Here is a 113,345-nt window from a genome sequence, read left to right as displayed (position 1 = left end):
TTGCGATGATCGGCTTGCCGAAATCATCGTCCTTCATACCTGTCGCACGCCAAAGGCCGCGCGCACCAGCCATGTTGCGGCCATGAGTGGAAGTTCTGGAACGATACGGGGGCATATCTCGTCTCTCCCAAAGTCTGCAGACAATCCGGCCGTATCAGCATGAATATGGTTGCTGATACCGGCAGAAAACCCGCGCCCGAATTTGATTTGATATGGGGTTTGACAGGTTTTTGACCAGAACGAAAGGTCTGAAAACACAAAAAGAGTACGCTCCGGTACGGTTGCTTCCAATTGAAACGCCCGGCGCGCCTGGTAACTCCCGGGGGCCTAGCGCGACACCCGGCGCACCGATCCGGGTGTGTGCCCGGTAACTCGTTTGAATGCCCGTGAAAAGGCCGCTTCAGAATCGTAGCCAAGCTGCGCTGCAACCTGACCAAGTGACATCTCTCCATCCTGAAATTCGGTCCAGGCCAGCTGCATGCGCCAGCGCGTCACGTATTGCATGGCCCCTTCTCCTGTCATTTCCTTGAACCTGGCAGAAAAGGCCGATCTCGACATACCGGCGCACCTTGCGAGCCTTGCGACCGTCCAGGTGATATGAGGCTCGCGGTGAAAGGCCTGCAGAGCGCATCCGAGTTTCGGATGCCGGAGAGCGCCGATCCATCCGGCCTCGTGCCCATCCGATTTTTCAAGCCAGCTTCGGATCGCCTGGACCACCAAGATGTCGGCCAGGCGTGTCAGCACCACCTCACCCCCTGGCCTGGGGTCTCCGGCTTCTTCTGCCAGATACCGGAGTGTGCTGTGAAGCCAGGTGCTTGCGCCCTGATCGAAAGTGTCGAGGAAAATCTTGGACGGCAGCAGATCGATCAACCTTTTTGCCACAGCATGATCAACCCGCAATACGCCGCAGATCATACGCGTGAGACGACCACTGCCACCAAAGATCATGGTTTCGTAATTCGGACTATGCCGTTTGGCGGGGATGTCGAAAAGTGGGGTGGCGGTCACGTCCCTTGAGCTTTTCAGTTTCACCGGCCGCCCGTGAGGGAGAAGTATCAACTGACCGGGCCTCAGTTCGATCTCTGTCTCGTCCTCAAGAAAGAGCACACATGCCCCCTCCGTAACTGCAACGAGAACCATCCGTTCCGCGAGATCGGGCACATCAATGCCCCAGGGCTCCCTCAGCTCTGGAGCACAATAAAAAGTCCCGGTCAGTCTGAGCAGATGAAAAACGTCTCCAAGCGGATCTGCCATTGTCGCTGGTGACGACGGTGTCAACTGATCAGTTGCTGTCACGGATACCTCCCCAAATCGAATATGCAGGATCCAGTTTTCTGGATGAACTGCAAGTTTTTTTAGATATCAAGACATAGAAAGTCCGAAGCATCCCGTACAAATTGAAGGTGCAAATAATTATTTGGAGATCTCTCATGTCAAATCCAAACAGAAAAATCGCGCTTGGACTGTCCGCCTTAACCCTTTTGCCAGTTGGCACGCTGGTCACGTTTTTCCCGGCGTCACTCTATGCGCTCAACGGGCTCGTGCTCGATCCTTCCGCCGCCATGATGAGCGAAATACGGGCCCCGGGTGTTTTTATCCTGCTGGCAGGGGTACTCGCGTTATGCGGTCTCTTCAGGCAGGCACTCGAGGGACCTGCCCTGCTCGCATCCGCCGGGCTGCTCTTGTCCTATGGCATCGGCCGGCTGATAAGCCTGCCGCTCGACGGCCTGCCTCCCGTATCCCTGCTTGTTGCCATGGGCATCGAGGTTTGCCTCGGCACGTGGTGTGCGGTCCTCTATGCTGATCGGGTGAAGTTATCTGGGCATTTCGCATGAAAAGAAAGCCGGCACAGGTGGAGGACCTGTACCGGCTATCTATCAGACTGCCCTGGAGGGGTGGATGTCGGACAGCCTGAAAGAGGCAACTGTTGTTATGCTGCTACGGAGCTTTCGGCCAATGTCGGATAATCCGTGTAGCCCTTCTCTCCACCGCCATAGAGGGTCTCTGGATCCAATGCGTTCAGCGGTGAAGCACTTGCAAGCCTGTCGACCAGGTCCGGGTTTGAAATAAAGGGGCGACCAAACGCGACAAGATCGATTGCCCCCGAGTGAACGGCATTGATTGCCAAGTCCCGGTCATAGCCGTTGTTGCCCATCTTCGCCCCTTCAAAGAGCGCATAGAGCGCTGCAAGATCTCCGCCTTCAGGTATGTCCCGGGGCCCGCCCGTCTGGCCTTCGACCAGATGAAGATATGCAAGCCCATACCCGTTCAAAAGCCTGATGGCATGGGAGAACGTTTCCTGCGGGTTGCTGTCTGCGATATCATTGGCATTGGAGAACGGGCTCAGACGGACGCCGACCCTGTCAGCACCCCAGACCGCGACGACCGCATCCATGACTTCCTTCAAAAAGCGCGTTCGGTTTTCAATCGAACCGCCATACTGATCGCTCCGTTTGTTGGACCCGTCCCTCAGGAACTGGTCGATCAGATATCCATTCGCTGCATGCACCTCAATCCCGTCAAAGCCGGCCTCCTTGGCGTTTTCAGCCGCCTTTCGGTAGTCTTCGACAATTCCGGGAATTTCGTGCGTTTCCAGAGCGCGGGGGCTGGGAGTGTCAACGAACTGTGTTCCGTCGAATGTCTTTGAATTCGCTGCAATAGCCGACGGAGCAACGGGGTCGGCTCCACCAGGCTGCAATACGGGGTGTGAAATCCGGCCGACATGCCAGAGCTGGATGACGATCTTGCCGTCTTTTGCGTGCACGGCGTCAATCACTTTTTTCCAGCCTTCCACCTGTGCGCCCGAATGAATGCCCGGGGTCCAGGCATATCCCTTTCCTTGTGGCGAAATTTGCGAAGCTTCCGTGATGATCAGCCCTGCACCTGCGCGCTGTCCGTAATATTCAGCATGCATTTCGATCGGGGCATCGTCTTCAGGTCTCGCCCGATTGCGTGTCAGCGGTGCCATGACAATGCGATTTTTCAACTCAATCGCCCCGGCCCTGGCGGGTGCGAACAGTTTTGCATCAGACATTATCGGTTCCTTTTTCTGTCGTTTAAGTTGCCAGATCTATTTATGGAACATTCGGTCCATAAATGAGCCTGCATGATCACAGGCAGTGTTGCACTCATTCCACCGGACATTTCTTGTCAGGCAGTAAGAATTGTTTGTGCTTGTTTCAGGGTATCGGCTATGCGATCTGCCGAAAATCCAGCCTTTCGAAGCGCAAGCGTTCCGATCGCAAGTGATGAATAGGCGCGCGCCCTGTCGCGAACGGCATCCGGATTGGCGGGGTCAAGAACCTGCGCGAAAATCTCCTCGATCTTCTCGAGATGCCGGCGGCCGATTTCGGCAACTTCTGCGTCATGCGGTGCCAGCTCCGTTATGCAGTTAACCAGCATGCAGCCTTTCGACCCGCCCTGCGGGTCGGAGAGAGCCTGCATCATTGCTTCCACGGGATTTCCGTCAGACGTCTCCGCCACATCTTTCAAGTTGCGAAGCCCGTTGCGCGAGTAATGCTCCAAGGCCCTCAGAAAAAGGGCCTGCTTGCTGTCGAAGGCTGCATAAAAACTCGACCTGCTCAAGCCCATCGCCTTTGTGAGATCTTCCAGCGAAGTGGCCTCGTAGCCTTTTTTCCAGAAGACGAACAATGCTTGTTCCAGAGCAGTCGCCTCGTCAAAATTACGCGGCCGTCCCGGTCCGGCCGGGCGGCTTTTCGATGTCGGGGACTGAGCGCTCGTTTTCGTCATGCACCATGATATGGACCGTACAGTCCGGAATGCAAGACCCTCGAAACCAATTTGTGGACTGACCGTTTCAAAAAGGTGGTGGGAATACAACTCCCCTTTCAGGTCACATGCGGCACGAGCCAGAAAACGCATCCCCAACGTCATCGAAAACGCGGGCAATCGCTTCCATCTCATAGAGCCTGCTGGTGCGCCTGACGCCTTCCACCAGATAGAAGTCCTGGATCGGAAACTGGTTGGAATTGAAGCGGAAATCTCCGCGAACACTTTCGAAAGGGGCTGCGTGAATGGCTGAAAGCATTGCTTCCTGATCCTTCACGCCGCCAGTCAACTCAAGCGCAAAGTGAATCAGCTTTGCTGCATCATACCCTTGCGCGGCATAGACGGAGGGAGCGTAGTCGTACGCACGGCCGAATTCGCGAACGAACCGTTTGTTGGCCGGATTGTCGAGGTTTGGTGCCCAGTGAGATGCCGAAAACAGCCCCTCTCCCGTCTCCTTTGAATGTGGCAATGTCACCCCGTTCACGGTCTGGGACGACAGAAAGGGAATGATGCCCTTTATTCCCGATGTCTGAAACTGCCTGACCAGTTCCACTCCCATCCCTCCAGGCATGAATGCGTATATTGCGTCCGGTTCAATTCCCGCGATCTGGTCAAATTCGGCCGAAAAATCGGTTTGTCCCAGCTTGGGAAAGATTTCCCGGGCTATCTGACCCTTGAAATGTCGGCGGAAAGCCGCGATCGCGTCGCGGGCGGCCTCATAATCCGGGGCAATGGTCACAACCTGCTGGTATCCCTTGAGGCTGGCATAGCGACCCATGGTCTCATGAACCTGATCGTCCTGCGACGCGGTGGAAAAGAAGTAGCGATTGCAATCGCGGCCGGCAATCGGCGCTGGACCGGATCCTGTTCCGATAAACAAGGTTCTGGATCTTACGACGGGATCGTGGACGGCCAGCATTACCTTTGAAAAATTTACGCCAACGAGAAGATCAATGCCGTTTTTGTCGATCAGCTTCGTGACCTGCTCGACTGCATAGTCCGCGTCGAGCTTGTCGTCGACGACGAGGACATTTGTCGGCAGGCCGCCAAGCGCTCCGTTGGACTGATTGACCGCAAGCATGAAGCCGTCACGCATGTGTTCGCCGTAAATGGCGGCCGGTCCCGACAAGGTTGCCATGAAACCGATCCGGAGCTGCTTTTCTTCCTGCGCCAAAGCAGCGTCGCCCATGAGGCCGATTGCGGCCAGAACACCGGCAGTTTTTACCAAGATCCCACGTATCATTTCTTTTTTGTCCGATCGTCCCGCGGCCACGCCGGCAAATATGGCTTCGCGTACCAGCCATTCATTTGCCCGTATCGAATCTCAGCATCGCAAGAACTGGTTAGGCATTTGCAAACGTCCACGGCGTGAGGCACGGCAAAATCACAACCCTGTCATAATTCACGAGAAATTCCCCATAGTCGCCGCAATCCGGCCTGTGTGCGGTCGCATTAACGAAGATTAATAAAACGATAATCAGGAATAGGTGACCGCCCAGCGCGCGCCCGAACCGCGATATCAGGAGGGCCAAATGTATTCAGTATCCGCGCCTGCCAACACTTGCGATACCAGAACGGGCCGCAACGAGGATCAAACTCCAGAGCAAGCGGAGACCTGTGACCCGCGCTCGGTCAGCGGCTCACAGTCGAACGATGAGTTTCGAGATACGCTCCAGAGTATCGATCCAGGCGAACTCGCTGCGAAAATACTTCGGCTGCACACAGATGCAAAAGACAAACACGCCTCCGATATCAAGAGACCCAGAATGATCGAGGACGGGGAAGAGGACACGTTCGAAATGCCGAATGTTCTTCAAAACCGAAGCATCCGCGAATTGCCCAAAAGCACCCCGATCCAGGTGACGGATAACCGCTCCAAAAACCCCGCAAAAAACTCTGGTGGACCCAGCTTCAGGTTTCTGCTGGCCAGCACTCTGGTTATCGGTTTTGCCGGGGGAGCTGCGCTCGCACTCGGACTGCCCGAAATGCTGAATGCAGAAAAAAACGTTGCGCGACCGGTGGAAACAGAGCTGATTTTGGCAAATCCCTCTCTTGATACACCCTCTTCAGAAACATCAGGAACCCTCGTTTCCGGGGAAGAAAATCGGAGCTCCAGTGGATGGCCGTCCGCCACGCCAGCTCAAATAGCAAAGGCCAAGGACAGAATTCAAAAAGCCTTTGCAGTTGGCGGTTCAAGCACGCCGGATCCCGTCACGCTTGCAAGGGTTTCAAAAAGAACGGCGACGAATTCGACTTCTTCACCGCCCCGCGCAACAGACCAAAGTGACCGGCGTATTGATGCCGCAAATGCAGAAGAACCGTCTCTTCGGACCGGCTATCCTCTCCTGGCCAGCAACGCAACCGTGACGCCCGTCCCATCCCCCTTGGCCTCTTCAGCGGAGACCCGGGAAAGTGCAGCGATCGAACCTGTTGTTTCCGCTTCACAAAATGCAGTTGATGAGAATGCATCACGATTGCCGGTGCGATCGGGAGCTGAGCAAACCAACGTCTCTTACTCGAACACGGGACGAACACTGGCCTCTGTCAACATGCGTTCGACGGAAGACAAGAACGGCAAAATCATCGCGGTGATCCCGGAAGATACGCATGTCAGCTTCCAGGACTGCGGAGCCTGGTGGTGCGGTGTCACTTATCAGGGAAAGACAGGCTTTGTCGGCCAGAAATTTCTGGCACGGCCAGCCTCCCGGGACGAATTTGAACCAGTTCGGTAGAAGCTTGTTAAGTCCGCTCCAGTAGGTTTGGCGTCAGCAATATGCAATGGCCGACAATCCACATCGGCACATGAGAAGACGGCTTGCTCGCCATTGCTCCTGCTGAGGGATGTCCCGGAGACCGACCATGTTTCAACGACCGGCCATTTTATCCAGTGTCCTTTTTCTCGTGCTGGGGGTGATTTCGCCAACGACCGCGCAGGCCGGTGGCACCGATTGTGTCGTCTATGCGACCGACTACGCAAATTCCTATGTCGGAAGCGGTGATGTTGTGGGGGACACGGTTTCGGGCGGCATGGCCGGGGCCGTCGTCGGCGGTGCTTGGGCCGGACAGTCCGGAGCCCGGCGCGGCGCGCGCGCCGGCGGGGCACTCGGAGTGTTGAACAACATGGGGTCGCTTCCTGGCGGCTGGCAGGCGCTCTACGACATGGCCTATCAGATGTGCGAACAGCAAACGTCCGGAGCGAACGTGGCACCCTTTCATTCCACGCCCGGATACCCCGCAGCAGGCATTCAGAATTCCCCTTCCTCAAATTGCCGCTCGTCGGCCCGTGTCAATGCGCCTTTGAAGAGGACGCCGGAAGGCGGCATCATTGTCGGGTCGGATTTCGGAAGCTGCCGCTGAGCATCAATGGTCATCGTGGATGAACCGACCTTAGTCAGCCGTTCCTGTTGACCTTGCTGGCGAAGCACAGTCAACTATGGCCGATTTTCAGGCCCGCTCCTTCACTGGCCACACACAGGAACGACAGGACTTTTCATGACACGCCGCGCGCATTTCACGCTTAAATCCGTTTCCGGCTTTCTAGCAGGTCTTTGCCTTTTGACAGGTGCCGCTTCTGCCCAGCAATGCGGTGGCGATTTCGGGCAATTTCTTGCCGGCGTAAAACAGGAAGCCGTGGCAAAGGGTTTGTCCGCAAATGCGGCCGACCGGACACTTTCAGGAGCCCGGATCGACCGCAAGGTGCTGTCCCGTGACAGGGCGCAGGGCGTCTTCAAGATGACCTTCCTGGACTTTTCCAAGCGGGTAATCTCCAACTACCGCTTGAAAAACGGCGCTGCCAACATGAAAAAATACGCCAGCATTTTCCAGCGTACGGAAAATGAGTATGGCGTACCAGCACCTGTCATCACCGCCTTCTGGGCCCTGGAGACCGATTTCGGCGCCGTGCAGGGTGATTTCAATACCGTCAACGCGCTGGCGACACTTGCGCATGACTGCCGCCGGCCGGAACTGTTTCGCCCCCAGCTGATTGCGGCAATCGAAATGGTCCAGAACAGCGATCTCGACCCGCAGCGCACAACGGGCGCATGGGCCGGCGAAATCGGCATGGTTCAGATGTTGCCGGAAGACATCATCAAGTTCGGGAAGGATGGAGACGGCGACGGTCATGTTCGCCTCAAGCAAAGCGCGGCGGACGCGATCCTGACGGCAGGTGCCTTCATCAACCATCTTGGTTGGCGCCGGGGAGAACCCTGGCTGCAGGAGGTGGCCGTTCCACAAAACCTCAATTGGGCGGAATCAGGACTCGGCAAGACCAAAACAGGCGCCCAGTGGGCGGCGCTAGGTGTGCAGCCGCGCTGGGGTGCGATATCCTCAAATCTGCCCGCCTCGCTGCTGCTTCCACAGGGACGCAAGGGCCCGGCCTTCCTTGCCTATCCGAACTACAACATTTACCTGGAATGGAACCAGTCATTCATCTACACGACATCGGCGGCCTATTTCGCCACACGCCTTGCCGGTGCTCCCCGCTACGATGCCGGTAATCCGGACCCGGGCCTCAACGATGCCCAGATGAAGCAACTCCAGACGAAGCTTCGGAACAAGGGGTATGACGTCGGCAAGATCGACGGCATCCTCGGTGCAGGCACAAGAGCGGCGGTTCAGGACGTACAGCAAAAACTCGGAATGCCGGCCGATGCCTGGCCAACCCCTGCCCTGTTGAACCGACTCTGACGGATCAAACGCCGACAAAGGAGGCCGGCTTCAACAGCAACTGTAAGCAATGTACACCAGGTTTCGATCTTCAGATCCGGTGTTCTGTTTACCGGGAACCGTTTGGGGCAGTACCCTTGCGTCGATGCGCTTCAGGCGCATCGGCGGTTCAACGGGACCAGTTTTACCGGTCCTTGCAGTGTACATCCATATCCGCGTAGTCCGGCTGGACTTCAAATGACGAGACTGCCGCCGTATTCAGACCGGCTCCCCGATCCTATGACGGCGCCCTGTCGGAACCAGACTTGTGCAGCGTGACGTAGTCCTGCGTTTGCACCAACGGGCGTTGCGGCAACCAGAAGTGTTCGATGATAAACTCCGTAATCTCGATCTTCTGGTCCAGGGAATAGTCATGCCCTTGCGGATAAAGAAGTATCATCCAGACGACGGACATGAAGAGATCGAAATCATCGACCCAGAACTGGACCTTGTGTGTTTCCGAGACAAACTCGCAGTCAATCAGACCCTTGTTGTGGCTCAGTTCGTGTCGAAGGCCGGGCAAATCCTGATCCGTTGAAGACCCGAAATACTCGCCGGCAAAATGATTGTAGAGCCATGTCGTCGTAAAGGGAGCCGTTTCTCTCGCCGACATCATGACCATGTGAATTGCGCCGGTTGGCGTCAGCACTTGATCGTAAAGAGCCCTAACCAGGCAAGGCCACTCGCTGGCCTTCGAATAATAAAGGCAATGGTGAAGCGTGATGAGATCCTGCCTTTGTCCATCGAAGATCGTTTCGAGTGATTGCCGGGCAACGGAACTGTCCTGAAAATCACGCCTGTAGTCACCCTGCACCAGACGTACCGTTTCCAGTGCCTGGCGCACCTGCCGCTCCCGGATCGTCGCAAGTGCAGCTCCGTCTATGTCGTAAAGCCAGAGACCGCGTTGAAAAGCCGACTGCAGAATCCTGAATTGCGGTTCGTTGCCCGCTCCGACGGACAATGCCGAAAGCTCGCGGTCATCCGTCATTCTCGAATGAAGAGCCCGGATAGTTCTCATCAGGCTTGCCGCGACATCAGGCTTCTCGTTCGAATAGCGAGCCCATATCCTGTTCTGCTCGAAGATGTTGTATTCCGCAGCCCGCAGGCCGCGGTCGATGAGGTTGTCCGACTTTACCAAATGCACGAGAAGGCCCTCCGAAATCAGCTGGCCATACCAAGTCAAATTCCCTCTGCCAGCGCCTTGAAGGTTAGATATGATCGCCGACCGGAAATTCCCGTGAAACTTTGTTCATGTTGGGCAAAAGAAGATTAGAAACATTTCATGTCACCGGCTGCAATTCTTTGGAAAGGCAAACGGGCATCCGAAACAGTCATTGGATCTTTTGCTGATCGGAACCCGGCGGTTCTTCGGCAACGACAGCGTGCGAATTGTCACCGAGCAGAAAAACGGCGAGGATCCTGGCTGGCCCATCCCCCGTGTTTTCACCCCGGTGCGTAACATTCATGGCTTCCAGCAAGCCTTCTCCCTGGCGGTACAGTTTCTTGCCGATGCCGTCATAGGTCACGGTGATTTCACCTTCCAGCATATAGGCAAACAGCGGAGCTCCATGCTTGTGCCAGCCGGTGATTTCGCCGGGCTCCATCGTAATCTCAAGGGCTTTCACCGACTGATTTCCTTCGGGAAACACGACCTTTTCACCCGCTACCGTCAAATCGCCTGCATAGACCTGTCTCACCTTGTCGTAAGACTCGTTGTCCGTTGTCGCAGATCCGTTCGGCTCGGCTGCCTGCGAGCCCGGTTTGGCAAGCGGCTGAGAAGGCGCAGGTTTGCCGTTGGGTGTGATAGACTTGTCGGCAGCTGTCGCAGAAGCCGTTGCAAGACACGCGGCCAGAAATAGGCCGATTGGAAACAGTCTGAAATTCATCTTGGCCTCACCGCTCACTGTCTTTCCTAAATTTCGATATTCGCGCCCGGTCTCATGGCATTCACCCTGCTCGCCTCGGCTCCCATGGCGGTGACAAAGGCATCGGCGGTTTCGTCTATGATCGGAAACGTCCCGTAGTGGCACGGTACGATCGTGTCGAAATCGAAGAAGCGGGTACAGGCCATGGCTGCAACTTTGCCGCCCATCGTGAATCGATCTCCCACCGGAACGATCCCGATCTTCGGCCGGTAGATCTCGTTTATCAAGGCCATATCCGAGAAGATATCGGTATCGCCCATGTGATAAATCACCTTGCGACCGGGAACTTCGATGATGACCCCATGCGGATTGCCCAGATAAACGGCTTCGCCGTCCCCTTGTTTCGAAGAGGAATGTTCAGCTTTTGTCAGCGCAATCTTGAACGGTCCGGCATCAACCATGCCTCCGGAATTCATGGGGCTGATATTGTTGACGCCCTGACGGTTGGCCCACATGCAGATTTCGAAATTCGAGGTGAGTTGAGCCCCGCTTTTCTTCAGAATTTCCACTGCGTCACCGATGTGATCGTCGTGCCCGTGAGTAAGCACGACATGCGTGACGCCGTCTGACACCTGATCCACCGAGAGCTCCTCTGGAAAGGACGGGTTTCCGGTCAAAAACGGGTCGATCAGAATGGATGTGTCGTCAAATTCAATCTTGAACGCAGAATGGCCGTACCAGGTGAGCTTCATGAGAATCTCCTGAGAGAACACAGTGACATGATTGGAGAATAGACCTTGCCCCGAATTGCGCAAGAACAGGTTGGTTGCACAAAGTCTCGATCGCGGAGAGTTCAAACTGGTCTTTTCGGAGCCGCCCTGATAAAGCCCGGCCATGGCAAACGACCCCGCACTTTCACTAGAGAACTTTCTGGCAGAGCTGACTGCGAACACTCGCCTGATCGGACTTGATCTGGGCACCAAGACCATCGGCCTTGCGCTTTCCGATCTCGGACGCGGCATTGCTTCCCCGATGGAAACAATCCGACGCAAGAAATTCACTATTGATGCGGAGCGGTTACTGGCAGTTTGCGCTGAGCAGGAGGTGGGCGGAATTGTGCTCGGTCTGCCACTGAACATGGATGGCACCGAAGGGCCACGTGCCCAGGCAACCCGAGCCTTTGCGCGGAACCTTTCCCAGAAGACAGAGCTGCCGATCACCTATTGGGACGAACGTCTTTCAACAGCTGCCGTGACACGCACGTTGCTTGAGGCAGATTCCAGCCGAGCAAAACGTGCCGAAGTCGTCGACAAGATGGCCGCTGCCTACATTTTGCAGGGTTTTCTGGACCGGCTCGGGTTCATGAGTTCAGACTGATCACCAACCTCTTACGGTCACCCATCATTCCCTCACCTTCTCTCCGACGCCATTCGGCATGTCCGGGTTCCGTCAACCGCGAAAGCAAGCCATGTCCGCGACAGTCGCCGCTCTCCTCCCGGTCATCCTTGTCATTGCCTCAGGGTATCTGATCGCAAAAACCGGGCTGATCACGGATGAGCAATGGCGCGGTGTCGAAAGGCTCGCCTATCTCGTACTGTTCCCCGCCGTTCTGTTTCAAACAATATCGCAAGCAGATTTCACGAGTTTTCCAACTTTCGACATGGGCGGCGCACTTCTTGCCACCATCGCTGTCATGGCGACCTTGCTTTTCATCATGCGCCCGATCCTTGAACGCTCCCTCGGAATAGCGGCCGTCCGTTTCACATCGATTTTTCAAGGCACTCTTCGCTGGAATGCAATGATCGCGCTTGCCATTGCGAACAATTTTGCCGGAGAAACAGGGCTGGCATTGCTTGCGGTCGCCATGGTGTTCCTGATTCCTGTCGTGAACATCATGAGCATCGTGGTGCTGTCACGCTTTGCCAGCGGTTCAGCACCGAGCAGTGCAAAGATCTTCAAGGACCTCTACACAAATCCGTTCATTCTTTCGATCGGCGCCGGTGTTGTTTTCAACTTCAGCGACCTTTCCCTGCCATTGGTCTTCTCCGACACGCTGGAAATCTTTGCGCGTGCCGCCCTGCCAATCGGCATCATCTGTGTCGGGGCCGGACTGGACCTGGGATCGCTGCGCAAACCGGGTCCCGCGCTCGCGCTCGGAACCTTTCTGAGGCCTGTCTTCATGCCTCTCATAGCCTTCGGTTTTGCGACGCTGTTCGGAATAGAAGGGACGGCCCTTGCCGTCGTGATCATCGCAAGCTCGGTTCCCTGTGCCAGCAACTCCTATCTGCTTGCACGGCAAATGGGCGGCGACGCAAAACTGATGGCGGAAATCGTCACGTTGCAAACGCTCTCGGCCACGGTCACCATTCCCCTGGCTCTCCTCGTCTTTACCTAGGTCCTCAACAGGACATCGGTATTTTGTCCATTTGTTCAAATATTTGGCGATCATGTGGACATCGGGTACGAGATGAAATCTGATCTTGTGCATGTCCACGATTCCACCTATAGGGATGGTCTCGATGACCGCGACAGATATCCATCGAGACAGCCCCTTCCCCCATCGTCATTTGCTGGGCATAGAGGGACTTCATCCCCACGAAATATTGGGACTATTGGACCGAGCCGAAGAAGCCGTCGAGGTTTCCCGGCAGGTGAACAAGCGAAAGCATGTTCTGCAGGGCCGGACCCAGATAAATCTCTTTTTCGAGAATTCCACGCGCACCCAGAGTTCATTTGAACTGGCCGGCAAACGGCTTGGTGCGGATGTCATGAACATGGCCGTGTCCCAGTCCTCGGTCAAAAAGGGTGAGACGCTGATCGATACGGCAGCGACGCTCAACGCCATGCATCCCGATCTGCTGGTGGTAAGGCATCACGCGGCCGGCGCCGTCCACCTGCTTGCCCGCAAAGTTGGCTGTTCTGTTGTCAACGCAGGAGACGGTCCGCACGAGCACCCGACCCAGGCACTCCTGGACGCCCTGACGATACGGCGACACAAGGGCAAGATCGCCCGGCTGACGGTCGCAATCTGCGGAGACATTGCGCATTCGCGTGTCGCACGCTCCAACATCATTCTCCTGAATGCGCTCGGGGCGAGAGTTCGGGTCGTTGCCCCGACGACGCTCTTGCCATCCGGCATCGCCAAGATGGGGGTCGAGGTTTTCAGCGACATGCGGGAAGGCTTGAAGGGCGCCGACATCGTCATGATGCTGCGGCTTCAGCGCGAACGCATGAACGGTGCGTTTGTCCCTTCGGTTCGCGAATACTACCGCTACTTTGGCCTCGACGCCGAAAAACTGGCGTTTGCAAGGGACGACGCCCTTGTCATGCATCCGGGACCGATGAACCGGGGGGTGGAAATAGATGCTTCCATCGCCGACGGACCTCAGAGCCTGATCCGCGAACAGGTCGAAATGGGCGTTGCCGTGCGCATGGCCGTGCTCGAGGCGCTTGCCGCCAACCTGCCGAACAACTAGAGGAACTTCATCGTGGCACTCGATACCCCAAGACCTCTGGTTCTTTCCAATGCCAGGGTGATCGACCCGGCACGCGAGCTGGACGCCCCCGGCTCTATCATCATCGCGGACGGCACAATTCTGGCAGCCGGCCCCGAAGCGGCGAACCAGGGAGCGCCCTACGGTGCCGAAATCGTCGATTGCAAGGGCGCGATCGCCTGTCCGGGGTTGATCGACATGTGTGTTTCCGTCGGCGAACCAGGGGCAGAGCATCGCGAAACACTCGCCAGTGCCTCTCAGGCTGCAGCGGCCGGCGGCGTGACAACGATCTGCACAATGCCCGACACAGACCCCGTGATCGACGATCCGGCCCTGGTCGATTTCATTTTGCGCCGGGCCCGGGATACGGCGATTGTCAATGTGCATCCTCTGGCCGCCCTGACAAAAGGGCTTGAGGGTAACGAGATGACGGAAATCGGACTTCTGAAGGAAGCTGGAGCCGTCGCCTTCACCAACGGACACAAGTCGGTCAAGAACGCCCAGATGATGCGCCGGATGATGACCTATGCGCGCGACTTCGATGCGCTCGTCATTCACCACACGGAAGATCCGGACCTTGCGGGCGGCGTCATGAATTCCGGCCTCAATGCGAGCTGGAAGGGGCTTTCAGGTGTTCCGCGCGAAGCCGAAATCATCATGCTTGAACGCGATCTTCGCCTTGTCGCCATGTCGAAAGGAAAATATCACTCGAACCTGATTTCGACATCCGACAGCACCGAAGTCGTCCGAACAGGAAAGAAACGCGGCCTGGATATTACCGCAGGCGTGTCGATCAATCATCTTACACACAACGAAAATGATATCGGCGCCTATCGGACCTTTTTCAAAATGTCGCCTCCCCTGCGCGACGAGGACGATCGCCAGGCCATGATTGCCGCTGTCGCGGACGGGACCATCGACATTATCTGTTCCAACCACGACCCGCAGGACGTCGAAACCAAGAGGCACCCCTGGGCAGAGGCCGAAGACGGCGCGATCGGCCTCGAAACACTTCTGGCCGCGGCGCTGAGGCTTTACCATTCCGAACAGGTCGACCTTGTTACGCTGCTCGGCACAATGACCAGCGGACCGGCTGACCGGTTGGGTCTCGAAACCGGCCGCCTGAGCAAGGGTGCACCTGCCGATGTGACGGTTTTCGACCTCGAAAGACCCTGGGTTCTGGAAAAGAGCACAATCAGGTCAAGGTCCAAGAACTCTCCTTTTGAGGATGCGCGCTTTTCCGGTCGGGTCGTGCAGACCGTAGTCGCGGGCAGAACAGCCTACACCTATTCCTAGAAGGTCCTGAATTTCAGGCATACGATGCATTCAGATTGCATTCAGGCTGGATGGTGTTGGATCCGGCCACCCCATTCGCGTCAAATTCGCCCAGATAATTGACGCGAGCGAACACTATGAATGGATCTGTCGATGCGCCCGATATACCTGTCCCTGTTTGCCCTAACCCTGACAGCCGGTCAGGCCACAGCCGCTGATCTCTACATGAAGTACAAACTGTTCGCGGTCGGCCTTCCGATCGGTTCGGGTGTCCTTTCGGTGGATTTCAATGACACCTCGTACTCTATCGATGCCAGCGGAGGAACAGCAGCCTTCGGTAAACTCGTTTCAGATGGCAAAGGCTCCGTCAACGTGCGCGGCGGGATCAGCAAAGGTGAACTTGAACCCGAAAGTTTCGCGCTCAATGTCATCAGCGAAGACGAGAACGGCTCGATTTCCATGCAGATGCGAAAAGGGGCCGTCAGCAAAGTTGCCGTCAATCCGCCACAAGACAAGATGAACCAGCGCATCAAGGTGACTGCCGCACACCTGAAAAACGTACTGGATCCGTTGACCGCCGCCGTCTTCCCCGCGCCCAATGGTCTGTCAAAAGAAAGCTGCAACCGGTCGCTGGAACTTTTTGACGGCAAGGAACGCTATAACGTTCACCTGAGCTACAAGACAAAACGGCAAGCCAGAACGTCAGATGGTCGTTTCAAAGGGGATGTACTGGTATGCAGAGCCCGATATGAACCGGTAGCCGGTCACAGACCCAAACGGAAAACCATTCAACAACTCGCCAAAAACAAATCAATGGAAGTCTGGCTGGCTCCCGTCGGCAACAAACCTTTCCTCGTTCCACTGAGGGCGAGCATTACGGCGCCATTCGGACCACTGGTTGTCCAGGCCGAAAAATACAAACTGTCAAAATGACCGGTTTATTCCCGCTTTTGTCCAACGCGGCCCATTTTTGCGTGGCGATAGAACAGAGTTGCCAGGCAAGTCACGACAGCCGGTTCCGGACTTGATCCGGAACGCCATATCGTTACAGTGCCGCTTCAACAACCGATTGCGCGATAAGGGAGATAGTCCGCGTGCCAGATCCGATCAGCTGGGAATTCGCCTGGCCCTATTATCTCGGAGCTCTCGCCTTCGGCTATCTGCTGGGATCCATCCCGTTCGGCCTGATCCTTACACGACTGGCGGGCCTTGGAGATATCCGCAATATCGGGTCCGGCAATATCGGGACGACCAACGTCCTGCGTACCGGGAACAAGCCCCTGGCAGCCGCGACTCTTCTGGGCGATGCGTTGAAGGGCACCGCAGCCGTCCTGATCGTGAGCAGTTTCTACGGGCAGGAAATGGCTCTCGTAGCAGGATTTGGCGCGTTCCTCGGACACCTGTTCCCGATCTGGCTCAAGTTCAGGGGTGGCAAGGGTGTTGCCACCTATATCGGCATCATGCTCGGGCTTTTCTGGCCTGCGGGACTGATCTTTGTTGCGATCTGGATCGGAATGGCGGTCCTGTTTCGCTATTCTTCTCTTTCCGCCCTGTCGGCCAGCCTTGCAACACCGGTGATCCTCTATCTGGTTTTCAATCGTTTTCAGTTGGCGGAAATGGCGTTGCTCATGACCGTCCTGCTCTGGGCCAAGCATCATGAAAATATCGGCCGGCTCCTGCGCGGCGAAGAAAGCCGGATCGGAGCCAAATCGGGTTCGTCCCCTGCGCCGGAAACAAATACCGGCAACGGAGGCGCATGAGCGGCGCAACGTCAAATAAAACCCGTTGTCTTTCCGAAAGTCAGCGTCTTGCATGGCTGCGCCTGATACGCTCGGAAAATATCGGCCCGGCGACTTTCCGCGACCTCCTGAACCATACCGGTTCCGCCGAGAAGGCACTTGAGTTGCTGCCCGAACTTTCAAGGCGTGGCGGCAAAAGGAGTTACAGGCTTTGTTCAGAAGACGATGCCGCCGACGAGCTGGAGGCACATCGTCATTTCGGGGCGCGGCTTGTTGCCCTGGGAGAAGCTGACTATCCTCCTCACCTGAAGCACATTGATGGCCCGCCGCCGCTGCTGTCGGTAAAAGGTGGAGCCGTCACGTCAACTCCGCGAATGATCGCCATTGTCGGTGCGCGCAATGCTTCGCTTTCCGGCCGCAAGCTTGCCGGCAGTTTTGCTCGCGATCTGGGAACGCACGGATTTGCGATTGCCTCCGGCCTGGCGCGCGGGATAGATGCCGCCGCGCATGAAGCGGCTCTGCAGACGGGTACATTGGCGGTCTTTGCCGGTGGGCTCAATGTACTTTATCCCCCGGAACACGAACGGCTCCTTGCGGCCCTCATCGAGACCGGTGGTGCGGCTGTCAGCGAAATGCCGTTCGGCTGGAAGCCTCGCGGGCGGGACTTTCCCCGGCGCAACAGGTTGATCTCGGGTGTTTCTCTTGGTGTCGTGGTGATTGAAGCGGCAAAAAAGTCAGGGTCACTTCACACCGCCCGCTATGCGCTTGAGCAGAACAGGGACATTTATGCAGTTCCGGGATCTCCGCTGGATCCACGCTCTGAAGGTGCAAACGGTCTCATCAGGCAAGGTGCCATCCTGGCCCGGTCGGCTGAAGACGTCCTTGAGGACCTTGGAAATCGCGGCGACCCTGCCTTGCCGTTGTTCCAGGGCGTTCTGGATCCAGCAGGTGAAAAACCCGTCTTGCGGAGTGAACCAGACGACAGGTTGCGGTCGAAAATTACCGCAGCCCTGGGCCCGAGCCCGATAGAAATCGATGAACTCATCCGCTTTGTCGAAGGCGACACCAGGTTGGTCAACGTCATCCTGCTGGAACTGGAACTCGCCGGCCGTCTTGAACGGCATGCCGGGCAAAAGGTTTCGCTGGTGATGGGATAGAAAAAGAAACCGGACGGTCCACCGTCGTCGACAGAACCTGGAACTGTCACACCAATCACAGACGATTTTCGAAGAAATTTGGGAAGCAGTCTTGCCTCAGCCGGGTTACGTGGGCATGTGCGTTTCAACCAATTCTGCGCACTATGACTTTTTCGCGCCTCGTAGCTTTTCAACATGCCGATTCAACCGTGGAAAACTATGCCAAGCAAGAGGTCACTTGACCCCGGACGCGCAAAGGTCCATTTGACAGTCGGCGCGCGATCCGTGATCGTCTGCGCACCTTAATTCTCCTTCTCCACCGGGCGGGGGCTCCGTTTCCGGCAAAAAAATTTGGGTAAGAATGAACGTCGTCATTGTGGAATCGCCGGCGAAAGCCAAGACGATCAACAAATATCTTGGCACCGACTATACGGTCCTGGCCTCTTATGGTCACGTGCGAGACCTGCCTCCAAAAGACGGCTCGGTGCAGCCAGACGACAATTTTGCCATGAGTTGGCAAGTGGACAGCAAATCCCAGAAACGGCTGACGGAAATTGCAAATGCGGTCAAGGAAGCCGATCGTCTTATTCTGGCGACCGACCCTGACCGCGAGGGAGAGGCAATTTCCTGGCACGTTCTGGAGGTGCTGCAGAAAAAACGCGTGCTGAAGGACAAGCAAGTCGAACGCGTTGTGTTCAACGCGATCACGAAAAAAGCGATCCTTGAAGCGATGGACAACCCGCGCCAGCTGGATACACCGCTGGTAGACGCCTATCTCGCCCGCCGCGCACTCGATTATCTCGTTGGTTTTACCCTGTCTCCCGTGTTGTGGCGCAAATTGCCAGGTGCGCGATCCGCAGGCCGGGTCCAGTCGGTCGCGCTGCGCCTGATTTGCGACCGCGAGATGGAAATCGAAGTCTTCAGAGCGCAGGAATACTGGTCGATCTTCGCCAACATGAAGACACCGGCCGGAGATATTTTCCAAGCCGGACTTACCGGTTTTGACGGGCGGAAAATCGGCCGCCATGACATCAACAACGAGGCTGAAGCCTCGACCATAAAGTCGATGCTGGAAAGCGCCAGCTTTGCCGTCGACAGCGTTGCCTCGAAACCGGCCAGGCGCAATCCCGCAGCTCCTTTCACGACCTCCACGCTGCAACAGGAAGCGTCCCGTAAACTCGGCTTTGCAGCTTCCCGCACGATGCAGGTTGCCCAGAAACTTTACGAAGGCATTTCCATCGGTGGCGAGACCTCCGGCCTCATCACCTATATGCGTACCGACGGTGTGCAGATCGCCGGCGAAGCCATCGCGGCTGCCCGGAGCGTGATCAGTCAGGACTTCGGCGCAAACTATGTGCCTGAAAAACCGCGTGTTTACTCTACAAAGGCGAAAAACGCTCAGGAAGCACACGAGGCAATCAGGCCCACAGATCTCTCGCGGCGCCCGAAAGACGTGGCCAGGTTCCTGGATCCCGACCAGGCGAAACTCTACGAGCTGATCTGGAAGCGGACGATGGCATCGCAGATGGAATCTGCCGTCCTGGAACGCACCACGATCGAAATCCTTGCAAAAGGAGCAGGCAAGAACGCCAATCTCCGCGCAACCGGTTCCGTTGTGCGGTTTGACGGTTTTCTGGCGCTCTACCAGGAAGGGCGCGACGACGAAGAAGACGAGAACTCCCGGCGGCTCCCGGCTGTCGACGACGGCGCGGCGCTGACCGCGACATCCGTTGATGGCAAGTCGGATGCGATCGAGGCGTCGCAGCATTTCACGACACCCCCGCCCCGCTACACGGAAGCGAGCCTGGTGAAAAAGATGGAAGAACTCGGCATCGGTCGTCCTTCCACTTATGCGTCCACCCTGCAGACCCTGCGCGACCGCGACTATGTCGAGCTGGAGAAGAAACAGCTGGTGCCGCAGGACAAGGGTCGTATCGTCACCGCGTTTCTTGAGAGTTTCTTCCAGCGCTATGTCGAATTCGATTTCACTGCAAGCCTGGAAGAGAAACTCGACAAGATATCTGCCGGGGAACTTTCCTGGCAGGATGTCCTGCGCGATTTCTGGACGAACTTTTCGGGTGCTGTCGACGAGATCAAGGACCTCCGCGTTTCCGAAGTGATCGATGCCCTCAACGAATTGCTCGGTCCGCACATCTTTCCTCCGAAGGAAGACGGTACGGACCCGCGCAAATGCCCGACTTGCGACACGGGTCAGCTTTCATTGAAAGTCAGCCGCTGGGGCGCATTCATCGGCTGTTCCAACTATCCGGAGTGCGGCTTCACCCGCCAACTCGGAAAACCCAATGGCGAGGATGGTGACGCCGACGAAGGTCCCAAGGTTCTTGGCGTCGACCCGGAAAGCGGACTGGATGTCTCTCTGAGGAAAGGGCGCTTCGGCCCCTATGTTCAGCTCGGCGAAGAGGCTAAACCCAAAAGAGCCTCGCTGCCCAAGGGCTGGTCGGCGCCGGACATGGACCTGGACAAGGCGCTTCAACTGCTGTCGCTGCCGCGTGAAGTCGGATTGCACCCTGAAGACGGCAAGATGATTTCCGCCGGGATCGGTCGCTATGGTCCCTTTGTGCTGCACGAGGGAACCTATGCCAATTTGACGACACCCGATGAAGTCTTTTCGGTCGGTATCAACCGTGCCGTGGATGCGCTGGCTGAAAAACGCGCAAAGGGTGGAGGACGCCGTGGCGCTGCAGCCACGCCGCTGAAGGAACTCGGGGAACACCCTGACGAAGGCGGGCCTGTGAATGTTTTTGACGGACGCTACGGTCCTTACGTGAAACACGGCAAGATCAATGCGACCTTGCCAAAGGACACGGATCCGAAGGCCATCACCCTGGAACAGGCGCTCGAACTGGTTGCCGCAAAGGCGGCAAAGGGCGGCGCAAAGAAAAAGTCCGCCGCCAAGAAGTCCAGCACGAAGAAGACCAAGACGGCGAATGGTGAATCCAAACAGACTGCCGGGAAGGCGGCGGCGAAAAAGACGAGCGCCAAATCCACAAAGGAAGTGGCTGTCGATGCATCGTCGGATGAAGTGCCGTGGGATGATGCGTCTTGAGCGCGAAACGCATTAACACACGCAAGCACACCAAAAGAAAACACGCCAAGGTTCCAGGCGAAACGCCCTCCCGCGAAGACATTCTCGCATTTGTCGCTGATAATCCGGGCCGGGCAGGCAAACGCGAAATCGCCCGCCATTTCGGAATTATCGGCGGCGCTCGCATCCATTTGAAAAAGATGCTGAAAGATCTCTCCGAAGAGGGGCTGATCGAAAAACGAAACAAACGCATGATCAGGCCAGGCGACTTGCCTCCGGTATTCGTGGCGAACCTGATCGGGCGCGACAGCGACGGCGACCTGTTGGGCGTGCCAGTCGACTGGGACGAGGACGCCGGGGATCCACCCAGGATCCTGGTGCTGACCGGCAAGACAAAGGCGACGCAGCCGGGTGTCGGCGACCGGGCCCTGATACGTTTGACCGAAGCTGAGGCCGGTCCTGAGGCCAGCCATATTGCGCGCGTCATCAAGGTCCTTGAAAAGAAACAAGGGGCCGTCCTCGGCATCTTCCGCAAGCGTGACGGCGACCGCCTGCCCTACCTGGAACCTATCGACCGAAAACAGCGTGAACTCGATGTAGACCCTTCAGACCTGAAGGAAGCCGATGATGGCGACCTTGTCAGTGTTCAGGTGACGCGTTCCGGTCGATTCGGGAATCCGCGCGCCTCAATAATTGAACGATTCGGATCGATGAATTCCGAAAAGGCGGTTTCGGAAATTGCCCTTCAGTCTCATGGCATTCCGCACGTGTTTCCAGCTGCGGTCGAAGCCCAGGCCGAGGAGGCAAAGCCGGTTGAAACGCTCGGCAAGCGAGAGGACTGGCGCCGGATACCGCTGATTACAATCGACCCGCCGGATGCGAAGGATCACGACGACGCGGTTTTTGCGGAACCGGATGTCAGTCCGGAAAACCATGGCGGCCAAATCGTTTATGTGGCCATTGCAGATGTTGCCTACTACGTGACGCCGGGTTCGCCGATGGACCGGGAAGCCAATATCCGCGGAAATTCGGTCTATTTCCCGGACCGTGTCATTCCGATGCTGCCGGAGCGCATTTCCAATCAACTCTGCTCGCTGCGGGAGTTGGAGGACAAACCGGCGCTCGGAGTTCGCATGGTCTTCGACAAGACTGGTCGCAAGATCAGCCATACCTTTCATCGCGTGCTGATGCGCTCGGCGGCCAAACTCTCCTATCATCAGGCGCAAAAAGCGATCGACGGATTGCCCGATGACAAAACCGGAACACTCCTGGAAGGAGTGCTTCAGCCGATCTGGGATGCATATGCGGTTGTCAAGAAGGGTCGCGACGCCCGAGAGCCTCTTGAGCTGGACCTGCCGGAACGAAAGATCAAGTTGAAGGACGATGGCACCGTTGATCATGTCTTCGTGCCTGAGCGGCTGGATGCCCACAAGCTGATCGAAGAATTCATGATCCAGGCCAATGTGGCGGCTGCAGAAACGCTGGAGAAAAAGAAGAGCCCTCTTCTCTACCGCGTGCACGACGCGTCGACGCCCGAAAAGCTGGAAAGCCTCAAGGATTTTCTTTCCACTCTCAACATGAAACTGCCTTCATCCGGCGGGCTGCGTCCTTCGGTATTCAACGGAATACTGGCCAAGGTCAAGGACAGCCCGCAAGCAAATCTCGTGAACGAAGTTGTTTTGCGCAGCCAGGCACAGGCGGAATACGCGCCACAGAATATCGGACATTTCGGACTTAACCTGCGTCGCTACGCACATTTCACCTCACCCATCCGCCGCTATGCCGACCTGATCGTCCACAGAGGTCTCATATCGGCGCTCGGGCTGGGAAAGGACGGCTTGCCGGAAGGCATTGAAAGCAAACTCGAAGCGATCGGAGCGGAAATCTCGGCTGCAGAGCGCCGGGCCATGCTGGCCGAGAGGGATACGATCGACCGGCTGATTGCGCTCTGGATGAGCGATCAGATCGGCGCGACTTTCCAGGGTCGCATCGCGGGTGTCGTCAAGTCCGGAATGTTCATCCGTTTGCAGGATACCGGAGCGGACGGATTCGTTCCCGCGTCAACCATCGGCCTCGACTACTACAGGTACGACGAAGGGTCGCACGCATTGATAGGTGACAAAACCGGTGAGACCTACCAACTTGGCGATCAGGTGGAAGTCAAACTGGTGGAAGCAGCGCCGTTTGCAGGTGCCCTGACATTCGAGCTGCTCAGTCACGGACGCATTGCCGGCAAGAAAATCCGCAAGACCGCACCGAAAGTCCGTCGCGGACCTCCCAAGGGTGGCCGCTCCAAGACCTCCACGCGAAATACGAGCCGAAGGAGGTCCAAGTGACGGTTCGCTACGACTTGAAAGACGACGTGGACATTCCGGAAATCTACGCCGAAAAACCGCGCCGTCCCGTTATGCCGGCCATGTTTCGTGGCGCGATCAACAAATGCATGAATTGCGGTCGAGGGAAAATCTTCGATGGCTTTCTGACAGTCCGTCATGCCTGTTCAGAGTGCGGTGAGGAGTTTCATCATCATCGCGCGGATGATGCGCCGCCCTATTTTACGATCACGATTGTCGGACACATCATCATTCCGGCGCTGCTGATCGTGGAGGTGTTATGGCGCCCCGCGATCTGGATCCACATGTCGATCTGGCTCCCCTTGACGATCATTCTGTCGCTGGGGCTCATGCGCCCCGTCAAAGGCGCTCTGGTCGGCCTCCAGTGGGCGCTTTACATGCACGGGTTTGACCCGGACGCCGAGGACGACTTCCCGCTTGCGCCTTCACCTTCCGAAAGGATCTCATGAGCGGTTCATTCGAAAAGCAGCTGGCGAAGGATGAAAAGGCAGGAGACTACCCCTACATCCGACCAAAAGACGCGGCGACACTGCTCGTTCTGGATCGTGATTCCGGTGGAACCGTAAGACTGCTGATGGGGCGACGTCACATGCGCCACACCTTCATGCCCGGAAAATTTGTTTTCCCGGGTGGGCGGGTCGATCCTTCCGATTCGCGCATAGCCAACGTGATCCCCTATCATCCCGACGTGGAGGCAAGGCTTTCGAAGGGCCTGAAGAACGGCAAGTCGGTCGCCCGGGTTCGTGCGTTCGCATTGGCAGCCATCAGGGAAACATATGAAGAAGCCGGGCTCTTTGTCGGCCGCAAAACCCCGGGAAGCGAGTTGCGCCTGGGAACGGGTTTCGAAGCTTTCAAGGAACGCGGCATTCAGCCCGACCTTGGTGGATTGCGCATGGTGGCAAGAGCAATTACCCCGCCGCAACGTCCACGACGCTTCGATACGCGTTTTCTTGCGGTCTGGTCAGATGCCATCGCGGATCAGCTACCGGAAGGAACCGGACCTTCAGGTGAACTAGAGGACTGTGCCTGGCTCACCCTTGATGAGGCACGGGAGAAGGAACTGCCCCTGATTACGACAAAGATCCTTGCAGATCTCGAAGAGAGATTGTCCAGGGATCCCGATCTTTCGCCAGCGACAGAAATCCCCTACTATTTTTTCAGGAAGGGTTCTTTCGTGCGCGAAGTGATCTAATGGGGCTATGCCTCACGGAACATCCTTTTCGCAAAGGGCATTTATTGGCTCGACGCCAAGCAAGCGCTTGACTTTCACGCTCCGATGAGTAGTTTGCGCGCTGATTTCAGACATTGGGGCAGATTCACCGCCAGCCAATCTGGCCACCCGAACCCTATGCCCGACAACCGAGAACAGGATCCAAGGCCATGGCCAAGGCGACAACAATCAAAATCAAGCTCACCTCCACGGCGGACACCGGCTTCTTCTATGTCACCAAGAAGAACTCCCGCACGATGACCGAAAAAATGGTCAAGAGGAAATACGACCCGATTGCCAAGAAGCATGTCGAGTTCAAGGAAGCAAAAATCAAGTAAATCCGGGCGTTTCCGGTAAACCAAAAAACCCGCCATTGCAGGCGGGTTTTTTTGTTGAAAAAATCGATCTTTAAACCGGTGACAGCGACAATCTCGCTATTGTCACGGGCATGATCCTGGTTTTGCGAAGCAATGAGATAGTGGTCGGCGGGAACACGGCATTCGAGGAGGCCACTCTTCGGCCGGTTCCCTGCCGACCTACCCCACGGACCCAGGAGATGCGGCGGACCTGAGCACTCCGAGGGGAAACTTTTGTCATACTTAACGTAAGGACAAAAAAGTTAACGTCAAAGACGCGATCAGAAGCTACTCTAATCTGCGGACACACTACCCTATTGGAACCTGATTGCAATAAATTCCGCAAAATATGCACAGATACAATGATATTTTAGTAAATTCGTAACCTTAACGTGAAGCAGGATCACCTAATCGAAAGACTACCCTTGAGGACTACTGAAGCCTTGAACACCCCTTGATTGTACCAGATCTTCAAGTTTGTTTGCCGGTAAAATTGTCTGGCCCGGAGAAGACAATCAGGCTTCGCCGAGATATCCCCGCACGGTTTCCAGAAATTTCGCGACTGAAATCGGCTTCGAAATGTAAGCCTCACATCCGCCCTGGCGAATGCGCTCTTCGTCACCTTTCATGGCAAACGCAGTCACGGCAATGATCGGTATCGAGGAAATGGTGTCGTCTTCCTTGATCCACTTCGTCACTTCCAATCCAGACACTTCCGGCAATTGAATATCCATCAGAATCAGGTCCGGGTGGTGATCACGGGCAAGCTGCAGCGCTTCTATACCGGTTCGGGTCTGCAGCGTATTGTAGCCGTGAGCTTCCAGCAGATCATGAAACAGTTTCATGTTCAGCTCGTTGTCTTCCACGATCAATACGGTTTTTGCCATATAGTCCGGTCCTTTGCCCGGCGGTTCGCCGGTCCCACTCTCTCTCGACGCAATTTTCTATGCGGTAGAACGCCACCCCCGTCCGCAGTAGATTTGTTGTAACCCGGAATCGTTTCAGAAAGGCAAAAAAACACAATGAAAAATATGCAAGGAAAGTCATTATCCGTTGAAGAAGCTCAAGGAATTGCCACTGAAGCTCTCCTCCAACTCAGTCGCGATCCGGAGCAAATAGGCCGTTTCCTGGCATTTTCGGGAATCGGTCCCGACATGATTCGAGCAGCAGCCAGCGAACCAGGCTTCCTTGCCGGTGTCCTGGAATTCTACATGATGGACGAACCGCTCCTGCTCGCGTTTTGCGAAAACTCAAGCATTCGGCCAACCATGATGGCCGCAGCAAGATATGCGCTTGCAGGAGGATCTCCCGACGATGCCTGAACCGTCACCGGTCCTTCCTGAAGTCCTGGCGCAGATAAAGGAACTACCCGTTTCCAATCGCCCCTTGATCATCTGCGACGTGGATGAAGTCATCCTTCATCTCATCAAACACCTGGAGGTCTATCTGAACGAACGCGACCTTGTTTTTCTGAATCACGAGTATCGGCTAACGGGTAACATTGGTCACCGCAAACATCGTGCTGCGATCCCCGCCATTGAGGTCCGCAAGCATCTGTTGAATTTCTTTGACGAGGTCAGTCACAGGCAAGACATGGTTCACGGTGCCGACGCTTCACTACAGGCCCTGGCAGAAACATGGGAGATCGTGTTGCTGACCAACCTTCCCGGTGGTCACAACAAACCGGCACGTGAAAAGTTGCTGTCTGGCATGGGCATCCCTTACCCCGTCGTCACGAATTTTGGACCCAAAGGTGGTGCCGTCGCAGCTCTCGCCGCTGGCCGCCCAACCCCTGTCGTGTTCATCGACGACAGTCCGACAAACCACTCCTCGGTTCATGCCAGCCTGCCAAGTTCGATCAAGATCCAGTTCATTGCGGACCACAGGTTCCGGGCTGCGACCGAAAAGGAAACACATATTGACCTGCTGACCGGGGATTGGCACGAGACGGCTGACTTCATCACGGCTATCCTTCAAGAAGCAGTCGAAACCGGTGGCAATCAACCGCAGAAGTGACACCTCATAGTGACCGGACACCCAAAAGACCAGAAAGCACTCTGCCGGGACTGCGGTGCCAGGCCCGCTGCCTCCATTTTGCGGTGCTCGTCCTGCGGCAGTCCGCGAATGGTGTCACACGCCGAACTTGATCTTCTGGCGATCGCACATATCGATTGCGACGCCTTTTACGCGTCCGTGGAAAAACGCGACAATCCCGAGCTTCAGGATGTACCCTTGATTGTCGGAGGCGGCCAGCGTGGTGTTGTTTCCACCTGCTGCTACATTGCCCGTATCTACGGTGTGCGATCTGCCATGCCCATGTTCAAGGCCCTCGAGGCCTGCCCCGATGCCGTGGTCATCAAGCCGAACATGGAAAAATACTCCAGGGTTGGAAAGGAAATCCGGGAGCGCATGCGGGCGTTGACCCCGCTCGTCGAACCGATTTCGATTGATGAGGCATTCCTGGACCTGACCGGTACTGAGCGACTGCACCAGGCTACACCTGCCGAAACAATGGCGAAATTCGTCCGCGGAGTCGAAGCGGACATAGGCATTTCCGCCTCCGTGGGCCTTGCGCCAAACAAGTTTCTGGCCAAGCTCGCGTCCGATCTTGAAAAACCGCGAGGCTTTTCCGTTATCGGTGCCGAAGAAGCCGAAACTGTGCTGGCGCCAATGCCTGTCGGCCGTATCTGGGGAGTTGGCAAGGTGTTCCAGAAAAAACTGGAAAAGGACGGGATCAAGACCATCGGCCAGTTGCAGACAATGGAGGCCGCCGAACTCGCACGGCGCTACGGTTCGATCGGCCTGCGTCTGGCTTCACTTTCTCATGGGGATGACAGCCGGTTGGTGAAGCCGGAACGTGGGGCAAAGAGCGTCTCGACGGAGACAACGTTCAGATCGGATATCTCCAGCTTCGAAACGCTCCGCCCGATCCTGCGAAACCTGTCTGAAAAGGTGTCTTCGAGGCTGAAAAAATCCGACCTTTCAGGACGCGGAATAACACTCAAGCTCAAGACAGCCGATTTCAGGACCATCACACGCGCCCGGCATCTTGGTGACCCGACCCAGCTGGCAGACAAGATCTATGCAGCGGGAGAATCGTTACTCGAAAATGAGACGGACGGGCGCCGGTTCCGTTTGATCGGTATCGGTGTCAGCGACCTGGAACCGGCCGATCAGGCCGATCCTGAGGACTTGCTCGACGATTCAGCAGAAAGACGCAAGAACGCCGAGATCGCAGTAGACAAGCTTCGTGACAAGTTCGGAAATTCAGCTGTCGAACTGGGCCTTACACATGCCGCCAGATCGTCAGACAAACCTCGAAAATCCTGACGCTTGCTATTGAGGACAACCGGTATCTTCGTGAAGTTCCAGCGCAGCCATCTTGCCCTTGATGGTGAAATCCCCGTAATCGAGCGTCAGGTGCCCGCTGACACCATTTTGAAAGAGCCAGAACGACAACTGGTAGACCGGTGTCAGTTCCCCGGTTGCATCTTCCGCACCCGGATCGAAATACGCAACTGTCACCGGCCAGTAGTTCAAACCTGCCAGAGGTGCATCCGGATCCTCGGTATCGGCTTTGACCGGGCTGACCGTTTTCGAGCCGATGACGGTTGTCGTTGCATAGACCTTCTCGCCGGATTCGGCGCCGTCGTAGATATCGGCGGAAATAAACGGAACACCGTTTTCAGCTGACTCCAGAATGGTCAGCAGATGCTCGGTCGGAAAAAGAACTTCGTGCCCGATCTCAAGTGACTTCTCGGACGGCGCTTTCAGATTGATCGTCTTGGTCTGCGTCCCGGCGGTTGCTTTGCCCTTAGATTCCTCCACCAACTCCTGGTCCACAAAGGTTTTGGAAAGAAACTGGTAGCTCTCTGCCTGCGGCTCTTCAAAGGAAGTCGTCTGCAGATCGGTCACCTGTGATCCGCCGTCGGCATTTTGAAAGCGTGTCACAAAGCGAAAGTTGACGCTGTAGCCCTCGCAGGCGTTTCCGGTAAACTCGTAGACCATCCGACCACTCAAGCCGGAAATTCCGGAATTGTCTTCTTTTTCGCCAAGCTTCATGTCGTAGACCGCCTGGTGCGGAACCAGCTTGTAGCCAGCGGATTTGCCGACTGTTGCTCCGGAGGCCGTTCCCGAAACAAGGCACGTGGTGACAATGATTGCGAATGCAGGACCTGCCAAAGACCCCGACATGAGAATGCGCTGCATCTGTAATTCCTCAGTTTCACGCCAACGGTACAGCCACCGTCAGGGCCCTGGCAGTCATTATGCGATTATCTGCACCTTACGCCACAGCGAAAATCAGCAGGTAAACGAAAATCAGGAAAGGGTGACTTATTTCATAAAACCGGCGGTTAAGAGACCTTCGCGAAAACAATCCAATCTCCTCCACAGGTTCATTTTCAGATCCGTGACTGATTTGGCCTTGTCAGCATTTCCAAATTGCGCCAAGACACCGACACATCCATCCGAGCCGGAGCGAACCAATGAGCATCATCGAAAACCGTCTTAAGGACCTCGGAGTTTCCCTGCCCGAAGCAGCCGCGCCGGCAGCGAACTACGTCCCCTTCGTGAAAACAGGAAACCAGCTCTATATCTCAGGACAGCTTCCCATGATGGATGGCAAGATCCAAGTGACGGGCAAGCTCGGTGCCGATGTTGACCTTGAAAGCGGAAAGTCTGCAGCCCGGTTCTGTGCCATCAATCTTCTTGCACAGGCCAAGGCCGCGACCGGTAATCTCGACAAGGTTACGCGCCTTGTGAAAATTGTCGGCTTTGTGAATTCTACCGATGATTTCACAGATCAACCTCAGGTCATCAATGGTGCCTCCGACTTCCTCGTGGAAGCGATGGGGGACAAGGGACGACACGCCCGATCCGCCGTCAGCGCGGCCTCCCTGCCCTTTGGCGTTGCGGTTGAAATCGACGCTATTTTTGAAATCGAAGACTGACCTGCCGCTTCGCAATTCCTCCATTGGCGCAGCCACCCGGACTGATCCTCATCCATGACAGCAGACCTCGAAGCCATTTTCGCCCGCCCGATTGCGCATCGCGGATACCATGATGCCGACAACGGCATTATTGAAAACACGCCGACGGCCATTACAGCAGCGATCGGGAAAAACTTCGCCATAGAGGTAGACGTCCAGGAAACGGCCGATGGCAAGGCTCTGGTCTTTCACGACTATACCCTGGACCGACTGGCAGAGGGCACGGGCAAGGTCATCGACCTGCCGTCAGACGATCTCGCCGGGATCCACATGAAGACCGGCACCGACAAACTCTGGTTCTTGCAGGACCTGTTCGATCTCGTAGACGGAAAAGTCCCGCTTGTCATAGAGATCAAGTCCCTCATGCGGCGTGACGCGCAAGGCACATTCGTGCGCGATGTCACTGATCAGGTCGCCAGGTACCGTGGCCCGGCCTGCATCAAGACCTTCGATCCGGACATGCTGTCCCATGCGCGGCGTGCAAATCCTTCCGTTCTGCGTGGAATTGTGGCCGACGGAGCAGAGTCCGGTCCGGGCTATGCCCGCTATGGACGCACCGATCGCTTCATCCTGCGTCATTTGCTGCACGCTCCGCGCACGCGTCCGCATTTCATCTCCTACGGCGTCAAGGATCTGCCCAGAGCCGGACCCAGCCTGCTCAGGTCCTTGTTCAAGCTGCCGCTCATGACATGGACGGTCAGAACCAGAGACCAGCGCGAAACCGCTGCCCGCTATGCGGACCAGATCGTGTTCGAAGGCTTCGACCCGGACATCGACAACACCAGTCCCTGAACGGGCCGCTTTCTCCTCGCTTCAAAACATTGATTTTCGCTGCCCTCTTGCGATGCAAGGCAACAGCGCTACATTCCGAGAATGGTTCCCAAAATTGGCTGCTGTTGACGCATGAGTTCTTCCCATTCTGAGGAAAGCAAAGATCCGGACGCTGACGGCGGCGGACCGACCGCATCCCTGCGCATCCTTTCATCGCTGAAGGATGTTTCATCCGATGCCTGGGACGCAGTGGCCAATCCGGGGTGGAAGCTCTCGGAAAGCGGCGCTCTTGAGAAAACCGACCAATGCCACCTACCCGGTCAATCAACCGCTTCCGAACTTGCTTCCCTTCTTGGATCTGAAGTTGAACCTTTTTCTGAAGATAAGTCTTTTAACCCATTCCTATCGCATAGCTTTCTTTATTCTCTGGAAGAATCGGGATGTGCTACAAATGCGACTGGCTGGTTGCCAAGACATATGCTTCTGGAAGACGAAACAGGCGCTGTTCTGGGAGCGGTTCCGGCTTATCTGAAAAGCCATTCTCAGGGAGAATACGTCTTCGACCACAGCTGGGCGGATGCCTTCTACCGTGCCGGCGGCGACTATTATCCCAAACTCCAGATTTCGGTCCCTTTCACCCCTGCGACGGGCCGCAGGTTTCTGATCGGACCCGGGATCAACCGGGAAGCCGGTCTGCAAGCGCTTGCCGCAGGCCTTGTACAGGTTTGCCAGCGCACTGGCGCCTCGTCGGTCCATGCCACCTTCCTGACAAAGGGAGAATGGGACGGTCTGGGCGATCTGGGTTATCTCCAGCGAACCGATCAGCAGTTTCACTGGGAAAATCACGGCTATGAAAGTTTCGACGAATTTCTGACCGATCTTGCCTCAAGAAAACGGAAGGCTATCAAGAAGGAGCGGCGCGAGGCGCTTTGTGCCGACGGCATAGAGGTGGAGTGGGTAACCGGACCGGATCTCACCGAAGCTCATTGGGACGCGTTTTACGGTTTTTACATGGACACGGGTTCCCGCAAATGGGGACGGCCGTATCTCAACCGGAAATTCTTTTCACTGATCAATGAGAGACTTGCGGAGCGAACGCTGCTGATTCTGGCCAAGCGACACGGGCGCTATATCGCGGGCGCTCTCAATTTCATCGGTTCGGAAACACTGTTCGGCCGTCACTGGGGATGTTGTGAAGACCATCCCTTTCTGCATTTCGAGCTCTGCTACTATCAGGCCATCGATTTCGCAATTGCCAACGGATTGAAACGTGTCGAAGCCGGGGCGCAGGGTGCCCACAAACTTGCGCGCGGATATCTGCCGGCAACGACCTACTCCGCCCACTGGATCGCCCATGAAGGGCTGCATCAGGCTGTCGCTGACTACCTGGAACAGGAACGTTTCGCGGTGGAGCGCGAAAACGAGGCGCTTGCAGACCAGGCGCCCTTCAAGAAAGGTGACTGAGCGGGTTCAGACAATCAGGCAGCGCAATTTGACGCTCCGGAAAAACTGGCACCAAGCCCCGTTCGAACGACTGGCTTCCTAACCTAGTCCCTATCCTTCATGCCGGCAGTCTGGGAAGAGTAATAATAGACAATCGCCTGCGCGCGGTTTTTGACCGATAGCTTTTCGTAGATATTCGAAAGGTGGAACTTGACCGTGTTGGTCGATATCTGCAGAGATTTCGACAATTCGCGATTGGACATGCCGCTCGACAGAGCCTCCAGGATCACTTTTTCCTTCCGGGAGAGACTATAGATCGGATCCTGCTGCATCTGGCGAACGTCGATAAACGGAAACACCATTTTTCCGGCGGCCACGTCAACACAGGTTTCCACCAATCCCTCAATTTCACCGGATCTTGGTGCGAATCCGGCGGCACCGGCCTGCATCGCCAGCCTCGGCAAATCTCCGGCGGCATCTCCGTAAACGACAAATCGCGGCGCGGCTTCGTTTTCCCGCAGAACCTCGATCAGCTTCGCGCCACCAAGGGCCGGCAGGTTCCATTCGACGACGCCGACCTGCACCGGCACGCGCATGACCGTTCCAAGAAACCCTTCAGCTGTTGCGGACGTTGCCACGAGCGAGAAACGGGTGTCCTTGTCGAAAATCTCGGACATTGCCGACAGAACCAAGGGATTGCTGTCCGCGAGCATGATGTTTATCGGAGAGCCGGGATTCTCAACCAATTGTTTTTACACCACTATTGAAAACAAACTACCCAAACAGATAGCTGAATGTCTGGTAGAATTACCATCTACTATCCGAATGGGTAGGATTTATCCCATCCGATTAGATGTCCGAAAGCAGTAGTAACTTCCATTGCGCAAACACGCAAGCCGAGGTTTTCCTAGGGGAACATGGGCCACCGGCTCAAGCGATCAGCGCGGAGGAAACTGCAGATGCCGACAGAGATTTTTCCCCAACTGGACATTCCCGAAACCCTTGCGGCTGGCCCGGGGCCAGGTAACACAGATGCCCGCGTGCTTCGTGCCTTCGCACGGGCCGGTGTTGCTGATCATATGCACGCTGACGTCCTGCGGGGCATGATCGAGTGCAAACACATGTTGCGTGAAATCTGGGGTACCACCAACACCTATACCTTTGCCATCGCAGGTACGGGCTGGAGTGGTCTGGACGCGATGTTCTCAGCGATCATGCCTGGAGACAAGGTTGTTGCGTTTTCCAACGGCACATTCTCCGGGATCGATGCCTTGACCCTTCGCATCAAGGCAGCAACTCCTTGCGAACTGGCCGCCGATCCTCTTGATCCCTGCCCGGCGAGCGTCGTCGTCATCAATGTGCCACACGGCCAGCCGGTAACCGGCGAACTGGTGGAGGAAGTCCTCGACGAACACCAGCCAAAATGGGCATTCATGGCGCATTGGGAAACCGGTTCCGGCCGTGTCAACGATCTGCGCGGCTTTTCGGATGCCTGCATACGCCATGGTGTCATGGGGCTTGTGGATGCGGTATCCTCTCTTGGGGTAGATGATTTTTCGATCGATGACTTTCCGGGTGTGGCAGGCTGGGCCTCCTGCCCTCAAAAAGGTTTGTGCTGCCTGCCACTGACCTATGCACCCGTCAGCTTCCGCGACACGTACATCGAAACGCTCAAGACAACCGGTGCCTATACCTACGTGCACAATCCCATACTTGAGGCGCGGCACTGGGGAATTGTTGACGGGGCAGATGTCGACAAGGGAACGTATCACCGCACGCATTCCGGTTACGCCGTTGCAGCTTTCCATGAATCGCTGCGCCTGACCCTGCAAGAGGGCCTTGCGAACCGGGCAGCTTCCTACCGTCTCCACGAAGCAGCCCTGCGTGACGCCGTTGCCACTCTGGGCTGCAATGTGACGTCCGACATGACCAGTCTGGTCGTTCTCAACCTGCCGGACCATCTGGCTGGCCGCGAGATGGAACTGGTACAGAACTGCCGTGCGGAGGGTTTCGGCATCTGGCCGACACTTTCGGCTCCGGTTCAAATTCGTATCGGCATTTTGAACCAACTGAATGCCGGGGCGATCTGGGACATTGCCAACCGCTTTGCCGAAGCCATGCGCAAGCTTGGGGCCGACGTCGATCAGGAGGCTCTCGAAACCTCGCTACACAAGCATTACGGCACATCGGTCGCGGCACAATAGGAGGCCGGAATGGACATCCATGAGTATCAGGCGAAGGAAATTCTCGCCAAATTCGGCGTCGAGGTGCCGAAGGGGGCCCTGGCCTACAGCCCGGAACAAGCCGCCTATCGCGCGCGGGAACTCGGTGGCGACCAATGGATTGTAAAAGCCCAGGTTCACGCCGGCGGGCGTGGTCTGGCAGGTGGTGTGAAAATCTGCCAGACGCAGGACGAAATCCATGATGCCTGCGACAACATGTTCGGGCGCAAGCTGGTGACGCACCAGACCGGTCCGGAAGGCAAGGATATCTACCGGGTCTATGTGGAGACCACGGCCCAGATCGAGCGAGAGATCTATCTTGGGTTCGTGCTCGACCGCTCCAGCCAACGTGTCATGATTGTCGCCTCTTCGGAGGGAGGGATGGAAATTGAGGAAATATCCTCCACGCGGCCAGAAAGTATCGTTCGCTCCACCGTGGAACCTGCTGTCGGCCTTCAGGAATTCCAGGCCCGGGAAATCGCGTTCGAACTAAAGGTCGAACCGGGACTCGTGCAGCACATGGTGCGCACTCTGCAGGGGTGTTATCGCGCGTTTCTCGATTTCGATGCCACCATGGTGGAGGTCAACCCGTTGGCCATCACTACCGACAAGCGCGTTGTTGCCCTCGACGCCAAGATGAGCTTCGACGACAACGCACTCTACCGGCATCCCCAGATCAGTGAATTGCGCGACAAATCGCAGGAAGACCCGCGAGAGAGCCGTGCAGCGGATCGCGGCCTGTCCTATGTCGGGCTGGACGGCAACATCGGCTGCATCGTCAATGGTGCAGGTCTTGCGATGGCAACGATGGACACGATCAAACTGGCCGGAGGAGATCCGGCAAACTTCCTCGATATTGGAGGTGGAGCCTCGCCGGAACGCGTCGCCAAAGCGTTTGGCCTCGTCCTTTCCGACAAGAATGTCCAGGCCGTCCTGGTCAATATCTTCGCCGGGATAAACCGCTGCGACTGGGTCGCCGAAGGGGTTGTTCTGGCGCTGAAAGAACAGCAGATCGATATTCCCGTGGTGGTGCGCCTTGCCGGCACGAACGTGGAAGAAGGACAAAAGATCCTGGCCAAGTCCGGCCTGCCGATCATCCGGGCGACCACCTTGATGGAAGCTGCCGAGCGCGTTGTAGGCGCCTGGCAACGGGACCTGTCGCAAGGCACCAGATTGAGGGCCGCGCAATGAGCATTCTAATCGACCGTGACAGCCGCGTCATCGTGCAGGGTATTACCGGCCGCATGGCGCGCTTTCATACCAAGGACATGCTGCGCTACGGCACAAATGTCGTCGCCGGCGTTGTTCCCGGCAAGGGTGGCGAAACCGTGGAGGGCGTGCCCGTTCATGACACGGTGAAACAGGCTGTCGCTGCCACTGGCGCCGACACAAGCCTTGTTTTCGTACCGCCTCCGTTTGCCGCAGATTCGATCATGGAAGCGGCCGACAGCGGTATCCGCTACTGCGTTTGCATCACGGATGGCATCCCGGCGCAGGACATGATCCAGGTGAAACGGTACATGTACCGGTATCCACGCGAAAAACGCATGGTTCTGACGGGGCCTAACTGCGCCGGTACGATCAGCCCGGGAAAGGCGCTTCTGGGGATCATGCCCGGCCATATCTACCTGCCCGGACATGTCGGCATCATCGGACGGTCCGGAACGCTCGGATATGAGGCAGCAGCCCAGTTGAAAGACAATGGCATAGGTGTGTCGACCAGCGTCGGTATTGGTGGAGATCCGATCAACGGATCGTCATTCAAGGACATCCTGGCCCGTTTCGAACAGGACGACGACACGCATGTGATTGCCATGATCGGGGAAATCGGCGGGCCGCAGGAATCGGAAGCTGCCGAATACATACGGGACAACATTTCCAAGCCCGTCGTGGCATATGTCGCGGGCCTGACCGCCCCGAAGGGCCGGACAATGGGGCACGCCGGTGCAATTATCTCCGCGTTCGGCGAAAGCGCTTCCGAAAAGGTCGAAATCCTTTCATCGGTCGGCGTCACGGTTGCCGAGAACCCGGCTGTCATCGGCGATACCATTGCGCGCGTTTACAAGGAAGCGGCATGATGACCAGACCCACTGTTCTTGTGACAAGACGCTGGCCGGCAGCCGTCGAAGCTGTCCTGAGCGAGCGCTACGACACGGTCCTCAACACTTGCGACGTTCCCTTGTCTCCTGCCGAGATCCGCAGGGCACTCAAAACCTTTGACGCGGTGCTGCCCACAGTTACCGACAGGTTGGATGCCGAAGCACTGGATGTGCCGGACGCCAGAACGAGGATTCTGGCAAATTTCGGCTACGGCTATGCCCACATATGTGAACCGGCGGCGCGGCAGCGTGGACTGACGGTAACGAACACGCCGGACAACCCGTCGGAATGCACCGCGGATTTTTCCATGATGCTGCTGCTCATGGCCGGGCGGCGAGCGTGCGAAGGCGAGAGGAACCTTCGCGCCGGTAACTGGTCGCGATGGTGCCCCGACCACCTGATCGGCACCAGGGTCAGCGGCAAGACGCTCGGTATCATAGGATTTGGGAATGCCGGGCAGGAACTGGCCCGCCGCGCCCACTACGGTTTCGGCATGAGGATCGTGGTTCAGGATGAAGAAAGGATCGATCCCGCTATCCTGGAACAAGTCGACGCGACACAGGCAAAAGATGTCGATGACTTGCTGCCACTTTGCGATTTCGTTTCGCTCCACTGCGCGGAAGCCCGCTCGAACGAACCTCTCATCGGTGCCCGCAGACTGAACCTAATGAAAGCGGATGCGTTCCTGATCAACACGGCCCGGGGCGACCTTGTCGATGAAGCGGCACTTGTCCATGCCCTCATTTTCGAAACGATCGGAGGCGCCGCTCTCGATGTCTTTGTCAGGGAGCCCCGGATCAACGCCGACCTGCTGAATTGCGACAATCTGGTCCTCTTGCCTCATCTGGGTGGTGCTACGCGAGAAAACCGCGAGGCAATGGGGTTTCGTGTCCTTGAAAACCTGTCGGACTTTTTTGACGGACGGGATCCGAGAGATCGCGTGATCTGACAATCAGCTTCCCTGAAAACCAGTTCCAACCGCGTGGTCCTGCTTCCCCAGGTGCCCGCGAACGGGGGATGGTGCGCCCGACCGTCCAACAATCCGGCACGACAAATGCCGGCTGCACTCAGCATCCTCCCGGTGGAAGGCAACGGCCACCGAAAAATCGTACCCCAAGGAGATCGAAATGAGTTTTTTCCCCGTTGAACAGGCACTGGCTCGCCTGAACCGAAGCGAACTGGCGGTGCCCGGCAGTCAGCCGCAGATGTTTGAAAAGGCTTCCCGGTCCAATGCCGATGTCATCTTCCTCGATCTTGAGGACGCAGTCGCGCCTGACGAGAAGGAACAGGCGCGCAAAAACATCATTCAGGCCCTGAACGATATCGACTGGGGCGACAAGACAATGTCGATCCGCATCAACGGACTGGATACCCATTACATGTACCGAGACGTCGTGGATATCGTTGAACAGGCCGGAGAACGGCTGGATCTCATCATGATCCCCAAGGTCGGCACGGCCGCGGACGTCTACGCCATCGACATGCTGGTAACGCAGATCGAGGATGCAAGGGGATACAAGAGGCGGATCGGCTTCGAACACATCATCGAAACGGCACTCGGCATGCAAAACGTGCATGAAATCGCTGCAGCCTCCAGACGCAATGAAAGTCTCCATTTCGGGGTCGCAGACTACGCCGCCAGCACGCGTGCGCGCACCACGATCATCGGTGGTGTCAACCCGGACTATGCGGTGCTGACGGACCCTGCACATGACGGCGGCAGGGATGTGCATTGGGGCGATATGTGGCACTACGCGATCGCGCGCATGGTCGTGGCAGCGCGCGCCAATGGATTGCGTCCCATCGATGGTCCCTTTGGCGACTTTACGGACAAAGACGGCTACCGGGCAGCAGCCGGACGCGCGGCTGTACTTGGCTGCGAAGGCAAATGGGCTATCCATCCCAGCCAAATCGAACTGGCCAATGAAGTCATGAGCCCCTCAGACTCTGAAGTGACCAAAGCCAAGCGCATTCTGGAGGCCATGGCCGAAGCAGAAGCTGCAGGCAAGGGAGCTGTTTCGCTTGATGGTCGATTGATTGACTACGCTTCCATCCGGCAGGCCGAGGTTCTGGTGGACAAGAGCCGTCAGATTTCAGCAAGCTAATCCCAAGCGTGGCCGGTTTCGGCGCGAACGACATCAGAAGGTCAGCTGCATGTCGAACTGCTGCAAAAGGTCTTCAGCCCCTGCCCGGTCCAAAAACGCATTGACGCCCGTTGCACTCACATCGACATTCACAAATGTCAGGTGGTCGGTATCCACCGACTGCCCAAGTCCCTCGAGCAGCACGCTGCCGATGCCGTTGCGGCGAAAGTTGCGGTGAACGGCGATCTGGGCAACCGAACCATCGGGGTTGGCTGCGCCCCAGCCGAGAAGCCTTCCGTTTTCCAATACACCGATTAGGTTCATCCTGCCACGCAGGGCCGTGAGCGAGGCACGACTGTTTTGAGGTGTCGGCAGCGTATCGAAATAGTCGCTCTCATCATCCGGGAGCTCCTCGACAGTGAGAGCATCAATACTCAGGTCATTCCGGCGGGACACAGGCAGACTGTGTTTCGGCAACCTGCATACCCGGACCGTTCTCTGATGCTTGTATCCAAACAATTCATAGGCTCTGAGGGCCCTTTCATTGGTCGAGATGACTTCCAACTGCATTCCATTCGCGCCATCGGATTTCTGCTTTTCGACAACAGCCTTGAACAGGTTCTTCAATATACCCTTGCGCCTGTGCCGGGGATCCGTTCCAACCGAAACAGCATAGCCTCGGGAACCGTACGAGGCGGATGGTGCTGTGGAATACCAGAACCCGGCAATGTCCGGGCCACTCATGGATACGAATGAATGCTCTGCGGAAAATCCGCGCTGCTTCTGGAAATAGAGAAACTTGTCGACCGTCAGCGAAAGCGGAACGCAATAGTCCGAAAAGGCTGAATTCATCGCCGCGCACAATTGTCCTGCATCAAGTTCACGGCAATCGATGATGTGATATGACATGGTTGCTTGTTGCCTGGCTCCGCTTGGTTTGTTGCCTGGGACGCAATGTTCAGAAGATGAATCAGTCTGAATTGCAAGGGCGGGACGGTTATCGTAGTTGCTGAAATATCTATGCACAACTCACGGCGCTGAAGATGGCAGTGATCGGTTGAAATTCGTCTCCGAGCCGCTGGCTTAAGGTCCGCGCATTTCTTTCGTTATCAGTCGACCCTTATGGATCTTACATCCTCTTTCGACGCACCGATCCTGATCCTGTCGCCGACCGAAACGTCGGTCGACCGCAGTTGAGCTGATGCTTCATGCAAACGATTGTCGGCCGGGGAACGGAACCTGACCTTTATCTGGCTGGTCTTTGCCAGCACATACCCATGTTCCTGCAATCCTTCTCCGAGCGATGTCTTCAAACTGCTGCAGGGCAACACGATCCGTTCGGTTTCGAATAGACCTGTCCTCGGTCTGCCGAGGTGAGTTTTCTTTGCCTCACACACAATTTCGGCAAAGGTTACAAGGGCGGTTGTATCCTCGAAATCCGACCGGCCGAAGAAAAAAGCTGCAGCAGTAGTCACTATCATTACTGGTAGAACGACCAACTCAAGAACAAGGCGCGCGTTCATCCACCAGGCAATTTTTCTCTTGTGATCGTACAAGCAGCGCCCTTTCCGCATCCTGAAACGCATATCATGTCTGCTTCCGGAAACTTCAACATCAAGACGCTTCAGTTGTTTTCCAGGGATGAAAATTCGCTCTTGACCTCCCCTCACCCCAGTGCGATAACCGCGTCCGAACCGTACCGTACGGTTCCGACCTTTGATCAAGTTATCCTCCAGCCCGTCAGGCACCAGAACATGCCCGCTGCCGCCTATGACATCGCCACTTCCCGCCCGGACGCCGCGCCTGAGTTTTCGCCGCGCCAGCAGGTGGTGCTGCAGCATGCACTGACACTACTGGTCGAAGGCGGTGAGAAGGCTTTGACAACCGCCGGTCTCGCCCGTACCGCGAGTTGTTCCAAAGAGAGCCTCTACAAGTGGTTCGGCGACCGCGACGGCCTGCTCGCGGCAGTTGTCGCCTATCAGGCAAGTCAGGTTCAGTTTCCCTCGGAAGCCGGAGCGACCGCGGATCCGGCAACATTCCGCGCCCATGTGACTGCATTTATCGAGGCGCTTCTGGGCGTTCTCTTCTCAGAAACCTCGCTGGCGCTTAATCGTCTTTCCATCGGCCAGTCCAACACAAACTCCAACCGGCTCGGGCATTTGCTGCTGGTGCGCGGCAAACACATGATTTCGTCCCGTGCCCGCACGATGCTGGAAACCGGCCGCCGCCACGGATTGCTCAAGTTCGACGATGCCGAAGACGCCTACCAGGTGCTTTACGGTCTTGCCATACGCGACGTTCATGTTCGCCTGCTGCTGGGGGAAAGCGCCAGTGCTGCGGAACAGGATCTCAAATCACAGGCCGAAACGGCGGTGGACCGCTTTTACCGGCTGTTCGGAGCCTGAGGCTTCAACGGCACTTTTACCAGAAACACTGAACACAACGAAGACCGGCGACAAAGACCGGCTTTAGCTCAAGAACGGAATGCAGACGGGAGAAAGGAACCCATGCGCGTTTATTACGATCGTGACGCAGATATCAATCTGATCAAGTCCAAAAAAGTCGCCATCATAGGTTACGGCTCACAGGGCCGTGCTCATGCCATGAACCTGAAGGACAGCGGTGTGCCGGGTGTTGCCGTCGCGCTGCGCGAAGGTTCTACCACCGCCCTGAAGGCTGAAGCCGACGGCTTCAAGGTGATGACAGTTGCCGAAGCTGCCGCCTGGGCCGACCTGATGATGATGGCAACGCCCGATGAACTTCAGGCCGACATCTACAGGGATCACATTGCCGGAAATATCCGTGATGGCGCGGCAATCGCGTTTGCACACGGGCTCAATGTCCATTTCGGCCTGATTGAGCCGAAGGCTTCCGTCGACGTCCTCATGGTTGCGCCGAAGGGCCCGGGCCACACCGTACGCGGCGAGTACGAAAAAGGTGGCGGCGTGCCCTGCCTGGTCGCTGTCCACCAGGACGCGTCCGGCAACGCCCTTGACCTTGGCCTTTCCTACGCCAGCGGTGTCGGTGGCGGCCGTTCCGGCATCATCGAAACCACGTTCCAGGAAGAGTGCGAAACCGACCTTTTCGGTGAACAGGCCGTTCTCTGCGGCGGTCTCGTCGAGCTGATCCGCGCCGGTTTCGAAACGCTGGTGGAAGCCGGCTATGCTCCGGAAATGGCGTATTTCGAGTGCCTGCACGAAGTGAAGCTGATCGTGGATCTGATCTACGAAGGCGGCATCGCCAACATGAACTACTCCATCTCCAACACGGCCGAATGGGGTGAATATGTCACCGGTCCGCGCATTGTCACAGATGAGACAAAAGCGGAAATGAGGCGGGTCCTGAAAGACATCCAGACTGGCAAGTTCACGTCCGAGTGGATGCAGGAATACCGCGCGGGCGCTGCCAAGTTCAAGGCAACCCGCCGCCTGAACGACGGTCACCAGATCGAGGAAGTCGGCGAAAAGTTGCGCGGCATGATGCCGTGGATCAAGTCCAACGCCCTGGTCGACAAGACCAAGAACTAGGCCGTACCTGGTTCACTGATATGGAAAGGCCGGGCAGCGACGCCCGGCTTTTTCTTTGGTTGGAGACCCACAGGTTTTTTGGGCTTTCTCAAGCCGCTTCAGCGCCTGCTTCGCAGGGTAATTTCCACGGTCTCCCGCAATTCTGTAAAGCTCTCGTGCGCGATCAAGATCCTGAGCCACAATCACCCCTTCTTCCAGAAATTGGGCAAAATAATAGGCACCATAAGCGTCCTCTTCTTCCGCAGCTGCCTCAATCATCGCAAGACCCTTTGAGGCATCCTTCGGCGTGCCGAGACCTTGTAGCTGCATCCAGCCGAGATTCGCGGATCCACCCCGGATTTCCAACTCTTCGGCCCGTTTGAACAAACGGATTGCTTCCTCATAGTCACGTTCGACACCTTTGCCGTCGCGATACAGGATGCCGAGATTCGTCAACCCGCCGAAAGACTTCGCGTCGATAGATTTCCCGTAGTATTGAGCGGCTTTCGAATAGTCCTGTTCGACACCGAGGCCAAATTCATGCATTTCGGCAAGGCTGTAGTAAGAACCTTGGTTTCCAGAATCGATTGACTTTCGAAAATGGTTCAAGGCTTTCTGATAGTCAGGCTTAACAACTGCACCCGAAAGATAAAGCTCTCCGAGCACTGCATGACCAAAGTAAGGCTCTTTTTCCGCATATTCCTTATACATGGCCAGACCTCTTTCGACATCTTTTGCCAAAACTGCTCCATTCACATACGCATTGGCCAGAGCAAAAATTGATGACAAATCACCTCGTTTCGCATGATCTTGCAGTTTGGTAACGGCATCCGAAACCTTGTCGGCGCTGAATTCCTCCGGGTTCTGAAAATACAGCAAAGCGAGGTTAAATTCCGTCGAGGTGTTGCCGAGTTCAATCGCTTTTTTGTACCAGCGCTCGGCAGCTCGCAAATTCTTATCCGTTCCGAGGCCAACTTCCCCAAGGATCGCTGTTTGATGCATCCCGCCCAAATGTCCGGCGTCAGCGGCCCGTCGGTAGTACTCAAATGCGGTTTTGTACGTGTGACCTTTGACCAAGGCGCGGAAATGCAAATCGCCAATCTCGTAAAGTGCATCAACATTGCCAAGATCCGCAGCGCGCTTGAACCAGTTAAGCGCCTCCTCCGGATCATAAACCTTTTTGTTTTCATATCGGTTGTAGTGATCACCAAGCCACTTTGCGGCCGAGGCACTTCCCATGCCAGCAGACACTTCCAGCACCCGGGGATCAGACACGGCCAAAAAACCAAGAATGGCCGCGGCGAATGCACTTGGAAGAAAATAGGCCAAAAAACGCTTCAAAAGCCAGGCACCCCTGTTCTCGCATCCGTTTCAGCGAATGGCTGTTTTTTCAGTTTCCTGAAGGCGTTCCAATGCTGCTTCTGCCAGGAAATTGCCCTGATCCGCCGCAATCTCATAATATTTTTTTGCGGTCGCCATATCGGCCTCGACGAACTTCCCCTCTTCCAGCAGGAGGGCCATGTAGTAGGTGCCGTCGTGGTCATTCTGGGAAACGGACTCTTCCAGAAGGGCCATTCCTTCCGAGCGGTTCGGCTCAACGCCCCAGCCATGAAGCATCATCCATCCTGCATTGGCCTTGCCTGCGCTGGAGCCCCTGCTCAGCGCTTGCCGGAACAGTCTGTTCGCTTCTCCGTAATCCTGTGATACCCCTTTGCCGTCTCGGTACAGCAACCCGAATGCAACGAGCGCACCCGTGTCTCCAGCTTCAATTGATGCCCTGTAAAGTGTGACGGCCTGTTCGTAGTCCTGACCGACATGGAGGCCATGTTCAAACATCCAGCCAAGATTGTTCAGTGAAATGCCGCTTCCAAGATCAGCAGCGACAGAATAGTGTTTGAATGCTCTTTCGTAGTCGACTTCTCCTCCCTTACCCAGGAAGTAGTAGTTCCCGAGCGCAGTATGCGCTGGTTTGGGCATCACCGGCAACGCTTGCCTGAAATAGGTTTCGCCGCGTCTCGGGTCCGCCGGCACTATGTTGCCGTCCGCGAAAACGCGCCCGAGCGTTATTTGCGCGTAAGCGTCACCCCTGTCAGCGTATTCAATAAGAACCGGAATTGCCTCGCCAGCTTTCGTGCGGCCGAAGCTCTTTTCCTGTTCGATATAGAGCATTGCGAGATTCAGACTCGCCCATTCACTTCCTGCTTCCAGGGATCGCAGAAACCAGTCTTCGGCAGCAAATATGTCCCGCTCCACCCCAATGCCGTTTTTTAGGTGCCAGCCGAGGGAGCCCGCAGCATCGGCGTGACCTGCGTTTGCGGCACGCAAAAGATAGTCGTAGGCCAGTTCGTTCGAGTGTCCCTCGATCAGCCCGTTCTGGTGAAGCAGGCCAATTGAATTCAAAGCATCAATGTTTCCAAAACGAGCGGACTTTTGAAACCATGCCAGAGCAGTTTCCGGCGCATAATCATCACCGATTGCTTCATTGCTGAAATGAAAGCCAAGTTCCAGTGCGGCGCTGGCATTCCCGGCCGCGGCAAGGTCCTTGAGCATCTCAATTCCGGTGGACACATCAACATCAGGATCTAGCCCTCGCAAAAGCCCCGAACCCAACAGGTAACGTGCATCTTCCATTGTTGCCGCCGCCAACCGAAGCCACATCAAAGCCTTTTTGTCATTTGCCTCGGCCACTGTGCGGCCCTGCAGCTTGCCAATGGCGAAGGCTTCACCAAGCGCAAGTTGCGCAAGCTTTTCACCTCTGTTGGCCGCAACATTCAGGTGCTGCATTACTTCATCAATGATTTCCGGGGAGTTCGGCTGTGTTCGCAGCAAGAGGTCGGCAATTACAAGATGGACGACGGGCATGGCGCCAGAAGAAATTTCGATACTCCTGCGCAGATGCGCATCCGCCTTGGCGACGTCCTGGGGAAAGATGATGCCGTTGGCATAGGCCAGTCCCAGAAAGAGCTCGCGTTCCGCCTCTCGGCGCGATTTTCCAGGTCCCTTCTCATCATTCCTGATCAACTGAGAGAGCGGGCCGATGGCAGACAATGGGGACGCCTCGGCGATGGCCTTGAGTTCGTCCAGTCCGTAGAAAAAATCAGCTCCTTCAACCTCCCCCAGGATCTGCATGCGCGCCCATTTGACAGACGCATCCAGATTGCCGTCATCGGCGGCAACCCGGTACAGAGACGAAGCCTTCTCCAGATTCTCGCGCGAGGGATCGTCATGAAGCACATCCGCCGCTTCAAAGGCTGCATCCGCATCACCGAGTTCCCCTGCTCGGATCGTCCAGCGAAGCGCCTTCTTGCGGTTCGGTGTCATCCAGCCATTGTCGCCAAAGGCGGTCATGAGACGCTGCGCTGCAAAGAGTTCATCGCCCTCGGCGGCGAGTTCATAGTGACGGACTGCTTCATGTTTTTCGGTCAGGCCGCCAAGGCCTTCTTCTTCCATGTAGGCAAGATATTTGGCTGCCAGATAGTAGCCCGCGTCCGCAGCTCGTTCGAAGTAAGCGCGTGCCTGCTTGTCATCTTCGTCGGCCCATTCCCCGTGAAAATGGGCTATGCCCAGAAATGTCGCGGCGTTCTCGACACCGGCTTCATCCGCCTCGCGGAAATAGTCCATCGCCTTGTCAAAATCGTGCCCGGGCCATTCCGATCTTGTATAGAGATAACCCAGTTCGAAGAGCGCATCCGAGTTTCCGTCCTCGAGCGCCTGGCCATAGAGCTGGAGTGCCTTCTCGAAATCCCTTTCAACCTGATCGCCGTCAGCGTAAAAATCCCCCAGTGCGATAAATGCATCCGAGTTACCCAGATCTGCGCTTTTTCGGTAGAGCTCAAGCGCCTCGCCCGGATCCTTCGCAACGCCGCTTCCTGTGTCGTACATTTCGGCGAGCACGAGGATCGCAGCCGTGTAATCGTCTGCGGCGGCCTGCTCCAGAAGCCGCCTCCCACGATGAACGTCCCTGTCAGCAGCGCTGGTACCATAAACGAGGGCGAAGCCGAGTTCGGTCAACGCGAAGGGCTGACCAACCGCTGCCGCCTCTTCAAAAAGATCCCTGGATTTGGTCAAATCCTGCTCGACGCCGAGGCCTTCCTGGTAGAGCCAGGCCAGATACGCCTTGGCCCGTGAGTATCCTTCGGCGTCAATGGCGCTTTGGTAGTGGGCCGCAGCTTTCGCGTAGTCCTGCTCCAGGCCCCCGCCCTGCTCATAGGCGAGACCGAGCGAAATGTGTGCATAGGGGGAACCGAGGTCGATTGCACGCTTGAAAAAGGACACCGCCCGCTTTCGATCCTGATCGCCCCCAAGCCCCCAGTAATAGATATAGCCGAGCTTTTGCATTCCCCGGCTGGATTGTTCATCGGCTGCCTTCCGGTAAAACTCCGCGGCCCTCTTGTAGTCCTGCGTGCCAAAGGCGCCGGTTTCATGCATCAGACCGAGATTGACCCAGCCATTCGGGTTCCCGTCTTCACCCGCCTTCCTGTAGAGCCGTGCTGCTTCCTTCAGGTCGACTTCAGTTCCGCGCCCGTTCTCGTATAGCCATCCGAGCGCTGCCGTTGCTTCCGGGACACCGCCCCTGCTCGCCCACTGGATCCAGAAAAATGCCTGCCCGTCATGCTGGCGTATGCCCATCCCGTCGAAATACAGGTATCCAAGTCGCAGACCGCTCCAGCTATCGCCGTAATCGGCTCCCTGCTGATAGTAGGAGACAGCTTTTTCGTGGTCCTGAGGTCCGGCGATCCCGGTTTCGTAGTAGTATCCCAGTTGTGACTTTGCCCAGGGATACCCCAACGCTTCCGAGCGCTGAAAATATGAAAATGCCTTTTTGTAGTCCGGTTCCCACAGCTCGTCATTTTCATAGGCCAGACCAAGCCGGTAAAGGTCTTCGGGGTCTTCGGAGGCTTCCCGTGACAGGAGTTTCTCGAGCTCCTGCGCATCCGGCAAGGTATCCAGGTGATCGGGACCACTCTGTTGCGGTCCGAGTGAAGAATTGCTGCCGCCGCCCAATCTCCAGGACTGTTCCTGGTCCGCATCCCCCGACTTGCCCGCTGCAAGGGTGCCCATCGGCATGAGTGCCAGACCAACAAACAAACAAACTGCAAATTTCATTGCTCTACCAAAACACCCTAGAAAAAACTTCCAACCGACGTCGGCACGTTCGCGCCGAACCCGCACGGATCAACATTAGCCGTGGTGAAGTACGATGCGAGTTCATGTTTCAGTCCGTTTAAAACAAATTGCTGTGGGACCGGCAACAGTCGTTGAACCCGAAAACGGGATCCACCCTGAAGTGAATTCAAAAAATGCGACGAAAGCTAAAGGAAGCGCTGTAAAAACGTGTGCCTGGACCCGCCGGAAAATTTGAATCGAGAATAAATTCAATCAAATTAGATAAAATAGCCCAGATTATTCACTGACTTTTAGAAAATCTTAAAGTGGTCATGCGCCAATGCGGATCGTATTCTTGCTGCGGAGTATTTATTGTAACTTCCGTACAAATACAATTTGATGAAAATCTATTAACCCGCACTAACACCATCTAAAAACCTTACCAAGTAGGCTCCTTCATGCGGTTGTTACCGGTGAATAGTATGTGGAGTGCGTCTATATGGATCTTCTGACGCTTTTTTCGGCGAATCTGCTTTTGCTGCTGATTTTCGCCATTTCGTTTCAGGCGATGTCGCTACGCGTTACACAAAGCACGCATTGGCGCAGCTGGGCTGCTGCCAACGCCTTGCTGGTTGCAGCCCTGGTCTGTTTTGCCTTTGAGCGTGTTCTCCCGGATCTGGCGGCCTACCTCCTACCCAATACATTGCTTTTGCTGGGATTCGGCTTTCACCTTTACGCCGCGCGCGTGCTTGCTCGCTTGCCGAACAAAGTGAGCGACGTTTTTGCGCCGGCATTCGCGAACCTTCTTGTCGGCATGCTTGCCTATCTGTTGTCCGACCCGACCCTGGCCTATGTCGGCGGAAACGTCATTTTCACGATCCTGTGCGTCGCGACGATCGCCGCCTATACTTCCAAGAACTTCCACGGCCTGATCTCGGTAATCGGTCTGGTCCTGGCGTTCTTCTTTCTCGCTGCGGTCGGAGGGCTGCGCGTCTATCACGGGCTCACAGGCGATGGCGCCACCGGTCCCGGCATGATCAACGACATGATGCAGGATCTTCACCTGATGAGCGCCATGTTGTTCGTCAGTCTGACGGGCGCATTCTCAACAGCTCTCTCCTTTGAGCAGGTAGCCCAGCGTCACAAGGAAGCCGCACGGCGCGATCCGCTGACCGGTGCATATAATCGCCGAGAATTTCAGGTGCGCCTTGAAGATCTGCTTCACGCGCCCGAAAAGAAAACATTCGGCCTGTTGAATTTCGATCTGGATCACTTCAAGCAGGTCAATGACGAGTACGGGCATCTGGCAGGCGATCAGGCGCTGGTTAAGGTCGTTGCGGCCGTAAAGTCACAGCTCCGGCAAGACGATTGTTTTGCTCGGCTCGGCGGCGAGGAATTCGCGGTCCTGTTGCCGAACATTTCCCGGGAAAATGCGGCAAAGGTGGCAGACCGCCTGCGTCGGCGTATCTCTGACATCAGGTTCGAATTCGCACCGGAAGAATTCCGGATCACCGCCTCTGCCGGAATTTATCACGGCGACGGCAATCAACTGCTGATGGAAGACCTGATGCAGGTCGTCGACGAAAGCCTTTATTCGTCAAAGAACAACGGACGCAATTGCGTGACATTCGCACGCGCGCTGCAGGCGACCCATTAAGCGAAAACCGGCTGGCAAATTCAGGAATAGGCTTCAATCAGCCTTGTGACTTCCTTGTCCCGTGCCGATTCGCTCTTTCCACCCATCACGACAACAATCAACTGCTTGCCGCCGCGCCTGGCTGTGGCCACAAGATTGTAGCCCGACATGCGGATGTAGCCGGTTTTCAATCCATCAACGCCTGCAACCTTTCCAAGGAGATTGTTCGTTGCCTTGAAGGTCCGGCCGTTGTAAGCGAATGATTTTGCCCGATAGTAACCTGCATATTGGGGAAAGCGCCGTTTCAGGGCCAGGCCGAGTTTCGCCATGTCCCGGGCGCTCGTCACCTGTTTCGGGTCCGGTAGCCCCGTTGCGTTGACGAAGCGCGTCCTGGTCAGTCCGAGCGCCCTTGCTTGCTGTGTCATCTGACGTGCAAAGGCTGCTTCACTTCCCGCAAGATTTTCGGCAATTGCCATACCGACGTCATTTGCGGACCTGACTGCCAGCGCGCGCGCCGCCTGCTGCACCGTAATCGTTGATCCTGCTTTCAGCCCAATTTTGGCCGGCGGTTGCGCTGCCGCGTTCTCCGACACGGTCAAAGGAGACGACAGCGTGTAACGACCTTCCGCCACGGCTTCGAACAGGAGATACAGCGTCATCATTTTGGTCAGGGACGCGGGAAAGCGGGCGGCATCCGCGTCTACCGCATAAAGTTCCTCGCCGGTTCCCGCATTCAGGACAAGCGCCGAAAAACCCTTCTCCTCTGCGGTGGCAGGAGCATATGCACTAACGGGAACCGAAGTGGTCTCAACGGATGTAACTGCCGCCGAAGACACTGCCGGTGGTGAAGACGGCTGGTTCTGTGCGGTCTGACAGGCAGCCAGAAAAAGCGCCAGCAGGAGTATCGAAATCTTCGTGGGAAATTTGCTTGATCGCATTTACTTGCTCACACCTGTCCGGCTTCGTCTTGTTAGTTTTTCTCTCGAACGTGCATCACTTGACCGAGATGTTTACGCCCGAGCATAGCTTTCCAGAAACTGAATACGCTTCATTGGCACTCAGGCTTTCAATTTGTATCCGGTCTTGAAGATCCAGTGCACGATGGCGAGTGAAACACACAGAAACAACATGGTTGCGCAAAGAGATAGCCAGAGACTGACATCAGCCTGACCGTAAAAACTCCAGCGAAAACCCGATATCAGATAGACGACGGGATTGACCAGCGTCAGCTTCTGCCAGAATTCGGGCAGCATGTTGATGGAATAAAAGCTGCCGCCTAGGAAGGCAAGCGGCGTCACGATCAGCATCGGCACGAATTGCAGCTTTTCGAAATTGTCCGCCCAGATGCCGATGATGAAACCCAGCAACGCGAATGTCACCGCTGTCAGAACGAAAAAGGTCACCATCCAGAACGGGTGCTGGATCTCGATATCAACGAAGAAGTTCGCCGTAACGAGAATGATCAGCCCCACGAGCATGGATTTGGAAACGGCTGCCCCGACATACGCTATCGTAATCTCCAGGTAGGAGATCGGCGCGGAAAGCACTTCGAAAATTGTGCCAGTAAAGCGTGGAAAATAAATGCCGAAGGACGCATTCGACAGGCTTTGCGTCATGAGCGAAAGCATGATCAGACCCGGCACAATAAACGCTCCGTATCCGACGCCGTCAACTTCGGAAATCCTAGACCCGATCGCTGCGCCAAACACGACGAAATAGAGCACGGTTGAAAGCACCGGTGATATCACGCTCTGCATGACCGTGCGTTTTGTCCGTGCCATTTCTGCGAGGTAAATGGATTTGACCGCTCCGAAATTCATTCAGACACCTGTTTCCGCTGTCATTTTCGACGCCCCGGACGCTTTGTTTTCAAGAACCATTTCCATTCTGGGCAGCGTCCTGCCGGCAATGGAACCGGAGGCAACCCTGCCGATCGTTCGAAACCCCATCCGGGCGTAAAACGTTTCCGCAGCAGGATCCGAGTCAACACCTACAAGGACCAGTTCCAGGGCCGTTGCCCTGGCAAGCAGATGATCGAACAGGGTTCTGCCAATGCCTTTGCCGTGCCAATCCGGATCAACGAAACAGGTTTCAAGTTCACCGTTTCCGTCTTCCGAGGCGGACAGGCGGATACATCCGACAAGCGATCCTTGAGCGGTTTCAGCAAGCCAGAAATCATCCTTTTCTATCCATGCGGGCTGAATACGCAGTTCGTCAGCACACTGCCGCATGAAGTCATCGTCGTAGCCGTTGGACTGCTTGGACTTCATGCAAAGATCCGTGAGCGCCTGGCTGTCACTCAGGTTCGCTTTTCTAATGAAAAAATCCGCACCCATTCAACTCATCCTCTCTTCACCAGATCGACAAAAATGTCTTCAAGAGACGACTGGTCGGTCTGCAGGTCCTGAAAACGAACGCCAGCTTCGGCCAGATCCGTCAAAAGAGCGGTGATTCCCGTTCTCTCAGCATGGGTATCGTAAGTGTAGATCAGGTGGGTTCCATTGTCCTCGAGTGTCAGATTGTAGTGTGACAGGCTGTCCGGCACAGACGTGAGTGGTTCTGCCAGGTTCAGCTTCAGCAGCTTGCGGCCGAGTTTGCGCATGAGCTCGGCCTTTTCCTCGACAAGGATAATTTCCCCCTTGTCAATGACACCGACCCTGTCAGCCATCTCCTCGGCTTCCTCGATATAGTGGGTCGTCAGGATGATCGTGACGCCACGCTCTTTCAGCTCTCCAACGATGCGCCACATATCGTGGCGCAATTCCACATCGACACCGGCCGTGGGCTCATCGAGGAACAGAATCTTGGGTTCGTGGGCCAGCGCCTTGGCAACAAGCAACCGGCGTTTCATGCCGCCTGACAGTGCCATTATCATGTTCTTGCGCTTGTCCCACAGCGTGAGGTCCCTGAGAACTCCCTCCAGGAACTTTCGATCAGGCGGCAATCCGAAAAGCCCCCTGCTCAATGCGACCGTATCACCAACAATTTCAAACGGTGCTGTCGGCATTTCCTGTGGAACCAGACCGATCAGGCTGCGCGCTGCGCGAAAATCCTTCTGGGCGTCAAATTTTCCGACCTGAATGCTCCCGGACGTCGGCCGGACCAAACCGCAAATCGTGCTGATTAGTGTCGTCTTGCCAGCACCGTTGGGACCAAGCAGTGCAAACACTTCTCCTTCCTTGATGTCCAGAGACACGGATTTGAGCGCCTGGAAACCGCCGTCATAGGTTTTTTCCAGATTGCGGACGGAGAGTATCGGAGGCATCAAGTTCCAACCGGTTCAGATAAATCAATTTGACCAGACGGCCAAAGTCGCATGTGGACGATACCGCTGCAAGATGCAAGTCAAAGGGTTTGCTGACAGCACGATGTCACCATCGACGCGACAACTTTTGTTCCATCACGCTGCAAGCGTCAACTCACCGTTCGTGGCAGGACATTTCTGGTCAGCCGGTTGGAACAAGCGACTAATACAGGGTTTTCCTGTATTCCTCTTCGAGATTCTGCTCCAGGGTGTCCAGCTCCGCATCGTCCGCCGGTGCGCTGTTCGACTGATCCAGAATAATGTTCATGAGCGATGGCATTTCGCTGCGATCCTGAAACCGGTCCGGGTCCCACATGTGCGACCGGCGAAACGCCTTGGCGCAATGCATGAAAACGCTGTCAACTTTGATCAGTATAGCAATTTTGGGACAACGCCCGTTTACGCTCATGGTCTCCAGCAGTTCCGGGTCGACCACAAGCCTCGCCTTTCCGTTGATACGCAAGGTGTCGTCGAAACCGGGAATCACGAACAGCAACCCAACACTCGGATTGGAAATTATGTTGACGAGACTGTCGAGACGATTGTTTCCGGGGCGATCGGGAACAACCAGGGTTTTCTCGTCGATGACCCTGACAAAACCTGCGGGGTCGCCGCGTGGACTAACGTCTGCCTTGCCATCTGCGTGTTGCGTGCCCAGGCAAAGGAAGGGCGAACGCGCGATAAAGTCCCGCGCATGCCTGTCGAGTGTCGTCTGACACTTTTTGACCGCCAACTCGTGGATCGGCTGAAAGAGTTTTCGCAGCGATGTCTCATCTTCGACGACAAACTCCGGATTGAGATTGTATTCCTGCATATGCCCACTTCCCTCGCATCCAATTGATCCATCAGGTTCTGCCAGGACACCGAATGTCAAGAGTGCCCGTGTTTGCTGGTTCCCGCCCCTTCGAAGTTCAGAAAACTTGAGCAAGCCGTTCGATCGGCAAAACACTTCGGAGACCATGCTACTGCGCTTGAGGTACGTACGTAAGCCGAAGTTCAACTGTCAATTAGCAAGACCCGAAACAAGTCTCCCCATTGTTTCCCCGGACTGAACACTGCGTTCGGACGTCACGGGGTGGGTTTTACGGCGATCAACGCTATTTTGGCTGGAACACATTGGAAAAAAGGCCTGCAGCAATGTCGATACGCCCTGTGACCCATATCGGTTCCACGCAGCCAACACTGGAAGGTGCAGGTGTGAAACTTGAACGAGTGTTCGGTTTTCAGGAACCGGAGATGCTCGATCCGTTTCTGTTGCTCGATGATTTTCGCAACGATCGTCCGGAGGATTATCTTGCAGGATTTCCCTGGCACCCGCACAGGGGCATCGAGACGATTACCTATGTTCTTGCCGGGACGGTTGAACACGGGGACAGCCTCGGCAACAAGGGAGACCTGGGTGCAGGTGACGTGCAGTGGATGACAGCGGGCCGGGGCATCATGCACCAGGAAATGCCGAAAGGCGACGCAAACGGACTGATGCACGGCTTTCAGCTCTGGGCAAACCTGCCCTCCTCGCTGAAAATGACGGAACCGCGCTACCAGGATGTCGCCTCGAACGAGATCCCGGTTGTTATCGACGATGACGGATCGTCCGCACGCATCATTTGCGGTGAATTCTGGGGGAAGCGCGGACCTGTAGATGGCATTGCGGCAGAACCGCAATATCTCGACATCCATGTTCCGGCCGGAAAGAAAAAGCGCTTCAAGGTCGATACCTACAAACAGACTTTTGCCTATATTTTCGAAGGGTCCGGCACATTTGAAGGGTCGTCAGATGCATTTGGCATCCTGACAGAAAAGGAATTCGGCGGTGAAGAACTGAAGATCCGCGACCAGACCGGTGACCGCACGCTCGTCATCTTCGGTACGGGTGATGAAATCGTCGTTCAGGCGGGCGATGAGGGCATCCGCTTTCTTCTCGTTTCGGGCGCTCCGATAAAGGAGCCTGTCGCATGGCACGGCCCGATCGTCATGAACACGCGAGATGAACTGCTGCAGGCCGTCACGGAGCTACAGAACGGATCGTTTATCAGGTAGCGGGCACGCAACTGTTTCCGTTGCCTTGTAACTTTCACAATCTCTGGATACGGCTGTCCGGCAATCACATTACCGGACAGCCATGCCTCTCAAACTCCGTTCCGCCACGCCCGCCGATGCCCTCGACCTGACGGGTATCCTCCACCGTGCCAAGGCCTCCTGGGGATATCCCGAGGCAAAGATGACGGAATTCATGGAAGCGTGGAGTATTCATGAAACCACGATCCGCGCGCTTGAAATGACTGTCGCCGAGCAGGATGGTATCCCCCTCGCCTTTTCGGGTGTCACGAAAGAAGGTGAAGATACACTTCTTGTCGATTTTCTGTTTGTTGATCCCGAGGCACAGGGAAAGGGTATCGGCAATCTGCTCCTGAAACGCGCAGAGGATTTTGCACGACAAAAGAAACTTTCGCGTCTTTCTCTTGAATCCGATTTCCACGCAGGCGCGTTTTACGAAAAACACGGGTTCCGGACCATGGCCACCCGTCCAAGTGAAATGTCACCCGGAAAAGACATTCCTCTCATGGAAAAGGTGCTTCCACCCTGCGTGCACAGGGTTTCAAAAATCGATCTTACCATCTCGGACCGGCCGTGGCGTTTCGAGACCGAAAACAGTGCCGAAATCGCCGAACATTTCAAAGAGGCCCAGAAGCGGATCGCGCTTCTGTGGAATGGCCGGACGCTGAAACTGACCGGATACGAGTTTCAAAACGGCATCTTCAGCGGACACTGCTCCGAAAGCTCCTATGCCGCCCATCTTGCGTGGCGGGACTGGGGCGCACCGGATGCCTCCGCTTTCAACCTTTTCGGCTCCGCCATCATCAGGTCATCCGACGGTGCGCTGCTCTACGGTGTCATGGGTGGTCACACCGCAACAGCGGGCATGATCTATCCACCCGGCGGAAATCTTGATCTGAACGACATCACCCCCGATGGCAGGGTCGACGTGATCAGTGCTATCGACCGGGAACTTGAAGAAGAGACCGGCCTGACAGGCGAAACGCTGACCAGGGCCGAATTGCTTGCCGCCTTTGACGGACCGCGTATTTCGATTGCGCAGGTCTTCGATTGTACCGAACGCGCGGATGATCTGTGTCAGCACATGATCGAGCATTCCATGGCGTCCGAGGAACAGGAACTGGCCGACATTCGCATCATACGCTCGCGCACGGATCTTGAGGATCCGGCTATCGTTCCGTTCGCACGCGAAATCGCGGAATATCTGCTACCTCAATGAGGAGGTGAAACGCCGTTGACCTGTCAATAATTTGTTCACCAAGAACAACCACTAAGGACTGGCGGGACGGACAGAGAAATGTAAAAGTCCGCCCACCTTTGGACAAAGGTATTGGTGCATCTCCAGGGAGAAATGAATATGGGCCGCCGCTACGCGATCTTGGATGTCTTCACAAACACACTTCTTGCCGGAAATCCGCTGGCAGTGGTACTGGACTCCGAGGATCTGAGCGACGAGCAGATGCAGAAGATCGCGGCCGAGTTCAATCTTTCCGAGACAGTGTTCGTGTTTCCACCGGAAAATCCCGGACATTCCGCAAGCTTGCGGATCTTCACGCCGAAGGTGGAACTTCCCTTTGCCGGTCATCCAACCGTCGGAACAGCCATTCTCCTGGCAACCGAGCGGTTCGGAGACGTCAACGGTGAACAGGACGCCGTGGTGGTGCTCAAGCAAAAGATCGGCACAGTCAGGTGTGCTGTGATATTGCGCGAGAACGCGGCCGCCTTTGCCGAGTTCGACGTGCCCAATCTGCCGGAGCCTGCGGGACCGACCCACAATGTCGAACTGATTGCCGCTGCGCTTGACCTGGAGCCTACCGATATCGGCTTTGAAAACCACGCACCGTCGCGATTCAAGGTCGGACCACCTTTCAGTTTTGTTCCGGTCCGGGACCTTGATGCGTTGTCGCGAGCCAAACCCGTCGCGGCGATGTGGAAAGCGGGCTTTGGCAAGGACGACCACAACGACGCCTATGTTTACTGCCGGGAGACTCGTTCCCACGACAGTGCGTTCCATGCACGCCTGTTTGCGCCCGAGATGGGGATTCCTGAAGATCCTGCAACCGGGTCTGCCGCCGCGGCCTTTGCCGGTGTCGTTCACTTCTATGATGGTCTGACCGCGGGCACGCACCATATCCGCATCGAACAGGGTTTCGAGATGGGGCGTCCGTCGTTGATTGATCTTGAAATCGATGTCGAAAACGGTGGCATGCATGCCGTTCGCATCGGTGGCCAGGCGACGCTTGTCGCACGCGGCGAGTTGTTTGTCTGACACACAGAACGCGGGAATATCAGGATTCGGAACCTTCCGGACTTTCGTCGTTTGATTCCAAGAGCGACGGCAGGATGACGGCGCCCACGACCAGTGCGCCGCCGATCATCATGCCCGGCGTCAACGCCTCCCCAAGGAAAACCACCGAATTGATGAACGTGAAGACCACTGACAGCACGAACAGCAGCGCGGCCGTGACCGTCGAAACACCTGCCATGGCCTCGTACCACAGAAAATAGCCGACCGCTGTCGGGAAGACGGCAAGGAACACAAGCCACATCAGATCCGCGCCTGTCGGCTCGAATGAAAACAGGAAAAAGCCTGGGGTGAGAACGATGGCACTGACAAACAGGATCTGGAACAGGAGCTGAAGGCGTTCGAGTGGCGCGCTGGTGTTCTGCACCGACTTTGTGCTTCCGATGATGAACATCGCCCAGGTGAAACCGGCAACGACCATCAACAGGTCTCCCGACAAGGCATTGGTACCAATGTCGATATCGTGTCTGACAGTCAGCACAACCCCGGCCATCACGAGGACAGTTGCGGCGATGTCGACCTTTCTGACCCTTTCGATGCCGACGCTTGCAAGCATGACAAGCACGAAGAACGGTGCCGTGTTTTCCAGTACCATGGCGTTGGTCGCGCTGGTGCGCTCCAAACCGATGTGAAAGACCGCATAGTTCAGAACAAATCCGGCAATCGCGAGCAGCTTGTATCTGTCGAACCGGATCGGAAAAACCGCCTGTTTGCTGAACTTAAGCAGAACGAACAGGACGGCTGCTGCAATCCAGATGCGAACAACTGCGATTTGCAAACCATGCAGGTCGCTGGTCAAAAACCGGGCAATTACGCTGTGCGTGCCGAACAACAGCGCCGCAAGGACACCAAACCCAAGGGCGCGTTTCGAAGATATTACTCCCATCAGCCGAGGCTAACCGAGGAATGACGCCCGGGCAACGCAATCCGGTCCTGAAAGCTGCATGGTGGCCCGGCCACGGGTCACCATGAGCAGATACGTTGTTTATTCGGCGGCCTCGGCCGGGGCTTGCGGAGCAGTCTTCGCCCATGCGGGCAATGTTTCCAACCGCTGGAACCAGGCAAGAACCTTCGGGAACTCCAGAAGAGGCACCTGTGATTGCGGATAAAGCGCCAGGGCTGAATGACTGCCTACGGCGAAATCGGCAACCGTCGGCTTGTCTCCCAAAATGAAGTCCCGATCTGCCAGGTGCTCTTCGAGCACTGCAGCAAAGCGGCGGAAGTTTTCCTGCCCCGACTTGATCTTTTCCGCATCCGGTTCGCCCATATTGAAGAATTGCTTGGCGACTGTCTCCCACGTGATGTCGCCGATAGCCCTGTTGAAATGCTGCACTTCCCAGGAAATCCAGCGCAGGATTTCAATGCGCGTAGCACTGTCTGACGGACAGAATTCCTCTGCCCCCTGACGATCACTCATATAGATCATGATCGGGTTGGCTTCCCAGAGCTTGAAATCACCATCGACCAGAACCGGCACTTTCATGTTGGGATTGATTTCCCGAAAGTCTTCGGACCGGTGCTGTCCCTCTACGAGGTTGAACTTCTGGACTTCAGTTTCCCCTGCAAGGCCGAGCTGATGCATGACAGCCAGTACGCGCCGGCTGTTGGGAGACAAGTCGGTTACATAAAGTTTCATTGCTTACTCTCCTGTGCCTGCCGGTCCCAGGAAACATTCCTGTCCGGCCGATGTCGAGGTCAACGCCGTTGCAACGACTTTACTCAACCAATTAGTTGACTATAATGAATTCCCATGATAGTCAACCAAAAGGTTAACTTTATGACTGTGCAACAAATGGCCCAACTGGACGCGACTTTTTCAGCCCTCAGCGATGGCACCCGGCGCGCCATCGTCGCCCGACTTGCGGATGGCGAAGCGACCTTGTCGGATCTTGCAACACCGTTCGACATGTCGCTGACGGCGGTATCCAAACATCTTCGGGTTCTGTCCGATGCCGGCCTTGTCGACATTGAAAAACGGGGCCGCACCCGCCACTGCCGCTTGCGCGGTGCCCCAATCAAGGAAGCCGTCGATTGGCTGAGCAAATATGAATCGTTCTGGATCGACCGGTTCGACGCCCTCGCCCGTCATCTTGCCAAAGAGGATAGCGAATAATGACCGTTCAACAGAGTGAAAGAGAATTTCTGAAATCTGATCCCGGGCAGGAACCTGTCATCGTTGAAGGGCTGTTTCGCGCCAACCCGGCGCGCGTTTTCCGGGCCTTCACGGAACCGAACGAAGTCCAGAGCTGGTTTGTTCCGAAATCAGGCGGTCTGGTCTCGGTCGATATCGACCTGAAGGTCGGCGGGAAATGGTGTTTCGTCATTGAAAAGACCCAGGAAAAGCAGATCCATTTCGAAGGCGAATATCTCGCGATCGATGCACCGAACAGGCTGGAATTCAGCTGGCGCCATGTCCAGGAATTTGCCGACGGTACACGCGAGGCAACAGACACGTCTCAGGTTGCCATCACCTTCACCGAAGCCGGCAAGGCGACGGAAGTGAAGCTCCGGCACGAAGCCATCAAGTCTGAAGATGCTCGCCGTGGTGTTGGCGGGGGCTGGAACGGTTGCTTCAGGCGCCTCGATGAAATTGTTTCCACATAAAACGCCCGCTCAGGAGGAAGACATGACAGCTCCACAGTTAGTCAGCCAGGAAGACTGGCTCGAAGCCCGCAAGGACCTGCTCGCCCGGGAGAAGGCCTTTACCAGGGAGCGTGACGCACTATCCGCCGCGCGCAGGCAATTGCCACTGGTTCTTGTCGAAAAAAACTATGTTTTCGACACGGTGAGCGGACGAAAATCACTGGCCGAGCTCTTCGGACCGAACCGGCAGCTTGCGGTCTATCACTTCATGTTCGGCGCTACCTGGCAGGAGGGTTGCCCAAGCTGTTCATTCTGGGCGGACAATTACGAGCGCCTCGACAGGCATCTGGCTGCGCGCGACACCTCGTTGATTTCCATATCCAACGCACCGCTTGAAACGCTGCAGGGCTACAAGGAACGCATGGGCTGGACCTTCGAATGGGCATCAACCGCCGGCAACGGCTTCGGGGTCGATTTCGGGGTCACCTTTCCGGACAAGAAGGACCAGACCGGCCAGGGATACAATTACAGCGGCAAGACTACCGTTCACTCGGAGGAGCTGCCTGGTGTCAGCACGTTTTTAAAGCTGGATGATGGCCGTGTCGGCCACAGCTATTCCACTTACGGCCGTGGGCTCGACATTCTGAACATGGCCTACAATCTGCTCGATTTGACCCCGATGGGCCGTCACGAGGACGATCTGCCATATGCTCAGGCCTGGGTGCGCCGGCGGGACATGTATGGAACGGATGACTAGGTCTCCAAACCCGGCGGCTTGCGCTCCGTTTCGCGCCTGAACCCGGGTGCGAGCCAGCGCAGTCAAAGAAAACCGGTTGCCCAATTTCGCTCCCAGGAAAACCAGTCCAAACAATCACTTGGCGAAGTTTCGCATCTCTGGCGTCCAACATCATGGAAACAACAGGAGGTTCCATGATGAATTTTGCGAAACTGGGTGCGATCGGATTTGGCCTATGGGGCCTTTTGCACATCGCCGGAGCGGGTCTTGTTTTGTCAGCAACTTTGGGGTCCGAGCCCGCCGATGGCTATGCAATCTATGGCTATGATGGCGGCCCCCTCCCCGGAGCAACCAGCGCCATCCTGGCATACTTTGCCTATCTGCTGGCCCTTTCCGGGGCGGCAGCCCTTGCTGTTGCCATCAAGCTGAACTGGGCAAACTCACAGGCAGGCCTTGCGATCAACAGTGGTCTTGTCCTGACAATCGAGTTCGGATTGATCGTCTTCCTGATTGTGCCTGGCCACCTGTCCCTTCTTGAATCCCTGCCCGGCTTTGTTTTTTTCGCCATCGGCGCCATATTTGGCGGGATTGCCTGCAAGCGGGATCCCAGCCATGCCTGACAGCCTGATTGATCAAGCCAAGCAAGGCGACAGCGGCGCCTTTTCCAGGCTCGTCGAAGCGGAGTTCCCGAAACTGCGCCGGATTACCCGGCGCCTGGTCGGGCATCCGGAAGATTCTGAAGATATTCTGCAAGAGGCTCTTGCGAAGGCCTGGTCAAACATGTCCAATTTCGAGGAACGCTCCAGCTTCGCCACCTGGGTGACATCGATTGTCACCAGAACGGCAATTGATCATCTGCGCCGTCAGAAACGGTGGCGCACGGAGGCACAGGTTGCCTATGCCAATTCATGCGCGCAGTCGGATGAACTCTCGAACGAAGTGGTCGGCGCCATCACCGATCCCGAATTTGCCTATGAAGTCAGGGAACATATCTCCTATTGCTTCACCTGCGTCGGCAGATCCCTGCCAGTCGACGAACAGGCTGCCCTGGTTCTGCGCGATGTCATGGATCTCTCGGCGCGCGAAGCGTCCACAGTTCTGGGTATCTCGGATGCGGTCTTGCGCCACCGTCTTTCTGCCGCCAGACGTGCGATGGAGGACAAGTATGACGGGCTTTGTGCGCTGGTCAGCAAGCAAGGTATCTGTCATCAGTGCGCAGGCCTGAAGATGGCTTCCGGTGAACCAGCAGACCCGGCTGACTTTCCCGACGTTTCCGGACTTGCGGCTCGCATGGCGGTCGTCCGCAAGGCCGAACCCGGGTCGATGGCGGGCCTGCATGCCGTTTTCTGGCGGCGTACCAAGGACATAGAAGAAGCCGGAAAGGGATCGACCGAGCCACTTTCCGGCTGTGGAGAGATAGAAGATGCCCCAGAAACCTAAACGCCTGCCCCTTCCCAAACGCTTTAGCGCCGCCCTCACCGAAAAGGCCTACGCCAAACTTCGCGACCTCAACGCGGATTGGCATTTCGGAAACAACTACCTTCTGACGATCCTGCTGGAAAATTTCGACGACGTCATCGACGAGAAAAAATTCCAGCAGGTCATGGAGACGTTCATTGCAGAATACGGTCAGCCGGACGCTGGCGGGATGAAACCTAACACGACACATGGGTGAGCCCATTTTCCAACGGATTTCGCGACCTTCCGGCCTCACCAGGCAGTTTCAGCTGATTCAGCTGATTTTCGTCTTCCGGCACCATCCGGCAATGCCGAGAAAACCCAACCCGACCGCAAGTAGCGGCAAAGCCGCTGGAACAGGAACGATAGCGGCTTCGGCAACCATTCGTCCGGCAAATTCGGCCGAGACTTCTCCCATGCTCAGAAACTCGGCATAATCTACAGATATTCCAAAAGTATCGGCGAGTGTCAGACCAGAAGCGCTGAAGAACCCCGGGCCCGAAGAAAACATTCCTGACAGTGCCGAAAGATCTCCGGAAAATGTGGCTTCAGGGTTGCTTTGGTCAAAACCCACGCCACCGAGGAAAGAGGTTTTGCCGTTCCAACTGTGCTCAACGTCCCACGAGCCGGCGCCAAGCCCGGCCGGGCTAGAGACTGAAACGTCGGTACCTTCAATCGCATAAGCTACGTTGACTTGCGCTGAAACAACCTTGGACACGTCCGGCAAGACCGGCAACGCTGCAGTGGGCGCCTCCCAGACGACCCTCCCTTTCCAGGTCAGGACTGAGCGCGCCGCTGCAATTTTTCCTGACGTTGCAACAGTGTTCACCTTGCCGCGAAGCTTGTTTCTAGCCTTGGCCTCGGCGGCACCATCAGCGTCAGCGACAGATGCGATGAGTAACCCGGTGTCGCCGAAAAAGCCGGAATTTGCTCCTTTTTTGTCGCTGTCGGTCTTTACGACGGCGGCGACCGCGGCTCCGCGCGCTCCAACACCAACATCAATCAGGCGCTTGATCAGCAGATTGACAACTTGCTGCGCTCCACCATCGAGTCCCAGCACCAGTTGTGCCGCGCCAACGGTAGTTGCGCTGGCTCCACCACTGAAACCGAATCCCGCGACACAGAATGTCAATACACACATAAAATGGACAAAAAAGTGCGTTTGTTTCCGATAAAACATGCTGCGTTCCAAGCGGTCCGTCATACAAATGTTCTCAGGATTGAATCGCAGGGAATCCGATATTCCGAACCGTCTAATCAGCCTTCCCCGGTATTCCAGCTTTGCTATTAGATTAGCCGTCGCAATTCCCAAGGTAGTTTATCTCCAACCGGAAAACCACTTTTGATTGGTTGAATGCTGGTGCGAAGCACACGGCATTGAACTCGGAACCGGAGACGGGTTCACATCAACTTCGACTGAAATTCAATGAATAGTCAGCACGAAACTGCGCTTTTTACCTGCAATCCGGAAGGTTGATCATTCGGTGAAATGTCCCTTGATGGCGCAAGGGCACGCCTCTCGACCTCATGATTGAACTGCATCCCGGTTGATGCGGAAGCGAGGCCGGACCATCACCTTATTTGAATTCAAGTTCACGTCTTGTAATGCCTCCGGTTTGCTTTAGCGCTCGTTAAGGCTCCACGGACTACGTCAGAGCATCCAATGGATGGATGGGTTTCAAAAGGAGACGAAAATGGACGTAGGATCTGCAAGCGCGGCAATAGCCAGCGCACAGCCTCTCAAATCAGACGCATATGCGTCAAAACCGACTGCGCCTGGACAGTCAGGGGCCTCAAGCCCAGAGATAGTTGCCAGCACACCCAGTGGCCCGGGCGCCCCTCCTCCAGGCCTTGGCGAAACTGTCGATATTCAGGCCTGAAAACAGATTTCAATCACCAGTGCGGCTTCAGCGAACAACCGAGGCCGCGCATTTTTTCAAACGACGATTGTCCATCACGAAGCCGGATACTCCCGGCCTGGGCCAGTCGACCTGGGTTTTGGCCAAGCCTTGCGGCCGCTTCGAGGCTGAACTTGTTTCAGGCGCCCATCCACACCAGTTCCAGCCGGATGCCACCCGGCTCGGCAAACATCATATGCTTTCGTGGCCCCGTGCCCATGAATTCCGGCATGAATTCAACTTTCACGCCCGGCCAGGCGGCAACAACATCGGCGAGGCGCAACAGCTCCTCTTCGCTTTCGACCTCGAGCGCCAGATGGTGCAGGCCGATATTGAGGCGCCGATCAAAACGCCTTGGTGAAACTGATTTGTCCACCTGCCACAAGGTCAGTCGCAAAGTGCCATCGGTGATCGAATTTCTCGGATAGGCGTCATCGCGAGCTGTTTCAGTCCAGCCCAGAACCTTTTCGAAAAACAACGTCGTTTGGTCAAGATCGGCAACGGCAAGACCAAGGTGATTGAGCCCGACAGTTTTTGACACGAAATTCTCCAATGCTGTGACTACCTTGTCCTTATCGCCGCTTCAGGACTATTTCTCGACCTGATGGCAGCAACTCTCCCTGGAACTCGTCGCGGCTGACCCGATAAACTCTCGCAACCGGACGATCGTCCGCAAACCGGAAGAACTCGACCCTTCCCTTTTCCCGCGTCCAGCGATCCACCATGAGAAAATTGTCCAACCCAATACATCCGAACCCGGTTGCACGGCCTTCCCGGTCCTGTTTTTTGCCCGAAACCTTTACGCGACACGACAGAACACTGTCCGTTTCCTTCAGGTTCCATTCTCCAGGGATGCCACGTTCCACCGCGGGAGTGTCCTTATCGGGTACCGAAGGTGTGCCTGAACCTGTTGACGACGTGTTGCATGCTGCAAGCAAAAGGGAACTTGAAATCAGGAAAACAAATTGAACCTTCATGGCGCACGAACCCTGACAAAATTGACGAGTTCGCCAAGCTACATCAAAAGACTGCCCGGATTGCAACCGCTAAAGAACTCACGACCGTGGAGCATATGGCAAACACGAATATCATTGAGTGGACCAGCGTAAAATCAGAAGCTTCTCATTCCGCTTCGAAACCTTGAAAAGTGAAGCGGATGATAGAACCGCTTCACTTTTTCTCCACACGCGTGCACCAAAACTGCGCCTGGGGAGCTTGTCGGTCCCCAGGCGCAGTTTCGTTTCAACGCCGAAAATCTACCGGTTCCATGGACTAGGAAATTAAAACCGATCCTTGAAGGCTCGTGTTCAATTTCATACAAACCCGATCGACAGTCCGGTTTCAGGCTTCATCCTGGCCTCCTTCATCAGCGCACGGGTAATGTCGTGCACAGACGGGCTCTTGTTGAACCGCATCTGCTTCCTGACGACGGAAAAGTCTCCGGGCGTCAGATTGCGCACGCAAGAAATTTCCGCAGGCGCCTCGGCTCCGAAGAACCTGCGAAACGCGTGTGACAGGCCAGCCTTGTCGAGCGGCTTCAGTTCCAGCTTGAAATCAAACCGGCGCAGGGTGGCCGCGTCCAGCTTTGATGCAAAGTTGGTTGCCGCCAGCACTGGCTGGTCATGATTATCAAGCCACGACAACAGTTCGTTGACCTGCCCGGCTTCCCAATTCGCGCTCGCTGTGCCTCGGTCGAACATCAGGCTGTCCGCCTCGTCGAAAAACAGGACACCCTGCTCCTGCCGCGCATCTGCGAAGGCTTCGGCGATATTGCGCTCCGTACCACCGACCCATTTGGACAGAAGATCTGAGGCCCGCTTGGTCAGCAACGGCTTGTCCAGGCGAGTTGCAAAGTGATGCGCAAAAGCCGTTTTGCCCGTGCCTGGAGGGCCGCTGAGCAACAGCGAAACATCACTGTGGCCACATTCCGCGATGCTCTCCATCACAGCACCCAGCGAAGGCTCGGTGTTGTAGAGGCCCAGATCAATCTCCTGCGGTACCCGGTTCGGCATTTCCCCGCCGCGAAGCGTCTTGACCAGCACTTCCGCAGGTCTTTCGACCTGACCGCTTGCCCCCGCCAGCCTCGAGGCCCTTGCTGCAGTGCGCAGAATGGTCGTCGATTCAGCAGCGCCGTCGACCAGATCCGCAACTTCCCTGGAAAATTCCACTTTCTCGTCGGCGCAGATGCGAGCGGCAACGCGCTGCCTTGCCTTGCGCACCGGATAGTCCATCTTCAGGACAAAACTCATCCGGCGGATGATCGCATCATCCATGTTGCCGACGGCGTTTGTTGTCCAGATGACGGGAACAGGGTTGTCTTCCAGCATGCGGTTGACGAACACCTTGCTGCCGTCGCGGCGCGTCATCCAGTCACCAGAGCTGCGTTGCGCATCGCCGATGAAATCCTCCATTTCGTCAAACAGGATCGCGGCTTCCCTGCCGTCCTTCAGAACACGCTGTGCAAGCAGAAGTGCACTGACGCGGTCGTAACGTGTCGGCTCTTCCCCGTCATCATCGACCTCACCGACGGCATGAAGACGCATGCCTGCCTCGCGGCAAAGCACACGTGCCAGTTCGGTCTTGCCCGTACCCGGCGGACCATAGATCAGGATGTTGATGCCTTTTGCCTGCTCCCTGGCAGCACCCGCGATCAGGCTCGCAAGAAAAGGTGCATCCTCGACTTCGGCAAAATCCTCCATGGACAGGCTTGTCTTGTGACGCGGACCAATCAGCGCATCGACGAATTCCTCGCCATGGCTCGGAGCACGATCCAGCAACTTTTCCAGCGCCCACTTGATGTCGACCGACACAACGCCCGAGCGATATGCCTGAAAACCGATCAGGCCCAGCCGGAACACGGGGCTGCGCCTGACAAAGCGCAATGCTTCATGGGCCGAAACGCCGCAAAGCTCGGCGAGCAATACCGGCAGATCGACCCCTTTTCCGATCACAACTTCCGTGAGGTTCTGCAACTTCGGCAGACGATCGCAGCCGATGAGCAGAGCCAGCAGGGTGCTGTTTTCGACATCCAGCCCGAGCAGCTCGGCAAGCGTATCGGAGATTTCAGTAACATAAGGCACGGGAGCCTCGGGCAGACGCCAGTCCTGGAGCGCCTGTTGCAAGGCGTCCCAGTTTGTTGCGTCTCTTTTTCGAAGGCCCAGATCAAGCCAGGCCAGATTGTCCAACACCCAGTCTCTCAGCGCCTTGGCCAAGGGGGCATCCTCGGAAAGCCCGCGGCTCAAGTGGAGCAGCACGGCTTTCACCATCTGATATTCGTTCACGGTTTTTCCCAAATCCCAAATCGGGTCTGTTCGGCGCGAATACGCGCACTTTCAGCACCCGAATACTTTCACTTGTCTGGGGTTTGTGCGGTCAGCTCAGTTTCGGCCTCGACCGCAGCACATGGGGCGTGCTTACAGTGGAGACTGGAGGGCGCCGCAGCGCAGACCCGGTAAGGTGTCTCTATCCAGCAATGCATTTCTCCTTGATACGCCACATCCACGGCGCGAAGTCCGTGGTTCTTAACGGCAAGCACTTATCGATTCAACCGGCAATTTCAAATTCCGCGCTAAACTGAAATCAAGTTGCGCAAACGCAACAAGTCCCCGGTCTGCGGGCCGATGCCAGGTCAATCCAAAACGACTTTCTCGAGCCTTCCTTCATACACAAGCGTAAACTGACTGTTGCAACCGGGCCCATCCTGCCGTAAGAACAAATTCCGTTAACCACCTGCTCATGCTTTTCCCTCAAGCTTGGTGGCTGAAACTGAAGACGACCGAAGGCCCAGTTGAGACCCATGATCGCGGCTCGCGACATTTCCGGATCTGACTTCCACGTGCTGAAGCAGCGCGGCGGCCTCCTTCTACTTGGCGATCTCCTCCTTCTTAGATGCCCCTGAGCGTCGGCTGATCCGCGTTTTGATTTGGCGGAACGGGCACTTAGGGGAGATATTTCAAAAATCCACAACATGATTTCCGGGTCGCGCAATGGTCTAATCCAGACAAGGGATATAGAACCGGCGATCCAAGCCAGGGACGAAACGACATGACTGCCACCCCCGAAACGGACCATATCCGCATTTTCGACACCACTTTGCGCGACGGTGAACAATCGCCCGGCGCCTCAATGACGCTGGAAGAAAAACTGCAGATTGCCGAGATCCTCGACGACATGGGCGTCGACATCATCGAAGCCGGGTTCCCGATTGCCTCCAACGGCGACTTCGAAGCCGTCGGTGAAATCGCCAAGCGCTCGAAGAACTCCGTGATAGCCGGTCTCGCCCGCGCCATCCACGCCGATATCGACCGCTGCGGCGAAGCTGTGAAACACGCCGGCAAGGGCCGGATCCACACATTCGTTTCCACCTCGCCGATCCATCTGAAATTCCAGATGAACAAGACCGAAGATCAGGTGATGGAGATCATCACCGACACGGTGACCCGCTCGCGCAACCTGATCGACGATGTCGAGTGGTCCGCAATGGATGCGACCCGCACGCCAATCGACTATCTGTGCCGCTGCGTGGAAGCCGCCATCAAGTGCGGCGCAACAACCATCAACCTGCCCGATACGGTCGGTTATGCAACACCGGATGAGTACAAGGCCATGTTCGAGGACATCCGAGAACGGGTGCCCAACAGTGACCAGGCAATCTTCTCCGTGCATTGCCATGACGATCTGGGGCTGGCGGTGGCCAACTCGCTGGCCGGTGTCGCCGGCGGGGCACGACAGATCGAATGCACGATCAACGGCCTGGGCGAGCGCGCCGGAAATGCAGCGCTCGAAGAAATCGTCATGGCAATCCGCACGCGCGGCGATGTCCTGCAATATGCCACCCAGATCGACCCTCAATTCATGGTCCGTGCATCAAAAATGGTTGCCGGAGCGTCCGGCTTTGCCGTCCAGTACAACAAGGCGATCGTCGGCAAGAATGCCTTTGCCCATGAGAGCGGCATTCACCAGGACGGCATGCTGAAAAATGCAGAAACATACGAAATCATGCGTCCGGAAGATGTCGGGGTAAAAGCGACCTCGCTGGTCATGGGCAAACATTCAGGTCGCCACGCGTTCCGCGACAAGCTGCGTGAATTGGGCTTTGAGTTGGGCGACAACGCATTGCAGGATGCCTTCCGCCGCTTCAAGGAGCTCGCCGATCGCAAGAAGCATGTCTACGACGAGGACATCGAAGCGCTGGTCGAGGACGAAATCACCATCCTGGGCGAAAGCACAAAGGTCATTGCGTTGACCGTCATTGCCGGCACCGGTGGTCCGCAGAAGGCAATCCTGACCATGGACGTCAACGGCCAGCACATCACCAAGGAAGCCACCGGTGATGGACCGGTCGACGCGACGTTCAATGCGATCAAGGCCATTGTGCCGCACGAGGCGACACTGTCGCTCTACCAGGTGCATGCCGTGACAGAAGGCACAGACGCCCAGGCGGAAGTGTCCGTGCGTCTGGAAGCCGAAGGCCGGATCGCCACCGGCAAGGGAGCCGACACCGACACCCTGGTGGCATCGGCGCGTGCCTATGTCTCGGCCATGAACAAGCTGGCCCTGCGACAACAGACCGACAATCCCGGTGCCTTGCAGGCGGTATGATAGACAAGAAGAGGCTCTGAGCACCATGCCCAGAGCCTCAACCCAAGGCGCTGAATCCGTCTGCAACGAACCACGCTGCCGGCAAACGAGGCCCCCGGGCCAGGCCCGGGACGGCTGGTTGAAAAACCGCGGCACAATCATCTTTCTGCAATTGCGTGCAGGAAACAGAGCCTGTTCAGGCTATTTGCATAGCTCACCCGAATAGCGCACCAGTCCTTGCAGATCGTCAGGATCTCTCAGGTCAACGAGACCATAACTCCTGAAGGTGCCGCTGTAGTCCTCCAGCGTGCCCCGGCTCATGTTTTCCTGAACTTCATAAGTGATCTCGATCATGTAGCGGCCTTCTTTTCCGGGAATTTCAGTCAGGACGCCCCTGTCCCTGGTGAAGATTGCTCCACCGTCCGAGCGGCCAAAATAGTGCTCCATGTCCATTTCCAACCCGGTTTCCGTCACTCGCTGTGCGAGGATTTTTCCGGCTGCGTTGGTCACCGTCCCCATCAGGGTTGCCGAAATGACGACAGGCTTGCCCTTGCCTTCGGAAAAGAAGTTGGGGATGGCGACACCGCCCATGTCCAGACATTCTGCGGCATGAGCAGTTGATGCTGCCAGGACCAGTCCCGTGGCTGCTAGGATTTTCTGCACGAGTTTCATCTTGAGATGTTCCCTAATGTCAAATCGAGAGGTCAACCGCGGGCGATCCGTTCTGTCAGCTGGTGATTCGTCATGGCTTCGCCATCAAGGTTCCAGGTTCCGTCCACAGTGTGCACAACGTTGGAATAGATCCGATCCCTGGTGAGATTTCCGTCCGCTTCGTCAGCAATGATGTCGGTTGCTTCTTGAAAGAAACCAACCTGGACGTCCCGGTCTGCGAAGGCGAAAGAAGGTGTCTTGCACTCCAGCCAGACGCCCTCCACCGGCTCCCCGCCCGAAAGCGCACCGTTTTTCGGCAATGGCTGGATCTGCATCGTGACATTGGGTGTCATCACCCGGTTACCGGCAAGGCCGTGCCATTTCAGGAATGCGTTGGTGATCCTCGAGCCGGCGCGTTGTCCGGCCTCAGGCGTCAGAACGCCCACGGTGTAGCTAAGTGCAAGTGGCATTGTCAGATCCTTTTCACCCTACATATATAACGTTCGTTATATTTTGATACAGACCCTATTTATGTAGCGATCGTTATATTGTCAATTGATATATAACGATCGCTATCTAAAAATGAGGAAAGCATGGCGAAACAGCAGGTTCGAAAGGCAGAAACACAGAAGTCCTTGCTGTCTGCCGCCAGTAGATCCTTCCGCAGCAAGGGATATGCGGGAGTTGGCGTTGACGGCATTGCGCGTGCAGCAGGCGCAACTTCAGGAGCGTTCTATTCGCATCTTGGCTCAAAGGACGGTGCGTTTCTGGCTGCACTTGAACTGGGGCTTGATGAAGTCATCGAAACGGTTCCCGACTATCAACGGCGCTACAACAGCAACTGGCCGGAAGCTTTTGCGCGCTACTATCTCGGCAGCACTCACCGCAGGGACCTTGCTTGCGGCTGCGCAATGACCGCCCTCTCCCCGGACGTCGTAAGATCCAATGACGAGACGCGAGAACTCTATGAACACAAAATGAAGACGATTGCCGAACTGATCGCAAAAGGACTGGAAGGCGAAAGCGACGACGAAAAGCTAAACAAAGCCTGGGCCTTCCTGAGCATTCTGATCGGAGCGCTCACAACTTCCCGCGCAATGTCGAGTGATGATCAGGCGGATGCTGTTGCAAGTGCCGCGTTCACATCTGCCATGACAGTCGTCGGGCATGATTAGTCAGAAAACTTCGTTCCGCTCGATCCGGTAAAATGTGCAAGGAACACCATGTCTTTCCCGATCGAACCAATGGCTGAAGCCAGCGTTCCGCATGACTTTCAGAGATTTTTCATGTTCCGAACAGGCGAATGCGATCAGATACCTGTTGTCGGTTCTTTCAAAAAACCAACCTGTCAGAGCTGTCGCGATTTCGGATGCATAGCCTTTTCCCCAGGCTGCGCGTTTCAGGCTGTAACCCAGTTCGTATCCATCGGGTTCGGTCATCCAGGTCACACCTGCCCGACCGATAAAGTCACCTTCCCGCGTCAAGACCTTCCATTTGCTCAACCCCGATCTGCGATGTTCGAAGACATAGCCTTGCAATCGCCGCTCGACCTCTGCCGCCTCCATCGGCACCAGGCCGGGTGACAGATACCGATTGACCTCCGGGTCTGAATGAAGCTCGAAGAGAAGCGGAAAATCCGCGTCCTCAAAAGGAACGATGCGCAGACGTTCGCTCGTCAGAATGTCTTCCGTCAAATTATCGACTTCCAACTATAAGCCGCGCTGACCGCGGCAGGACAATTGATCTTTGTCAGGAAATTGCCGGCGTGCGCCGGACTGTCAATGTCAGGCGCTCATCAGATAGGACTGCATGGACGGGCTGAACAGCTGAAAGACGTCGGCCTGCATGCCTTCAATCACTTTGCTTTCCCGATGGCAAAACCCAACGTTCTGGACCACTTTTCGAACATCCCGGTTATCAGTCCGGATCACCGCCACCAGATGGGAGAAATAGGTGTTTTCAAAGAACCAGCCGGTCAGGGCGGAACACAGGCGCATTGCGAGCGTCGCATCCTGGTCGACAACTTCGGTGGAAAGACAATAGTTCAGGCTGATTTCAGACGTCTCGCTGATGGGGGTGAAACCGGCCCAGCCGAGAAACCGCCCGTCATCCGAGACAGCCTTCCATTTGGCGAAGCCCAGGTCTGCCTGGTTCTGCAACGCCGACCTGACCAGATCGGCAGCATCGGCAATCGTGCAGTCAGTTGCAAATTCCGTGCATCGGTTTCCAAAGGGGTCGGCGTGAAGGTCTTTGACGAAATTTATGTCGGACGGGGAAAAGGGAACAAGCCGCACTGAGCCACATTCGAGAAATATCGTCTGCACGTGGTCCTCCCAATGAATTCAGTTCAATTTCCGGCAATCGGTGGAGACTTCAGAACCACCAAGCTCCGACCGACGGAGAGGTAACCCTGAATTGTGCCGACCCAAAGGCACATCGGACTATAAAATCAAACATGGTAAAAATAAATTCGTATTACCAACAGGTTACCGTAAAACAGCCTGCTGCGGTGCAGCACCCGGAGGTTGACGGGCGCACATCATTTCGGATCCAAAATATCACCAACTTTAATTCCGACTGATGGATCAACCCGTTGCCAATCCGGCATCTGATTGCGGAACCAAGTCTCCTGCCGCTTGGCATATTGCCGCGTTGCAACAGTAAGCCTGTGGACGGTTTCTTCATAACCCGTGTCGCCCGACAGATAGTCACGAATCTCGGCAACACCGATGGCCCGCATGGCCGGTAGTTTTGGGGACAATCCCTGCGCGAGCAACGACCTGACCTCATTTAATCCATCCTCCGCCAGCATGAGTCGCGCCCGCCGCTCGATCCGCTCATGCAACCATGGGCGAGGTGGAGAAAGGACGACCCGGACACAGTCCGTTCCTGAAAGAAACGGAGCAGATTGGGCCGAGACCTGCCAGTCGCCAAGCGGTTTACCTGTTGCCAGCAGCACTTCCAGAGCCCTTGCCAGACGCTGCGGGTCCGCAATGGTCACCGCTGCCTCGCCGTCCCCCTTTTCAACCAGCGCTTTCCTGAGCCCTTCGACTCCTTCGCGGGCCGCAAGTCCCCTCGCCTCGTCGCGAATTTTGTCGGGTATGTCCGGCATGTCGGCAAAGCCTTCCGTCAAAGCCTTGAAGTATAGCCCGGTCCCGCCGACAATAATCGGCATGTTTCCCGATGCCTGAACTGAAGCAACCTCCTTCTTTGCCGATCTCAGCCACGCACCGGTCGAAAACGCCGTCGAAGCGGGCAGCATACCGTACAGCCGGTGTTGAACCTGTTTTTCTTCCTCCAGCGAAGGGCGCGCGCTCACAAGTCGCAGGTCTTCATAAAGCTGCATGGAATCAGCATTGAGAATCACACCGTTCAGCGCTTTGGCAACCTCCATCGCCAGTGCGGACTTGCCGCTCGCCGTCGGGCCAGCTATCAGAATGGCTGAAGCCTCAGCAGGCTGCTTCCTCTCGTGTTTCAGGAATTCATCCATGCCTTTAGTTGCCACGTTGGTGTCTACTCCGACAGCCCCCGCCGTCGATCAGGATCTTGTCCGACGCGCCCAGGAAGCCCTGGGGGCGAGCGAGACTGCAACGGTACTGAGTACCGGTGTCGCAGCCGATATCCGTTTCGAAGGCCCCAATGCAAGTGCCGCCATGACACTTTTGCGCGAAATCACCGGCACCGCGCCAGTGGATATCTTTGTGCAACCGGAAGAAGGACGCCGCAAGCTCCTTCTTATCGCCGATATGGATTCCACGATGATCCGGCAGGAATGTATCGATGAACTCGCGGCAGAACTGGGACTGAAGGAAAGAATTTCCGACATAACAGAGCGGGCTATGCGGGGAGAAATCGAATTCGAGCCGGCCCTGCGGGAAAGAGTTGCGCTGCTCGCCGGATTACCGGTTTCCGCGATCGATACGGTGCTCAGCAACCGGATCGTCTTGATGCCTGGTGGGCGCACGCTTGTTCAGACCATGAAGTCCAACGGTGCCTATTGCGCCCTTGTTTCCGGCGGATTCACGCATTTCACCCGTGCTGTGGCCGCGATGATCGGTTTCGATGAAAATCAGGCAAATACACTTCTTGAAACGGACGGGCGGCTTGCGGGGAAGGTCAGTGAACCGATCCTGGGCCGTGAAGCAAAGCGTGTCCGCCTGGAAGAGCTTGTGAGCCAGCAGAAATTGTCCTTCGAGGACACGCTGGCCGTGGGCGACGGCGCAAATGACCTGGCCATGATCGAGCGGGCCGGCTCAGGTGTCGCGTATCGTGCAAAACCGGCAGTCGCGGAAATTGCTGATTTCAGGGTCGACCATGGCGATCTCACAGCGCTCCTCTACCTTCAGGGCTATTCTGAAAGCGAGTTTGTCTTGAGCTGATCTGAATTCACGTGACCTCGAGTTGTCTGCATTGAATTCAGGAAGACGGCGCGAGACGCTGTTTGAAAACCAAGGCGAAAAATGACGCCTCTTTTGCTTCTTTTGTGATGATGTGTTTCCTGTTGTTAGCCAGATTCTCGACGCAGGAAAGTTCCTGGTCGTATTGAATGTCAATTTTCGCCCGTGATTTCTGGTAGTTCTTCAGCTTACCCTTTTGGAGCCAGTACATTTCACGTGTGATGGCATTGCCCATCGAATAGATCCGCACGTCGAACACCGATGGGTTGTCCAGAAGGCGGGAAATCGCTCCGGGACCATAGCGCCGGTAGCCATGGTAGCGATGTTCGACAAAACTGCACGTCGCGGGCACAAAATGAACGTGTTGGATTTCTGAAGGCTCTTCGACTGTCAGCAGGTCAAGAAATGAGCGGTCATATTGAATGTGCTCCAGTACCGACTGTGTGAAAACGCTGGTAGCCCCTTTGAGCGCAATGCAATCTTCGCCAAGATTTGCAACGGAAAATGTCACACCCGGCTTCTTCATGCCTTTCCAGGAGCCGCGCTCCTGAATGTCACAGCCCTGATAATCTTCGTAGCCGAGCGCTGCGTTCAGGAATTCCGAGTATGATCCAACGCCACATCCCAGATCAAAAATCCGGGGTTTTTCTGGAAATATCCCGGGAAGTTGTTCGAGTATAAAGTCAAAACACAGCGCGCGGGTCGGACTGGCACGCATGATCGCTTCGCCGAAATGGTGCCTCAAGGCCTCAATGTTCAGAACGGGAACATAAGGCTCGACATCAACCGGAAAAGTTTCGAATGGCAGGCGACGCCGTTCAATCCAGGCATTGAACCGGTATTGGAGTTTCTCAAGTTCATTGAGCGGAATGTCCCCGCTGATCCGTTTCCAGGAACTGCTTCTTCCGGTCATCTGAAATTCACTCGTCTTTCAAAACTGTTTTTGAACACATCGCAATTTCGCAAAACGCATTCCGTCAGCCATCTGTCCTGCGCCTCGAAAGGGGCACTTGCCATTGCAGCCGTTTCGCGAGGTTTTTAACGGTATCGGTTCCAAATCCAAACAAAAAAGATTTGCCGATCAGGACGCAACCAGGTGCAGCTGCGCTCGACACCTGGTGCGGGAAAGCACACTCGACACAAAGCAAGCGACACCAGGTACCAGTTGATGTGAAGCAATTTGAATATTTCACCGCGGGTCCCGGGGAGACCTGCTGGTGACGGCGGAAATGTATCCTTGAGCCAATTGCGTTGCATAGCTTAAATCTTAAAACAAAAAGGGCGCCGTTGCCGGCGCCCTTTGTCAGCTCGAGAAACTTGCGTTCCCGATTTATTCGTCTTCGATCCGTACGGGAACGAAACGCACGTCTCCGGTCGGGTTGGCAAGTAGCAGGAGCGCCGAGCGACGGCCGTCATCCTTCAGCTTGCCAATTTCCGTTTCCACATCGGTCGGGGTTTCAACAGGTTCCTGGGCGACTTCCTTGATGACGTCACCAGCGGTGATCCGCTTTTCAGCCGCAGAGGAATCCGGTTTGACTTCAGTCACCACGACACCCGTAACATCCGCGTCGATGGAGAACTGCTCACGCAATTGATCGTCCAGTTCCGCAAGCATCATCCCGAGCACTTCGCTCTTTGCAGCCGGTTCTTCCACGGGTTCTTCATCTGTCTCGACACTGGCCTCGGTCGGAGTGTTTTCCTCCAGGCGCTCAAGGATCACATTGATCTTGACCTCGTCGCCCTTGCGCAGAACAACCACTTCGACTTCCTTGCCGATCGCAGTCTCGGCTACCATACGCGGCAACTCGCGCATTTCCTCAACATCCCTGCCATCGAACCTGATGATGACATCACCTGCCTCGATTTTGGCCTTCGCTGCCGGCCCGTCATCCGTGACACCGGCAACCAACGCACCCATCGCTTCACTCATGGCAAGGCTTTCGGCAATCTCGTCGGTTACTTCCTGAATGCGAACACCAAGCCAGCCGCGCCGGGTTTCACCGAATTCGCGTAACTGGCCGATGACCCGCATTGCAGTCTTGGCCGGAATGGCAAACCCGATACCGATTGACCCACCCGACGGTGAGATGATCGCCGTGTTGATGCCGATCACATTGCCTTGCATGTCAAACAGAGGGCCACCGGAGTTCCCTCGGTTGATGGACGCATCCGTCTGGATGAAGTTGTCATATGGACCGGAATTGATATCGCGGTTACGTGCGGACACGATCCCCACGGTAACGGTGCCGCCGAGCCCGAACGGATTGCCGATCGCCATGACCCAATCACCGACCCGAATGGAGTCCGAATTGCCGAAATCAACGGCTTTCAAAGGGGTTTCCGGCTCTACCTTGAGCACCGCGAGATCTGTTTTCTCGTCCGTGCCGATAATCTCGGCGCGCAGTTGGGTTCCGTCGTTGAAATTGGCGGTGATCTCATCCGCACCTTCAATCACATGATTGTTGGTGATGATGATGCCTTCCTTGCCATCGATCACAAAACCGGAGCCGAGAGATTGAACACGGCGCGGTGCCTGATCGTTGTCCTTGTTCTGCCGGTTGAAGAATTCCTCGAAGAATTCCTGGAAAGGAGATCCGTCGGGAACCTGCGGCATCGGGACGGACCTGCGTCCCTGAACGGTTTGTGCGGTTGAAATGTTCACAACAGCATCACCAAGATTTTCAGCCAGATCCGCAACCGAAACCGGTCCTTGGGCCTGTGCGGTCTGGACAGGCTGAAACGCAATCATTCCGCCCAGCATGAGACCCGCCGCGGCAAACGCGATCCGGGTCATGCGACGGCGAACAATATTTGGAGCCATAGGGCTTTCTCCTCATCCCTGCCGGTTCGGCTGTCTGAAAGGCAGTATCAGCCGATAGTGTCTTAGGACATGTAGTCAAAATATAGAACGGGCGGGAGATTTTTGCCTCTCCCGCCCTGAAACTTTTCGTTATCCGCGTATGATCCACACAATAATCAGGCCCATCGCGGCGATCGCCAGACCTGTCATGCGCAAAGTCTGGTTCGATGTTTCCAGCGCACCCCGCATGATGGTTTTCATACCACCCGGCAGAACTGCGTAAAGAATACCTTCAATCACCAGGACCAGCCCAAGCGCGGTCACAAAGTCGTTCATTGCGCGGCAAGCGACGGCGAGCGTGTCGACACACCGGTACCGTCATCATCGCCCGAACCTGGAAGCGCAGCGCCGGCCGGGTCCTTGAAGAACCGGAAGAAGCTGGAATCCGGCGACAGGACGAGGCTGGTATCGCCCGACTGCAAGCCGGCTTCATAGGCCTGCATGGAACGATAGAACGCGAAGAAGTCCGGATCGGCACCAAATGCCTCGGCGAAGATCTTGTTCCGTTCAGCGTCGCCATCACCGCGGATGATTTCCGAATCCCGTTTCGCTTCGGCAACCAGAACAGTTGCGTCACGATCGGCGCGCGACTTGATCCTGCGGGATTGTTCTTCACCCTGCGCCCGGATCTCTGTCGCCTCACGCTGACGTTCTGTCTGCATGCGCGCGTAAATGGCCTGGGAGTTCGCGTCGGGCAAGTCGGCCCGGCGGATCTTCACATCGATCACCTCGATGCCAAGTTCCTCTGCATTCGCGCTGACGTCACGGCGGATGTTTTCCATCACGCCCGACCGGTCGTCACGCACGAGCGCAACGAAACTGGTCCGGCCGACTTCTGACCGCAGTGAGGATTGCAACAGTGTTGACAGGCGCCGGTTGGCCGTCAACACATTCTGGACGCGCTGGTAGAACAGAACCGGATCCGAGATCTTGTAACGCGCAAACGCATCCACGATCAGTCGTTTCTTGTCCGAGGAAATCGGCTCGAGAGGCGGCATGTTCAGGTTCAGGATACGTTTGTCCAGGTAAACAACGTTCTGGACAAACGGGATCTTGAAGTAGAGGCCGGATTCGGTTTTCGGTTGCTCGATGATCTTGCCGAACTGCAGGACCAGTGCCTGCTGCGTCGGATTGACAACGTAAACGGACAGATATCCGACCACTGCGACGACAACGAGTAGAATTGCTAGAATACCGCTACGCATGATCAGTTACCTCCCGTGCGTGCGGACGGAGTCGAGCCGCGTCCGTTCAAATCGTTCAGCGGCAGGAACGGCAATACGCCGGAGCCTGAAGTTTCGCTGTCGATTATGATCTTGTTATTGGAACCAAGCACTTTTTCAAGCGTCTCGAGATATAGACGTTCCCGGGTCACGTCGGGTGCTTTCTCATACTGCTCGTAAACCTTGGTGAAACGCTGTGACTGACCCGTCGCTTCCGCGATGGTCTGATCCTTGTATGCGTTTGCATCTTCCAGAACGCGTGCTGCCTGACCGCGCGCTTCGGGAACAATCCGGTTGGCGTAGGCTTCAGCTTCGTTGCGGATACGCTCCTGGTCGGCACGGGCCGCCTGAACATCCCGGAAAGCCTCGATGACCTGGGCCGGCGGGTCAACGCGCTGCATCTGCACTTCTGAAATCTCGACACCGGCATTGTAGGCATCGAGCGTTGTCTGCATCAAGGCCGCCACATCATTCTGAATGGAAACGCGGTTTTCGGTCAGGATCGAATCAATATTGGATCCGCCGACGACCTCGCGCATGGCGCTTTCCGCCACGGCTTTCACTGTTGAAGCAGGCTCTTGAATGTTGAAGAGATAGTCCGTGATGCCTTCGGTGGTGTTCTTGATCCTCCAGAGAACCTTGAACCCGACATCGACGATGTTTTCATCACCGGTAAGCATCAGGCTTTCTTCGGGAATGTCCCGCGCACGGACCGCACCGGACGTGGAATAGGTCTCGTCCACGCCAACCGTCGTTTCACGCTGCAACTCGACTGCGGGCTTGTAGACCTCACCAATCGGATAAGGCAGGTTGTAATTGAAACCCGGCGCTGTCAGTCCAACGACCTTACCAAGAACGAGCTCAACACCGCGTTCGCCGGAATCAACCGTATATATGCCCGTAAACAGCCAGCCGATGACGCCAATACCAATGACGATCAGGATGCCGGCAAGGCCGAGACCACCGCCGCCGCCGCCGCCAGGTAAAACAGACTTCATGCGGTCCTGAGTTTTCTTCAACAACTCTTCCAGGTCGGGCGGATTGCCACCGCCGCCGCCGCCACCCCGGTTCGGACCGCCGCCCCATGGGCCGCCATTGTTTCCACCACCGCCGCCCCATGGGCCGCCATTGTTTCCGCCACCCTTCCAGGGGCCACCGCCACCTGACTGATTGCTCCAAGGCATCAAGACTTCCTTCTGTGAACTCCGGCAGCACCTGCCGGACATGGGCATGTGCCCGTTCTGACTCACCGTTGGTTATAGGGAGGTTACCGGACGCTTTCAATCAAAAGCCCGGCCGACACCCTACGCAAAACCCGTACGTTTTCCCGTGCCGCAGGTGGGTGTCGATTGTGGCGCTGTCAAGTCGACCGCGCCGAAAGTTTCAGACAAAAGGTTAACCGGGCCGTTTGCCTTGGCAGATCATGTCGATATGCAGTATGCCGTCCTTGATATATTTGTCCGATACCGTTTCAAATCCCAGAGCATTGTAAAACTCTTCCAGGTGCGCCTGCGCCGACAGGTCAATCGGACAACCCGGTGCAATTTCCCCAGCCTTTTCAATCCCTGCCAGCATCATTTTCCGGCCAAGCCCACTGCCCCGCTGCCCGGACGCAATCACGACCCGACCGATCCTGGCTGTTCCGACATCCGGTTCGGCGAACAGGCGTATGATTCCCACAAGATCGCCCGCCGTCCTGGTGCGCACAAGCAAATGCAACGCATCCAGGTCCTTGCCGTCGATATCCTGGTAGAGCGATGTCTGTTCCAGAAGAAAAACATCCTGACGCAGTTTCAGGACATCATGAACATCGATCGGACCCAATTCCTGCAACCTGGCCCATCGGGCGTCAAAAGATTCGTCAAATTCCATGTCGGATTTACCCGATTTGCGTCAGACCTTGCGGCGATAGGTCACAAAGGCAAAATCTGCACTGTCTTTTTCTGATCGCTTGCCTTCAATCCTTCGGGTCTCGCGCCAGACCGCAGGATGTATCTCCGGAAATCGGGTATCGCCGTCAGGCCGCGCATCAACCTCGGTGATTTCGAGACGGTCGGCCTGTTCGATCACCTGGGTATAAATCTGGCCACCACCGATACAAAATATCTCGTCGACATCCATTTGTCCGGCGAGTTCACCTGCCCGCTTCAAAGCACCTTCCAATGACGTCGCCGTTTCAGCGCCGTCCGGTGCGTAGTTCCGGTCACGGGTGATCACGATGTGCGGGCGTCCGGGCAAAGGCCGTCCACCGAAGGACAGAAAGGTTTTGCGGCCCATAATCATCGGCTTGCCGAGCGTCATTCGCTTGAAGTGCTTCAGGTCGGACGATAGCGTCCACGGCATGTCATTATCCGCCCCGATAATCCCGTTGCGGGCAACCGCGGCTATCAGAACAAGTTCCGGCAAGGGCTTCTCCGAATCCGGTTTGCATTTTCCGGCTCGCCTCCTAGCATGTTTTTCCGTCGCCTGAGTACATTTCGACCAATTTCTCGATGCAGATTGTCGGATTTGACCGACATCCCACGTCCTTGATGAGAACGCCAACAGGAAAAGGGAAAACCGGATATGTCAGACCTGATGGAGACCGTGCTGATCGAGCGCACCAGGGAATTGATCCCGGACGACAATGTCGAGCAGAAGAAGATGTTCGGTTCGACCTGCTTCATGGTCAATGGCAACATGCTTGTTTGCGCGTCGAAGCGCGGGTTGATGGCACGTGTCGGCAAGGATCAGGAAGCCGAAGCTCTTTCAAAGCCTCATGCTACTCCCTGCCGGCCGGCAGGACGCCCGATGCCGGGTTTCATCCGGGTCGAGCCTGAAGGCATTGAAAGTGACAAGGACCTCAAGAGCTGGGTTGATCTGGCACGAAACTATGTTTGTACACTGCCACCCAAGCAAGCAAAGCCGAGAAAATCGAAATCCGGAAAGGCAAGACCATGAGCGCGGCGGGATTTGCACCGGAAACCTTCGCGTTTCTCAAGTCACTCAAGGACAACAATGCAAAAGACTGGTTCGACGCCCACAAGGCCGACTACCAGCGCTTCGTCAAGAAACCCTCGGACTTTTTTCGCAGCGAAGTCGCGCGGAAACTCGCTGAACTCACCGGCCACGAGATCGTCTCAAAACAGTTCCGGATCAATCGCGACCTCAGGTTTTCCAAGGACAAGACACCCTATAACACCCATATCCGTATGGCCTTCTGGCCGAATGGCGGAGCCTTCGAAGGCCGTGATGCGCAGCCGCCGAGCTTTTTTCTTTCCGTTGAACCCGACCACATACGGTTCGGAACTGGCTGCATGGCTTTTTCGAAACCGGCTCTCGGCTCATACCTTCAGGCGCTCGAAACCGGGAAAGGTGAAGAAATCGAGAGGCTGCTCGACCAATTGAACAGTGAGGGATTTGATCGGTCAGAACCCGACCTGGCAAAAGTGCCGCGAGGGTTTCCGAAGGATAACCAGTTTGCCGACCTCGCACGCCACAAGGGTCTCGCCGTCTGGAAATCGATTGAAGACACTGATCAGCTGATCGGCGATGCAGCCCCGACATTCATAGTGAGTTCATGGAACCCCACATTGCCGTTCTGGCAGTGGCTGGCGGATCTCTCCGGGAGCGGGTGAACAAGAGAGCGGCAAGCCTCACAGCGCTCGCGTGAGGTTCAACCACTAGATCGAATTGTCCATGTCATGACACTTCGTAGCGACCCCCCTGATATCGAGTTCCATCGGCGCTTGCGACTTCACCGCCCGGCTGTTTCATGGCCGAACGGCATTCAGTTGAAACTCTCCGCGACGTCATACATTACAGGCTCGAAACTCTTGCACAGAGCATGGATGCTGCGGTTGCGGTCGCGCATTTCCGGTGTCCGCAACATGGCAAGAAAATCTTCGCGCCTGCGCCACTGGGAATAGTTGGCAATTCGGGTTTGGGCGTCGTTGACATGGAGCCCTGCGCCTATGAACCCTGGCTGATGCCGTATGAAGTTGTCATATGCGTCTTTCAGCTCATCCAGGAGGTCGTAGCAGGTGCCCGGCGTCATCTCGAAGGTCGTGATTACGGTCTGGCAATCGCTGTTGCTGGAAATCTCTGGCATAGCTCTCCTCCTCTGCCTTTGTATGAAATGCTGGCATGAAACTCGAGGAGCGGCAACAAAGAGTACACCATCCCCGGGTTTTTTGGACGTGCTTCAACCCAATGCCCCGTCAAGGTCGGCAATCAGGTCTTCGGCATCCTCCAATCCCACGGACAGACGGAAGATGCCGTCACCAGCAAATTCCCGGTATGAATTCAGCTGATCTCCCTGAAGCCGGAACGACGTCTCCATCAAGGGATCGGTCTCCATCCAGAAAACGAGCGAACGATGGTGCCCCAGAGAAACCGCATAGTGGATCACCTCCAACCGGTCGATCATCTGCTGCGCGACGGTTCGCCCAGTTGGTGCGTTGCCAACCTGAAAGGAAATCATCCCGGAAAAATTCGTCATCTGGCGCTTGGCCAAATCGACCTGCGGATGCGACGGCAATCCCGGATACATGACCCGCGTCACCTTCGGATGGGTTTCCAGCCATTGGGCAACCGACAACGCGCCTGCCTGATGTGCCTTCATGCGCAAGGGCAAGGTCGCCGCGCCGCGCGCAATCAGCCAGGCGTTGAACGGCGACAGGACACCGCCGTGATGTATCGCGGCTTCGTTTCGCATCCGCGCAATCAAGTCAGCCTTGCCGGCAACTGCACCGCCAACCGCGTCGCCGTGACCGCCAATATACTTGGTGATCGAGTGCATGACGAGATCGACACCCAGCCCGATCGCATCCATCCCGAGAGGCGAGGCAAATGTGGCGTCGCAACTCAGCAGCGCTCCAACCTGACGTGCAAGAGCCGAGACCGCTGAAAGATCCGTCAGGCGGGTGATCGGATTCACAGGTGTTTCGGTGTGAACGAGTGTCGTATTCGGTCGAAGTGCCGCCGAAACAGCTTCCAGATCCGACATGTCGACAGTGGTGACTTCAACGCCCATGCGCGGCAGGGTATCGCGTGCGAGTTCCGCGACACCGGCATAGGAGACGTCGGAAATGACAACATGATCGCCCGAAGACAGAAATGTCATGAAAATTGCGGTTGCCGCAGCCATTCCCGACGCCAGGCAAAGACAGGCTTCTGCGCCCTGCATTGCCGCGATCTTTTTCTCCAGCATCGCAACCGTCGGATTGTTCCATCTGGAATAGATGAAACCGCCCTCCTCCTCCAGATCGTGCGCTGAAAATCCGGCCAACCGGTCACTGACAAATGTCGAACTCATGTGCAACGGGGGGCTTGAGGCACCTGTCGCAGGATCCGGCCCCTCACCAGCATGAATCGCCGTGGTCATCGCACCTTTGGTTCGATTGGTCTTCGACATACCGGTTCCCTTGCTCTTTGGGTACACCGATCAGGTGTCCGCGGCCTCCACACCTTCTGCCTGCATACTCTTAACCGCCTCCAATGCAAGGGAAAGCAGTTTTTCATAATGCGCTGCGCGGGAACTGCCGTCGCGCCAGACGAGATACATTACCCTGTGCATGGCGATCCCCTCGACCTTCTTCAAAAGGAGGTTCGGCTCCTTGGGAAACTCGGAGGCAATATAGGCTGCCGGAAACAGTGCAAGGCCCATTCCGATCGATGCCATCTGGCGCAATGCATCGAGGCTCGTCCCCTCGTAATCCTGCAGAAATTCAGCACCGGCTGCGCGGGCAAGCGCCTGCACATCGTTGTGCAAACGGAACCCTTGACCAAGCGAAAGGAGCTTTTCGCCCTTGAGAAGGGAGACCGGGACGACTTCAAGGCCAGAGAACGGATGGCCGCGCGGAACAGCGAGCGATACGCTTTCGTGACAGAGCTCCCGCTCAGTCAGTTGTCCCGATGGAGCAATATCCGGTGTGATGATGCAATCCAGTGCCCCGGCGGCCAATCCCTCTTCCAGCAGATTGGGACGGTCTTCGCGGATGTAAAGCTCCAGATCCGGAAAGTTCCGCTTCAAAATCGGCAGCAGGTAAGGCATGAAATATGGCCCAAATGTGGGTGACACACCAAGACGGATCAGCCCGCCGAGATTTTCACGGCCCGCATGGGCAACGACCACAATTTCGTCCAAACTTTCAAGAGCCTGCCGGGCGAGTGGCAACAGGCGTTCGCCAGCCGCCGTCAAGCTGATGTCGCCACTGCCGCGTTCCAGCAGGCCCGCGCCCAGGTTTTCTTCCAAGAGCCTGAATTGTGAGGACAAAGTGGGCTGGGAGACATTGCATTTTTCAGCGGCCTTGCCAAAATGCAGAGTCTCGGCAAGGGCTATAAAATAATCCAGCTGGCGCGGGGACGGTCTGAAGCGCATTGTGGCCTACCTTGCAATTGATTTTTTCTATCAACCCAATACAAACAATGTATTTCTTCTATACATAAACAACCCCATATCCTGGGTGTCAACACGAACACCCAACGATGTGGAGGTAGATGATGTATAACCGCTTGAAATCCTTGCGCAGCCAGCACAACACCCTGGATTCCCTGATCCGCAGGGAGCACCTACATCCCTATCCCGACTCGCAGCACATTCGATCCTTGAAGAAGTTCAAGCTCCGCCTTCGCGACGAGATCTCGATGATCGAAAACAGGTTGAACGCCAGCCAGTTCGCCCATTGATCCGAATAGTATCGTTCCCAAACGAGGAATAGAACCATGAACCCGTTCTGGCCCTTTACGGCCCTACCTGCTTTGCAACCTAAGTTTACCCGCCAGACTAGGTTGCAAGACCTGGAAGCACGTATGTCTTCCTTCCTGTCTGAAAAGCAGGCGTCGAGCACCAGCTGCCCCAAGGTGCTCGACAATATCAAGGTCGCCAAGTCGACCGTCCAGCGTGAGTTGGCCACCGGCTGATTGCCCGGCCCGAGTTTCTCCTTCCGAAACCGGAAGTGCCACAGCAGCTGGATCAACCCGCCCGCGCAGGCCCCGCGGGCGGGTTTCATCTTTTGAGCGAACGCACCCTTTCACGCTACCCAGCCGTGACCGGGGCCGGTACCTGATCACTCATGGTGTCAGCCTTTTTGGGCGGGCGTACCCTGAAAAACAGAGCGTACAGCACCGGAGCCGCGATCAGCGTCAGTATCGTTGCAAACGCCAGTCCCCCCATGATCGTCACAGCCATGCCCCGGAAAAACGCGTCGGAAAGCAAGGGCGCCATGCCGAGAATTGTCGTAACTGCGGCCAGCATCACGGGACGCATACGCGAAACGCTTGCTTCGACAATTGCAGCATATTTCTCACGGCCTTCTTCAATGAGCCTGTCAATCTCTTCAAGCAAAACGATCGCGTTCTTGATCAGCATTCCGGAGAGCGAAAGAAACCCGAGAAGCGACATGAAGCCGAAAGGTGTATCGGTTGCCAGCAATGCGATCGCAACGCCGTTTATGGACATCGGCACCATCAGCCAGATGATCAGAGGTTGACGTACCGAGCCGAACAACAGGATCGAGATGATCAGCATAACCAGGAACCCGAGCGGCAACTGCGCACCCAGGGAAGCCTGGGCATCGTTCGTGCTTTCGTATTCACCGCCCCATTCCAGCGAATAACCGGGCGGCAGCGATATCGCCTCAATCTGAGGACGCACCCGCGCGAGCGCCGCCGTAGCCGTTTCGCCCGCAGTCGTTTCCGCCTTGACTGTCAGCGTCCGGACCCGGTCGCGACGATGGATGAGTGTGTCCTGCGGCTCCATGGTGAACTCGCTCACGACCTGATCGATCGGAACGTACCGACGCTGACCGGCACTCCAGACCAGGGAGTCCGACACGCTTTCGTTGACCGAGATACCTTCCGGGCCTGCCTTGCGGGCGACAATCGGAATGCTTTCGTCAATGTCACGATAGGAGCCGACCTGAACGCCTTCTGTCGCGAATTGCAGCGAAAGCGACAGTTCTTCGCGGGTGACACCGGAGATGCGTGACCGATCCTCGTCGAATATGGGACGCACCACGAGTTCGCGTTGGCGCCAATCCGTATTTACGTCTGCAAGCTTGTTCTGCGGCAACAAGAAAATCGCTTTCGCCTCGTCGCCCAGACGTTTGAGAACATTTGCATCGGGACCGGAGAACCGGGCCTCCAGCTTGGCGCCGCCGCCAGGTCCGAACACAAGACGTTTGGTGATGATCTGGGCAGATGGAAAACGTTCAGCGAACTTTGCACGCAGATCGAGAGCCAGCACGTCAATGTCGTCCCGGCTGTCGGTCCGTATGAGCATGTGACCATAGGCCGGATTTGCGTCCTCAGGTGCGTAGGTCAACATGAATCTGGTCGCACCGCCACCGGCAAAACTGGTGACTGTGGCGACCCGTTCGTCTTCCAGAACGATTTCTTCCATGTCCTTGAGATCCGCTTCGGTCGCACGAATATCAGTCCCCTGGGGCGACCAGTAGTGGACGTAAAAGATCGGTGTGTTGCTGTCCGGGAAAAATGCCTGTTTCACGTTTCCGAACGCCATGACGCAGGCAACGGTGATGCCAACAAGTGCCAGGACGGTCAGCAAACGGACATGCAGTGTGCCGACCAGAAATCCGCGGTAGATCGTATAGAGAATTCCCTTGTAGGGATCGTGATCATCCAGGTTGCCGCTTGCGGTACGGAAAAAGTACTTCCCGAACAGCGGCGTGACCGTGACCGCAAAGACCCAGGACAACAACAACGAGATTCCGATCACCGCAAAAAGCGAAAACAGGAATTCACCGGTCGCATCCGGAGAAAGACCAATTCCCGAGAATGCCATGATGCCGATGACCGTCGCACCAAGCAGCGGCCACATCGTCTGTTTGACCACGCGGCTGGCCGCGTCTATCGCCTTCTGGCCCCGCTGCATGTTGATCATCATGCCTTCCGCCACGACAATGGCGTTGTCAACCAGCATGCCCATGGCAATGATCAGGGCTCCAAGAGAGATCCGCTCCATTTCGATGGCAAAGATACGCATGAAAAGGACGGTTGCCATAACGGTGAGCAAAAGAACGGTGCCCACCACCACGGCCGCGCGCCATCCCATGAAAAGCGCGAGCACACCGATCACAATAACGACCGAGGCAGCCAGATTCAGGATAAAGCCGTTTACCGAGGCGTCGACCACGACATTCTGTTCGTAGATCGGGTGGATCTGCATACCGATGGGCAACTGCGCTTCGATTTGCGCAAGTTTTGCAATGACCCGGTCACCGACATCGACGATGTTTGTTCCGTCAACCTGGGAAACACCGATGGTAACGGCCTCATGACCGTTATGACGTATCAGTCTGCCGGGCCGCTCCGGCTCTCCGAGTTCCAGGGTCGCGATATCGGACAGACGTATCATCGCGGTTGAACCCGGGCGCCCGACGACAAGGTCCTCGATCCCGCGGAAATCGTCGAATGCAGACGGTGTCATCAGGCGTATACGTGACTGGCCCGAAACGGCCGAACCGTTGGTCTGAATACGGTTTTCCGCGTCAAGGACACCGACAATATCGGTCATGGAGATCCCGAGACCCGCCATCTTGTCCTGATCGACGTCCAGATAGATAACATCATCGGGTTCGCCGGCGACCTCGACCTTGCCGACACCGGTTACAGCCAAGAGTTCGCGCCTGATACGCTTGACCGTGTCGCGAATGTCGCGATTTGTATATCCGTCGGCGGTGAACGCGTAAAACAGACCGTAGACGTCGCCGAAACTGTCATAGACAAGTGGCGTCCCCGCACCTGACGGCAGATTGCGAACTTCATCCCCAACCTTGCGGCGCAGTTCGTCCCAGACCTGCGGCAGCTCGGAACCGTCGTATGTCGGCTTGATTTCCACACTGATGCGCGACAGGCCCGGTTCGGAGACGGAACGGATCTGGTCAAGCTGCGGCATCTGCTGAATGGCCGTCTCCAGAACCTCTGTGATTTCATTTTCCACTTCGGCCGCGGTTGCCCCGGGATAGCCGGTGATAACCTGGGCTTCCTTGATTGTGAAAGCGGGATCTTCCAATCGGCCGACGGAGGTCAATCCCCAAAGACCGCCGAGAAGTGCCATAAGGACGATCATCCAGGTGTTGACAGGTTTTTCGATGGAATAGCGTGCAATGTCCACGGCTTCTGATCCTCTTAACGTAGTGGAACTGGATCAGCGCAAACGGCGCACGACCTGGCCGTCACTCAAATAGGCGACGCCGGCGGAAACGATTTCATCTCCCGGTTCAAGGCCGGTACGTACGGGGATGTAGTCTCCCATGATGGTACCGATCTCGACAGGTTGTTTTGAAACGCTGCCCGTGTCTCCGGCAAATTTCCAGACATACGTCTCGCCCTCCCCGTCAATGGCAACCGAAGCTGTTGGAACGAGAAACTGTTCGCCGAGTTCCAGGCCTTCAGGAACGAGTTTCACGATTACCGAGGCCGTCATGCCAGGTGCGAGCTGGCTGACACCCTCACGCGGCATCGCAAGCGTTATCCGGTAGGTCTGGGCGACATCGTCAACCTGGCTGGAGTGTTCACGGTACTCGAGCGGAAACAGTTTTTCGCCATATGCGGGAAACTTCGCTTCTATGGAGGACACTTCCGACGCGGTCACGCGGCCAAACAGAGCTTCGGCGACGTTGATGTCGACCTGCACTTCCGAAACGTCATGCATCCGGACAACGGGTGTACCGACGCTGACCGTTGTGAAGTTGTCAACAAGGCGCAGCGACATGATGCCGTCGAATGGAGCCTCCAACGACGTATATTCAAGGTTTTGCCTGGCTTCCCTGAGCCGTTCGATGGCGAGGTCGTATTCGTTCTTTTGCTCGTCGTAAGACGACTGGGAAATCACGGAGCGATCCTTAAGCGTCCCCAGGCGATCCAGCTCACGCTTTGCCTGTTCGACATTGATTGTCGCCTCACGCACGGCCCGGTCGTAGTCCGTTGTATCAAGACTGGCGATCAGATCGCCTTTCTTTACCAGCTGGCTTTCCAGCACCGGCAACTGAAGCAGTTTCCCCGGCACCTGGAATGACAAGTCAACAGTCTGAACCGCGGCAACACGTCCGGCAAATCGTCGTTCAACCAGACCGATCTGATCGGTTACGGTAAATATTTTTGCTGGTCTCGGCGACGCGTGAAGCTTGGCTTCAGCCTCGGCGACCGGATTTGCAGCATCGTCCTGACAGGCAGCCAGAAGGCCGGCGCCCAGCAGGAGCCCGGTCCAGCGGACAAGGGGAGCTCTTTCAAGTGCAAACATCTGTTTTTCCGTCCTGGTGTTAGTCCTGCTCGAGGCGGTGGCGAAGTTCCTTCAACACCTCAGCCCGTTCATCTTCCGTCAGTATCGAAACGCAATGGGCAACGGAGAAATGCAGCCCCTCCAGGCTCGCCCAGATTGCCATTGCCCTTCCGAATTGATCGGTCTCCTGTGCAATTGCGTTTTTCAGTCCAGTCTTGACCCTCAGGAACGGTTCGCTGAGTTCGGGCCGGTCCGCGGTCGTTGCCAGGACGGCCTGCGCCACGTCGCGTTTTGTCTCCAACCACCTTTCGGTCACGTCGATCATTCCACAAAGGGTTGGCGACCGTGATTGCAGGTTTTTCGTTCTTGCCTCGAGCACATCGGCTTCGAACTGGCCGACAAGAAACTCCACCATGCCGGTGATCAGGGCATCCTTTGTCGGAAAGTTGTAAAGAACGCCCCCTTTTGAAAATCCACTTTCTTCAGCGACGGCGTCAATCGTCAGGCTCGGCGCTCCAGATCGCCGAATGACTTCAATTGCTGCGGTCAGTATTTCAGATTTCGAGGTCTGTGCATTCCGCGAAGGTCGGGCCATTTAGTATACCGTCCAGTCAGTACAGTTCGCAGTCAAATATACCGTCCAGCCGGTACAGTAAAGCGTTTTTATGCAAGGCTGCATTGAAGCACGCGAGACGCTGCCCCCAGACGAACAAGCTGACTACGGGAAATGGTTGTCAAAGGTGCCGGTATTGCAGGATGATCAGGCAGCTGCATCCGCAAGAGCGGCTTCGTTGGCGGCCTGTTCCGCCGCGGCTGCCTCAGCAGCCAGACGCCCTCGTTCACGGGCTTCTTCTTCCGTACGTGCAGCGAATTCGATGAATTCATTCGCCGGCATTGGCTTGGCGAAATAATACCCCTGGGCAGCGGTAACACCCAGTTCGAGCAGACGTTCGATCTGCTCTTCCTGTTCGACACCTTCAGCAATGATGCCCATCCCAAGATTGTCGGCAAGTTCAACCATGGAATCAACAATCGTGGTGGAGTTGTCGTCGGAACTGATCGTGTCGATAAACATCTTGTCGATCTTGATGATGTCGACGCCGAGCTTCTGCAAATATGCCATACCACCGTGACCGGTGCCGACGTCATCCAGCGCAATGCGAACACCGAGCGCCTGCAGCTCTGCCATGATCTTGCGGGCCTGTTCCATGTCTTCCAAAGGGTGCCGCTCTGTTACTTCCACGACGATCTGCTGGAACGATATATTCGAATTTTCAAAAATGGACTTGATGTCGGCAACGACTTCACGATCCTGGAAATGGCCTGCAAATAGGTTGATCGACAGCTTGAAGTCCGGATTCTCGCCATAGAGCTCACCAACTTCCTCACAGGAAACGCGCATCATGTGCCGGGTCATGTCAAAGATATGACCGTTGTTTTCAGCGTAAGCCATGAACTGGCCCGGCGACACGATCGTGCCATTGGGACGGCGCCAGCGCATGAGCACTTCACAACCACGCAACCGCAGGCTCTCGATATCCATAACAGGCTGATAAAAAGGAATGAATTCTCCATTGCTGATCGCTGCAATGAATTCGTCATTGGCCTCGCTCTCTGGCCGCCAGGACAACCAGATGCCGATTGCGACGAACAAAACCGCGATCCCGGCGCAAGCTGCTGCCGCAACGACCTTTAGATCCTTGACCACATAAAGGGCCGCCGATGCCGGCGCGGTGATCCTGGCAACGAGCGGGTAAAGCTCTGAGGTGACATCAACGCTGAGAACACTTTCCGGACTCGATTCCTCGGAATTGTAACCGCCGACATTGTACCACAGCAGATTGTCGCCAAGACGCAGCTCCGCCCTGCGGTAGGAACGCAGATATTCCGGTCCGGGGTCCATCGCTATGACCGCCGGGGTAACTTCGGCGAACAAGCGTGTCTGATCTTTCAAGTCCCAGCTGATTACCGCCGCCCGGGCTCCCAGGTAATCCCGGTCCAGCATGCCGATACCGACCAGCGGCCCGTCTGTCCTGACCGGTGGCAAGATGATCTTGCCGGCCAGTTCACGATCCGGAAAGATGCACATGCGTTGCCCTGCGGCATCCGCCAGACCGATTGCATCGATCATGCCGTGTTCGACAATCAGCTTTTCATAGATCACCCGATCTTCGGCACTGCATGTCTGCACACCGTCGCGGTCGAGCCGTTGAAGGAGCGATACGGTCGTGCTGATGGCTTCCTCGGCGCGATGGATCGACACCTGGCCCATCGCCTCCATCTCGGTGATGGCGCGCCGCTCGGCGAACTGGTTCAAAATGATGTTGATCGCAAAGAGCGGAGTTGTCGCCAGAACGAGGGCGATCAACACCGTCTTTGCAAAGCCAACGTACCGGAAGGACAAATCAGGGCCTGTTTACCAATATACTCTTTGTGACCATGGCCGATCTGGGTAAACAAGGACTGAATGTATTGCAGTTTCATCGAGATCAAGGCAGCCTGCGCTCAATATGCGATCAGGTGCTGTTATCGAAACTGACTTGGTGATGGGAGAATCTCATGCAGGCGCTGTTTATCGGACAAGCCTATATCGACGTTACGTTTTTGACCGACAGCTTCCCGACTGGCGACGAGAAGACCATCGCCAAGGACTATGCAATCAGTTTTGGCGGAAACGCTGTAACGGCCGCTTTTTGTTGCGCGAAGCTGGGGGGCAAGCCCGATCTATTGTGCTCGCTAGCAGACGATTGGCTGGCTCGCATGTTCCTGGACATGGCGTCCACCTACGGGATCTCCGTTCACGGCAGGAAAGTGAAGGAATCGTCCTTGTCCTTCATCATGCCCAAATCCGGAAAGAGGGCCATTGTCAGGTGCCGCGACAATGACTTCCTGCACCCCTTCCCGCCCCTGACACTAACGGGCATGAAGGCCTTGCATCTTGATGGCCATATGCCCGACGCAGCGCTGCATTACGCGGCAACGTGCAAGAACATCGGCGTTCTGACCTCCCTGGACGGTGGCGCTGTCAGGGAAAACACCGATGAATTGCTGGAACACATCGATATCGCCGTCGTATCGGATCGGTTCTGCCAGCAACTCGGCAAAACAACGGGGCAAACGCTCGAATACCTGCGATCCAAGAACTGCCCTGTCGGGGCCGTGACGCTCGGAGAACACGGCATGGTCTGGTATGAAGCCGGCGGACCGGACAAACTTCTGCCCGCGCTCAACGTGCCCATGCAGAAGGTTGTCGATTCCAATGGCGCCGGCGACGTCTTTCATGGCGCCTATATCGCCTCTTATCTCCACTCGCCGGAACGCAGCTGGACAAAGCATTTCGAGTTTGCGCGCGGGGCTTCGACGCACGCCATCCAGCATCTTGGCAACGAAGCCAGTCTTCCAACACTGGAAGACGTCGACAGGGCCAGCGGCGACTTTCCCGAAAAGGCGGCTTGATCAGGGGCAGAACCCATTAATCCTGAAGGCCGCAATGACAGCTTCGAGCCCATTTTACAGGATACTGCGAGCTGCGCGAACAGGTGCATTGCACGGTGAGCAGACGTTGGCCTGAACGAAACAGCTCACCAGTTCACATCATTCATCCAGAAGAGTGTCCTTTGACTCGCCCCCCTCCAAGAAACCCAATTCCGAACAGTGAGAAAATCAGAAGAAGCCCGCTTGCGGGCAGCGGAACAGCGGCAACTTCAGCTGCTTCCCCAACCAAAATCGGCCGCACTTCCAAGAAAAAACCTGTATCCTGTGCGCCCTGCAGTAGACCCGAGTTGAATATCGTTTCAACCTGACTTGCATTCAAAGTGGTATGTCCATTTGGTATTGCTGACATCAGATTTTCGATGTCGAAATTAGTTTCGAAAAACGGCGGTTGCCCTTGACCCTCGTGTTCAAGTCCAAGCAAATGCCCAATTTCATGTGCGATAACTTCGTCTTGAACGTTTAAGAGTGGCCTTGTAATCGCAAAACTGTTCCCGCTGCCGATGCCTTCTGCGATGCCGAATGCAAATTGACCGTATGCGCGGATCGAATCCACCAAAAACAGATTGATCACTGGTTCTGGATCGCCCAATGCAAACAAGTCGAAGAGATTCCCAGTTTCGCGTATTTGCGGGGAATTGAATGGGCTGCCTGTGAAAGAGAAATCCAACCGAACGCTTAAAAGGTCGGGTCTTGCAAGCGTTTGGGCCGGCAGCACCCGGATATCGATGGGTGATTGGCCAAAACTTGACTGGCCGTAGATCGCATCCAGCGCGGCCTCATCCAAAATGACTGCATCTATTGTGGCCGCCTGCGCGTGAACTGCAAAAAACAGCGCGAAAACAGTGAGCAAGCGTTTCATTTTACAGCCTTCCTGCACACCGTTCCGAGCCCAGCCAAAGCACCAACAAGCAGCCAGGCGCTAGCAGGCAATGGAACCGGTGTTGGGCTATCGGCAAGCGAGTAGCGGTTGTCCACGATCCACGGTTCGTCAATATCGATGAAATACCCCTCGGGCACATTGAAGACGTCGCCTTCAAGAGCGAAGGAAACGCTGTTGCCCCCATTGGCAAACCCGACTGCTTCAAGACCTGCCAACAAACCGCCCGCACTGCTGGCCAATCCAAAGGTAACTGATCCTGTTTCACCAGGCCGCAAAAGCACTTTTGGTGTGGTTATTGCCCCGGACAGAGCTTCAAATTCGGAGTCTTCGCCTGCATTTACCGCCACACTGATGCGTTCTTCGAAAGTATAGGAAAGTGCGCTGTCGGAAATCGCACCAAAGGCGCGCAAGCTTGCTGATGTCCGCTGCCCCGGGTTGAGAAAGGCTCCTTGATCGCTGAAGAGTGCTTTACTGTCTGCAGTCACGCTTCCGCTCGCATGCAAATTTATCGAGACCGGAACGGGCGCAACACCGACGAAGCCGGAGCGGAGGGTGAACTGATATGTGACCCAAGCAGACGCGTTTGCACTTCCTAGATTTTGCTGTAGGACATTATCTGAGCCGGGGTTCACCACCAAAGACTGTACCCGCACCGTTCCGGAATTGACGCTTGCAATAGCCGATACAGCACATGCACCCGATGGCCCGGTTCCTCGACTGGCGGCAAGTGAGAGACCCGTTGTCGAAAGCGTAGTGCTTTGAGAATCCGGGGAGCCTAAACCACACGATGCAGTAACGCTCGCGTTGTGCAATGTCGCAGCAGATGACGCTGATGCTAGGGAAATCGTAAAACCAGAAACCAAACAAAGAAAAATCGTTTTCATAACAAGGCCTTCAATTTAGCGGCGATGCAGTTGCCGTGTTAAAGATCGAGAGGAAGTTGTGATCCGCATTCCCTCGTCAATTAACTCACACACACAAATTTCACGCTCCGTGCTTCCACAATTTTTCTGGCTCGCCGTGTCACCACAAATTGCCCGACAGCCCCTGCCAGTTGTGTGCCTATCCACAATTCACTATTCGTTATTCACTATTCAATCCTCTTAAAGGGTAGGTTTTGACTTATGGCGGAAACACTTAGAGCGCGCGCCATGCGGGCAGGTGATGGCGCGGCGGTGGTTGAGCTGTGGAAACGATATTTGCCGAACACCGAGAACTGGGATGCGTGGTTACCTGATCTTCTGGAGCAGCTGGTCCAGAAGGACATTGTTCTCGGCGGTGTGGTTTTTACCGACAGCACGCAACCGCGTTGTGTCGCGGCTGGAATTACGTGTTTTTTGCCGCAAAGCACGGTCGACGATTTTGTTGCACGCCCCAAACCTTATCTGAACCGCAGATTGCTGGTTCGGTTTCGCGACGGTGACACATCCGTTTTCCTGTCTCCAGAAGAACAGGCGCGCCAAAACGCTGATGCTGGGTTGGAAATGTTTGTTCTCGAATACTGCCAAGAGACGTTTGACTTCGAACAGCAGTGGGCTCATGAGATTTTGAACGCGATTGTTCCTGTCTATATTGCGTCGCATACTGGATTTAACATCAAACGATGCCTTCATGAAACCGAGCTTGTCGTGGGACATATCCAGGAGGCGGGAGGTAATCCGTTTCTGTTCGAAGTTGCCCCACAAGACCCATTCAGCCTATCGGATATCGGGCATGGCCCGCGCGGAGTTTATGGCGTGTCTCGTGAAAGTCTGACTGCGGACAAAGCGACGGGAATTGCAAAGTCTCTTTTGTATTGTCAGTCTCCCAAATTCCAATTGGTGTTGCAGGAACAAAAGCTTGTTCATCACGCCCTTGAGGGACTTACGGATGTTGAGATTGCAGAAGCCATCGGAGTTTCCCGAGACCGGGTCCGGCAGATTTGGCAGCGCATCTATGCGCATCTTGAGGATGTTGATCCTGAGTTCTTTTCATCTGTTGCATCACCCGTTGAAGGCATGAAGCGAGGCGGGGAAAGGCGGCGTGTCTCCGTCGCGTACTTAAGATCCCATCCGGAAGAGCTGAGGCCACGAGTCTTGCGCCGAAACTAGAGTGGTCGGGGATTTGCTTGCAACTGCAGTTCTTTGCAAGGCCTGCCAGGCGACCTGAAGGTGAAACAGTTAACAGCGTCTTGGTACACGATCCGGATTTGTTTACATCGCTTTGACTCGGCTTTTTATGAACCGACGCACAGTGTTTGGTATCAAGTCACTTTCGTGTCTTCGGGCAAAACCTGATCAACTCTTGGCATTTCCTGCCACCTTGGCGAAGAGCTCAAAGCAACCATTCTATTTGGAAACATCAATGGCAGCTTCGTCCGAGTTGCCGTGATTGGAAACCGCCAAGCACAGATTTACCCAGCAGAATCGGCTAGATGACCGGTAGTGGCCCGTTGCAGACACATGAGACATTGATTGTTATGGTTCCGGCACACTGAAAAGGAAAATTGCGAATGTTTTCGCCAGAACAAAGACTTCAGGATCTCGGATTACAACTGCCCGCGGCAGCAAAACCGCCACCTGGCGTACACTTGCCGTTCTCATTCGTTAACGTGCGTGGCAACAGGCTGCTGTTCTCCGGCAGCCCCAAGAGCGCAAAAGATGGAAGCATTACAGGTCCATTCGGAGTGGTCGGAACAGATTTCAATACCGACCAGGCATATGCTGAAGCTCGCGATATTGCGCTATCGGTGTTAGCCAATATCAAGGCCGAAATCGGTGATCTTTCCAGGATAGCCGGTTGGACACGGGTCTTCGGCATGGTCGCTTCAACACCAGGATACACTGAGCAGCACCTGGTGATAAACGGCTTCAGCGATCTCATTATTGACGTGTTTGGACGTGACGTGGGTCGCCATGCCAGATCCGCGATTGGAGTTGCGGGACTTCCATTGGGATTTGCGATGGAAATCGAGGGGGAAGTTGAGATTTATCAGTGAACTCAACAACAGGTTTGTGCGCCTTGCTTTCCTTGACACTTGATGCAGCAAATGTCGTATTCGAGCCGATGTTCCGCAACACGCTCGAATGTCGGCATTTTGCGTCGCAGCAACTGTCTTCTTTTGGATCAGTCAATGAGGCCTGACCCAAATTTGTTTGAAGAAATTGCCTCCGTTGGTTGCATCAGACCGGTGCGGCACGGTCCGGCTTTCATCTTGCCTCTGCTTCAAACATGGAGCAAGGTGAGCGCGCCTTATCATGGTGGAGATTTATATGATGTTTTTTCCCGCGCCCCGCATTGCCATCGGCCTTAGCGCCGCAGTCAGCCTGATCGCGCTTCAGGTCACGGCCGCCAATGCCTTCGACCCGACCGGCAACGAGGTCGCAGATGCCTTTTTGTCCGTTCTCGATGCTCAGGAGGGTACCGTTGAAAGCTACGGGTCTGTCAGCGAGTCCGGCAACGCGGTCACGATCCAGCAACTCGTCATCAAGGACGAAAATGACAAGGACACGAGCGTCACGATCGCGTCGACAGTCCTGACCGGTGGAGAATTCCTCGACAACGGTCGGCTCAAACTCGAAAGTCTCGGGCTAGAAAAGCTGGACCTGAACGCGGATGATGGAGGCATGTCGCTTGAGACGATGAGCGTCACGGGTCTTGTCCTGCCATCAGCCAAGGAGTCCGCCGCCAACGCCTCGCCCGTCAGCCCGGGTTACAAGACCTTCGACGTCAAGAATATCCAGGTGCGGGATGAAGATGGCAAGATAGCCGACATTCAGGCGATTTCCTCTTCCATTGACAGCATGGACGGCGACTTGCCGACAGCAGGAAGCTTTTCCCTTTCCGGTGCGACAATAGACGTGAACGAACTTGAAGTGGAAGAAGCCAAATCTCTCAAGGATCTTGGATACGAGACCCTGACACTGGACGTCTCCGCTTCGGGCCGGTGGGATCCTGAAGCAGCGATCATCAACATTCCGGAGCTGAAGATCGACGCGAAGGATGCAGCCAGCCTTTCGCTTGCCTTGTCCCTGGGCGGGGTTACCCGTGAAGTGGTCGAGCAGCTTGAAGAGAAATCCGAAAAGCCTGAAGAGGCCATGGCACTGTTGCAGAATGTCACGGTCATCAATGCGAAGATCCGCCTGGACGATGAGACCCTGACCGGGCGCATTCTTGACCAGGAAGCACAGAAGGCGGGTGTCGAAGTGCCGGTCTATGTCGCAGGATTGACGGGAAGCCTGCCCTTGATGCTTGGCATGCTCCAGAACAAGGAACTTGAAGGACAGGTTGCACAGGCTGTTACCGAATTCCTGACGACACCCGGTTCGCTTCAGGTTGTTGCAGCACCTGCAACACCTGTTCCCTTCTCGCAAGTGATGGGAACGGCAATGCTGGCCCCCCAGATGATCCCCCAGATCCTGTCAGTCGGCATCACTGCAAACCAGTAGAAAACAGATCTTGAAAAACAAAAAGCCCGGGCGTTCCCGGGCTTTTTCTGTTTTCCCTGGCTGCGACTATTCTGCTGCCTCTGTCTTGCTCTGGAACTGCAGTTCGCACAGGCGGCGATAGATGCCATCGTGTTCAAACAACTCATTGTGGTTGCCGCTTTCAATCACCTTGCCGTCGCCCATGACATGAATCTGATGAGCGTGACGAACCGTGCTCAGTCTGTGAGCGATGACCAGGGTCGTGCGGCCCTGCATAAGTTTTTCGAGTGCGGCCTGTATCTTGTTTTCCGACTCTGCGTCCAGAGCAGAGGTTGCCTCGTCCAGAAGCAGTATCGGGGCATCAATCAACATCGCACGCGCGATTGCGATCCGTTGTTTCTGGCCACCGGACAGATTGCTGCCGCCCTGGCCCGCCCTCGTTTTGTACCCCTCCGGCAAGGCGCTGATAAAATCATGCGCATTTGCTCCGATGGCCGCAGCTTCGATTTGTTCCTGCGTTGCATCCGGCCGGCCGATCGCGATGTTTTCACGGATCGAGAGGTCAAACAGAAACGAATCCTGGCTGACATAGGCAATCTTGTTCCTCAAGGAGACCTGGGTGACGTCCCTGATAGGTTGGCCGTCGATGAGAATTTCTCCGGACTGCGGATCATAGAACCGCTCCACCAATGCAAATACGGTCGATTTTCCGGCACCAGATGCACCAACCAACGCCGTCATCTTGCCAGCTTCCGCCTTGAAGCTGGTTCCACGAAGAGCCGCGTTTTCGCCATAGGAAAATGCCACGTCGCTGAAGACGATCTCTCCGTTCTCTATTTCGAGATCCCGCGCATTTTCCGCATCATGAAGCTCTGGTTTCCGGTCCACGAGCGCATACAGTATGCGCAATCCGACCATCTGCTTGCCCAGGTTGATGTTCAGGCGGGCCAGCCGGCGCGCAGGGTCGTAGGCCAGCAACAATGCCGTGATGAACGAGAAAAGAGCCCCCGGATCCTGCCCGAGTTCAATCACGGCATATCCGCCATAGAAAATTACGAGCGCAATGGCGCATCCGCCGAGCGTGTCCATCAACGGAGAAGTGCGCGCCGTCAGGGAGGCAATCTTGTTGGACTGCTTTTGAATTTCAAGAAGCCCGACTTCCATTTTGTCGCGCATGACCTTTTGCATTCCAAATGCGCGCACTATTCGGTTTCCAAGAACGGCTTCCTGCGTGACGGCACTTACCTTGGCGTTCGAAACCACCTGCCGCTTCACATACTCCTTGACCCGCCGGATCAGGAAAGTAACTCCGATGACCGCCGGTGGCATCGTGATCAGGGCAAAGACGCTCAGGAGCGGGTTCTGATAGATCATGACAAAGGTCAGCCCGATCAACGTCAGGACATCGCGGCCGAGGCTGGTGACGATCAGGTCCAGCGTGGTGCGTACCGCTCCCACGCCCTGCCCTACCTGCACGCCAATTTCAGCTAGTGAATGCTTGTCATAATAAGCTTGATCCTGACGCAGCAAAACATCGAACATTCTGCCGTTGAGATCTTTTGTAATCTGGTTCCCGACGCGGGACAAAACGACGATCTGCCCGTAAGTGGCAACTCCCTTGACCGTATAGATCACCAGAACGAACACGCCGATTGCATAGACCATGAAAGGGTCTTTGTTCACAAACACTTCGTTGACGACATCGCGCATGATCCACGCGCTTGCAGCTGTGGTCGCTGCGATCAGTCCCATGAATACGAAAGCCAGCAAATACTTCGGAATATAGGTCCGGAAATTCTCGCTGAACACGCGCTTGATCAGCTGCACCGTGCCTTGCGGATCGTCCCAAGAGTCGGATTTGAACGGATTGCGCACGAAGCGTTCCCTTTCTAAGGGCTTCGATCACCCAGTATAAGCGAGGCCGGTCAAACCGGCCCCTCTTTTCTCGCACAAAGGCGTACCCCCAATCGAGGGGTTTCCGCAAGTCGGCCGAATTTACTCTTCCGGCAGGTTCAACCGCAAATGCAATTCACGCAGCTGAGCCGGTGCCGGGTCATTCGGTGCTCCCATCATCAGGTCTTCCGCCTTCTGGTTCATGGGGAAGAGCATCACCTCACGGATGTTTGCCTCATCGGCAAGCAACATGACCATCCGGTCAATGCCGGCTGCGCAGCCACCGTGCGGCGGAGCACCATACTGGAATGCGTTGACCATGCCGCCGAAGCGTTTGTCGACTTCTTCCGCGGGGTATCCTGCAATTTCGAAGGCCTTGTACATGATCTCCGGCTTGTGATTCCGAATGGCACCGGAAAGCAGTTCGTGCCCGTTACAGGCGAGATCATATTGCCAGCCCAAAACATCGAGCGGGTCGCCCTCCAGAGCTTCCATTCCGCCCTGGGGCATGGAGAACGGATTGTGCTCAAAGTCAATTTCGCCGGTTTCCTCGTCCCGCTCGTAAATCGGGAAATCAACGATCCAGGCAAACTCAAAACTGTTCTTGTCCGTATGACCGAGTTCCTCGCCGATAATCACACGCGATTTTGCAGCGACGGGTTCGAACTGCTTCGGCTTGCCGCCCAGGAAAAAGGCAGCGTCACCGACTTCCAGCCCGAGCTGGACGCGAATGGCTTCGGTCCGCTCAGGCCCGATATTCTTGGCAAGCGGACCGGCAGCCTCAGTCGACCCGTCTTCGGCCTTCCGCCAGAAGATATAGCCCATGCCCGGCAATCCTTCGCCTTGCGCAAACTTGTTCATCCGGTCGCAGAATTTGCGGCTGCCGCCCTTGGGTGCAGGAATCGCCCGAATTTCGGTGCCGGGCTGTTCAAGCAACCTGGCGAATATGGCAAAGCCGGAGCCGGCAAAATGTTCGGACACGATCTGCATCTTGATCGGGTTTCGCAGGTCCGGCTTGTCGGTGCCGTACCAGAGCGCCGAATCCTTGTAGGAGATCTGCGGCCAGTTGCGGTTAACCGCGCGGCCATTGCCAAATCTCTCGAAACAGCCAGCCATCACCGGCTCGATCGTATCGAAGACATCCTGTTGGGTGACGAAGGACATTTCAACGTCGAGCTGATAGAAATCCGTCGGCGAGCGGTCGGCGCGCGGATCCTCGTCGCGGAAGCACGGCGCTATCTGGAAGTACGTGTCGAAACCGGACACCATCAGCAACTGCTTGAACTGCTGGGGAGCCTGTGGCAGCGCATAGAACTTGCCCGGATGCAACCGCGACGGCACCAGAAAGTCACGCGCACCTTCTGGTGACGAAGCTGTTATGATCGGTGTCTGAAATTCGTTGAAGCCGATGGACCACATGCGATCCCGAAGGTCACGTACGACCTCGGAGCGCAGCATCATGTTGTTGTGCAGCTTCTCGCGGCGCAGATCGAGGAAGCGGTACTGCAGGCGAACTTCTTCCGGATAATCCAGATCGCCGAAGACCGGCAAAGGCAGTTCCTTGGCGGACCCAAGTACCTCCATTTCGCGAATGAAGACTTCGATCTCACCAGTCGGAAGTTCCGAATTGATGGTTTCGTCCGTGCGTTTTTTCACGTTTCCGTCGATGCGGATGCACCATTCGGAGCGCACCGTTTCCGCGAGCGCGAACGCACCGGAATCCGGATCCACAACGCATTGCGTCACGCCGTAATGGTCGCGCAGGTCGATGAACAGCACTCCACCATGATCACGGACCCTGTGGACCCAGCCGGATAGACGGATGGTCTGGCCTTCGTCGGACAGACGAAGATCACCGCACGTGTGACTACGGTAGGGGTGCATTCTATTTCCTCGGTATTCTTCTTGGCATGAAAAATCGTTACGGCCCGCCAAAGGCAGGCCGTGTCGGGCTGCAAAAGCCATGTTGCGAAGCGAAAGTCAAGGGAGAGGCATTGCTCAGCGCTTGTCGCGTCGCACGAGATGTATATCAATCGATTGGTGTTTTCGTCCAAACATCAACGAAAGTCCGCCCGCGCTATGCCCGACACTGTGACCGAAGCCATTCTTGATGCTCTAACATGCATGGAAGAAGAAGAGGAACTGGTTATCACGACATCGGTTCCGCTGCAGCTCGCAGGCAGGATTCGCAATCGGATTGCGAACGAGGTACCTATTCCGCCGATTTCAAAGACGGAGCGAACAGCCATTCGGTCTCTCATTTATCGGGCCGTCAATGATACCCGCATTTTCGATTTTGAAATGCCTACGCTGACGGGGCTGACAGCAGAGGAGTTTAATGATCTTGCGGCAAAACTCCCCATCGAATGAGTTTAGCCGGATTTGTCGGAATTCCTCGGCACCAATTTACCGGATTGGTTGAACGATTGCCGGTATACGACCCCTGCTATAGACTGGTTTTCGTCGAATCTTAAGGGGACTGGATGTGATTTCACTGCTCTTCGCGCTCATGACCATCGCGATCATTCTGGCCTGGAGAGATCGCTGGCGGCTTTCCTATGTTGTTTTCGCCATCACCCTCGCAATGAGTATCTACTGGCTGGATTTCCACGCGACCTCACCGCTGACAATCAAGCTATAGGAGCCCTGGTCCATGATCATTCTTGCTCCACACCCTTCCAGAACGCTCAACGCAGTCGGACTGCTTGTCGTTTCCGGGATCCTGATTGCCGCCTACGCCTTTCAATTCGCGCTAGACGAGTTGCCCTGCCCGCTTTGCCTGTTGCAACGGGTTGCTCTCGTCGGCGTCGGTTACGGGCTGTGTCTCAATCTGGTTTACGGCGCGAAGCCGCATCACTACGGGATCATGCTGCTTTCGGCGATTTACGGCGGTAGTGTCTCGGTTCGACAGATCCTGCTGCACATCGTTCCGGGAACGGGCAGTTACGGATCACCGGTTCTGGGCTTGCATTACTATACCTGGGCCGGACTCTGCTTCTTCTTCGTGATCCTCGGAACGGCGGTCATGTTGCTCTTCGAAGGGCAATACAAGAAAACCCTTGTCGACAAACCCGAGCATGGGCGTTTCGGTGGCCAGCCTCTCGCGAAGTTCGCTTTTTTCCTGATGCTGTTTCTGGCAGCGGCGAACATCGTCACGACCTTTCTGGAATGCGGCCCGGGCATTTGCGATGATCCGCCGACAGACTACAAGCTGCTTCAGGAACTCAAACCCGACGGTTGATTGCAGTTTTCCTTCACTAGCTGTCCACTGCCTGCAGCACAGGATGCCATTGTCCGCGAATTTCGTAGGAGCCGGCATCCGAATAATCGAACACACCCGATCCGGCCGCAGCATGTCGTGCGTATAAAACGCGGTCGGAAATCCGGGCAAGCAGCGGATACCCGTTTTTTGAAAGCGTCTGTTCCAGGTCGGACACCTGGGTCGATCGCCGATTGATCCGATTGGCGACGACATGGATATCCGCCTTGCCTTTTCGGACCTTCTTGATATCGGAAATGTTGTCCAGAAATTTCAGTGTTGCATTCCAGTCGAAGGCAGACGCCAGAACCGGAACAATGATATCCGAGGCCTCCGCGATCAGGTTTTTCGCCAATTCGGACCGCAGCCCTCCGGGCCCGTCGATCACAACGGCATCGAGTTGCTTGCCCTTGTCGCCAATTGCGCCTTCCTTGCTCCAGTTGAGCCCCTCGATCTTCATCAGATTTTTCGGTCGGCGCCTCACCCACGAAAGGCTGGACTTCTGCTTGTCGGCATCCGCCAGCGCGACGTCCTCGCCTCTTGCTGCGAGCGCTACTGCAAGATTCGTGGCGATGGTCGTCTTGCCGCATCCTCCCTTGGAGTTCACCACAAGTATCTTGCGCATACACACCCCCTTTTGAAACCAGGCTCTCCTTGAGCACACCTTACCATAGGCGCACTTATTGCGCCTTTTCAAGGGGCAATACTTCTAAAGATTCCATTTCGTGGCGACAAAGCGGCAGAACTCGGTTATAGCTGTGTCTCACCATGCATGTGATTACAAAAACAAAAGATCTCGCCGCAGCCTGCCAGCGTCTTGCAGCCAATGACTACGTTACGGTAGACACGGAGTTTCTCCGCGAAACCACTTTCTGGCCCAAGCTCTGCGTAATTCAGATGGCCGGGCCGGACATGGCCTTCATCATCGACGCTCTTTCGGAAGGTCTTGATCTCGCTCCCTTTTTCGACCTGATGCGAGATGACAGCGTCACGAAGGTGTTTCACGCAGCCCGTCAGGACATCGAAATCATCTACCATCTGGGTGAACTGATTCCGGCTCCGCTGTTCGACACCCAGGTCGCCGCGATGGTGTGCGGCTTTGGTGATTCCATTTCCTATGACCAACTTATCTACAAGGTCACTGGCGCCAGAATCGACAAGTCGTCACGGTTCACGGACTGGGCCCGTCGTCCCCTTACCAACAAGCAACTGGACTACGCACTTGCCGACGTTACGCATCTGCGGGACGCCTATCAGTTCCTCAGAGCCAATCTGGCGGAGCAGAACCGCAGCCATTGGGTGCGAGACGAAATGGAGGTCCTGACGTCGGTCGGAACCTATCGCGCTGATCCGGACCAGGCCTGGAAGAGACTCAAGCTTCGGGTGCGCAAGCCGATCGAACTTGCCGTCATGATGGAAGTTGCCGCATGGCGTGAACGTGAGGCACAAGAACGCAATGTCCCGCGCAACCGCGTGGTCAAGGACGATGCGATTTACGAGCTTGCTGCCCAGCAACCACAGGATCCGGAAGCGATCAGCCGTCTCAGAACGATCCCGCGCGGCTTCGAGCGCTCACGATCCGCCGATGAAATCATCAAGGCGATCCGGCGTGCGCTAAACCTGCCGAAAGACAAACTGCCCCGACTTCCCAAAGGCCGGCAGGCGCCCGACGGGTCCGCGGCGGCAGTCGATCTCCTGAAAGTTCTTCTGAAGATGGTGAGTGAAGCCAACGGCGTCGCTGCCAAGGTCATTGCAACGGTCGACGATCTTGAGAAGATCGCCGCTGACGACGCGGCAGACGTTGCCGCGATGAAAGGCTGGCGGCGGGAACTGTTCGGTGAACTTGCGCTGAAACTCAAACGCGGTGAAGTTGCCCTTGCCTTCCAAGATCGGCAAATCGTTGCATTGCCGCAGTCCGGTCAGGCTGACATCAAAACGCAGGCTGCCGAGTAACAGGTGATCCGGGCCGCACGATTCAGGTGGTCTTTATTTGAACGTCTGCCTGGATAACCTTACCCAGCTGACTTGCGCGTTTGCGCAAACGTTCGCCGTCCAGGTTTGCCAGTTCGTCACCGAGTTCGATCAGAAGACCCGTTTCCGTCCTGACCAGACCAACCTTCGGAAGCAGGCCCGCCATTGACGCGCTCAGGAGCGAGGCAACCCGCATGGTTGCACCCAACACCTTTGCCCGAATACGCAACCGGTCGGTGAACAGCTGCCGGATAACCTGCGACAGGGCGCCCTCGCGCAATCCCATGTGCCGGTAAAACACGGCCGCTGCCACGTAAGCGCGGCTGGAATGGTCCAGACCGACAAAGGATGCGTTCGAGATGATGTTCAGGCTCTGCTCGCCCCGGTAGTCCGGATGCGCCCGCCAACCGATATCGGAAAGCAGGCACGCGGCATGGCGCAATCGTCTTTCGTTTGCGGTTTCCTCAATTTCCAGCTCGTGGAACAACAGATCGGTCCAGGCAATCAGCTCCTCGGCATGGTCGGGGGATCGGGCCCTGAGAACACACAGTTCACGCGCCGCCTCGATGACGGGATCTTGCGCCTGCATCTCGGGAGACAGTTTTTCGTGCAAAAGTCCTTCGCGAACCCCGGTTGCCGAAAAGACAAGGCGTTCGGCCTTCATTGATGTCAGAACCTGTTCAAGCACGACGGCTCCGATCGGCACCAGGGGCCGGCGCTGCTTGGACACAACTTCCGCCAATTCAATTCCCTCAAGGCTGGGCACGGCGATCTTGCGGCAGAATGAAATCGCCTCCTCTGCACTTATCTCGTAGTTGTGCATCACGTGCAGCGGGTAATTGTTCTGCATCAGGTGCAATCGCCCCAGAGATCGCCACGTACCACCGACCGCATAGAACGTTCGTTCGCCGGGGTGAAGTCCCGGCCATTCATAACCGCCGAGGGCTTCTTCCGTGATTTGCCTTGCTTTGGAAATGTTTCCACCGGCTTCTTCGGAAAGGCGCAATCCGCCAAGCGGGAAAGTCGATCCCTTACCGGGTTTCTTTCCTTCGATTTCAACCAGCTCCAGGCTGCCGCCGCCCATGTCACCGACAATTCCGCGTGGCTGCCAGAAACCGGCAACTACCCCGAGAGCCGAATAGAAGGCTTCTTCGCTTCCGTCGAGGATACGGACAGGAGCTTGCAGTATCCGTTCCACTTCACCGACAAATTCATCACCGTTCGCCGCATCTCGTGCCGCAGCTGTGGCAAAGACATAAAGTTCCTTGCAGGCGGTGTGCTCAATCAGTGCCCTGAAGCGCACCAGTTCTCCCAGGGCGAGTTTCACCGACGCATCCGTTAAACGTCCGGTCGCCGCAATTCCGCGTCCGAGGCCCGCCAGAAGCTTTTCGTTGAACAGCATCGTGGGCGTGCGCGCCTTGCGTTCGTAAATCACAAGGCGCACCGAGTTGGAGCCGATATCCACGACCGCCACCGGTCCTGTCCCATTGAGCCGGCCGCGTGCAGGCTTGAACTGGCTTGTCATGCTATCCTCGTTTTTGCCGTTTCAGAAACGGCTTCGGACGATCGCTCTTCAGGGATTTGCCCCTGCCAGAGAGCGATGGATTGGTCATGAAATATCTATGCGCGTTGAACGGTTCCTCGTTTGGCCCCGGTTCGATACGCTCGTGACTGCCATCCGAGCGGATGCGCCAACTCTGCTGATTGTCCTTCAGGTTGGCAACCATGATCTGATCAAGGACCTGTTCATGCACGGTCGGCGTCATCAGGGGAGACAGCACCTCAACACGCCTGTCAATGTTTCGCGGCATCAGGTCGGCCGAACCGATATAGACGTGGGCCTCAGGCGACGGCAGCCCCTGACCATTGCCGAAGCAGAAGATCCTTGAATGTTCCAGGAATCTGCCGACGATGGATTTCACCCGGATGTTTTCCGACAGGCCTTCGATGCCAGGCCGAAGACAGCAGATCCCGCGGATGACCAGGTCGATCTGCACCCCTGCCTGGCTTGCGCGATAGAGCGAATCGATGATCTCCGGATCGACCAGCGAGTTCATCTTCATCCAGATCTGGGCAGGACGCCCCTGCCTGACATGTTCGATCTCGGCTTCGGTCAATTCAAGCATGCGCCGCCGCAGGTTTACCGGTGACACGAGGAGGTGGTTGAGTTCTTCCGGCTCGGCATAACCGGTGATGAAATTGAAAACTCTGGCCGCGTCCTCGGCAATTCCGGGATCGTCGGTGAAGAAGGAAAGGTCCTCATAAATCCGCGCCGTAATCGGATGGTAGTTGCCCGTACCGATGTGGCAATAGGTCTTCAGCTGGCCGTGCTCGCGCTTGATTACCATGGAAAGTTTCGAGTGCGTTTTCAATTCGATGAAGCCGAATACCACCTGAACCCCTGCCCGCTCCAGGTCGCGAGCCCATTTGATGTTGGCTTCTTCATCGAACCTGGCTTTCAGCTCGACAAGTGCCGTAACCGATTTGCCGGCTTCGGCGGCCTCTGCCAGGGCCTTGACGATCGGCGAGTTGTTTGAGGTTCGGTAGAGCGTCTGCTTGATGGCAACCACATCCGGGTCGCGCGCGGCCTGCCGCAGGTACTGGACCACCACATCGAAGGATTCATACGGGTGATGGACCACGATATCCTTCTGGTGAATGGCCGCCAGACAATCGCCGCCATGTTCGCGAATGCGCTCGGGAAACCGCGCCGTATAGGGCTCGAACTTGAGGTCCTGGCGCTCGAGATCGACGATTTGAGAAAGGTTGTTCAACGCGAGCAAACCGGTGGCCAGAAAAATCTCGCTTTCGCTGACATCCAATGCGTCCGCAACGAATTCCCGCAGAGCCGGCGGGGTCGTTTCCTGGATTTCCAGCCTGATGACGGACCCGCGGCGACGGCGCTTCAGCGCACTTTCAAACAGGCGAACGAGGTCCTCGGCTTCTTCTTCGATCTCAAGATCGCTATCGCGAATGACCCGAAAGGCGCCCTTGCCTCGAATTTCATATCCGGGAAACAGCCGGCCGATAAACATGCTCACGACATGCTCGATTGCAATGAAGCGGGCGGCTCCATCGCCACCATTCGGCAGACGGACGAACCGATCGACCTGGTTGGGAATTCTGAGCAACGCAATCATTCCGCGGCTGCCGGACGTCGGCACCAGCTCGAACACGATTGAAAAACCAAGGTTCGGGATAAAGGGGAACGGATGCGCGGGGTCGATTGCCAGTGGCGTTAGCACCGGGAAGACATAGGCCAGAAAATACTCCTGAAGCCAGGTCTTGTCCGCCTGGGTCAAGGCGTCGCTCAGAAGGATTTCAATTCCCTTCGCAGCTATCTCTCTGCGGATTTCACCCCAAATCTGCTGCTGCGATGCCTGAAGATCACGCACGGCGGCACTGATCTTCTCCAGTTGCTCGGTGGGGGTCAGGCCGTCATCGGAAAGATTGGTAACCTCGGCACGCTGCTGTCCACGCAGGCCCGCGACGCGGACCATAAAAAATTCATCCAGATTGTTCGCCGAGATCGACAGGAACCGTACCCGTTCCAACAACGGGTGGCGATTGTTCATCGCTTCTTCAAGAACACGCAGATTGAACTGCAGCCAGGACAATTCCCGATTCATGAACCTGGCAGGCGACCTCGCCAGATCTTCCTCCGGCATCTCGTCTTCAACACCGCGCAGATCCGAGGAAGCGGAAAGAATGTCTGAAAGATCGGTCGTTTCATTCATGGCATTTTTCCTTCGCCCCCGCTTCCGGCGATCTCTGTCTCAATGCATGCAGATTGAGTAACACGGCGTGAGCGGCAGGCAAATGACACCATTGTCGCAAGCAAACAACTCACTGGCCTTTATGCACATTTTCCAATACCCGGCCAACAAGCGGCTTGGTTATCTTCACACGACCGGCCAGAGCTTCCCGGTCAATGGCCTGCACCGCCTGCATCGCCACCTCCAGTGATCTTTCCATGCGGACGACAAGATAGTCCACAACGCCGATATCAACCGATATCTGCCGGTCGGCAAAAAGCTTGACGAGCACGCGGCGCAAAAGGTCGTCGTCCGGTTCCAGAATTTCCACCGGTGTCGCCGCACGCAGGCGCGACATGAGGTCAGGCAACGTGATCTTCCAGCTCGCCGGCCACGTCCTACTGGTGATGAGCACCTTTTTGCCAGCTTGCCGCGAAGCATTCAAAAGGTGAAAGAGTGCAGTGTCATTGACACCGAGATGCGTATCTTCAATCACGGCGGCGGGCGCTACCAAAAGGTCTTCCACGACATCCGCCGCAAGCTCCCTGGCCGATATCACGGACGCCCCGCTTTCATCCTGAAACGCGCGGACCAGATGCGTTTTTCCCGACCCCACCGGCCCGGCAAGGACCACGACAGGTGACGGCCAGTCAGGCCACCGCGAAAGCAGCTCGAATGCCGCCTTGTTGGAGACGCCCACCAAGTAGTCGTCGCGCGTGAGAGCAGCTTCGTGCGGTAGCTCTAACGGTAGCTGGCGCGGAGGTTCCGCCATGATCGTGTCACTTACTCTTCGGCTGTCGTCTTCGTACGGCCGATACCCTTGTAAACCGGGCTTGCTAGGTACTGCCTCAGAGCAAAACGTGCAAGCACCCCGATCATGGCCGCAGCGGGAACGGCAATCAGCATCCCTACAAATCCAAAGAGAGATCCGAAGGCGAACAAGGCAAACATCAGGGTGACCGGATGCAGCCCCGTACTTTCGCCGACGAGTTTTGGCTGCAGCACATTGCCTTCCAGGAACTGGCCGACCGCAAACACAGCTCCCACCACAAGTATCCACGGCCAGTCCGGCCAGAACTGCACCAGTGCAACGCCGACAGACAACACAAAGCCGAGTGCCGCTCCGACAAAGGGAATGAAACTCACAAGCCCTGCCGCCATGCCGATCAGCAAACCGAAATTGAGCCCGACCAAGGCGAGCGATACCGCGTAAAAGAACCCGAGGATGACACAGACCGACACCTGACCGCGAACAAATCCGGCGACCGCTCCGTCCATTTCCTTTGCAAGGCCGCGAATTTCCCCCAGGTGATCGCGCGGGATCCAGCCGTCGATCCGCTCTACCATATGATCCCAGTCCAGCAGCAGATAGAAGGCAACCACCGGCGTGATCACGAACAGTGACAGGATGGACAGAAGGGCCTGACCTCCGCTCCAGATGGATTGCGCCAGCTTGCCGATAAAGGACGCCCCCTGCCCGAGCAGATCGGTCATGGAGGATTGCAGGTCCTCCGGCGACAATCCGGCCAGACTGGCAAGATTGGCCGGGAAGTATTCCGCAAGCAGCGCCTGAAGACGCCGAACAAGGTCAGGGAAGTTTTCCAGAAAGGCTGCCAGCTGGTTGCCAAGGACAGGCAACAGCAGGACGAAGAACAGCGCCAGGACAAAAATGAAAGACAGCAAGATGGTCAGCGTCGCCCAAAGGCGGCTCATTCCCAGATTCTCAAGCCGGTCGCAGACCGGGTCGAGCAGGTATGCCACGGCCATACCGGCAACGAAGGGCAGCAGAACGCCTGAAAAAATGTAGAGAAACACGCAGGAAACAAGCAGGGAGATCAACCAGAATTGAACCTGACGGCGCAAAGTCATGAAATTTCCTCCCAACGAGAAATCTGACGCGTTTCGGAAAGTCCGCGGCACGATACATAATTCGGAACAGGGTTCAGTCCTCCTTGCACATAGGTTGAGCGACCTTGTCCGGTCAAGAGGCGTATTTGACGTTGAAGACATCCGGCAGCTCTTGTGAAAAGCGCTGCAAGGCTGTATGCGCGGCAGGGATATTCAAGCACGCCGTCAGCGAGCACATGGAAAACCAGACTGGAGCTGTCATGAGCCATTCCAAGCCTTCAGGAAGCAATGGTCTGACCTACGCCGACGCCGGCGTCGACATCGACGCGGGCAACGCGCTGGTCAATCGTATCAAACCCCTTGTCAAGGCAACATCACGGCCAGGTGCGGACAGTGACATAGGCGGATTTGGCGGTCTGTTCGACCTCAAGGGCGCCGGCTTCGACGATCCGATCCTTGTGGCGGCGAATGACGGTGTTGGCACCAAGCTGAAAATTGCCATCGAAACCGGCCAACATAGAACGGTCGGGATCGACCTGGTTGCCATGTGCGTCAACGATCTTGTTGTCCAGGGTGCCGAACCGCTGTTCTTTCTCGACTATTTTGCGACCGGTTCACTTGATGTCGACATCGCGAGCGATGTCGTGGCCGGGATTGCGGACGGCTGCAAACTGGCAGGTGCAGCCCTGATCGGCGGCGAGACCGCCGAGATGCCCGGAATGTACAAGGAAGGCGACTACGACCTTGCTGGTTTCTCCGTCGGTGCCGTCGAACGAGGGCAAATCCTGCCACGCAAGGATGTTGCTCAAGGCGATGTGCTTTTGGGCCTGGCCTCCTCCGGCGTTCACTCCAACGGTTATTCCATGGTGCGAAAGATCATGGAACTGGCTGGACTTTCCTGGTCCGACGCGGCTTCGTTCGAGAACGGCAAGACGCTCGGAAGTGTCCTGATGGAACCGACGCGGATCTATGTCAAACCCTTGCTTTCCGCCCTGAAACAAACCGGCGGCATCAAGGCGCTCGCGCATATCACCGGCGGGGGGCTGCCTGAAAACCTTCCTCGCGTCCTGCCGGAAAACTGTTCGGCACGGATCGACCTTTCTTCCATCGATGCACCCGCGGTTTTTTCCTGGCTCGCCAAAACAGGTGGTGTTGCGGAGAAGGAAATGCTGCGCACCTTCAATTGCGGTGTCGGCATGGTGATCGTGGTTGCCGACGACGAAGCAGATGACGTCGCCAGAGTACTGGAAAACGAAGGGGAGCGCGTGACTAGGATCGGCAGGATAGAGGCCGAGGGTGACGCACCGGTTCTTTTTGACAATTCCCTGGGCCTGTCGGCATGAACCGCAAGCGTACAGCCGTCCTGATTTCGGGTCGCGGCTCGAACATGGGTGCTCTGATCTCGGCGGCCATGGCTCCCTCCTATCCCGCGGAAATCACGCTGGTCATTTCCAACCGGCCGGATGCCAAGGGGCTTGAACGTGCGGCCGAGTTTGGTATCGCGACGGCAGTTGTCGATCACAAAGACTTTGCCGGAGACCGGCAGGCGTTTGAAAAAGCAATCGACGACGTCCTGAAAGAGCACAGGATCGATCTTGTCGCTCTTGCCGGTTTCATGCGCATCCTGACACCCTATCTAGTCAACGCGTGGTCGGGCCGCATGATCAACATTCATCCGGCTCTGCTTCCCTCCTTCAAGGGACTGGCAACTCACGAACGCGCGCTGGAAGAAGGCGTAAAGCTTCATGGCGCGACGGTTCATTTCGTTTCGGCGGAAATGGACGATGGTCCGATCATCGTACAGGGCGCCGTCCCGGTTCTCGATCATGACACGCCCGATACGCTCGCCGCGCGCGTGCTTGACGTCGAGCACAAGATTTACCCGAAGGCGCTGGAACTCGTTGCAACCGGCAAAACGAAGGTGACCGGAGCACGGGTCGTCACAGGTGCTGAAAACAACAATTCAGCGGAGCTTATCTGGCCCTGAGAGGACCAGCACCCTTGTGGCCAGGGCCTATTTTTTGCCGATCTGATCCATCGTGATTTCGCGACCGAAATACCTTTCGGCATTCTTGTAGGCGATCTTCTCGGCGACTTCCCGCGGCAGTTTTGACAGCCAGAGCCGGTTCGTTGTCATGATCTCGGAATAGCTGTCCCATTGGCTGTTGACCCAGGTATCGCTGCCGATCATCAACCTGTCCTGAAAATCGAAAATGATTTCAAGCCATTGCGGATCGAGCGTCTCACCGCGACCCAGAATATTGTACTCGCGCAGGGATGTGTCGGCGAGCAGTTCCGGAAATTCATCCATCAACGCATAAACCTCCGGCGCAGGTGATCCAAGACCCGCATGCGCCCAGATGATCTTCACTTCGGGGTCCAGTCCGTAGAGCCAGCGGATCGGCTCAGTGCCGGAATGAACATGAAGATAGATGTCCCGTTCCTTCGCCATCGCAATGATCTTCCGGAAAAGTGCCTCGTCCGAGGTATCAAGCTGGCGGATGTGAAATTCACCAATGCCTTCATGCGGATAGCTTTCAAGTCGCTCTTCCAGATAGCTGTCCATGCCATCCATCTTGGTCCAGTTGGAAGATCCGGCAGCACCGTGATAGGGGCGCAACTCCGGGACGATCCGGTTGGGTGCATATTCCCACAACATGACCGTGCCCTCATCGGGTGTCGAAGAGACCAGCGCCATGGCAACACCGTTCTGGTCCATGAGCTCGACAAT

At 56.1% G+C, this 113,345-nt stretch carries 113 protein-coding genes (2 of these 113 only partly in view); 58 read left to right on the top strand and 55 right to left on the bottom strand.

From position 1 onward, the window contains the following. On the bottom strand, positions 1-115 hold the 5' end (the start) of the coding sequence (gene ilvD / locus ACO6TI_RS18510; RefSeq protein WP_055118457.1) for a dihydroxy-acid dehydratase. 1,730 nt of this gene lie to the left of the window's left edge; only the first 115 of its 1,845 coding nucleotides appear in the window; it begins with the start codon at positions 113-115; its stop codon lies beyond the left edge, outside the window. A gap of 212 nt (positions 116-327) precedes the next feature. Next, positions 328-1,296: an AraC family transcriptional regulator gene (locus tag ACO6TI_RS18505; RefSeq protein ID WP_350185100.1), complete on the bottom strand. Its 969-nt coding sequence runs from the start codon at positions 1,294-1,296 to the stop codon at positions 328-330. Between the two features lie 134 nt (positions 1,297-1,430). Here ACO6TI_RS18505 and ACO6TI_RS18500 point away from each other — a divergent pair, with 134 nt between their 5' ends. Then, positions 1,431-1,835: a DUF4345 family protein gene (locus ACO6TI_RS18500; protein ID WP_196879416.1), complete on the top strand. Its 405-nt coding sequence runs from the start codon at positions 1,431-1,433 to the stop codon at positions 1,833-1,835. A 95-nt stretch (positions 1,836-1,930) separates the two neighbouring features. On the opposite strand, the gene ACO6TI_RS18495 is transcribed toward ACO6TI_RS18500, so the two are convergent. The 3 genes from ACO6TI_RS18495 to ACO6TI_RS18485 form a co-directional block, all read right to left on the bottom strand. After that, the gene (locus tag ACO6TI_RS18495) at positions 1,931-3,034 is read right to left on the bottom strand and encodes an alkene reductase (protein WP_422383049.1); all 1,104 of its coding nucleotides are present in this window, start codon (positions 3,032-3,034) and stop codon (positions 1,931-1,933) included. Between the two features lie 116 nt (positions 3,035-3,150). Beyond that, complete coding sequence (locus ACO6TI_RS18490) at positions 3,151-3,750, bottom strand: TetR/AcrR family transcriptional regulator (protein ID WP_104704291.1); 600 nt, start codon at positions 3,748-3,750, stop codon at positions 3,151-3,153. A 103-nt stretch (positions 3,751-3,853) separates the two neighbouring features. After that, positions 3,854-5,032, bottom strand: coding sequence for an ABC transporter substrate-binding protein (locus ACO6TI_RS18485; protein ID WP_082442854.1), 1,179 nt, complete (start codon positions 5,030-5,032; stop codon positions 3,854-3,856). A 289-nt stretch (positions 5,033-5,321) separates the two neighbouring features. On the opposite strand from ACO6TI_RS18485, the gene ACO6TI_RS18480 reads away from it, so the two are divergent. The 3 genes from ACO6TI_RS18480 to ACO6TI_RS18470 all read left to right on the top strand — a co-directional run bounded on the left by ACO6TI_RS18480 (position 5,322) and on the right by ACO6TI_RS18470 (position 8,478). Continuing rightward, a complete protein-coding gene (locus ACO6TI_RS18480; protein ID WP_196998656.1) occupies positions 5,322-6,521 on the top strand; it encodes an SH3 domain-containing protein in 1,200 nt (399 codons plus the stop codon). Positions 6,522-6,648: 127 nt separating this feature from the next. Next, positions 6,649-7,146, top strand: coding sequence for a hypothetical protein (locus ACO6TI_RS18475; protein ID WP_196879419.1), 498 nt, complete (start codon positions 6,649-6,651; stop codon positions 7,144-7,146). Between the two features lie 135 nt (positions 7,147-7,281). Continuing rightward, on the top strand, positions 7,282-8,478 hold the full coding sequence (locus tag ACO6TI_RS18470; RefSeq protein WP_108872623.1) for a lytic murein transglycosylase: 1,197 nt from the start codon (positions 7,282-7,284) through the stop codon (positions 8,476-8,478). 256 nt (positions 8,479-8,734) lie between these two features. Here the strand turns inward: ACO6TI_RS18470 and ACO6TI_RS18465 are convergent, their stop codons facing one another. The 3 genes from ACO6TI_RS18465 to ACO6TI_RS18455 form a co-directional block, all read right to left on the bottom strand. Next, a complete protein-coding gene (locus tag ACO6TI_RS18465) occupies positions 8,735-9,640 on the bottom strand; it encodes a class I SAM-dependent methyltransferase (RefSeq protein WP_159100577.1) in 906 nt (301 codons plus the stop codon). Positions 9,641-9,827: 187 nt separating this feature from the next. After that, positions 9,828-10,382, bottom strand: a complete 555-nt coding sequence (locus tag ACO6TI_RS18460) for a cupin domain-containing protein (protein WP_422383048.1) — start codon at positions 10,380-10,382, stop codon at positions 9,828-9,830. Positions 10,383-10,408: 26 nt separating this feature from the next. Continuing rightward, a complete protein-coding gene (locus tag ACO6TI_RS18455) occupies positions 10,409-11,113 on the bottom strand; it encodes a metal-dependent hydrolase (protein WP_422383047.1) in 705 nt (234 codons plus the stop codon). Between the two features lie 142 nt (positions 11,114-11,255). Here ACO6TI_RS18455 and ruvX point away from each other — a divergent pair, with 142 nt between their 5' ends. The 12 genes from ruvX (at position 11,256) to rpmG (ending at position 24,953) form a co-directional block, all read left to right on the top strand. Then, a complete protein-coding gene (gene ruvX, locus ACO6TI_RS18450; RefSeq protein ID WP_055118471.1) occupies positions 11,256-11,738 on the top strand; it encodes a Holliday junction resolvase RuvX in 483 nt (160 codons plus the stop codon). 91 nt (positions 11,739-11,829) lie between these two features. Beyond that, positions 11,830-12,756, top strand: coding sequence for an AEC family transporter (locus ACO6TI_RS18445; protein WP_422383046.1), 927 nt, complete (start codon positions 11,830-11,832; stop codon positions 12,754-12,756). Between the two features lie 124 nt (positions 12,757-12,880). After that, positions 12,881-13,837 (top strand): aspartate carbamoyltransferase catalytic subunit, encoded by a 957-nt coding sequence (locus ACO6TI_RS18440; protein WP_055119017.1) that lies wholly within the window; start codon positions 12,881-12,883, stop codon positions 13,835-13,837. 12 nt (positions 13,838-13,849) lie between these two features. Continuing rightward, the gene (locus tag ACO6TI_RS18435; RefSeq protein ID WP_422383045.1) at positions 13,850-15,151 is read left to right on the top strand and encodes a dihydroorotase; all 1,302 of its coding nucleotides are present in this window, start codon (positions 13,850-13,852) and stop codon (positions 15,149-15,151) included. 132 nt (positions 15,152-15,283) lie between these two features. Then, positions 15,284-16,063, top strand: coding sequence for a DUF3108 domain-containing protein (locus ACO6TI_RS18430; RefSeq protein ID WP_158705574.1), 780 nt, complete (start codon positions 15,284-15,286; stop codon positions 16,061-16,063). 161 nt (positions 16,064-16,224) lie between these two features. Further along, on the top strand, positions 16,225-16,890 hold the full coding sequence (gene plsY, locus ACO6TI_RS18425; RefSeq protein ID WP_055118476.1) for a glycerol-3-phosphate 1-O-acyltransferase PlsY: 666 nt from the start codon (positions 16,225-16,227) through the stop codon (positions 16,888-16,890). Beyond that, complete coding sequence (dprA, locus tag ACO6TI_RS18420; protein WP_196998653.1) at positions 16,887-18,026, top strand: DNA-processing protein DprA; 1,140 nt, start codon at positions 16,887-16,889, stop codon at positions 18,024-18,026. The genes plsY and dprA overlap by 4 nt, the downstream gene beginning before the upstream one ends. A 340-nt stretch (positions 18,027-18,366) precedes the next feature. Beyond that, positions 18,367-21,072: a type I DNA topoisomerase gene (gene topA / locus ACO6TI_RS18415; RefSeq protein WP_422383044.1), complete on the top strand. Its 2,706-nt coding sequence runs from the start codon at positions 18,367-18,369 to the stop codon at positions 21,070-21,072. Then, positions 21,069-23,387 (top strand): ribonuclease R, encoded by a 2,319-nt coding sequence (rnr, locus tag ACO6TI_RS18410; RefSeq protein WP_422383043.1) that lies wholly within the window; start codon positions 21,069-21,071, stop codon positions 23,385-23,387. The genes topA and rnr overlap by 4 nt, the downstream gene beginning before the upstream one ends. Next, entirely contained in the window at positions 23,384-23,854 is a 471-nt protein-coding gene (locus ACO6TI_RS18405) for a DUF983 domain-containing protein (RefSeq protein WP_286132826.1), read from the top strand. Before rnr ends, ACO6TI_RS18405 begins: the two co-directional genes overlap by 4 nt. Beyond that, positions 23,851-24,597 (top strand): NUDIX hydrolase, encoded by a 747-nt coding sequence (locus ACO6TI_RS18400; RefSeq protein ID WP_055118484.1) that lies wholly within the window; start codon positions 23,851-23,853, stop codon positions 24,595-24,597. Before ACO6TI_RS18405 ends, ACO6TI_RS18400 begins: the two co-directional genes overlap by 4 nt. Positions 24,598-24,785: 188 nt before the next feature. Continuing rightward, a complete protein-coding gene (gene rpmG, locus ACO6TI_RS18395; RefSeq protein ID WP_029061434.1) occupies positions 24,786-24,953 on the top strand; it encodes a 50S ribosomal protein L33 in 168 nt (55 codons plus the stop codon). Between the two features lie 533 nt (positions 24,954-25,486). On the opposite strand, the gene ACO6TI_RS18390 is transcribed toward rpmG, so the two are convergent. Continuing rightward, complete coding sequence (locus ACO6TI_RS18390) at positions 25,487-25,858, bottom strand: response regulator (RefSeq protein ID WP_029061433.1); 372 nt, start codon at positions 25,856-25,858, stop codon at positions 25,487-25,489. Positions 25,859-25,993: 135 nt separating this feature from the next. On the opposite strand from ACO6TI_RS18390, the gene ACO6TI_RS18385 reads away from it, so the two are divergent. From ACO6TI_RS18385 to ACO6TI_RS18375, 3 genes are read left to right on the top strand one after another with little or no spacing between them, the layout of a single operon-like run. Beyond that, positions 25,994-26,293 carry a DUF3572 domain-containing protein gene (locus tag ACO6TI_RS18385; protein WP_055118486.1) on the top strand — a complete coding sequence of 100 codons (300 nt, stop codon included), beginning with the start codon at positions 25,994-25,996 and terminating at the stop codon, positions 26,291-26,293. After that, positions 26,286-26,987 carry a hypothetical protein gene (locus tag ACO6TI_RS18380; RefSeq protein ID WP_422383042.1) on the top strand — a complete coding sequence of 234 codons (702 nt, stop codon included), beginning with the start codon at positions 26,286-26,288 and terminating at the stop codon, positions 26,985-26,987. The genes ACO6TI_RS18385 and ACO6TI_RS18380 overlap by 8 nt, the downstream gene beginning before the upstream one ends. 6 nt (positions 26,988-26,993) lie before the next feature. Then, positions 26,994-28,301 (top strand): DNA polymerase IV, encoded by a 1,308-nt coding sequence (locus ACO6TI_RS18375; protein WP_422385317.1) that lies wholly within the window; start codon positions 26,994-26,996, stop codon positions 28,299-28,301. A gap of 6 nt (positions 28,302-28,307) precedes the next feature. On the opposite strand, the gene ACO6TI_RS18370 is transcribed toward ACO6TI_RS18375, so the two are convergent. After that, positions 28,308-29,180: a cell envelope integrity EipB family protein gene (locus ACO6TI_RS18370; RefSeq protein ID WP_208992798.1), complete on the bottom strand. Its 873-nt coding sequence runs from the start codon at positions 29,178-29,180 to the stop codon at positions 28,308-28,310. A 278-nt stretch (positions 29,181-29,458) separates the two neighbouring features. Between ACO6TI_RS18370 and ACO6TI_RS18365 the strand changes: the two genes are divergently transcribed. The 3 genes from ACO6TI_RS18365 (at position 29,459) to ACO6TI_RS18355 (ending at position 32,197) form a co-directional block, all read left to right on the top strand. After that, positions 29,459-29,923, top strand: coding sequence for a RidA family protein (locus tag ACO6TI_RS18365; RefSeq protein ID WP_055118491.1), 465 nt, complete (start codon positions 29,459-29,461; stop codon positions 29,921-29,923). Between the two features lie 54 nt (positions 29,924-29,977). Beyond that, entirely contained in the window at positions 29,978-30,754 is a 777-nt protein-coding gene (locus tag ACO6TI_RS18360) for a glycerophosphodiester phosphodiesterase family protein (RefSeq protein WP_422383041.1), read from the top strand. A gap of 111 nt (positions 30,755-30,865) precedes the next feature. Beyond that, positions 30,866-32,197, top strand: a complete 1,332-nt coding sequence (locus ACO6TI_RS18355; protein WP_422383040.1) for a GNAT family N-acetyltransferase — start codon at positions 30,866-30,868, stop codon at positions 32,195-32,197. A gap of 83 nt (positions 32,198-32,280) precedes the next feature. Here the strand turns inward: ACO6TI_RS18355 and ACO6TI_RS18350 are convergent, their stop codons facing one another. Next, the gene (locus ACO6TI_RS18350; protein ID WP_055119027.1) at positions 32,281-32,889 is read right to left on the bottom strand and encodes a response regulator transcription factor; all 609 of its coding nucleotides are present in this window, start codon (positions 32,887-32,889) and stop codon (positions 32,281-32,283) included. Between the two features lie 246 nt (positions 32,890-33,135). Between ACO6TI_RS18350 and ACO6TI_RS18345 the strand changes: the two genes are divergently transcribed. From ACO6TI_RS18345 to ACO6TI_RS18325, 5 genes are all read left to right on the top strand, one after another. Continuing rightward, positions 33,136-34,380: an aminotransferase gene (locus ACO6TI_RS18345; protein WP_422383039.1), complete on the top strand. Its 1,245-nt coding sequence runs from the start codon at positions 33,136-33,138 to the stop codon at positions 34,378-34,380. A gap of 9 nt (positions 34,381-34,389) precedes the next feature. Then, positions 34,390-35,589 (top strand): malate--CoA ligase subunit beta, encoded by a 1,200-nt coding sequence (locus ACO6TI_RS18340; RefSeq protein ID WP_055118497.1) that lies wholly within the window; start codon positions 34,390-34,392, stop codon positions 35,587-35,589. Further along, complete coding sequence (sucD, locus tag ACO6TI_RS18335; RefSeq protein WP_104704162.1) at positions 35,586-36,476, top strand: succinate--CoA ligase subunit alpha; 891 nt, start codon at positions 35,586-35,588, stop codon at positions 36,474-36,476. Before ACO6TI_RS18340 ends, sucD begins: the two co-directional genes overlap by 4 nt. After that, positions 36,476-37,447, top strand: coding sequence for a 2-hydroxyacid dehydrogenase (locus tag ACO6TI_RS18330; RefSeq protein WP_196899218.1), 972 nt, complete (start codon positions 36,476-36,478; stop codon positions 37,445-37,447). Before sucD ends, ACO6TI_RS18330 begins: the two co-directional genes overlap by 1 nt. 178 nt (positions 37,448-37,625) lie before the next feature. Beyond that, positions 37,626-38,603 carry an HpcH/HpaI aldolase/citrate lyase family protein gene (locus ACO6TI_RS18325; RefSeq protein ID WP_422383038.1) on the top strand — a complete coding sequence of 326 codons (978 nt, stop codon included), beginning with the start codon at positions 37,626-37,628 and terminating at the stop codon, positions 38,601-38,603. Between the two features lie 33 nt (positions 38,604-38,636). Here ACO6TI_RS18325 and ACO6TI_RS18320 read toward each other — a convergent pair whose 3' ends face one another. Both ACO6TI_RS18320 and ACO6TI_RS18315 read right to left on the bottom strand, forming a co-directional pair. Beyond that, positions 38,637-39,491 (bottom strand): GNAT family N-acetyltransferase, encoded by an 855-nt coding sequence (locus ACO6TI_RS18320; protein WP_422383037.1) that lies wholly within the window; start codon positions 39,489-39,491, stop codon positions 38,637-38,639. 200 nt (positions 39,492-39,691) lie between these two features. After that, positions 39,692-40,057, bottom strand: a complete 366-nt coding sequence (locus ACO6TI_RS18315) for a hypothetical protein (RefSeq protein ID WP_422383036.1) — start codon at positions 40,055-40,057, stop codon at positions 39,692-39,694. 279 nt (positions 40,058-40,336) lie between these two features. On the opposite strand from ACO6TI_RS18315, the gene ACO6TI_RS18310 reads away from it, so the two are divergent. Continuing rightward, complete coding sequence (locus ACO6TI_RS18310; RefSeq protein WP_029066362.1) at positions 40,337-40,987, top strand: TetR/AcrR family transcriptional regulator; 651 nt, start codon at positions 40,337-40,339, stop codon at positions 40,985-40,987. A 102-nt stretch (positions 40,988-41,089) separates the two neighbouring features. After that, a complete protein-coding gene (ilvC, locus tag ACO6TI_RS18305; protein WP_348317764.1) occupies positions 41,090-42,109 on the top strand; it encodes a ketol-acid reductoisomerase in 1,020 nt (339 codons plus the stop codon). A gap of 12 nt (positions 42,110-42,121) precedes the next feature. Here the strand turns inward: ilvC and ACO6TI_RS18300 are convergent, their stop codons facing one another. Beyond that, entirely contained in the window at positions 42,122-43,417 is a 1,296-nt protein-coding gene (locus ACO6TI_RS18300) for a tetratricopeptide repeat protein (RefSeq protein WP_055117204.1), read from the bottom strand. A gap of 42 nt (positions 43,418-43,459) precedes the next feature. Further along, positions 43,460-47,194 (bottom strand): tetratricopeptide repeat protein, encoded by a 3,735-nt coding sequence (locus ACO6TI_RS18295; RefSeq protein ID WP_422383035.1) that lies wholly within the window; start codon positions 47,192-47,194, stop codon positions 43,460-43,462. Between the two features lie 499 nt (positions 47,195-47,693). Here ACO6TI_RS18295 and ACO6TI_RS18290 point away from each other — a divergent pair, with 499 nt between their 5' ends. Beyond that, positions 47,694-48,851, top strand: coding sequence for a GGDEF domain-containing protein (locus tag ACO6TI_RS18290; RefSeq protein WP_422383034.1), 1,158 nt, complete (start codon positions 47,694-47,696; stop codon positions 48,849-48,851). A gap of 20 nt (positions 48,852-48,871) precedes the next feature. On the opposite strand, the gene ACO6TI_RS18285 is transcribed toward ACO6TI_RS18290, so the two are convergent. From ACO6TI_RS18285 to ACO6TI_RS18265, 5 genes are all read right to left on the bottom strand, one after another. Further along, positions 48,872-49,768 carry a D-alanyl-D-alanine carboxypeptidase family protein gene (locus ACO6TI_RS18285; RefSeq protein ID WP_422383033.1) on the bottom strand — a complete coding sequence of 299 codons (897 nt, stop codon included), beginning with the start codon at positions 49,766-49,768 and terminating at the stop codon, positions 48,872-48,874. Positions 49,769-49,888: 120 nt separating this feature from the next. Further along, positions 49,889-50,650, bottom strand: coding sequence for an ABC transporter permease (locus ACO6TI_RS18280; protein ID WP_055117212.1), 762 nt, complete (start codon positions 50,648-50,650; stop codon positions 49,889-49,891). Then, on the bottom strand, positions 50,651-51,166 hold the full coding sequence (locus ACO6TI_RS18275; RefSeq protein ID WP_348317770.1) for a GNAT family N-acetyltransferase: 516 nt from the start codon (positions 51,164-51,166) through the stop codon (positions 50,651-50,653). It abuts the gene before it with no gap. A 5-nt stretch (positions 51,167-51,171) separates the two neighbouring features. Beyond that, positions 51,172-52,095: an ABC transporter ATP-binding protein gene (locus tag ACO6TI_RS18270; RefSeq protein ID WP_108872642.1), complete on the bottom strand. Its 924-nt coding sequence runs from the start codon at positions 52,093-52,095 to the stop codon at positions 51,172-51,174. A gap of 202 nt (positions 52,096-52,297) precedes the next feature. Next, the gene (locus ACO6TI_RS18265; protein WP_196895420.1) at positions 52,298-52,948 is read right to left on the bottom strand and encodes an MSMEG_1061 family FMN-dependent PPOX-type flavoprotein; all 651 of its coding nucleotides are present in this window, start codon (positions 52,946-52,948) and stop codon (positions 52,298-52,300) included. A gap of 323 nt (positions 52,949-53,271) precedes the next feature. Here ACO6TI_RS18265 and ACO6TI_RS18260 point away from each other — a divergent pair, with 323 nt between their 5' ends. The 3 genes from ACO6TI_RS18260 (at position 53,272) to ACO6TI_RS18250 (ending at position 56,461) form a co-directional block, all read left to right on the top strand. Then, positions 53,272-54,174, top strand: a complete 903-nt coding sequence (locus tag ACO6TI_RS18260; protein ID WP_055117218.1) for a pirin family protein — start codon at positions 53,272-53,274, stop codon at positions 54,172-54,174. An 82-nt stretch (positions 54,175-54,256) separates the two neighbouring features. Further along, positions 54,257-55,411: a GNAT family N-acetyltransferase gene (locus ACO6TI_RS18255; RefSeq protein ID WP_104703661.1), complete on the top strand. Its 1,155-nt coding sequence runs from the start codon at positions 54,257-54,259 to the stop codon at positions 55,409-55,411. Between the two features lie 138 nt (positions 55,412-55,549). Then, entirely contained in the window at positions 55,550-56,461 is a 912-nt protein-coding gene (locus tag ACO6TI_RS18250) for a PhzF family phenazine biosynthesis protein (RefSeq protein ID WP_104703660.1), read from the top strand. A 19-nt stretch (positions 56,462-56,480) separates the two neighbouring features. Here ACO6TI_RS18250 and ACO6TI_RS18245 read toward each other — a convergent pair whose 3' ends face one another. After that, positions 56,481-57,383: a DMT family transporter gene (locus ACO6TI_RS18245; protein WP_055117221.1), complete on the bottom strand. Its 903-nt coding sequence runs from the start codon at positions 57,381-57,383 to the stop codon at positions 56,481-56,483. 99 nt (positions 57,384-57,482) lie between these two features. Further along, a complete protein-coding gene (locus tag ACO6TI_RS18240; protein WP_108872644.1) occupies positions 57,483-58,133 on the bottom strand; it encodes a glutathione S-transferase family protein in 651 nt (216 codons plus the stop codon). Between the two features lie 156 nt (positions 58,134-58,289). On the opposite strand from ACO6TI_RS18240, the gene ACO6TI_RS18235 reads away from it, so the two are divergent. The 6 genes from ACO6TI_RS18235 (at position 58,290) to ACO6TI_RS18210 (ending at position 61,491) form a co-directional block, all read left to right on the top strand. Further along, the gene (locus ACO6TI_RS18235; RefSeq protein WP_029066376.1) at positions 58,290-58,610 is read left to right on the top strand and encodes an ArsR/SmtB family transcription factor; all 321 of its coding nucleotides are present in this window, start codon (positions 58,290-58,292) and stop codon (positions 58,608-58,610) included. Then, entirely contained in the window at positions 58,610-59,101 is a 492-nt protein-coding gene (locus ACO6TI_RS18230; protein WP_055117227.1) for an SRPBCC family protein, read from the top strand. The genes ACO6TI_RS18235 and ACO6TI_RS18230 overlap by 1 nt, the downstream gene beginning before the upstream one ends. Positions 59,102-59,123: 22 nt before the next feature. After that, entirely contained in the window at positions 59,124-59,837 is a 714-nt protein-coding gene (locus ACO6TI_RS18225; protein ID WP_422383032.1) for a DUF899 domain-containing protein, read from the top strand. Positions 59,838-60,010: 173 nt separating this feature from the next. Continuing rightward, positions 60,011-60,436, top strand: coding sequence for a hypothetical protein (locus ACO6TI_RS18220; RefSeq protein ID WP_422383031.1), 426 nt, complete (start codon positions 60,011-60,013; stop codon positions 60,434-60,436). Continuing rightward, on the top strand, positions 60,429-61,256 hold the full coding sequence (locus ACO6TI_RS18215; protein WP_422383030.1) for an RNA polymerase sigma factor: 828 nt from the start codon (positions 60,429-60,431) through the stop codon (positions 61,254-61,256). Before ACO6TI_RS18220 ends, ACO6TI_RS18215 begins: the two co-directional genes overlap by 8 nt. Beyond that, a complete protein-coding gene (locus ACO6TI_RS18210; protein ID WP_422383029.1) occupies positions 61,240-61,491 on the top strand; it encodes a hypothetical protein in 252 nt (83 codons plus the stop codon). The genes ACO6TI_RS18215 and ACO6TI_RS18210 overlap by 17 nt, the downstream gene beginning before the upstream one ends. 57 nt (positions 61,492-61,548) lie before the next feature. Here ACO6TI_RS18210 and ACO6TI_RS18205 read toward each other — a convergent pair whose 3' ends face one another. After that, the gene (locus tag ACO6TI_RS18205) at positions 61,549-62,586 is read right to left on the bottom strand and encodes a hypothetical protein (RefSeq protein WP_144436034.1); all 1,038 of its coding nucleotides are present in this window, start codon (positions 62,584-62,586) and stop codon (positions 61,549-61,551) included. Between the two features lie 382 nt (positions 62,587-62,968). Here ACO6TI_RS18205 and ACO6TI_RS18200 point away from each other — a divergent pair, with 382 nt between their 5' ends. Next, positions 62,969-63,154, top strand: a complete 186-nt coding sequence (locus tag ACO6TI_RS18200; protein WP_422383028.1) for a hypothetical protein — start codon at positions 62,969-62,971, stop codon at positions 63,152-63,154. Positions 63,155-63,311: 157 nt separating this feature from the next. Here the strand turns inward: ACO6TI_RS18200 and ACO6TI_RS18195 are convergent, their stop codons facing one another. After that, positions 63,312-63,713: a VOC family protein gene (locus ACO6TI_RS18195; RefSeq protein ID WP_104703652.1), complete on the bottom strand. Its 402-nt coding sequence runs from the start codon at positions 63,711-63,713 to the stop codon at positions 63,312-63,314. A 31-nt stretch (positions 63,714-63,744) separates the two neighbouring features. Beyond that, positions 63,745-64,038: a hypothetical protein gene (locus ACO6TI_RS18190; RefSeq protein WP_422383027.1), complete on the bottom strand. Its 294-nt coding sequence runs from the start codon at positions 64,036-64,038 to the stop codon at positions 63,745-63,747. Between the two features lie 59 nt (positions 64,039-64,097). Here ACO6TI_RS18190 and ACO6TI_RS18185 point away from each other — a divergent pair, with 59 nt between their 5' ends. Further along, a complete protein-coding gene (locus tag ACO6TI_RS18185) occupies positions 64,098-64,316 on the top strand; it encodes a hypothetical protein (RefSeq protein ID WP_422383026.1) in 219 nt (72 codons plus the stop codon). Positions 64,317-64,485: 169 nt separating this feature from the next. On the opposite strand, the gene ACO6TI_RS18180 is transcribed toward ACO6TI_RS18185, so the two are convergent. Continuing rightward, positions 64,486-66,453 (bottom strand): AAA family ATPase, encoded by a 1,968-nt coding sequence (locus tag ACO6TI_RS18180; protein ID WP_422383025.1) that lies wholly within the window; start codon positions 66,451-66,453, stop codon positions 64,486-64,488. Between the two features lie 763 nt (positions 66,454-67,216). On the opposite strand from ACO6TI_RS18180, the gene ACO6TI_RS18175 reads away from it, so the two are divergent. Further along, positions 67,217-68,773: a 2-isopropylmalate synthase gene (locus tag ACO6TI_RS18175; protein ID WP_108872652.1), complete on the top strand. Its 1,557-nt coding sequence runs from the start codon at positions 67,217-67,219 to the stop codon at positions 68,771-68,773. Positions 68,774-68,953: 180 nt separating this feature from the next. Here ACO6TI_RS18175 and ACO6TI_RS18170 read toward each other — a convergent pair whose 3' ends face one another. Continuing rightward, positions 68,954-69,424, bottom strand: coding sequence for a hypothetical protein (locus tag ACO6TI_RS18170; RefSeq protein ID WP_422383024.1), 471 nt, complete (start codon positions 69,422-69,424; stop codon positions 68,954-68,956). A 32-nt stretch (positions 69,425-69,456) separates the two neighbouring features. Next, positions 69,457-69,873 carry a 4-oxalocrotonate tautomerase gene (locus tag ACO6TI_RS18165; RefSeq protein WP_108872653.1) on the bottom strand — a complete coding sequence of 139 codons (417 nt, stop codon included), beginning with the start codon at positions 69,871-69,873 and terminating at the stop codon, positions 69,457-69,459. 123 nt (positions 69,874-69,996) lie between these two features. Between ACO6TI_RS18165 and ACO6TI_RS18160 the strand changes: the two genes are divergently transcribed. Continuing rightward, on the top strand, positions 69,997-70,578 hold the full coding sequence (locus ACO6TI_RS18160) for a TetR/AcrR family transcriptional regulator (RefSeq protein WP_196895402.1): 582 nt from the start codon (positions 69,997-69,999) through the stop codon (positions 70,576-70,578). Here the strand turns inward: ACO6TI_RS18160 and ACO6TI_RS18155 are convergent, their stop codons facing one another. From ACO6TI_RS18155 to miaA, 3 genes are all read right to left on the bottom strand, one after another. Beyond that, positions 70,579-71,097, bottom strand: a complete 519-nt coding sequence (locus tag ACO6TI_RS18155) for a GNAT family N-acetyltransferase (protein WP_196895400.1) — start codon at positions 71,095-71,097, stop codon at positions 70,579-70,581. A gap of 90 nt (positions 71,098-71,187) precedes the next feature. Further along, positions 71,188-71,727 carry a GNAT family N-acetyltransferase gene (locus ACO6TI_RS18150; RefSeq protein ID WP_208992748.1) on the bottom strand — a complete coding sequence of 180 codons (540 nt, stop codon included), beginning with the start codon at positions 71,725-71,727 and terminating at the stop codon, positions 71,188-71,190. A 215-nt stretch (positions 71,728-71,942) separates the two neighbouring features. Continuing rightward, the gene (gene miaA, locus ACO6TI_RS18145; RefSeq protein ID WP_321207064.1) at positions 71,943-72,908 is read right to left on the bottom strand and encodes a tRNA (adenosine(37)-N6)-dimethylallyltransferase MiaA; all 966 of its coding nucleotides are present in this window, start codon (positions 72,906-72,908) and stop codon (positions 71,943-71,945) included. Here miaA and serB point away from each other — a divergent pair. Beyond that, positions 72,892-73,782, top strand: coding sequence for a phosphoserine phosphatase SerB (gene serB / locus ACO6TI_RS18140; RefSeq protein WP_104703645.1), 891 nt, complete (start codon positions 72,892-72,894; stop codon positions 73,780-73,782). The genes miaA and serB overlap by 17 nt on opposite strands. 37 nt (positions 73,783-73,819) lie before the next feature. Here the strand turns inward: serB and ACO6TI_RS18135 are convergent, their stop codons facing one another. From ACO6TI_RS18135 to ACO6TI_RS18105, 7 genes are all read right to left on the bottom strand, one after another. Next, the gene (locus tag ACO6TI_RS18135) at positions 73,820-74,713 is read right to left on the bottom strand and encodes a hypothetical protein (RefSeq protein ID WP_422383023.1); all 894 of its coding nucleotides are present in this window, start codon (positions 74,711-74,713) and stop codon (positions 73,820-73,822) included. A 417-nt stretch (positions 74,714-75,130) separates the two neighbouring features. Beyond that, a complete protein-coding gene (locus ACO6TI_RS18130; RefSeq protein ID WP_055117259.1) occupies positions 75,131-76,621 on the bottom strand; it encodes a Do family serine endopeptidase in 1,491 nt (496 codons plus the stop codon). A 129-nt stretch (positions 76,622-76,750) separates the two neighbouring features. After that, a complete protein-coding gene (locus tag ACO6TI_RS18125; RefSeq protein ID WP_055117261.1) occupies positions 76,751-76,936 on the bottom strand; it encodes a DUF2065 domain-containing protein in 186 nt (61 codons plus the stop codon). Further along, the gene (gene hflC, locus ACO6TI_RS18120; protein WP_055117263.1) at positions 76,933-77,865 is read right to left on the bottom strand and encodes a protease modulator HflC; all 933 of its coding nucleotides are present in this window, start codon (positions 77,863-77,865) and stop codon (positions 76,933-76,935) included. The genes ACO6TI_RS18125 and hflC overlap by 4 nt, the downstream gene beginning before the upstream one ends. A gap of 2 nt (positions 77,866-77,867) precedes the next feature. After that, positions 77,868-79,067 (bottom strand): FtsH protease activity modulator HflK, encoded by a 1,200-nt coding sequence (hflK, locus tag ACO6TI_RS18115; RefSeq protein WP_055117264.1) that lies wholly within the window; start codon positions 79,065-79,067, stop codon positions 77,868-77,870. 211 nt (positions 79,068-79,278) lie between these two features. Beyond that, a complete protein-coding gene (locus tag ACO6TI_RS18110) occupies positions 79,279-79,755 on the bottom strand; it encodes a GNAT family N-acetyltransferase (RefSeq protein ID WP_422383022.1) in 477 nt (158 codons plus the stop codon). 21 nt (positions 79,756-79,776) lie between these two features. Further along, a complete protein-coding gene (locus ACO6TI_RS18105; protein WP_104703642.1) occupies positions 79,777-80,289 on the bottom strand; it encodes a dihydrofolate reductase in 513 nt (170 codons plus the stop codon). 159 nt (positions 80,290-80,448) lie between these two features. Between ACO6TI_RS18105 and ACO6TI_RS18100 the strand changes: the two genes are divergently transcribed. Both ACO6TI_RS18100 and ACO6TI_RS18095 read left to right on the top strand, forming a co-directional pair. Beyond that, positions 80,449-80,823, top strand: coding sequence for a TfoX/Sxy family protein (locus ACO6TI_RS18100; RefSeq protein ID WP_104703641.1), 375 nt, complete (start codon positions 80,449-80,451; stop codon positions 80,821-80,823). After that, positions 80,820-81,500 carry a TIGR02453 family protein gene (locus tag ACO6TI_RS18095; RefSeq protein ID WP_422383021.1) on the top strand — a complete coding sequence of 227 codons (681 nt, stop codon included), beginning with the start codon at positions 80,820-80,822 and terminating at the stop codon, positions 81,498-81,500. Before ACO6TI_RS18100 ends, ACO6TI_RS18095 begins: the two co-directional genes overlap by 4 nt. Positions 81,501-81,652: 152 nt before the next feature. On the opposite strand, the gene ACO6TI_RS18090 is transcribed toward ACO6TI_RS18095, so the two are convergent. The 3 genes from ACO6TI_RS18090 to ACO6TI_RS18080 form a co-directional block, all read right to left on the bottom strand. Then, complete coding sequence (locus tag ACO6TI_RS18090) at positions 81,653-81,973, bottom strand: antibiotic biosynthesis monooxygenase family protein (protein WP_029066400.1); 321 nt, start codon at positions 81,971-81,973, stop codon at positions 81,653-81,655. Between the two features lie 93 nt (positions 81,974-82,066). Further along, positions 82,067-83,278 carry a trans-sulfuration enzyme family protein gene (locus ACO6TI_RS18085; RefSeq protein WP_409857951.1) on the bottom strand — a complete coding sequence of 404 codons (1,212 nt, stop codon included), beginning with the start codon at positions 83,276-83,278 and terminating at the stop codon, positions 82,067-82,069. Between the two features lie 30 nt (positions 83,279-83,308). Further along, entirely contained in the window at positions 83,309-84,244 is a 936-nt protein-coding gene (locus ACO6TI_RS18080) for a LysR substrate-binding domain-containing protein (protein WP_422383020.1), read from the bottom strand. A gap of 119 nt (positions 84,245-84,363) precedes the next feature. On the opposite strand from ACO6TI_RS18080, the gene ACO6TI_RS18075 reads away from it, so the two are divergent. Beyond that, entirely contained in the window at positions 84,364-84,552 is a 189-nt protein-coding gene (locus ACO6TI_RS18075) for a YdcH family protein (protein ID WP_208992942.1), read from the top strand. 36 nt (positions 84,553-84,588) lie between these two features. Continuing rightward, the gene (locus ACO6TI_RS18070) at positions 84,589-84,786 is read left to right on the top strand and encodes a hypothetical protein (protein ID WP_082442826.1); all 198 of its coding nucleotides are present in this window, start codon (positions 84,589-84,591) and stop codon (positions 84,784-84,786) included. Between the two features lie 115 nt (positions 84,787-84,901). Here ACO6TI_RS18070 and ACO6TI_RS18065 read toward each other — a convergent pair whose 3' ends face one another. The 4 genes from ACO6TI_RS18065 to ACO6TI_RS18050 all read right to left on the bottom strand — a co-directional run bounded on the left by ACO6TI_RS18065 (position 84,902) and on the right by ACO6TI_RS18050 (position 91,478). After that, a complete protein-coding gene (locus ACO6TI_RS18065; RefSeq protein WP_422383019.1) occupies positions 84,902-88,000 on the bottom strand; it encodes an efflux RND transporter permease subunit in 3,099 nt (1,032 codons plus the stop codon). A 33-nt stretch (positions 88,001-88,033) separates the two neighbouring features. Then, a complete protein-coding gene (locus tag ACO6TI_RS18060) occupies positions 88,034-89,128 on the bottom strand; it encodes an efflux RND transporter periplasmic adaptor subunit (protein WP_055118515.1) in 1,095 nt (364 codons plus the stop codon). Positions 89,129-89,147: 19 nt separating this feature from the next. Continuing rightward, on the bottom strand, positions 89,148-89,702 hold the full coding sequence (locus ACO6TI_RS18055; protein ID WP_108872665.1) for a TetR family transcriptional regulator: 555 nt from the start codon (positions 89,700-89,702) through the stop codon (positions 89,148-89,150). 165 nt (positions 89,703-89,867) lie between these two features. Beyond that, the gene (locus ACO6TI_RS18050) at positions 89,868-91,478 is read right to left on the bottom strand and encodes an EAL domain-containing protein (RefSeq protein ID WP_209003741.1); all 1,611 of its coding nucleotides are present in this window, start codon (positions 91,476-91,478) and stop codon (positions 89,868-89,870) included. Positions 91,479-91,666: 188 nt separating this feature from the next. Between ACO6TI_RS18050 and ACO6TI_RS18045 the strand changes: the two genes are divergently transcribed. After that, positions 91,667-92,563 carry a sugar kinase gene (locus tag ACO6TI_RS18045; protein WP_422383018.1) on the top strand — a complete coding sequence of 299 codons (897 nt, stop codon included), beginning with the start codon at positions 91,667-91,669 and terminating at the stop codon, positions 92,561-92,563. Positions 92,564-92,705: 142 nt separating this feature from the next. Here ACO6TI_RS18045 and ACO6TI_RS18040 read toward each other — a convergent pair whose 3' ends face one another. Together ACO6TI_RS18040 and ACO6TI_RS18035 are read right to left on the bottom strand one after the other, a co-directional pair. Beyond that, positions 92,706-93,461 (bottom strand): hypothetical protein, encoded by a 756-nt coding sequence (locus ACO6TI_RS18040; RefSeq protein WP_108872667.1) that lies wholly within the window; start codon positions 93,459-93,461, stop codon positions 92,706-92,708. After that, positions 93,458-94,366: a VPLPA-CTERM sorting domain-containing protein gene (locus ACO6TI_RS18035; protein WP_196998631.1), complete on the bottom strand. Its 909-nt coding sequence runs from the start codon at positions 94,364-94,366 to the stop codon at positions 93,458-93,460. Before ACO6TI_RS18035 ends, ACO6TI_RS18040 begins: the two co-directional genes overlap by 4 nt. Before the next feature lie 240 nt (positions 94,367-94,606). Here ACO6TI_RS18035 and ACO6TI_RS18030 point away from each other — a divergent pair, with 240 nt between their 5' ends. From ACO6TI_RS18030 to ACO6TI_RS18020, 3 genes are all read left to right on the top strand, one after another. Then, entirely contained in the window at positions 94,607-95,572 is a 966-nt protein-coding gene (locus ACO6TI_RS18030) for a sigma-70 family RNA polymerase sigma factor (RefSeq protein WP_144436142.1), read from the top strand. Positions 95,573-95,973: 401 nt separating this feature from the next. Further along, complete coding sequence (locus tag ACO6TI_RS18025; RefSeq protein WP_104704148.1) at positions 95,974-96,459, top strand: RidA family protein; 486 nt, start codon at positions 95,974-95,976, stop codon at positions 96,457-96,459. A 274-nt stretch (positions 96,460-96,733) separates the two neighbouring features. Then, entirely contained in the window at positions 96,734-97,909 is a 1,176-nt protein-coding gene (locus ACO6TI_RS18020) for a hypothetical protein (RefSeq protein ID WP_208992800.1), read from the top strand. Positions 97,910-97,975: 66 nt separating this feature from the next. Here ACO6TI_RS18020 and ACO6TI_RS18015 read toward each other — a convergent pair whose 3' ends face one another. Together ACO6TI_RS18015 and aspS are read right to left on the bottom strand one after the other, a co-directional pair. After that, a complete protein-coding gene (locus ACO6TI_RS18015) occupies positions 97,976-99,763 on the bottom strand; it encodes an ATP-binding cassette domain-containing protein (RefSeq protein ID WP_108872672.1) in 1,788 nt (595 codons plus the stop codon). 120 nt (positions 99,764-99,883) lie between these two features. Beyond that, positions 99,884-101,665, bottom strand: coding sequence for an aspartate--tRNA ligase (gene aspS / locus ACO6TI_RS18010; protein WP_422383017.1), 1,782 nt, complete (start codon positions 101,663-101,665; stop codon positions 99,884-99,886). Between the two features lie 240 nt (positions 101,666-101,905). On the opposite strand from aspS, the gene ACO6TI_RS18005 reads away from it, so the two are divergent. The 3 genes from ACO6TI_RS18005 (at position 101,906) to ACO6TI_RS17995 (ending at position 103,022) form a co-directional block, all read left to right on the top strand. After that, positions 101,906-102,151, top strand: a complete 246-nt coding sequence (locus tag ACO6TI_RS18005) for a hypothetical protein (RefSeq protein ID WP_422383016.1) — start codon at positions 101,906-101,908, stop codon at positions 102,149-102,151. Positions 102,152-102,266: 115 nt separating this feature from the next. Beyond that, positions 102,267-102,422, top strand: coding sequence for a DUF5993 family protein (locus ACO6TI_RS18000; RefSeq protein ID WP_173937385.1), 156 nt, complete (start codon positions 102,267-102,269; stop codon positions 102,420-102,422). Positions 102,423-102,434: 12 nt separating this feature from the next. Then, entirely contained in the window at positions 102,435-103,022 is a 588-nt protein-coding gene (locus tag ACO6TI_RS17995; protein ID WP_055118537.1) for a disulfide bond formation protein B, read from the top strand. Between the two features lie 16 nt (positions 103,023-103,038). On the opposite strand, the gene ACO6TI_RS17990 is transcribed toward ACO6TI_RS17995, so the two are convergent. Beyond that, entirely contained in the window at positions 103,039-103,665 is a 627-nt protein-coding gene (locus tag ACO6TI_RS17990; RefSeq protein ID WP_055118539.1) for a ParA family protein, read from the bottom strand. A 143-nt stretch (positions 103,666-103,808) separates the two neighbouring features. On the opposite strand from ACO6TI_RS17990, the gene rnd reads away from it, so the two are divergent. Beyond that, on the top strand, positions 103,809-104,993 hold the full coding sequence (gene rnd, locus ACO6TI_RS17985; protein WP_104704144.1) for a ribonuclease D: 1,185 nt from the start codon (positions 103,809-103,811) through the stop codon (positions 104,991-104,993). 22 nt (positions 104,994-105,015) lie between these two features. Here the strand turns inward: rnd and ACO6TI_RS17980 are convergent, their stop codons facing one another. The 4 genes from ACO6TI_RS17980 to ACO6TI_RS17965 form a co-directional block, all read right to left on the bottom strand. Further along, the gene (locus ACO6TI_RS17980; protein ID WP_055118543.1) at positions 105,016-106,536 is read right to left on the bottom strand and encodes a Ppx/GppA phosphatase family protein; all 1,521 of its coding nucleotides are present in this window, start codon (positions 106,534-106,536) and stop codon (positions 105,016-105,018) included. A 1-nt stretch (position 106,537) separates the two neighbouring features. Next, positions 106,538-108,748, bottom strand: coding sequence for an RNA degradosome polyphosphate kinase (locus ACO6TI_RS17975; protein WP_055118545.1), 2,211 nt, complete (start codon positions 108,746-108,748; stop codon positions 106,538-106,540). Between the two features lie 109 nt (positions 108,749-108,857). Continuing rightward, on the bottom strand, positions 108,858-109,538 hold the full coding sequence (locus ACO6TI_RS17970; RefSeq protein WP_055118546.1) for a DnaA/Hda family protein: 681 nt from the start codon (positions 109,536-109,538) through the stop codon (positions 108,858-108,860). Between the two features lie 11 nt (positions 109,539-109,549). Further along, positions 109,550-110,635: an AI-2E family transporter gene (locus ACO6TI_RS17965; protein WP_055118548.1), complete on the bottom strand. Its 1,086-nt coding sequence runs from the start codon at positions 110,633-110,635 to the stop codon at positions 109,550-109,552. Between the two features lie 239 nt (positions 110,636-110,874). Between ACO6TI_RS17965 and purM the strand changes: the two genes are divergently transcribed. Beyond that, complete coding sequence (purM, locus tag ACO6TI_RS17960; RefSeq protein ID WP_055119033.1) at positions 110,875-111,957, top strand: phosphoribosylformylglycinamidine cyclo-ligase; 1,083 nt, start codon at positions 110,875-110,877, stop codon at positions 111,955-111,957. Then, complete coding sequence (gene purN / locus ACO6TI_RS17955; protein WP_055118550.1) at positions 111,954-112,601, top strand: phosphoribosylglycinamide formyltransferase; 648 nt, start codon at positions 111,954-111,956, stop codon at positions 112,599-112,601. The genes purM and purN overlap by 4 nt, the downstream gene beginning before the upstream one ends. A 27-nt stretch (positions 112,602-112,628) precedes the next feature. Here purN and ACO6TI_RS17950 read toward each other — a convergent pair whose 3' ends face one another. Continuing rightward, positions 112,629-113,345: the 3' portion of an amidohydrolase family protein gene (locus tag ACO6TI_RS17950; RefSeq protein WP_422383015.1), read on the bottom strand. It continues 123 nt past the right edge of the window; the window shows 717 of its 840 coding nt (coding positions 124-840); its start codon lies off the right edge, out of view; the stop codon is at positions 112,629-112,631.

It is taken from the genome of Roseibium album (assembly GCF_965233825.1).
GTDB lineage: Bacteria > Pseudomonadota > Alphaproteobacteria > Rhizobiales > Stappiaceae > Roseibium > Roseibium album.
Note: the sequence above shows the minus strand (reverse complement) of the source record. Positions and strands in the feature narration are given on the sequence as shown.

What these genes read in the sequence shown, in the direction of transcription:
- ACO6TI_RS18500 (WP_196879416.1), top strand. Translation starts at nt 1,431, where the DNA reads ATGTCAAATCCAAACAGAAAAATCGCGCTTGGACTGTCCGCCTTAACC.
- ACO6TI_RS18495 (WP_422383049.1), bottom strand. Translation starts at nt 3,034, where the DNA reads ATGTCTGATGCAAAACTGTTCGCACCCGCCAGGGCCGGGGCGATTGAG.
- ACO6TI_RS18490 (WP_104704291.1), bottom strand. Translation starts at nt 3,750, where the DNA reads ATGACGAAAACGAGCGCTCAGTCCCCGACATCGAAAAGCCGCCCGGCC.
- ACO6TI_RS18485 (WP_082442854.1), bottom strand. Translation starts at nt 5,032, where the DNA reads ATGATACGTGGGATCTTGGTAAAAACTGCCGGTGTTCTGGCCGCAATC.
- ACO6TI_RS18480 (WP_196998656.1), top strand. Translation starts at nt 5,322, where the DNA reads ATGTATTCAGTATCCGCGCCTGCCAACACTTGCGATACCAGAACGGGC.
- ACO6TI_RS18475 (WP_196879419.1), top strand. Translation starts at nt 6,649, where the DNA reads ATGTTTCAACGACCGGCCATTTTATCCAGTGTCCTTTTTCTCGTGCTG.
- ACO6TI_RS18470 (WP_108872623.1), top strand. Translation starts at nt 7,282, where the DNA reads ATGACACGCCGCGCGCATTTCACGCTTAAATCCGTTTCCGGCTTTCTA.
- ACO6TI_RS18460 (WP_422383048.1), bottom strand. Translation starts at nt 10,382, where the DNA reads ATGAATTTCAGACTGTTTCCAATCGGCCTATTTCTGGCCGCGTGTCTT.
- ACO6TI_RS18455 (WP_422383047.1), bottom strand. Translation starts at nt 11,113, where the DNA reads ATGAAGCTCACCTGGTACGGCCATTCTGCGTTCAAGATTGAATTTGAC.
- ruvX (WP_055118471.1), top strand. Translation starts at nt 11,256, where the DNA reads ATGGCAAACGACCCCGCACTTTCACTAGAGAACTTTCTGGCAGAGCTG.
- ACO6TI_RS18445 (WP_422383046.1), top strand. Translation starts at nt 11,830, where the DNA reads ATGTCCGCGACAGTCGCCGCTCTCCTCCCGGTCATCCTTGTCATTGCC.
- ACO6TI_RS18440 (WP_055119017.1), top strand. Translation starts at nt 12,881, where the DNA reads ATGACCGCGACAGATATCCATCGAGACAGCCCCTTCCCCCATCGTCAT.
- ACO6TI_RS18430 (WP_158705574.1), top strand. Translation starts at nt 15,284, where the DNA reads ATGCGCCCGATATACCTGTCCCTGTTTGCCCTAACCCTGACAGCCGGT.
- dprA (WP_196998653.1), top strand. Translation starts at nt 16,887, where the DNA reads ATGAGCGGCGCAACGTCAAATAAAACCCGTTGTCTTTCCGAAAGTCAG.
- topA (WP_422383044.1), top strand. Translation starts at nt 18,367, where the DNA reads ATGAACGTCGTCATTGTGGAATCGCCGGCGAAAGCCAAGACGATCAAC.
- ACO6TI_RS18400 (WP_055118484.1), top strand. Translation starts at nt 23,851, where the DNA reads ATGAGCGGTTCATTCGAAAAGCAGCTGGCGAAGGATGAAAAGGCAGGA.
- rpmG (WP_029061434.1), top strand. Translation starts at nt 24,786, where the DNA reads ATGGCCAAGGCGACAACAATCAAAATCAAGCTCACCTCCACGGCGGAC.
- ACO6TI_RS18390 (WP_029061433.1), bottom strand. Translation starts at nt 25,858, where the DNA reads ATGGCAAAAACCGTATTGATCGTGGAAGACAACGAGCTGAACATGAAA.
- ACO6TI_RS18385 (WP_055118486.1), top strand. Translation starts at nt 25,994, where the DNA reads ATGAAAAATATGCAAGGAAAGTCATTATCCGTTGAAGAAGCTCAAGGA.
- ACO6TI_RS18380 (WP_422383042.1), top strand. Translation starts at nt 26,286, where the DNA reads ATGCCTGAACCGTCACCGGTCCTTCCTGAAGTCCTGGCGCAGATAAAG.
- ACO6TI_RS18370 (WP_208992798.1), bottom strand. Translation starts at nt 29,180, where the DNA reads ATGCAGCGCATTCTCATGTCGGGGTCTTTGGCAGGTCCTGCATTCGCA.
- ACO6TI_RS18365 (WP_055118491.1), top strand. Translation starts at nt 29,459, where the DNA reads ATGAGCATCATCGAAAACCGTCTTAAGGACCTCGGAGTTTCCCTGCCC.
- ACO6TI_RS18360 (WP_422383041.1), top strand. Translation starts at nt 29,978, where the DNA reads ATGACAGCAGACCTCGAAGCCATTTTCGCCCGCCCGATTGCGCATCGC.
- ACO6TI_RS18355 (WP_422383040.1), top strand. Translation starts at nt 30,866, where the DNA reads ATGAGTTCTTCCCATTCTGAGGAAAGCAAAGATCCGGACGCTGACGGC.
- ACO6TI_RS18350 (WP_055119027.1), bottom strand. Translation starts at nt 32,889, where the DNA reads ATGCTCGCGGACAGCAATCCCTTGGTTCTGTCGGCAATGTCCGAGATT.
- ACO6TI_RS18345 (WP_422383039.1), top strand. Translation starts at nt 33,136, where the DNA reads ATGCCGACAGAGATTTTTCCCCAACTGGACATTCCCGAAACCCTTGCG.
- ACO6TI_RS18340 (WP_055118497.1), top strand. Translation starts at nt 34,390, where the DNA reads ATGGACATCCATGAGTATCAGGCGAAGGAAATTCTCGCCAAATTCGGC.
- sucD (WP_104704162.1), top strand. Translation starts at nt 35,586, where the DNA reads ATGAGCATTCTAATCGACCGTGACAGCCGCGTCATCGTGCAGGGTATT.
- ACO6TI_RS18330 (WP_196899218.1), top strand. Translation starts at nt 36,476, where the DNA reads ATGACCAGACCCACTGTTCTTGTGACAAGACGCTGGCCGGCAGCCGTC.
- ACO6TI_RS18325 (WP_422383038.1), top strand. Translation starts at nt 37,626, where the DNA reads ATGAGTTTTTTCCCCGTTGAACAGGCACTGGCTCGCCTGAACCGAAGC.
- ACO6TI_RS18320 (WP_422383037.1), bottom strand. Translation starts at nt 39,491, where the DNA reads ATGTCATATCACATCATCGATTGCCGTGAACTTGATGCAGGACAATTG.
- ACO6TI_RS18310 (WP_029066362.1), top strand. Translation starts at nt 40,337, where the DNA reads ATGCCCGCTGCCGCCTATGACATCGCCACTTCCCGCCCGGACGCCGCG.
- ilvC (WP_348317764.1), top strand. Translation starts at nt 41,090, where the DNA reads ATGCGCGTTTATTACGATCGTGACGCAGATATCAATCTGATCAAGTCC.
- ACO6TI_RS18295 (WP_422383035.1), bottom strand. Translation starts at nt 47,194, where the DNA reads ATGAAATTTGCAGTTTGTTTGTTTGTTGGTCTGGCACTCATGCCGATG.
- ACO6TI_RS18290 (WP_422383034.1), top strand. Translation starts at nt 47,694, where the DNA reads ATGGATCTTCTGACGCTTTTTTCGGCGAATCTGCTTTTGCTGCTGATT.
- ACO6TI_RS18285 (WP_422383033.1), bottom strand. Translation starts at nt 49,768, where the DNA reads ATGCGATCAAGCAAATTTCCCACGAAGATTTCGATACTCCTGCTGGCG.
- ACO6TI_RS18280 (WP_055117212.1), bottom strand. Translation starts at nt 50,650, where the DNA reads ATGAATTTCGGAGCGGTCAAATCCATTTACCTCGCAGAAATGGCACGG.
- ACO6TI_RS18275 (WP_348317770.1), bottom strand. Translation starts at nt 51,166, where the DNA reads ATGGGTGCGGATTTTTTCATTAGAAAAGCGAACCTGAGTGACAGCCAG.
- ACO6TI_RS18270 (WP_108872642.1), bottom strand. Translation starts at nt 52,095, where the DNA reads ATGCCTCCGATACTCTCCGTCCGCAATCTGGAAAAAACCTATGACGGC.
- ACO6TI_RS18265 (WP_196895420.1), bottom strand. Translation starts at nt 52,948, where the DNA reads ATGCAGGAATACAATCTCAATCCGGAGTTTGTCGTCGAAGATGAGACA.
- ACO6TI_RS18260 (WP_055117218.1), top strand. Translation starts at nt 53,272, where the DNA reads ATGTCGATACGCCCTGTGACCCATATCGGTTCCACGCAGCCAACACTG.
- ACO6TI_RS18255 (WP_104703661.1), top strand. Translation starts at nt 54,257, where the DNA reads ATGCCTCTCAAACTCCGTTCCGCCACGCCCGCCGATGCCCTCGACCTG.
- ACO6TI_RS18250 (WP_104703660.1), top strand. Translation starts at nt 55,550, where the DNA reads ATGGGCCGCCGCTACGCGATCTTGGATGTCTTCACAAACACACTTCTT.
- ACO6TI_RS18245 (WP_055117221.1), bottom strand. Translation starts at nt 57,383, where the DNA reads ATGGGAGTAATATCTTCGAAACGCGCCCTTGGGTTTGGTGTCCTTGCG.
- ACO6TI_RS18240 (WP_108872644.1), bottom strand. Translation starts at nt 58,133, where the DNA reads ATGAAACTTTATGTAACCGACTTGTCTCCCAACAGCCGGCGCGTACTG.
- ACO6TI_RS18235 (WP_029066376.1), top strand. Translation starts at nt 58,290, where the DNA reads ATGGCCCAACTGGACGCGACTTTTTCAGCCCTCAGCGATGGCACCCGG.
- ACO6TI_RS18230 (WP_055117227.1), top strand. Translation starts at nt 58,610, where the DNA reads ATGACCGTTCAACAGAGTGAAAGAGAATTTCTGAAATCTGATCCCGGG.
- ACO6TI_RS18225 (WP_422383032.1), top strand. Translation starts at nt 59,124, where the DNA reads ATGACAGCTCCACAGTTAGTCAGCCAGGAAGACTGGCTCGAAGCCCGC.
- ACO6TI_RS18220 (WP_422383031.1), top strand. Translation starts at nt 60,011, where the DNA reads ATGATGAATTTTGCGAAACTGGGTGCGATCGGATTTGGCCTATGGGGC.
- ACO6TI_RS18215 (WP_422383030.1), top strand. Translation starts at nt 60,429, where the DNA reads ATGCCTGACAGCCTGATTGATCAAGCCAAGCAAGGCGACAGCGGCGCC.
- ACO6TI_RS18210 (WP_422383029.1), top strand. Translation starts at nt 61,240, where the DNA reads ATGCCCCAGAAACCTAAACGCCTGCCCCTTCCCAAACGCTTTAGCGCC.
- ACO6TI_RS18200 (WP_422383028.1), top strand. Translation starts at nt 62,969, where the DNA reads ATGGACGTAGGATCTGCAAGCGCGGCAATAGCCAGCGCACAGCCTCTC.
- ACO6TI_RS18185 (WP_422383026.1), top strand. Translation starts at nt 64,098, where the DNA reads ATGCTGCAAGCAAAAGGGAACTTGAAATCAGGAAAACAAATTGAACCT.
- ACO6TI_RS18175 (WP_108872652.1), top strand. Translation starts at nt 67,217, where the DNA reads ATGACTGCCACCCCCGAAACGGACCATATCCGCATTTTCGACACCACT.
- ACO6TI_RS18170 (WP_422383024.1), bottom strand. Translation starts at nt 69,424, where the DNA reads ATGAAACTCGTGCAGAAAATCCTAGCAGCCACGGGACTGGTCCTGGCA.
- ACO6TI_RS18165 (WP_108872653.1), bottom strand. Translation starts at nt 69,873, where the DNA reads ATGCCACTTGCACTTAGCTACACCGTGGGCGTTCTGACGCCTGAGGCC.
- ACO6TI_RS18160 (WP_196895402.1), top strand. Translation starts at nt 69,997, where the DNA reads ATGGCGAAACAGCAGGTTCGAAAGGCAGAAACACAGAAGTCCTTGCTG.
- serB (WP_104703645.1), top strand. Translation starts at nt 72,892, where the DNA reads ATGCCTTTAGTTGCCACGTTGGTGTCTACTCCGACAGCCCCCGCCGTC.
- ACO6TI_RS18135 (WP_422383023.1), bottom strand. Translation starts at nt 74,713, where the DNA reads ATGACCGGAAGAAGCAGTTCCTGGAAACGGATCAGCGGGGACATTCCG.
- ACO6TI_RS18130 (WP_055117259.1), bottom strand. Translation starts at nt 76,621, where the DNA reads ATGGCTCCAAATATTGTTCGCCGTCGCATGACCCGGATCGCGTTTGCC.
- ACO6TI_RS18125 (WP_055117261.1), bottom strand. Translation starts at nt 76,936, where the DNA reads ATGAACGACTTTGTGACCGCGCTTGGGCTGGTCCTGGTGATTGAAGGT.
- hflC (WP_055117263.1), bottom strand. Translation starts at nt 77,865, where the DNA reads ATGCGTAGCGGTATTCTAGCAATTCTACTCGTTGTCGTCGCAGTGGTC.
- hflK (WP_055117264.1), bottom strand. Translation starts at nt 79,067, where the DNA reads ATGCCTTGGAGCAATCAGTCAGGTGGCGGTGGCCCCTGGAAGGGTGGC.
- ACO6TI_RS18110 (WP_422383022.1), bottom strand. Translation starts at nt 79,755, where the DNA reads ATGGAATTTGACGAATCTTTTGACGCCCGATGGGCCAGGTTGCAGGAA.
- ACO6TI_RS18100 (WP_104703641.1), top strand. Translation starts at nt 80,449, where the DNA reads ATGTCAGACCTGATGGAGACCGTGCTGATCGAGCGCACCAGGGAATTG.
- ACO6TI_RS18095 (WP_422383021.1), top strand. Translation starts at nt 80,820, where the DNA reads ATGAGCGCGGCGGGATTTGCACCGGAAACCTTCGCGTTTCTCAAGTCA.
- ACO6TI_RS18090 (WP_029066400.1), bottom strand. Translation starts at nt 81,973, where the DNA reads ATGCCAGAGATTTCCAGCAACAGCGATTGCCAGACCGTAATCACGACC.
- ACO6TI_RS18085 (WP_409857951.1), bottom strand. Translation starts at nt 83,278, where the DNA reads ATGTCGAAGACCAATCGAACCAAAGGTGCGATGACCACGGCGATTCAT.
- ACO6TI_RS18080 (WP_422383020.1), bottom strand. Translation starts at nt 84,244, where the DNA reads ATGCGCTTCAGACCGTCCCCGCGCCAGCTGGATTATTTTATAGCCCTT.
- ACO6TI_RS18075 (WP_208992942.1), top strand. Translation starts at nt 84,364, where the DNA reads ATGATGTATAACCGCTTGAAATCCTTGCGCAGCCAGCACAACACCCTG.
- ACO6TI_RS18070 (WP_082442826.1), top strand. Translation starts at nt 84,589, where the DNA reads ATGAACCCGTTCTGGCCCTTTACGGCCCTACCTGCTTTGCAACCTAAG.
- ACO6TI_RS18060 (WP_055118515.1), bottom strand. Translation starts at nt 89,128, where the DNA reads ATGTTTGCACTTGAAAGAGCTCCCCTTGTCCGCTGGACCGGGCTCCTG.
- ACO6TI_RS18055 (WP_108872665.1), bottom strand. Translation starts at nt 89,702, where the DNA reads ATGGCCCGACCTTCGCGGAATGCACAGACCTCGAAATCTGAAATACTG.
- ACO6TI_RS18045 (WP_422383018.1), top strand. Translation starts at nt 91,667, where the DNA reads ATGCAGGCGCTGTTTATCGGACAAGCCTATATCGACGTTACGTTTTTG.
- ACO6TI_RS18040 (WP_108872667.1), bottom strand. Translation starts at nt 93,461, where the DNA reads ATGAAACGCTTGCTCACTGTTTTCGCGCTGTTTTTTGCAGTTCACGCG.
- ACO6TI_RS18035 (WP_196998631.1), bottom strand. Translation starts at nt 94,366, where the DNA reads ATGAAAACGATTTTTCTTTGTTTGGTTTCTGGTTTTACGATTTCCCTA.
- ACO6TI_RS18030 (WP_144436142.1), top strand. Translation starts at nt 94,607, where the DNA reads ATGGCGGAAACACTTAGAGCGCGCGCCATGCGGGCAGGTGATGGCGCG.
- ACO6TI_RS18025 (WP_104704148.1), top strand. Translation starts at nt 95,974, where the DNA reads ATGTTTTCGCCAGAACAAAGACTTCAGGATCTCGGATTACAACTGCCC.
- ACO6TI_RS18020 (WP_208992800.1), top strand. Translation starts at nt 96,734, where the DNA reads ATGATGTTTTTTCCCGCGCCCCGCATTGCCATCGGCCTTAGCGCCGCA.
- aspS (WP_422383017.1), bottom strand. Translation starts at nt 101,665, where the DNA reads ATGCACCCCTACCGTAGTCACACGTGCGGTGATCTTCGTCTGTCCGAC.
- ACO6TI_RS18005 (WP_422383016.1), top strand. Translation starts at nt 101,906, where the DNA reads ATGGAAGAAGAAGAGGAACTGGTTATCACGACATCGGTTCCGCTGCAG.
- ACO6TI_RS17995 (WP_055118537.1), top strand. Translation starts at nt 102,435, where the DNA reads ATGATCATTCTTGCTCCACACCCTTCCAGAACGCTCAACGCAGTCGGA.
- ACO6TI_RS17990 (WP_055118539.1), bottom strand. Translation starts at nt 103,665, where the DNA reads ATGCGCAAGATACTTGTGGTGAACTCCAAGGGAGGATGCGGCAAGACG.
- rnd (WP_104704144.1), top strand. Translation starts at nt 103,809, where the DNA reads ATGCATGTGATTACAAAAACAAAAGATCTCGCCGCAGCCTGCCAGCGT.
- ACO6TI_RS17980 (WP_055118543.1), bottom strand. Translation starts at nt 106,536, where the DNA reads ATGACAAGCCAGTTCAAGCCTGCACGCGGCCGGCTCAATGGGACAGGA.
- ACO6TI_RS17975 (WP_055118545.1), bottom strand. Translation starts at nt 108,748, where the DNA reads ATGAATGAAACGACCGATCTTTCAGACATTCTTTCCGCTTCCTCGGAT.
- ACO6TI_RS17970 (WP_055118546.1), bottom strand. Translation starts at nt 109,538, where the DNA reads ATGGCGGAACCTCCGCGCCAGCTACCGTTAGAGCTACCGCACGAAGCT.
- ACO6TI_RS17965 (WP_055118548.1), bottom strand. Translation starts at nt 110,635, where the DNA reads ATGACTTTGCGCCGTCAGGTTCAATTCTGGTTGATCTCCCTGCTTGTT.
- purM (WP_055119033.1), top strand. Translation starts at nt 110,875, where the DNA reads ATGAGCCATTCCAAGCCTTCAGGAAGCAATGGTCTGACCTACGCCGAC.
- purN (WP_055118550.1), top strand. Translation starts at nt 111,954, where the DNA reads ATGAACCGCAAGCGTACAGCCGTCCTGATTTCGGGTCGCGGCTCGAAC.